Annotated in this window: 82 protein-coding genes and 1 pseudogene; 44 read left to right on the top strand and 39 right to left on the bottom strand. The window is 64.2% G+C overall.

The window, feature by feature from the left end:
• Positions 1-18 precede the first annotated feature (18 nt).
• Together L6D75_RS22395 and L6D75_RS22390 are read right to left on the bottom strand one after the other, a co-directional pair.
• Positions 19-1,500, bottom strand: a complete 1,482-nt coding sequence (locus tag L6D75_RS22395) for a M16 family metallopeptidase (RefSeq protein WP_176510952.1) — start codon at positions 1,498-1,500, stop codon at positions 19-21.
• Positions 1,493-2,848 carry a M16 family metallopeptidase gene (locus tag L6D75_RS22390; protein ID WP_176510951.1) on the bottom strand — a complete coding sequence of 452 codons (1,356 nt, stop codon included), beginning with the start codon at positions 2,846-2,848 and terminating at the stop codon, positions 1,493-1,495. The genes L6D75_RS22395 and L6D75_RS22390 overlap by 8 nt, the downstream gene beginning before the upstream one ends.
• Positions 2,849-3,078: 230 nt before the next feature.
• Between L6D75_RS22390 and ftsY the strand changes: the two genes are divergently transcribed.
• The 4 genes from ftsY to rpoH all read left to right on the top strand — a co-directional run bounded on the left by ftsY (position 3,079) and on the right by rpoH (position 7,270).
• Positions 3,079-4,611, top strand: a complete 1,533-nt coding sequence (gene ftsY / locus L6D75_RS22385) for a signal recognition particle-docking protein FtsY (RefSeq protein WP_176510950.1) — start codon at positions 3,079-3,081, stop codon at positions 4,609-4,611.
• Positions 4,608-5,279 (top strand): cell division ATP-binding protein FtsE, encoded by a 672-nt coding sequence (gene ftsE, locus L6D75_RS22380; protein ID WP_011531723.1) that lies wholly within the window; start codon positions 4,608-4,610, stop codon positions 5,277-5,279. The genes ftsY and ftsE overlap by 4 nt, the downstream gene beginning before the upstream one ends.
• Positions 5,276-6,304, top strand: a complete 1,029-nt coding sequence (gene ftsX, locus L6D75_RS22375) for a permease-like cell division protein FtsX (protein ID WP_176510949.1) — start codon at positions 5,276-5,278, stop codon at positions 6,302-6,304. Before ftsE ends, ftsX begins: the two co-directional genes overlap by 4 nt.
• A gap of 111 nt (positions 6,305-6,415) precedes the next feature.
• Complete coding sequence (gene rpoH / locus L6D75_RS22370; RefSeq protein ID WP_176510948.1) at positions 6,416-7,270, top strand: RNA polymerase sigma factor RpoH; 855 nt, start codon at positions 6,416-6,418, stop codon at positions 7,268-7,270.
• A gap of 77 nt (positions 7,271-7,347) precedes the next feature.
• Here the strand turns inward: rpoH and mtgA are convergent, their stop codons facing one another.
• Entirely contained in the window at positions 7,348-8,058 is a 711-nt protein-coding gene (mtgA, locus tag L6D75_RS22365) for a monofunctional biosynthetic peptidoglycan transglycosylase (RefSeq protein WP_176510947.1), read from the bottom strand.
• Positions 8,059-8,122: 64 nt separating this feature from the next.
• On the opposite strand from mtgA, the gene L6D75_RS22360 reads away from it, so the two are divergent.
• The 4 genes from L6D75_RS22360 to trmB all read left to right on the top strand — a co-directional run bounded on the left by L6D75_RS22360 (position 8,123) and on the right by trmB (position 10,378).
• Positions 8,123-8,494, top strand: coding sequence for a DUF423 domain-containing protein (locus L6D75_RS22360; protein WP_176510946.1), 372 nt, complete (start codon positions 8,123-8,125; stop codon positions 8,492-8,494).
• Between the two features lie 102 nt (positions 8,495-8,596).
• Positions 8,597-8,797 carry a sulfur carrier protein ThiS gene (gene thiS / locus L6D75_RS22355; protein WP_008092964.1) on the top strand — a complete coding sequence of 67 codons (201 nt, stop codon included), beginning with the start codon at positions 8,597-8,599 and terminating at the stop codon, positions 8,795-8,797.
• A 54-nt stretch (positions 8,798-8,851) separates the two neighbouring features.
• On the top strand, positions 8,852-9,646 hold the full coding sequence (locus L6D75_RS22350; protein ID WP_008092966.1) for a thiazole synthase: 795 nt from the start codon (positions 8,852-8,854) through the stop codon (positions 9,644-9,646).
• A gap of 9 nt (positions 9,647-9,655) precedes the next feature.
• Positions 9,656-10,378 (top strand): tRNA (guanosine(46)-N7)-methyltransferase TrmB, encoded by a 723-nt coding sequence (gene trmB / locus L6D75_RS22345; RefSeq protein WP_176510945.1) that lies wholly within the window; start codon positions 9,656-9,658, stop codon positions 10,376-10,378.
• A gap of 243 nt (positions 10,379-10,621) precedes the next feature.
• Here the strand turns inward: trmB and L6D75_RS22340 are convergent, their stop codons facing one another.
• The 9 genes from L6D75_RS22340 to L6D75_RS22300 form a co-directional block, all read right to left on the bottom strand.
• On the bottom strand, positions 10,622-10,948 hold the full coding sequence (locus L6D75_RS22340) for a DUF3392 family protein (RefSeq protein ID WP_176510944.1): 327 nt from the start codon (positions 10,946-10,948) through the stop codon (positions 10,622-10,624).
• Positions 10,949-10,957: 9 nt separating this feature from the next.
• Positions 10,958-12,142 carry a radical SAM family heme chaperone HemW gene (gene hemW, locus L6D75_RS22335; RefSeq protein WP_176510943.1) on the bottom strand — a complete coding sequence of 395 codons (1,185 nt, stop codon included), beginning with the start codon at positions 12,140-12,142 and terminating at the stop codon, positions 10,958-10,960.
• Positions 12,139-12,735: an RdgB/HAM1 family non-canonical purine NTP pyrophosphatase gene (gene rdgB, locus L6D75_RS22330; protein ID WP_176510942.1), complete on the bottom strand. Its 597-nt coding sequence runs from the start codon at positions 12,733-12,735 to the stop codon at positions 12,139-12,141. The genes hemW and rdgB overlap by 4 nt, the downstream gene beginning before the upstream one ends.
• Positions 12,732-13,166 carry a DUF4426 domain-containing protein gene (locus tag L6D75_RS22325; RefSeq protein WP_176510941.1) on the bottom strand — a complete coding sequence of 145 codons (435 nt, stop codon included), beginning with the start codon at positions 13,164-13,166 and terminating at the stop codon, positions 12,732-12,734. The genes rdgB and L6D75_RS22325 overlap by 4 nt, the downstream gene beginning before the upstream one ends.
• Before the next feature lie 22 nt (positions 13,167-13,188).
• Positions 13,189-13,809, bottom strand: coding sequence for a methionine biosynthesis protein MetW (gene metW / locus L6D75_RS22320; protein WP_176510940.1), 621 nt, complete (start codon positions 13,807-13,809; stop codon positions 13,189-13,191).
• A gap of 7 nt (positions 13,810-13,816) precedes the next feature.
• Positions 13,817-14,956: a homoserine O-succinyltransferase MetX gene (gene metX, locus L6D75_RS22315; protein ID WP_176510939.1), complete on the bottom strand. Its 1,140-nt coding sequence runs from the start codon at positions 14,954-14,956 to the stop codon at positions 13,817-13,819.
• Between the two features lie 88 nt (positions 14,957-15,044).
• Positions 15,045-15,635, bottom strand: coding sequence for a YggT family protein (locus tag L6D75_RS22310; protein WP_176510938.1), 591 nt, complete (start codon positions 15,633-15,635; stop codon positions 15,045-15,047).
• A gap of 10 nt (positions 15,636-15,645) precedes the next feature.
• The gene (proC, locus tag L6D75_RS22305) at positions 15,646-16,464 is read right to left on the bottom strand and encodes a pyrroline-5-carboxylate reductase (RefSeq protein WP_176510937.1); all 819 of its coding nucleotides are present in this window, start codon (positions 16,462-16,464) and stop codon (positions 15,646-15,648) included.
• Positions 16,465-16,502: 38 nt separating this feature from the next.
• Positions 16,503-17,198 carry a YggS family pyridoxal phosphate-dependent enzyme gene (locus tag L6D75_RS22300; protein WP_176510936.1) on the bottom strand — a complete coding sequence of 232 codons (696 nt, stop codon included), beginning with the start codon at positions 17,196-17,198 and terminating at the stop codon, positions 16,503-16,505.
• 65 nt (positions 17,199-17,263) lie between these two features.
• Between L6D75_RS22300 and L6D75_RS22295 the strand changes: the two genes are divergently transcribed.
• Positions 17,264-18,262, top strand: a complete 999-nt coding sequence (locus L6D75_RS22295) for a type IV pilus twitching motility protein PilT (RefSeq protein ID WP_176510935.1) — start codon at positions 17,264-17,266, stop codon at positions 18,260-18,262.
• Between the two features lie 98 nt (positions 18,263-18,360).
• Here the strand turns inward: L6D75_RS22295 and L6D75_RS22290 are convergent, their stop codons facing one another.
• Positions 18,361-18,990 carry a C40 family peptidase gene (locus L6D75_RS22290; RefSeq protein WP_176510934.1) on the bottom strand — a complete coding sequence of 210 codons (630 nt, stop codon included), beginning with the start codon at positions 18,988-18,990 and terminating at the stop codon, positions 18,361-18,363.
• Between the two features lie 169 nt (positions 18,991-19,159).
• On the opposite strand from L6D75_RS22290, the gene L6D75_RS22285 reads away from it, so the two are divergent.
• The gene (locus tag L6D75_RS22285; RefSeq protein WP_176510933.1) at positions 19,160-19,579 is read left to right on the top strand and encodes an NINE protein; all 420 of its coding nucleotides are present in this window, start codon (positions 19,160-19,162) and stop codon (positions 19,577-19,579) included.
• Between the two features lie 45 nt (positions 19,580-19,624).
• Here L6D75_RS22285 and L6D75_RS22280 read toward each other — a convergent pair whose 3' ends face one another.
• From L6D75_RS22280 to L6D75_RS22270, 3 genes are all read right to left on the bottom strand, one after another.
• Entirely contained in the window at positions 19,625-20,323 is a 699-nt protein-coding gene (locus L6D75_RS22280; RefSeq protein WP_176510932.1) for an SPOR domain-containing protein, read from the bottom strand.
• A 1-nt stretch (position 20,324) separates the two neighbouring features.
• Positions 20,325-22,061, bottom strand: a complete 1,737-nt coding sequence (gene argS / locus L6D75_RS22275; RefSeq protein WP_176510931.1) for an arginine--tRNA ligase — start codon at positions 22,059-22,061, stop codon at positions 20,325-20,327.
• Between the two features lie 118 nt (positions 22,062-22,179).
• Complete coding sequence (locus tag L6D75_RS22270) at positions 22,180-24,399, bottom strand: primosomal protein N' (RefSeq protein ID WP_176510930.1); 2,220 nt, start codon at positions 24,397-24,399, stop codon at positions 22,180-22,182.
• 166 nt (positions 24,400-24,565) lie between these two features.
• Here L6D75_RS22270 and rpmE point away from each other — a divergent pair, with 166 nt between their 5' ends.
• From rpmE to L6D75_RS22255, 3 genes are all read left to right on the top strand, one after another.
• Positions 24,566-24,781, top strand: a complete 216-nt coding sequence (rpmE, locus tag L6D75_RS22265) for a 50S ribosomal protein L31 (RefSeq protein ID WP_008092997.1) — start codon at positions 24,566-24,568, stop codon at positions 24,779-24,781.
• 2 nt (positions 24,782-24,783) lie between these two features.
• A complete protein-coding gene (locus tag L6D75_RS22260; RefSeq protein WP_176510929.1) occupies positions 24,784-25,605 on the top strand; it encodes a thermonuclease family protein in 822 nt (273 codons plus the stop codon).
• A gap of 180 nt (positions 25,606-25,785) precedes the next feature.
• A complete protein-coding gene (locus L6D75_RS22255) occupies positions 25,786-27,054 on the top strand; it encodes a malic enzyme-like NAD(P)-binding protein (protein WP_176510928.1) in 1,269 nt (422 codons plus the stop codon).
• 150 nt (positions 27,055-27,204) lie between these two features.
• On the opposite strand, the gene L6D75_RS22250 is transcribed toward L6D75_RS22255, so the two are convergent.
• Entirely contained in the window at positions 27,205-29,655 is a 2,451-nt protein-coding gene (locus L6D75_RS22250; RefSeq protein ID WP_371871916.1) for a penicillin-binding protein 1A, read from the bottom strand.
• Between the two features lie 180 nt (positions 29,656-29,835).
• On the opposite strand from L6D75_RS22250, the gene pilM reads away from it, so the two are divergent.
• The 11 genes from pilM to L6D75_RS22195 all read left to right on the top strand — a co-directional run bounded on the left by pilM (position 29,836) and on the right by L6D75_RS22195 (position 44,845).
• Positions 29,836-30,690: a type IV pilus biogenesis protein PilM gene (gene pilM / locus L6D75_RS22245; protein WP_176510926.1), complete on the top strand. Its 855-nt coding sequence runs from the start codon at positions 29,836-29,838 to the stop codon at positions 30,688-30,690.
• A complete protein-coding gene (locus tag L6D75_RS22240) occupies positions 30,690-31,226 on the top strand; it encodes a PilN domain-containing protein (RefSeq protein ID WP_176510954.1) in 537 nt (178 codons plus the stop codon). Before pilM ends, L6D75_RS22240 begins: the two co-directional genes overlap by 1 nt.
• 2 nt (positions 31,227-31,228) lie before the next feature.
• Positions 31,229-32,221, top strand: coding sequence for a pilus assembly protein PilP (locus L6D75_RS22235; protein ID WP_176510953.1), 993 nt, complete (start codon positions 31,229-31,231; stop codon positions 32,219-32,221).
• Positions 32,172-33,407 carry a type IV pilus secretin PilQ gene (locus L6D75_RS22230; protein ID WP_236193826.1) on the top strand — a complete coding sequence of 412 codons (1,236 nt, stop codon included), beginning with the start codon at positions 32,172-32,174 and terminating at the stop codon, positions 33,405-33,407. Before L6D75_RS22235 ends, L6D75_RS22230 begins: the two co-directional genes overlap by 50 nt.
• Before the next feature lie 4 nt (positions 33,408-33,411).
• On the top strand, positions 33,412-33,930 hold the full coding sequence (aroK, locus tag L6D75_RS22225) for a shikimate kinase AroK (protein WP_176510924.1): 519 nt from the start codon (positions 33,412-33,414) through the stop codon (positions 33,928-33,930).
• Between the two features lie 94 nt (positions 33,931-34,024).
• A complete protein-coding gene (aroB, locus tag L6D75_RS22220) occupies positions 34,025-35,122 on the top strand; it encodes a 3-dehydroquinate synthase (RefSeq protein ID WP_176510923.1) in 1,098 nt (365 codons plus the stop codon).
• 15 nt (positions 35,123-35,137) lie between these two features.
• Positions 35,138-36,739 carry an AAA family ATPase gene (locus tag L6D75_RS22215; protein ID WP_176510922.1) on the top strand — a complete coding sequence of 534 codons (1,602 nt, stop codon included), beginning with the start codon at positions 35,138-35,140 and terminating at the stop codon, positions 36,737-36,739.
• A gap of 373 nt (positions 36,740-37,112) precedes the next feature.
• Positions 37,113-41,558, top strand: coding sequence for a glutamate synthase large subunit (gene gltB, locus L6D75_RS22210; protein ID WP_176510921.1), 4,446 nt, complete (start codon positions 37,113-37,115; stop codon positions 41,556-41,558).
• 106 nt (positions 41,559-41,664) lie between these two features.
• Positions 41,665-43,083 (top strand): FAD-dependent oxidoreductase, encoded by a 1,419-nt coding sequence (locus L6D75_RS22205; RefSeq protein ID WP_176510920.1) that lies wholly within the window; start codon positions 41,665-41,667, stop codon positions 43,081-43,083.
• A 234-nt stretch (positions 43,084-43,317) separates the two neighbouring features.
• A complete protein-coding gene (gene hemE / locus L6D75_RS22200) occupies positions 43,318-44,382 on the top strand; it encodes a uroporphyrinogen decarboxylase (protein ID WP_176510919.1) in 1,065 nt (354 codons plus the stop codon).
• A 115-nt stretch (positions 44,383-44,497) separates the two neighbouring features.
• On the top strand, positions 44,498-44,845 hold the full coding sequence (locus tag L6D75_RS22195; RefSeq protein WP_176510918.1) for a YgiW/YdeI family stress tolerance OB fold protein: 348 nt from the start codon (positions 44,498-44,500) through the stop codon (positions 44,843-44,845).
• A 100-nt stretch (positions 44,846-44,945) separates the two neighbouring features.
• Here L6D75_RS22195 and L6D75_RS22190 read toward each other — a convergent pair whose 3' ends face one another.
• The gene (locus tag L6D75_RS22190) at positions 44,946-46,190 is read right to left on the bottom strand and encodes an MFS transporter (RefSeq protein WP_176510917.1); all 1,245 of its coding nucleotides are present in this window, start codon (positions 46,188-46,190) and stop codon (positions 44,946-44,948) included.
• A gap of 109 nt (positions 46,191-46,299) precedes the next feature.
• Between L6D75_RS22190 and L6D75_RS22185 the strand changes: the two genes are divergently transcribed.
• The gene (locus tag L6D75_RS22185) at positions 46,300-47,199 is read left to right on the top strand and encodes a LysR family transcriptional regulator (RefSeq protein WP_176510916.1); all 900 of its coding nucleotides are present in this window, start codon (positions 46,300-46,302) and stop codon (positions 47,197-47,199) included.
• Here the strand turns inward: L6D75_RS22185 and L6D75_RS22180 are convergent.
• The gene (locus L6D75_RS22180; RefSeq protein ID WP_176510915.1) at positions 47,192-48,739 is read right to left on the bottom strand and encodes an HAL/PAL/TAL family ammonia-lyase; all 1,548 of its coding nucleotides are present in this window, start codon (positions 48,737-48,739) and stop codon (positions 47,192-47,194) included. The genes L6D75_RS22185 and L6D75_RS22180 overlap by 8 nt on opposite strands.
• Positions 48,740-48,871: 132 nt before the next feature.
• Here L6D75_RS22180 and L6D75_RS22175 point away from each other — a divergent pair, with 132 nt between their 5' ends.
• Entirely contained in the window at positions 48,872-49,645 is a 774-nt protein-coding gene (locus L6D75_RS22175; RefSeq protein ID WP_176510914.1) for a ParA family protein, read from the top strand.
• Here the strand turns inward: L6D75_RS22175 and trxC are convergent.
• The 7 genes from trxC to betI all read right to left on the bottom strand — a co-directional run bounded on the left by trxC (position 49,642) and on the right by betI (position 61,071).
• A complete protein-coding gene (gene trxC, locus L6D75_RS22170) occupies positions 49,642-50,076 on the bottom strand; it encodes a thioredoxin TrxC (protein ID WP_176510913.1) in 435 nt (144 codons plus the stop codon). The two genes, L6D75_RS22175 and trxC, sit on opposite strands and share 4 nt — an antisense overlap.
• 127 nt (positions 50,077-50,203) lie before the next feature.
• Positions 50,204-51,664 carry a protein adenylyltransferase SelO gene (gene selO, locus L6D75_RS22165; RefSeq protein WP_176510912.1) on the bottom strand — a complete coding sequence of 487 codons (1,461 nt, stop codon included), beginning with the start codon at positions 51,662-51,664 and terminating at the stop codon, positions 50,204-50,206.
• Between the two features lie 141 nt (positions 51,665-51,805).
• Positions 51,806-55,114, bottom strand: coding sequence for a mechanosensitive channel MscK (mscK, locus tag L6D75_RS22160; RefSeq protein WP_176510911.1), 3,309 nt, complete (start codon positions 55,112-55,114; stop codon positions 51,806-51,808).
• 35 nt (positions 55,115-55,149) lie between these two features.
• Positions 55,150-56,892, bottom strand: coding sequence for a potassium/proton antiporter (locus L6D75_RS22155; protein WP_176510910.1), 1,743 nt, complete (start codon positions 56,890-56,892; stop codon positions 55,150-55,152).
• A gap of 236 nt (positions 56,893-57,128) precedes the next feature.
• The gene (betA, locus tag L6D75_RS22150) at positions 57,129-58,826 is read right to left on the bottom strand and encodes a choline dehydrogenase (RefSeq protein ID WP_176510909.1); all 1,698 of its coding nucleotides are present in this window, start codon (positions 58,824-58,826) and stop codon (positions 57,129-57,131) included.
• A 77-nt stretch (positions 58,827-58,903) separates the two neighbouring features.
• Positions 58,904-60,376 carry a betaine-aldehyde dehydrogenase gene (gene betB, locus L6D75_RS22145; RefSeq protein WP_236193825.1) on the bottom strand — a complete coding sequence of 491 codons (1,473 nt, stop codon included), beginning with the start codon at positions 60,374-60,376 and terminating at the stop codon, positions 58,904-58,906.
• A 38-nt stretch (positions 60,377-60,414) separates the two neighbouring features.
• Complete coding sequence (gene betI, locus L6D75_RS22140) at positions 60,415-61,071, bottom strand: transcriptional regulator BetI (protein ID WP_176512998.1); 657 nt, start codon at positions 61,069-61,071, stop codon at positions 60,415-60,417.
• Between the two features lie 533 nt (positions 61,072-61,604).
• Between betI and L6D75_RS22135 the strand changes: the two genes are divergently transcribed.
• Together L6D75_RS22135 and L6D75_RS22130 are read left to right on the top strand one after the other, a co-directional pair.
• On the top strand, positions 61,605-63,551 hold the full coding sequence (locus L6D75_RS22135) for a BCCT family transporter (protein WP_236193830.1): 1,947 nt from the start codon (positions 61,605-61,607) through the stop codon (positions 63,549-63,551).
• Positions 63,552-63,664: 113 nt separating this feature from the next.
• Positions 63,665-68,251, top strand: coding sequence for a dermonecrotic toxin domain-containing protein (locus tag L6D75_RS22130; protein ID WP_176512996.1), 4,587 nt, complete (start codon positions 63,665-63,667; stop codon positions 68,249-68,251).
• On the opposite strand, the gene L6D75_RS22125 is transcribed toward L6D75_RS22130, so the two are convergent.
• From L6D75_RS22125 to gpmI, 4 genes are all read right to left on the bottom strand, one after another.
• The gene (locus L6D75_RS22125) at positions 68,252-69,016 is read right to left on the bottom strand and encodes a divergent polysaccharide deacetylase family protein (RefSeq protein WP_176512995.1); all 765 of its coding nucleotides are present in this window, start codon (positions 69,014-69,016) and stop codon (positions 68,252-68,254) included.
• A gap of 8 nt (positions 69,017-69,024) precedes the next feature.
• Complete coding sequence (locus tag L6D75_RS22120) at positions 69,025-70,356, bottom strand: S41 family peptidase (RefSeq protein WP_176512994.1); 1,332 nt, start codon at positions 70,354-70,356, stop codon at positions 69,025-69,027.
• 80 nt (positions 70,357-70,436) lie between these two features.
• The gene (locus L6D75_RS22115; RefSeq protein ID WP_176512993.1) at positions 70,437-71,723 is read right to left on the bottom strand and encodes a murein hydrolase activator EnvC family protein; all 1,287 of its coding nucleotides are present in this window, start codon (positions 71,721-71,723) and stop codon (positions 70,437-70,439) included.
• A gap of 218 nt (positions 71,724-71,941) precedes the next feature.
• Positions 71,942-73,477 (bottom strand): 2,3-bisphosphoglycerate-independent phosphoglycerate mutase, encoded by a 1,536-nt coding sequence (gpmI, locus tag L6D75_RS22110; protein ID WP_176512992.1) that lies wholly within the window; start codon positions 73,475-73,477, stop codon positions 71,942-71,944.
• Between the two features lie 206 nt (positions 73,478-73,683).
• Here gpmI and L6D75_RS22105 point away from each other — a divergent pair, with 206 nt between their 5' ends.
• Genes L6D75_RS22105 through secB form a run of 3 tightly spaced genes read left to right on the top strand, consistent with a single transcriptional unit; the run spans position 73,684 to position 74,878 of the window.
• Positions 73,684-74,097: a rhodanese-like domain-containing protein gene (locus L6D75_RS22105; RefSeq protein WP_176512991.1), complete on the top strand. Its 414-nt coding sequence runs from the start codon at positions 73,684-73,686 to the stop codon at positions 74,095-74,097.
• Between the two features lies 1 nt (position 74,098).
• Entirely contained in the window at positions 74,099-74,353 is a 255-nt protein-coding gene (grxC, locus tag L6D75_RS22100) for a glutaredoxin 3 (RefSeq protein WP_176512990.1), read from the top strand.
• Positions 74,354-74,392: 39 nt separating this feature from the next.
• A complete protein-coding gene (gene secB, locus L6D75_RS22095; protein ID WP_176512989.1) occupies positions 74,393-74,878 on the top strand; it encodes a protein-export chaperone SecB in 486 nt (161 codons plus the stop codon).
• Positions 74,879-75,040: 162 nt separating this feature from the next.
• Here secB and trmL read toward each other — a convergent pair whose 3' ends face one another.
• A complete protein-coding gene (gene trmL, locus L6D75_RS22090; protein ID WP_176512988.1) occupies positions 75,041-75,502 on the bottom strand; it encodes a tRNA (uridine(34)/cytosine(34)/5-carboxymethylaminomethyluridine(34)-2'-O)-methyltransferase TrmL in 462 nt (153 codons plus the stop codon).
• Between trmL and L6D75_RS22085 the strand changes: the two genes are divergently transcribed.
• Positions 75,501-75,938 (top strand): hypothetical protein, encoded by a 438-nt coding sequence (locus L6D75_RS22085; RefSeq protein ID WP_176512987.1) that lies wholly within the window; start codon positions 75,501-75,503, stop codon positions 75,936-75,938. The two genes, trmL and L6D75_RS22085, sit on opposite strands and share 2 nt — an antisense overlap.
• A gap of 372 nt (positions 75,939-76,310) precedes the next feature.
• Here L6D75_RS22085 and ntrC read toward each other — a convergent pair whose 3' ends face one another.
• The 4 genes from ntrC to glnA form a co-directional block, all read right to left on the bottom strand.
• On the bottom strand, positions 76,311-77,747 hold the full coding sequence (ntrC, locus tag L6D75_RS22080; protein WP_176512986.1) for a nitrogen regulation protein NR(I): 1,437 nt from the start codon (positions 77,745-77,747) through the stop codon (positions 76,311-76,313).
• The gene (gene glnL / locus L6D75_RS22075) at positions 77,744-78,829 is read right to left on the bottom strand and encodes a nitrogen regulation protein NR(II) (RefSeq protein ID WP_176512985.1); all 1,086 of its coding nucleotides are present in this window, start codon (positions 78,827-78,829) and stop codon (positions 77,744-77,746) included. Before glnL ends, ntrC begins: the two co-directional genes overlap by 4 nt.
• A gap of 232 nt (positions 78,830-79,061) precedes the next feature.
• The gene (locus tag L6D75_RS22070; RefSeq protein WP_176512984.1) at positions 79,062-79,601 is read right to left on the bottom strand and encodes a chorismate mutase; all 540 of its coding nucleotides are present in this window, start codon (positions 79,599-79,601) and stop codon (positions 79,062-79,064) included.
• Between the two features lie 154 nt (positions 79,602-79,755).
• A complete protein-coding gene (gene glnA, locus L6D75_RS22065; protein WP_176512983.1) occupies positions 79,756-81,162 on the bottom strand; it encodes a type I glutamate--ammonia ligase in 1,407 nt (468 codons plus the stop codon).
• A 475-nt stretch (positions 81,163-81,637) separates the two neighbouring features.
• Between glnA and thiI the strand changes: the two genes are divergently transcribed.
• The 5 genes from thiI to L6D75_RS22040 all read left to right on the top strand — a co-directional run bounded on the left by thiI (position 81,638) and on the right by L6D75_RS22040 (position 87,396).
• Positions 81,638-83,092 (top strand): tRNA uracil 4-sulfurtransferase ThiI, encoded by a 1,455-nt coding sequence (gene thiI, locus L6D75_RS22060; RefSeq protein WP_176512982.1) that lies wholly within the window; start codon positions 81,638-81,640, stop codon positions 83,090-83,092.
• Positions 83,093-83,218: 126 nt separating this feature from the next.
• Complete coding sequence (typA, locus tag L6D75_RS22055; protein ID WP_016489590.1) at positions 83,219-85,042, top strand: translational GTPase TypA; 1,824 nt, start codon at positions 83,219-83,221, stop codon at positions 85,040-85,042.
• A gap of 355 nt (positions 85,043-85,397) precedes the next feature.
• The gene (locus tag L6D75_RS22050) at positions 85,398-85,982 is read left to right on the top strand and encodes a 2OG-Fe(II) oxygenase (protein WP_176512981.1); all 585 of its coding nucleotides are present in this window, start codon (positions 85,398-85,400) and stop codon (positions 85,980-85,982) included.
• A 6-nt stretch (positions 85,983-85,988) separates the two neighbouring features.
• Positions 85,989-86,792 carry a hypothetical protein gene (locus tag L6D75_RS22045; RefSeq protein ID WP_176512980.1) on the top strand — a complete coding sequence of 268 codons (804 nt, stop codon included), beginning with the start codon at positions 85,989-85,991 and terminating at the stop codon, positions 86,790-86,792.
• Positions 86,793-86,841: 49 nt separating this feature from the next.
• Complete coding sequence (locus L6D75_RS22040) at positions 86,842-87,396, top strand: hypothetical protein (RefSeq protein ID WP_176512979.1); 555 nt, start codon at positions 86,842-86,844, stop codon at positions 87,394-87,396.
• Positions 87,397-87,492: 96 nt separating this feature from the next.
• Here the strand turns inward: L6D75_RS22040 and L6D75_RS22035 are convergent, their stop codons facing one another.
• Positions 87,493-87,897 carry a YkgJ family cysteine cluster protein gene (locus tag L6D75_RS22035; RefSeq protein ID WP_016395391.1) on the bottom strand — a complete coding sequence of 135 codons (405 nt, stop codon included), beginning with the start codon at positions 87,895-87,897 and terminating at the stop codon, positions 87,493-87,495.
• A gap of 188 nt (positions 87,898-88,085) precedes the next feature.
• Here L6D75_RS22035 and L6D75_RS22030 point away from each other — a divergent pair, with 188 nt between their 5' ends.
• From L6D75_RS22030 to L6D75_RS22020, 3 genes are all read left to right on the top strand, one after another.
• Positions 88,086-90,536: a glycogen/starch/alpha-glucan phosphorylase gene (locus tag L6D75_RS22030; RefSeq protein WP_176512978.1), complete on the top strand. Its 2,451-nt coding sequence runs from the start codon at positions 88,086-88,088 to the stop codon at positions 90,534-90,536.
• A 255-nt stretch (positions 90,537-90,791) separates the two neighbouring features.
• A complete protein-coding gene (locus L6D75_RS22025) occupies positions 90,792-91,802 on the top strand; it encodes a class 1 fructose-bisphosphatase (protein ID WP_008100945.1) in 1,011 nt (336 codons plus the stop codon).
• 3 nt (positions 91,803-91,805) lie between these two features.
• A complete protein-coding gene (locus tag L6D75_RS22020) occupies positions 91,806-92,402 on the top strand; it encodes a DUF924 family protein (RefSeq protein WP_176512977.1) in 597 nt (198 codons plus the stop codon).
• 117 nt (positions 92,403-92,519) lie between these two features.
• Here L6D75_RS22020 and L6D75_RS27655 read toward each other — a convergent pair whose 3' ends face one another.
• Both L6D75_RS27655 and L6D75_RS27650 read right to left on the bottom strand, forming a co-directional pair.
• Positions 92,520-93,245 carry a methyl-accepting chemotaxis protein gene (locus L6D75_RS27655; protein WP_414708173.1) on the bottom strand — a complete coding sequence of 242 codons (726 nt, stop codon included), beginning with the start codon at positions 93,243-93,245 and terminating at the stop codon, positions 92,520-92,522.
• Between the two features lie 129 nt (positions 93,246-93,374).
• A pseudogene (locus L6D75_RS27650) lies at positions 93,375-94,412 on the bottom strand (cache domain-containing protein); the annotation flags it as partial.
• A 224-nt stretch (positions 94,413-94,636) separates the two neighbouring features.
• Here L6D75_RS27650 and bamE point away from each other — a divergent pair.
• Together bamE and L6D75_RS22005 are read left to right on the top strand one after the other, a co-directional pair.
• Positions 94,637-94,891, top strand: a complete 255-nt coding sequence (bamE, locus tag L6D75_RS22010; RefSeq protein ID WP_079230016.1) for an outer membrane protein assembly factor BamE domain-containing protein — start codon at positions 94,637-94,639, stop codon at positions 94,889-94,891.
• On the top strand, positions 94,888-95,460 hold the full coding sequence (locus L6D75_RS22005; RefSeq protein ID WP_176512975.1) for a lipocalin family protein: 573 nt from the start codon (positions 94,888-94,890) through the stop codon (positions 95,458-95,460). The genes bamE and L6D75_RS22005 overlap by 4 nt, the downstream gene beginning before the upstream one ends.
• Positions 95,461-95,510: 50 nt before the next feature.
• Here the strand turns inward: L6D75_RS22005 and L6D75_RS22000 are convergent, their stop codons facing one another.
• Complete coding sequence (locus L6D75_RS22000) at positions 95,511-96,875, bottom strand: formimidoylglutamate deiminase (RefSeq protein ID WP_176512973.1); 1,365 nt, start codon at positions 96,873-96,875, stop codon at positions 95,511-95,513.
• A 143-nt stretch (positions 96,876-97,018) separates the two neighbouring features.
• On the opposite strand from L6D75_RS22000, the gene hutC reads away from it, so the two are divergent.
• Positions 97,019-97,729 carry a histidine utilization repressor gene (gene hutC, locus L6D75_RS21995; RefSeq protein ID WP_176513002.1) on the top strand — a complete coding sequence of 237 codons (711 nt, stop codon included), beginning with the start codon at positions 97,019-97,021 and terminating at the stop codon, positions 97,727-97,729.
• Positions 97,726-98,298, top strand: coding sequence for a HutD/Ves family protein (locus tag L6D75_RS21990; RefSeq protein ID WP_176512971.1), 573 nt, complete (start codon positions 97,726-97,728; stop codon positions 98,296-98,298). Before hutC ends, L6D75_RS21990 begins: the two co-directional genes overlap by 4 nt.
• The last annotated feature ends 198 nt before the right edge of the window (positions 98,299-98,496 follow it).

Genomic DNA, 98,496 nt, shown 5'->3' with positions numbered 1-98,496 from the left:
GAGGGGTGGATCTAGGCATTAGTGCTCCGGTACGCCGAGCGGTTGCTCGGCGGGTTTGTCTGTGGGGGCTGGCAGCGGCTTCTGCGGCACATCAGGGCCGACGGTGACGATCACCAGCTTGTCGGCTGCCAGGTGCTTGTTCATCGCCGCCTTGACCTGCTCGACGCTCAGCGCCTGGGATTGCTGCATGAAGTCTTCCAGCCAGGTCAGCGGCAGGTTGTAGAAGCCAATGGCGCCCAGCTGGCCGACGATGCTTGCATTGCTGGCGTTGGACAGTGGGAAGCTGCCGGCCAGTTCACGCTTGGCATCGTCCAGCTCTTGCTGGGTCGGGCCGCTTTTCAGGTAGTCGGCCAGGATATCCTGAACCAGCTTGAGCGTGCCCTGGCTGAGTTCGGCGCGGGTCTGCAGGTTGATCATGAACGGGCCGCGCACCTGCATCGGGCTGAAGACCGAGTATACGCCGTAGGTCAGGCCGCGCTTTTCCCGCACTTCGCTCATCAGCCGGGTGCCGAAGGCGCCGCCGCCAAGAATCTGGTTACCCAGCGACAGGGCCGGCCAGTCCGGGTCCTGGCGGTCGATGCCAAGCTCGGCGAGCATCAGGTGGGTCTGCTTGCTGGGGAAGTCGATGTGGGTGATGCCGGCCTTGGGCTCGACCGGCTGGGCCGGTTTGGGCAAGGCCGGGCCTTTGGGCAGGGCGGCCGAAACCTGGGCGGCAACCGCTTCGGCTTCTTCGCGGCTGAGGTCGCCGACCAGGGCGATCACCGCGTTGCCGGCGGCATAGGCCTTGGCGTGGAAGGCGCGCAGCTGCTCCAGGGTAATGCCTGGGATGCTTTCGGCGGTGCCATCGCTGGGCTGGCCGTAAGGGTGGTCGCCATAGAGCTTGGCGAACAGCGCCTTGCCGCCGATCTTGCCGGGGTTCTGCTTTTCGTATTCGAAGCCGGCCAGCAGCTGGTTCTTGATGCGCTTGAGCGCGTCTTCCGGGAACGTCGGCTTGCCGGCCACTTCAGCGAACAGCTTGAGCGCCGGGTCGCGCTTGTCCTTGACGCTCAGGCTGCGCAGCGAGGCCACGGCCATGTCGCGGTAGGCACCATTGCCAAAGTCCGCACCGAGGCCTTCGAAGCCTTCGGCGATAGCGGTCACGTCCTTGCCGGCCACGCCCTCGTTGAGCATGGCGTTGGTCAGGGTGGCCAGGCCTGGCGTGCCGCCGTCCTGGCTGCTGCCGGCGGCGAAGGTCACGCGCAGGTCGAACATCGGCAGCTCGCGGGCCTCGACGAACAGCACCCGGGCACCTTCGGCGGTGGTCCAGTTCTGGATGTTCAGCTGGCGCCGGCTTGGCGCCTTGCCGTCCAGCTCGGCCAGCGACTGCAAGGTATTGGCTGGGCGCGCTGCCGTTTGCGCCTCGGAGTGGGCCGGGCGGGCGAGGACGGCGGCCACGGCCACCACCAGTGCGATGATGCCCGCGCCGATCAGGGTGTAGCGTGGTGCGCTGCGATCACTCATGAGCGGACTCCTCGGGCAGTACGTGGGCAACGCTCAGGCGTTCGCGGGTGAAGTAGGTGCGGGCGGCGTTCTGGATGTCTTGCGGGGTGACCTGCTTGAGCTCGTCCAGCTCGCTGTCGATCAGCTTCCACGACAGGCCGACGGTCTCCAGTTGGCCGATGGTGGTCGCCTGGCTGTTGATCGAGTCGCGGTCATAGACCAGCCCTGCGATCACCTGGGCGCGCACGCGCTCCAGTTCTTCGGCGCTGGGCGGGGTGGTCTTGAGTTCGTCGAGCAGCTGCCAGATGCCTTTTTCGACGTCGGCCAGGGTTTTGTGCTTCTGCACGTTGGGCGTGGCCGAGATCAGGAACAGGCTGTCGCCGCGGGTAAAGGCGTTGTAGCTGGACGAGGCGCCGGCCACCAGCTCCTGGCCACGTTCCAGGCGCGCCGGCAGGCGGGCGCTGTAGCCGCCGTCGAGCAGCGCCGAGATCAGGCGCAGGGCGTGCACGGTGCGTGGGTCCTTGGCCGTGGCCAGGCCCGGGGCGTTGAAGCCGTAGATCAGGCTCGGCAGTTGGGTGCGCACATGCAGGGTCAGCTGGCGCTCGCCGGGCTCGGCCAGCTCCAGCGGCAGCTTGGCCGGGGGCACGCTGCGCTTGGGGATGGCGCCGAAGTACTTCTGCGCCAGGCCCTTGACCTCATCGGCGGTGACATCGCCCACCACCACCAGGGTGGCGTTGTTCGGTGCGTACCAGGATTGGTACCAGTGGCGCAGTTCCTCGACCTTCATGCGTTCCAGGTCGGCCATCCAGCCGATGGTCGGGGTGTGATAGCCGCTGGCCGGGAAGGCCATGGCGCGGAACAGTTCGAAGGCCTTGGAACTGGGCTGGTCATCGGTGCGTAGGCGGCGCTCTTCCTTGATGACCTCGATTTCCCGGGCGAACTCGTCGGCGGGCAGGCGCAGGCTGGCCAGGCGGTCGGCTTCGAGCTCGAAGGCCACCGGCAGGCGGTCGCGCGCCAGCACCTGGTAGTAGGCGGTGTAGTCGTCGCTGGTGAAGGCATTCTCTTCCGCGCCCAGGTCACGCAGGATGCGCGAGGCCTCGCCGGGGCCGATCTTGTCGCTGCCCTTGAACATCATGTGCTCGAGCGCGTGGGACAGGCCGGTCTGGCCCGGGGTTTCGTAGCTGGAGCCAACCTTGTACCAGATCTGCGAAACCACCACCGGGGCGCGATGGTCTTCGCGCACGACCACTTTCAGGCCGTTGTCGAGGATGAATTCGTGGGTGGGTTGCACATCGGCGGCGAAGGCCGCCAGTGGCAGGCAGAGCGTGCTGAGCAACAGGCCAGCGGCGCGGCGGGCTAGAGCATTCATAAGGTGTTTGACCTGTTCGGCGGCCCGCTGGTTTAGCGTCGGCGGGCCAGGAGGTGCTAGGATACTGATCCGGTTGCCTGGCGACCATGCCTGTCGCCGTTCTGGCCCCCAGGCCCACAAGACAAAACATTGCGCATGAACCAGCCGGATTCAAAATAGTCTGTTCTGCGTTTAGAGAATTCCCGATGCGCCACTGCTGGCCCATCGCTACCCTGAGATAGCCGTCTTCCATGTTTGGTTCCAACGACGACAAAAAAGCGCCGGCCGAGGCTGGCGAGAAAAAAGGCCTGTTCAGCTGGTTTCGCAAGAAGCCGCAGCAACCTGTCGCCGAACAGCCACAGACACCCGATGCCCAAGCTGCCGAGCCGGTAGCCGCACAGCCCGCCGTCGAGCCGCCTGAAGCGGCTCCGGCAGCGCCGGAGGTTGCCCAGGCGCCTGCTGTCGCCGAGACACCGCGCCCGGCCGAGCCTGAGCCAGCCCCAGCCGTGATCCTCGAGCCTGTGCAGCAGGCCCCCGCGGCAGCAGGCTTGCCGGCGGATGTGGAGCCAGCCCCGGCACAAGCCGAGCGCCCGGCAGTGGTGGTTGCGGCCCCCGAGATTCCGGTTGCCCAGCCCGTCGAGCCGCCCGTCAGCAACCTGGTCCTGCCCGTCGCCGAAGAGCCCGTCGCCCTGGTCCCGGACCTCGAGCCCAAGGCCCCGCCAGCGATTCCCGAGCGCCCGGCGCCCGAGCCCGCCGCTGCGCCTGCGGTGGTCGAGCCGGTAATCGCAGCGCCTGCCCCGGTCGAGCCCGAGCCGGCCCCAGTGGTCGCCGCCCCAGCCGGCGAACAGTCCAAGCCCGGCTTCTTCGCCCGCCTCAAACAAGGCCTGTCGAAGACCAGCGCCAGCATTGGCGAGGGCATGGCCAGCCTGTTCCTGGGCAAGAAGGTCATCGATGACGACCTGCTCGACGAAATCGAGACGCGCCTGCTGACCGCCGACGTGGGTGTGGAAGCCACCTCGGCGATCGTCCAGAACCTGACCCAGAAGGTCGCCCGCAAGCAGCTGGCCGATGCCGACGCGCTGTACAAGTCGCTGCAGGATGAACTGGCCGCGCTGCTGCGCCCGGTCGAGCAGCCGCTGAAGGTCGAGGCGCAGAACAAGCCTTACGTGATCCTCGTGGTCGGCGTGAACGGCGCCGGCAAGACCACCACCATCGGCAAGCTGGCCAAGAAGCTGCAGCTCGAAGGCAAGAAGGTCATGCTGGCCGCCGGCGACACCTTCCGCGCCGCTGCGGTCGAGCAATTGCAGGTGTGGGGCGAGCGCAACCAGATCCCGGTGATCGCCCAGCACACCGGCGCCGACTCCGCCTCGGTGATCTTCGACGCCGTGCAGGCCGCCAAGGCCCGCGGTGTCGATGTGCTGATCGCCGACACCGCCGGCCGCCTGCACACCAAGGACAACCTGATGGAAGAGCTGAAGAAGGTCCGTCGGGTGATCGGCAAGCTCGATGCCGAGGCGCCGCACGAGGTGTTGCTGGTGCTCGATGCCGGCACCGGGCAGAACGCCATCAGCCAGGCCAAGTACTTCAACCAGAGCGTGGAGCTTACCGGCCTGGCCCTGACCAAGCTGGACGGCACCGCCAAGGGTGGGGTGATCTTCGCCCTGGCCAAGCAGTTCAATATCCCGATTCGCTTCATTGGCGTGGGTGAAGGCATCGACGACCTGCGCACCTTCGAAGCCGAGCCGTTCGTCAAGGCACTGTTCGCCGAGCGAGAGCACCCATGATCCGATTCGAACAGGTTGCCAAGCGCTATCCCAATGGCCATGTCGGCTTGCATGAGCTGAGTTTCCGGGCGCGCCGGGGCGAATTCCTGTTCGTCACCGGCCACTCGGGCGCTGGCAAGAGCACCTTGCTGCGCCTGCTGCTGGCCATGGAACGCCCGACCAGCGGCAAGTTGCTGCTGGCAGGCCAGGACCTGGGGCAGATCAGCAATGCGCAGATCCCGTTCCTGCGCCGGCAGATCGGCGTGGTGTTCCAGAATCACCAACTGCTGTTCGACCGCACCGTGTTCAACAACATCGCCTTGCCGCTGCAGATTCTCGGCCTGTCCAAGGCCGAGATCGCCAAGCGCGTGGATTCGGCCCTGGAGCGCGTGTCGCTGAGCGACAAGGGCGAGCTGTTCCCGGCTGACCTGTCCACCGGCCAGCAGCAGCGGGTCGGCATCGCCCGCGCCATCGTGCACCAGCCAGCCTTGCTGCTGGCCGACGAACCCACCGGTAACCTCGACCCGCGCCTGGCCGCGGAGATCATGGGCGTGTTCGAGGACATCAACCGCCTGGGCACCACGGTACTGATTGCCAGCCACGACCTGGCACTGATCGCGCGCATGCGCCACCGCATGCTGACCTTGCAGCGCGGCCGTCTGATCGGCGATGGGGAGGCCGGGCAATGAGCACTACACGTACACCCAAGGTTTCCGAGCGCGTTGCGCCGAAACCCGCCGACCCGCAGCCGGCGAAGAAAAAGCGCGGCGAGCACGACGACGACGGCCCGGACTTCCGCACCCTGCTGCACGCCTGGCTGGAAAGCCACCGCGCCAGCCTGGCCGACAGCCTGCGCCGCCTGGGCAAGCAGCCGATCGGGAGCTTCTTCACCTGCCTGGTGATGGCCGTGGCCTTGAGCATGCCCATGGGCCTGTCGTTGTTGTTGAAGAACGTCGAGAAACTCGGCGGCTCCTGGCAGCGTGCGGCGCAGATCTCGCTGTACCTGAAGCTCGATGCGGGCAGCCGGGAAGGCGAAGCCCTGCGCGACGAGATCAAGGGCATGCCGGGCGTGGCAGACGCCCTGTACGTCAGCCGCGAGCAGGCGCTCGAAGAGTTTCAGCAGCAGTCCGGGCTTGGCGAGGCCTTGCGCGAGCTTCCCGACAACCCGCTGCCGGGCGTGGTGGTGGTGACGCCGACCGAAGTCGACAAGCCGGCGCTGGAGGCCTTGCGCCAACGCCTGGCCGAGCTGCCACGGGTGGAGAACGCCCAGCTCGACCTGGTGTGGGTCGAGCGCCTGGCGGCGATCCTCAAGCTGGGTGACCGCTTCGTGTTCGGCCTGGCAGTGATGCTGATTTCGGCCTTGCTGTTAGTAATTGGTAACACAATTCGTCTACATATCGAGAACCGGCGCATCGAGATCGAAGTGATCAAGCTGGTTGGCGGCACCGACAGCTATGTACGCCGGCCTTTCCTGTACATGGGCGCGTTGTATGGCCTGGGTGCGGGTGTGCTGGCCTGGGGCATCCTGGCGTTTGGCCTGAACTGGCTGAACGAGGCCGTGGTAGGGCTGTCCGGGCTGTACGACAGCGACTTCGCCCTGGGCGGCGTGCCGGCTGCCGACGGTCTGTCGCTCTTGATCGGTGCGGTGCTGTTGGGGTATATCGGTGCATGGATCGCGGTGGCTCGTCACTTGAACGAGTTGGCACCTCGATAGTTTTTCTGTGCCAGCATTGACATTTTTTTCATTTTGGAACTTGTACCGTCGTTCCGGGTCAATGTTGGCAGCGCCCACAAGGCGCGAGTTTTGTAAGTCGGAGGTTCTTGAATGACCACATCGTTGCAACCTGCGTATGCCCTGGTGCCTGGTGCGAACCTGGAAGCCTATGTGCACACGGTCAACAGCATCCCGCTGCTGACGGTCGAGCAGGAGCGTGATCTGGCCGAGCGTCTCTACTACGAGCAGGATCTCGAAGCCGCTCGGCAAATGGTGATGGCTCACCTGCGTTTCGTCGTACATATCGCCCGTAGCTATGCCGGCTACGGCCTGGCCCAGGCTGACCTGATCCAGGAAGGCAACGTTGGCCTGATGAAAGCGGTCAAGCGCTTCAACCCGGAAATGGGCGTGCGCCTGGTGTCCTTCGCGGTGCACTGGATCAAGGCCGAGATTCATGAGTTCATCTTGCGCAACTGGCGCATCGTCAAGGTGGCTACCACCAAGGCCCAGCGCAAGCTGTTCTTCAACCTGCGCAGCCAGAAGAAGCGCCTGGCCTGGTTGAACAATGACGAAGTGCATCGCGTGGCGGAAAGCCTCGGCGTCGAGCCGCGTGAAGTGCGTGAGATGGAAAGCCGCTTGAGTGGCCAGGACATGGCCTTCGACCCGGCCGCCGAAGCCGATGACGACAGTGCCTTCCAGTCGCCTGCGCATTACCTGGAAGACCATCGCTACGACCCTGCCGTGCAGTTGGAAGACGCCGACTGGAGCGACAACTCCAGCAGCAACCTGCACGAAGCACTGCAGGGCCTGGACGAGCGTAGCCGCGACATCCTCTACCAGCGCTGGCTGGCCGAGGAAAAGGCGACATTGCATGAGCTGGCAGACAAGTACAGCGTTTCGGCTGAGCGTATTCGTCAGCTGGAGAAGAATGCGATGAACAAGGTCAAGGCGCTGATCGCAGTCTGATCACGTTCTGGTAGTACAAAAAAGCCGCCGGCCCTCTCGGGTCGGCGGCTTTTTTATTGGAGCTGGCTTTGTGGCGCTCAGGGCCTGCGCGAGGCATCCAGCTGCATCAGGTAGCTCGGCCCGCCCAGCTGGCTCATCTGCCGCCGAATCCAGCCCGCCCGGCTGGCCACATAGGCGCTGGGCCTGCTGGCACTCCACTTGATCGGGCTGGGCAGCACCGCCGCCAGTTGCGCCGCCTGCTGCCGATTGAGCCTGCTGGCATCGATACCGAAGTGATAACGCGCCGCAGCCTGGGCACCAAACACCCCTTTGCCCCACTCGGCGCTGTTCAGGTAGACCTCGAGGATGCGTTCCTTGGGCCAGAACAGCTCGATCAGTGCCGTGAACCAGGCCTCCAGGCCCTTGCGCACCCAGCTTCTACCGGACCACAGGAACAGGTTCTTGGCCACCTGCTGGGTCAGCGTGCTGGCACCGCGGATGCTGCCACCCCGTTCGTTGTAGGCCAGTGCCGCCTGGATGGCCGGGATGTCGAAGCCCCAGTGCGTGGCAAACTTCTGGTCTTCGCCGGCAATCACGGCAACCTTGAGCTCGTCGGAGATGTTCTCCCAAGGCTCCCAGTCGCGCTGCAGGTCGATCGGCTCGCCGCTGAACCACGATTGCACCTTGCGCTCGACCATCAATGCCGAGCCCGGCGGCGGCACCCAGCGAAACACCAGCACCAGCACGATGCTGCCGGCGGCGAACCAGAGCAGGGCACGGGCAAAGCGGCGGAGGAGGGATGAAAGCATGGCGATGGCTTGGCCGGACCGGTGGAACGGGCCATTATACAGACCCGATACGAGGAGTCGTCCCATGCTTCGCAGCTTCCTGATGCTCGCTGCCTTTTTCGGTTTCACCGGTGTAGCCCTGGGCGCGTTCGCCGCGCACGGCCTGAAAAACCGCCTGTCGGCCGACTACCTGGCGATCTTTCATACCGGCGTGACCTACCAGTTGGTGCATACCTTGGCGATCTTCGGCGTGGCGCTGCTGGCGGCGCATCTGCCGGGGCGGCTGGTGGGCTGGGCCGGCGGCCTGTTTGCCGTGGGCATCGTGCTGTTCTCCGGCAGCCTCTACCTGCTGACCCTCAGCGGCCTGGGCAAACTGGGCATCATCACCCCCATCGGCGGCTTGTGCTTCCTGGCCGGCTGGCTGTGCCTGGGGCTGGCAGCCTGGCGCCTGGGCTGACCAAGCGGTCCACAATCGCGACTAATGGCGCCTGCCACCCTTGGGTAAACGCGTGGATCGGCGCTAGAATGCGGGCCCCAAAGAACAATGGTGGCCGTGCGCATGCGCATTCAACTGAACGGTGAACCTTACGAAGTGCCCGCTGGCGAAAGCGTAGCGGCCCTGCTGACACGCCTGGAGCTGACCGGGCGCCGGGTCGCGGTGGAACTCAACCTGGATATCGTGCCGCGTAGCCAGCACGACAGCACGCAGCTGAACGAAGGCGACCAGGTCGAAGTGGTCCACGCCATCGGTGGCGGTTGATCCGCCCCCGGCGATGCACCTGCAAGCCCAGCAACCTTTTCCCGAGGAACAACGATGAGCAACGTTCGTAGCGACAAGCCTTTCACCCTGGCCGGGCGTACTTTCCAGTCGCGCCTGCTGGTCGGCACCGGCAAGTACCGTGACATGGAAGAAACCCGCCTGGCCATCGAGGCCTCGGGTGCCGAAATCGTCACCGTCGCCGTGCGCCGCACCAACCTTGGCCAGAACCCAGGCGAGCCGAACCTGCTCGACGTGTTGCCGCCGGACCGCTACACCATCCTGCCGAACACCGCCGGCTGCTATGACGCGGTCGAGGCCGTGCGCACCTGCCGCCTGGCCCGTGAGCTGCTCGATGGCCACAACCTGGTCAAGCTGGAAGTGCTGGCCGACCAGAAAACCCTGTTCCCCAACGTGATCGAAACCCTCAAGGCCGCCGAAGTGCTGGTCAAGGACGGTTTCGACGTGATGGTCTACACCAGCGATGACCCGATCATTGCCCGCCAGCTGGCTGAAGCCGGCTGCATCGCGGTGATGCCGCTGGCCGGCCTGATCGGCACCGGCCTGGGGATCTGCAACCCGTACAACCTGCAGATCATCCTGGAAGAATCCAAGGTGCCGGTGCTGGTCGACGCAGGTGTGGGCACCGCTTCCGACGCCACCATCGCCATGGAAATGGGCTGCGAAGCGGTGCTGATGAACTCGGCCATCGCCCACGCCCAGCAGCCGGTGCTGATGGCCGAAGCCATGAAGCACGCCATCGTTGCCGGCCGCATGGCCTACCTGGCCGGGCGCATGCCGAAGAAACTCTATGCCAGCGCCTCTTCGCCGCTGGATGGTCTGATCAAGTAAGAGCCCCCGATGACTGAACCGCAAGATACGCCGACCACCCCTGACGGCGAAGCGCGCCCCCACCGCCGCATCAAGAGCTTCGTGATGCGCGCCGGGCGCATGACCGAAGGCCAGCAACGCGGCCTCGACCAGGGCGGCCCGCTGTACATCCTGCCGCTGGCCGACAGCCCGGTGGACTACGACCAGGTGTTTGGCCGTTCGGCGCCGCGCACCCTGGAAATCGGTTTCGGTATGGGCCACTCCCTGCTGGAGATGGCCGCTGCCGCGCCGGAGCTGGACTTCATCGGTGTTGAAGTGCACCGGCCGGGTGTCGGCGCGCTGCTCAACGGTGTGCTGACCCAGGGCCTGAAGAACCTGCGGGTGTACGACTGCGACGCCATCGAAGTGCTCAACCGTTGCGTGGCCGACAACAGCCTCGACCGTTTGATGCTGTTCTTCCCCGACCCATGGCACAAGGCGCGCCATCACAAGCGCCGTATCGTGCAACTGGAGTTCGCCGAACTGGTGCGCCGCAAGCTCAAGCCGGGCGGCGTGTTCCACATGGCGACCGACTGGGAGCCGTATGCCGAGTACATGCTGGAAGTGATGAGCGCTGCGCCGGGTTACCGCAACCAGGCAGCGGACGGGGCTTATGTGCCGCGCCCGCAAGAGCGTCCGATCACCAAGTTCGAGCGCCGTGGTGAGCGCCTGGGGCATGGGGTTTGGGATTTGAAGTTTGAGAAGGTGGATTGAACGGCTGATTCAGCGTTTCAATGTGCTGATGCCTGCAGAACCGCATGCGAAAAAAAACCGCCTTGAGAAGGGCGGTTTTTTTGTTTGAGCGAGAGGGCTGAGTATCCATCGCTCGGGGTTTCACCGAAACACCCACACAGTTAGTGGACCATAGGGAGGCAGGCAGGGTGCGTCAATGATCAGAAAAATTCTGCATCACGTGTGTCTGAGCAGTTAACAGCATTGACCGTGCTTTTAGCAACCTCACCCCCGCCGATCAGCCACCACCCCAATCAACACCAGCACCACCAGCAGCACCGGTGCCAACGCATAGTTGTTGAACTGGCCCAGCCCCTTCACCACCCAGGGCGTGGCGTAGATCAGCGCCGCACCACTGCCGATCATCACCAGCAGCGCCATGAACGGTATGCGCAGGGCGCCTGCCAGGCCGCCCAGGCGCTGTTCCACCCAGGCCTTGAGGTCGGTGCCGAACAGCACCAGCAAGCAGCCTACCAAGGCCAGGGAAATCTCCGACAGGTTGCTTCGGCTCCAGCGAGAAACCGTCGCCAGCAGATCGAGTACCAGATCCATGGGTCGTCCTTAGGTCAAGAAATACTGCAGCAGGTCATTGAGGAACAGCTGGCCGCGTGGCGTGGCCACCAACCGATCCGGTTCGACCTGCAAAAGGCCCTTTTGTTCGGCCGCGCGGCGTGCCTCGGCCAGTTGCGCCAGGGGCAGGCCGGTGCGCTGGGTGAACAGCTCGGCTTCCACGCCATCGGTGAGGCGCAGGGCGTTCATCAGGAACTCGAACGGCAGTTCATCCACCGGCAGCAGCTTTTCGCCGGCCTTGAAGGGCTTGGCGAGGTTCAGGTAGTCCTTTGGCAGGCGGGTTTTCCAGGTGCGCAGGATGCGGCCGTCGGCGAAGGTCAGCTTGCCATGGGCGCCGGCGCCGATGCCGATGAAGTCGCCGAAGCGCCAGTAGTTGAGGTTGTGCCTGGCTGGGCGATCGGGCTGGGCGTAGGCCGACACTTCGTACTGCCTGAAGCCGTGCTCGGCCATCAGCGCCTGGCCGGCTTCCTGGATGTCCCAGAGGATATCGTCTTCCGGCAGCTCCGGTGGCTGGTTCCAGAACACCGTGTTCGGTTCCACGGTCAGCTGGTACCACGACAGGTGCGTCGGCCCCAGGTCGATGGCCTGGCGCAGGTCGCCGAGGGCGTCGTCCAGCGACTGGTCGGGCAGGCCGTGCATCAGGTCCATGTTGAAGTTGTCGAAGCCCGCCGCGCGGGCCATTGCCGCGGCACGAATCGCCTCGTCGCCATTGTGGATGCGGCCCAGCGCCTGCAACTTGGCCGGCTGGAAGCTCTGCACGCCGATGGACAGGCGATTGATGCCCGTCTGCCGGTAGGCCTTGAACTTCTCCTGCTCGAACGTGCCGGGGTTGGCTTCCAGCGTGATCTCGATGTCCGGGGCAAACGGGATACGTTGCTCCACGCCACGCAGCAAGCGCCCGAGGGCGTTGGCGCTGAACAGGCTGGGGGTGCCGCCACCGAAGAAGATCGACGAAATCGGCCGGCCTTGCACGGCGGCCAGTTCCTGGTCGAGGTCGGTCAGCAAGGCATCGACATAGGCCTCTTCCGGCAGCTCAGGGCCGGCGGCATGGGAGTTGAAGTCGCAATAAGGGCATTTGCGCACGCACCACGGGATGTGGATGTACAGCGCCAAAGGCGGCAGCGTGGCGAGACCCGCCGCGCCATGGCGCGGCTGGGTGGACAGCGTTGTGATCATGCCAGGCCCAGGCGTTGACGCAGCAGGGCCATGGCGCGGGCGCGGTGGCTGAGCTGGTTCTTGTCGGCAGGGCTGAGGTCGGCGCTCGAGCAGTTGCGCTCTGGCACCCAGAACAGCGGGTCGTAGCCAAAGCCATGCTCGCCACTGGCTTCGAACAGGATGCGCCCCTGCCACAGGCCTTCGCAGAGGATCGGCAGCGGGTCATCGGCATGCCGCACCAGGGCCAGCACGCAGACGAACTGGGCGCCGCGCTGCTCTTGCGGTACATCTTTCAGTGCTTCGAGCAGCTTGGCGTTGTTGGCGGCATCGCCTTTGCCCTCGGCGTAGCGCGCCGAATAGATGCCGGGTGCGCCGCCCAGGAAGTCCACCGCCAGGCCCGAGTCGTCGGCCAGCGCCGGCAGGCCGGAGATGCGCGCGGCATTGCGCGCCTTGAGGATGGCGTTCTCGACGAACGACAAGCCGGTTTCTTCAGGCTCCACCTGGCTGAACTCGCCGATCGAGCGCAGCTGCACCGACTGCCCGAGCATGGCCTGGAGTTCCTTGAGTTTGCCGGCGTTGTGGCTGGCCAATACGAGTTGCTGGAAATTCATCATTCGCCTGGGAACACTTCCTGGTTGAAGCTGAGTTGATGGCTGACCCCGCCGGTTTCGACATTCAGGTCGAAGGTCAGGGTCTCGGCCTGTTCGATCTTGAACTGGGCAATGTAATAAACGGCGCCCTGGTCGGTGATCTGCTTGAACGACAGCGGGTTGCTGCGCCCGGTCAGGTCTTTCACCGTGCCGCTGACCACCCCCATGCTCGGCTTGCCCGCCTTGATCAGGGCAATGTTGAGCACGCCCTGGTTCTTGCTGCGGGTAAGCCCGGTGGCGGCGGCAATGTCCGGTTGCAGCATGCTCGAGGTAAAGGCGCTGTAGTGCACCGTCACGTCGCCGAAATCTTCCTTGCGATCGGGCCTGGCGGCATCGGCAGCCAGTGCCGGCAAGGCCAGGCACAGGCTGATCAGGAACAGGGCTAGACGACGCATGGTGCGATTCCTCCGGTGAGCGTCAGACCGCGAGCTGGTGCTCCTGCAGGCCAGGGCTGCTGACGCGATAAATGCCGATTTCACCTAGAAGATTAGGCCAAAGCCGGCCTCCCCACCCGTTGCGGTGCAAGTGGTCGACGGCCAGGCGGTCGAGCACCTTGGCATGGCGCTCGTGGCACAGCTCTTCGAAGTCGGCGAAGGTACAGAAGTGGATGTTCGGCGTGTTGTACCAGGTATACGGCATGAAGTCCGACACCGGCATGCGGCCTTTGGTCGCCAGGTACCAGCGGCAGCGCCAGTGGCCGAAGTTGGGGAAGGTGATGATGCACTGGCGGCCCACCCGCAGCATCTCATCGAGGATGCGGTCGGGGTACTCCACGGCCTGCAGGGCCTGGGTCATGATCACCACGTCGAAACTGTTGCTGGCGAAGTTGCCCAGGCCCTTGTCCAGGTCCTGCTCGATCACGTTGACGCCCTTGGCTACGCAGGCGGCGATGTTGTCGGCGTCGATTTCCAGGCCGTAGCCGGTGACCTGCTTGCGATCGCGCAGCGATGCCAGCAGCTCGCCACTGCCGCAGCCCAGGTCGAGTACCCGGCTACCGGCGGGAATCCACTCGTGGATGATTTCCAGATCGGCTCTCATGCTGTCCTCAGATGGCGATGCGGTTCATGTAGTTCGAGAAACCCTGCATGTAGCGAGGCGTCGGGATCAGGAAGGCATCGTGGCCGTAAGGCGAGTCGATCTCCAGATAACAGACGTTCTTGCGCGCCGCCATCAGGGCGTCGACGATCTCGCGCGAGCGGGCCGGCGAGAAGCGCCAGTCGGTGGTGAACGACATGATGCAGTAGTCTGCCTTGACCTCGGCCAGGGTGGCCGCCAGGTCGCCGCCGTGGGCCGCGGCCGGGTCGAAGTAGTCCAGGGCCTTGGTCATCAGCAGGTAGGTGTTGGCGTCGAAGCGGCCGGAGAACTCTTCGCCTTGATAGCGCAGGTAGCTCTCGACCTGGAATTCGACGCTGTGGAAGTCGTAGTTGAGCTTGTCGCTCTTGAGCTCACGGCCGAATTTCTCGCCCATCGAGTCATCAGACAGGTAGGTGATGTGGCCGACCATGCGCGCCAGCATCAGCCCGCGCTTGGGGATCACGCCCTGGTCCTGGAACGAGCCGCCGTGGAACTCCGGGTCGGTGAGGATGGCCTGGCGCGCCACTTCGTTGAAGGCGATGTTCTGCGCCGACAGCTTGGGCGCCGAGGCGATGTCCACGCAATGGCGCACGCGCTCGGGGTAGGTGATGGTCCACTGCAGCGCCTGCATGCCGCCCAGGCTGCCACCGACGATGGCGGCCCATTGCTGGATGCCGAGGCGGTCGGCCAGGCGGGCCTGGCTGTGCACCCAGTCTTCCACGGTCAGCACCGGGAAATCGGCGCCATAGGGCTTGCCGGTGGCCGGGTTGACGCTGCTCGGGCCGGTGCTGCCGTTGCAGCCGCCGAGGTTGTTCAGGCTGACCACGAAGAAGCGATTGGTGTCGATCGGTTTGCCTGGGCCGATGCAGCTGTCCCACCAGCCCGGCTTGCGGTCGGTGGCGGCATGGTAGCCGGCGGCATGGTGGTGGCCGGACAGGGCATGGCAGATCAGCACGGCATTGCTCGCGCTGGCGTTCAGGCTGCCATAGGTTTCATAGACCAGCTCGTAGCTGGCCAGGGAGCGGCCACAGGCCAAGGCCAGCGGTTCTTCGAACCGGGCAGTTTGCGGTGTAACCAGACCGACGGAATCTTCGGGAAGGACAGTGGACATCGACCCTGCTCACGCTTGACGGAGGCGTAAGTCTAAAGAGCGCTACCCCCAGCGGCAAGCAAAGGCTTGCCGCCAGGTGCAGGCGGGGTCAGATCATCCGCCACAGTTCCGGTGGCATGCCGGCATAGGCGGCCAGCGGTGGCATGACGAACGACTGGATCACCTGGATCGCCAGGAAGGCGAAGATCGGCGAGATGTCCATGCCGCCCAGGTTGGGGACGATGCGGCGGAACGGTGCCAGCACCGGCTCGCTGATCTGGTAGGCCAGTTCGGCAGCTGGGTTGTGGCTGTTCGGCGCGACCCAGGAGACGATCACCATGACGATCATCGCCACCCAGAAGATCTTCAGGAACAGCGAGGTGATCCCGATGATCGCCCACATCAGCAGGTGCAGGACATCGCCGAAGGCACCGTAGGTGACCATCAGCACGAAGGCCATCAGCAGGGCCTGGATGACCACGGCCAGCAGCAGCGAGGAGGTGTCCAGGCCGCCGATGCTGGGGATCACCCGGCGAATCGGCTTGAGCAGCGGCTGGGTGGCGCGCACGGTGAACTGGCACAGTGGGTTGTAGAAATTGGCCTTGACCAGCTGCAGCACGAAGCGCAGCAGGACGATCACCAGGTACAGGCTGACCAGGGTTTGCACCACGAAGATCGCGGCGCCTGACAGTGCATTCATCAACAGCTCCTTATTTGCCCAATTGCTCGGCCAGCTCGGCAGAACGCTTGGCCGCAGCCTCCAGCGCTTGCTCGACGATGGCTTCGAACCCGTTGCCCTGGAACGACTTGATTGCCGCCTCGGTGGTACCGGCCGGCGAGGTGACGCGGCGGCGCAGTTCGGCGGCGTCGACGTCGCTGGCCACGGCCATGTGCGCGGCGCCCAAGGCCGTTTGCAGGGTCAGCTGAGAAGCGGTTTCGCGCGGCAGGCCGAGTTTTTCGCCGGCGGCGGTCATGGCTTCGATCAGCAGGAAGAAATACGCCGGGCCGCTGCCCGAGACGGCCGTGACCGCATCGAGCTGCTGTTCCTGCTCCAGCCACAGGGCGGTGCCGACAGCCGACAGCAGCTGTTCGGCCTGCTCGCGCTGTGCGGCGGACACCTCGGCCGTTGCATACAGGCCACTGACGCCCTGGCGCAGCAGCGCCGGGGTATTGGGCATGCAGCGCACCACCGGGCGGGCGCCGAGCCAGGCCTGCAGGCTGGCGCAGGTGATGCCGGCGGCGATGGAAACGATCAGCTGGCCATCTTGCAGGCTTGGCTGCAGGGCCTGGCACACGGCCTTCATCACCTGCGGCTTGACCGCCAGGACGATCACGTCGGCATCGGCGATGGCGCTGGCGTTGTCTTCGAACGTTGCAACTCCGTGCTCGGCCTGCACCCGCGCGCGGGTTTCGGCGCCCGGGTCGCTGGCGCGGATCTGCGACGCGTCCAGGCCTTGGGCACGCAGGCCGCCGATCAGGCTGGCGGCCATGTTGCCGGCGCCGATAAAGGCAATACGTGTCTTGCTCATGTCAGGTCCTTGAGGGAAAGAGTGAGTAAAGCATGGAATCAGACGGGGTCGCTGGCCGGGTAGCTGCGCGCGCCGAACAGGGCGGTGCCGATGCGTACCCAGGTCGCACCCTGTGCAATCGCCGCTTCAAGGTCGTGGCTCATGCCCATGGACAAGGTGTCCAGGCCCAGGCCCAACTGCTCCTGCAACTGGCGCAGGCTGGCAAAGGCTGCCTCTTGCTCGGCGCGGTCGTCGGTCGGCTCGGGGATCGCCATCAACCCGCGCAGGCGCAGGTTGGGCAGGGCGGCCACGGCATTGGCCAGCGCTGGCAGGTCCGCTGGGGCGCAGCCCGACTTGCTGGCTTCACCGCTGACATTCACCTGCAGGCAGATGTTCAGCGCGGGCAGGCCAGCAGGGCGCTGCTCGGACAGGCGTTGGGCGATCTTCAGGCGGTCCACGGAATGTACCCAGTCGAAATGTTCGGCAATCGCTTTGGTCTTGTTCGACTGAATGGGGCCGATGAAGTGCCAGATCAAGGGCAGGTCGCGCAGTTCGCCCTGCTTGTTCAACGCTTCCTGCAGGTAGTTTTCGCCCACGTCGCGCACGCCCGCGGCATGGATTTCGCGGATGGCACTGGCCGGTTTGGTCTTGCTCACCGCCAGCAGCTGGACGCTGGCCGGGTCGCGCCCAACGGCCCGGGCCGCGCTGTCGATGCGCTTGGCGAGGGCGGAAAGGTTGTCTGCTATGGTGGACATGGATCGATGCCGTCGGCTCTGGGGTCTGCGGCATTCTACCTGCTTGATGGCCTTTGGGGAGTCTCATGGACGTGACCGACCTGCTGGCCCGGGCCGTGGAGGCAGGGGCGAGCGACCTGCACCTGGCCGCGGGCGAAATGCCCATGCTGCGCCTGGATGGCGAATTGCAGCGCCTGGGGTTGCCTTGTTTGCAGCCTGCTGCCTTGAGCGCTGGCCTGGCGCCTTTGCTCGACGATGGGCAGCGCCAGCGCTGGGAGCAGGGTGACGAGCAGGACCTGGCGCTGCAGCTGGCACCGCTTGGGCGTTTTCGTCTGAACCTGTTTCGCCAGTTGAACGGCCCGGCGGCAACCTTCCGCCTGATCCCGGCACGCATCGCGTCTCTCGATGAACTGGCACTCGAAGAAGTGTTTCGAGCTATTGCACAGTACAGCGACGGCCTGGTGCTGATCGGCGGCCCGACCGGCAGCGGCAAGTCCAGCACCCTGGCGGCACTGATCGATCAGCTCAATCGTCAGCGGTGCCTGCACATCATCACCCTCGAAGACCCGATCGAAGTTATCCACAGCGGCCAACGCAGCCTGATCAACCAGCGCGAAATCGGCCGGCATTGTCGTGACTTCAGCCAGGGGCTGCGCAGTGCGCTGCGCCAGGACCCGGATGTGATCATGATCGGCGAGCTGCGCGACCTGGAAACGATCCGCCTGGCGCTGCGCGCGGCGGAAACGGGGCATCTGGTGTTGGCGACGGTGCATACGCGCTCGGCAGTGAGCAGTGTCGACCGGCTGGTGGATGTGTTTGCCGCAGAAGAAAAGCCATTGGTGCGGGCAATGCTGGCGGAGTCGTTGCGCATGGTGGTGGCGCAGGTGCTGGTCAAGCGCGTGGGGGGCGGGCGAGTGGCGGCCAGGGAGGTGCTGGTGGCGACACCGGCGGTGCGTAACCTGATACGCGAAGGGCGGATGGCGCAGTTGTGTTCGGTGATGCAGGCGGGGGCGGCGCAGGGGATGCAGACGATGGAAGGGGCGATGAGCCAGCTGAAGAGTAAAGGGCTGGTCGAGTTGACGTGAAGCCTTCTGGCCCTATCGCCGGCAAGCCGGCTCCCACAGGTGCATTACAGGGTTCGAGGCCTGTGGGAGCCGGCTTGCCGGCGATGGGGCCAGCGCGGTCAGCGCTTGGCCAGTGCCAGCTGCTGCTGATCCTTCGGCAACACCCGCTTGGCGACAACGTAATGCTTCTGCCAGTAAGGCTTGCTCAGGTTGTCGATGCTCACCCGCTTGCCGCGACGCGGCGCGTGGATGAAACGATCGTTGCCCAGGTAGATGGCAACGTGGTTGACCCGGCGGCTCTTGATGTTGAAGAAGATCAGGTCGCCCGGCTTGAGGTCGCCCTGCGCGACCTTCACGCCATGCCCCTCGGCCATGGCATTGGAGGTGCGCGGCAGGTCGACGTCAGCCACGTCGTTGAAGGCGTACTTGACCAGCCCGCTGCAGTCGAAGCCCTTTTTCGGGCTGCTGCCACCCCATACATAAGGCGTGCCGAGTACATTGACGGCGCGGCTGAGCACATCGCTGCTCTGCTTGGGCGACATCGAGGCAACGGCGGGCAGGTTATGGCCCTTGGCCGAGGTATTCTGGCGTGCGCGCAGCGCGGTCTGCTTGACCGGCGCGTGTTTCACCGAGGCGTTGCTGGTGTAGCCGGTGAAACCATTGGGAAGACGTTGCTCACGATTGGTGGCGTGGGCGGCCAGGGGCAATAATAGGCAGAGGGTCAGCCATGTCTTGAGTAAAGGCGGCATAGATGAAGCTCTTTATGAATGTTTTATGTGTGTTGGCGGGCAACTTTATAACAGCTTTTTGATCAGTTTCTGATCCGTTGGTCGATTGTCATGCTGCCGTACGTCGGTCAACGCCAGAAAAGTCACATTTTTTTTTAGAAAATTTTCGGATAACCCAGGAGGGCTATGAATGAACAGTTATGAACAAGGGGCGCCGTACCACGACACCCACAGCAAGGTGATCGGCTACCTGCTGTGGATCTTCGGCTTCACCGGCTCGCACCGCTTCTACTACGGCAAGCCCATCACCGGGACGATCTGGTTCTTCACCCTGGGCCTGCTCGGCATCGGCTGGCTGATCGACCTGTTCCTGATTCCGTCGATGGACCGCGAAGCCGACATGCGCTTCCAGTCCGGGCGCATCGACTACAACATCGCCTGGATCCTGCTGACCTTCCTCGGTGTGTTCGGCGTGCACCGGCTGTACCAGGGCAAGTGGATCAGCGCGATCATCTACTTCTTCACCGGTGGCTTGTTCCTGCTGGGCGTGCTGTATGACTTCTGGACGCTGAACGGCCAGATCTCCCAGGCCAACAGCGAGCGCCGCTAAGGCAGAAAAAAGGCCTTGTCGCATCGAGCGGCAAGGCCTTTTTCATTACTGGCGAGTCTGTCGCTGCTGCAGCAGCAGGTTGCTGAACCCGGCCCCTGCCAACTGCTTCTGGGCCCCGGTCAGCTGTTCGCGGTTGCTGAACGGGCCGACCAGCACGCGGTACCAGGTTTCATCCTTGACCGTTCCCGACTCCACCTTCACCGCCTGGCCCAGCAGGATGATCTGCGCGCGCACCTTGTCGGCATCCGCCTGCTTGCGGAACGAGCCCGCCTGCAGGAAGAACTGCGTGGTGGCTGCCGGCTTGATCACCGGCGGCGCTGGCGGCGGCGTTTGCCCCAGCAATGCAGCCTGGGCGCGCGCGGTGTCGATCTTCGCGGCTTCCGCCGGGGTTACCGGCGTCACCGGCTGGGCCGGCACGGGCGGTGTCTTCTCCGGTACCGCCTCAGGCGGCACGATCACCTCGGACTCCGGCAGCAGCGTATAGAAGTCGTACTTCGGCTTCACCGGCTGCTGCGGCGTGGCAGGCGTGGACTTGCTGGCTTCGGCCGCCTTCTCCGGCTTCTGCTGCTCGGGCTTGGTGCGCTGGATCTCGCCGCCACCGGGTTCGAGCTTCATCAAGAAGACGATGAAGGCGCCGACGGTAAGGCCGACCGCCAACCATACCCAGCCGGGGATCGGCTGTTTGGCCGGTGCCTGGGTGCGGCTGGCGCCGCGCTTGGGTGCTGGTTTTTTCTTGGCAGCCAACTTACATACGCTCCAGGGTTTCCAGGCCGAGCAGTTCCAGACCTTGCTTGAGGGTGCGGCCGGTCAGGGCAGCCAGGCGCAGGCGGCTCTGCTGCTGCTGCGGGGTTTCGGCGGCGAGGATCGGGCAGTTCTCGTAGAAGCTGGAGAACAGCCCGGCGAGGTCGTAGAGGTAGCTGCACAGCACGTGCGGCGTGCCCTTCTCGGCGACGTTGTTGAGGATTTCGCCGAACTGCGCCAGGCGTGCGGCCAGGTCCTGCTCGTGGGGCGCCTGCAGCACGATGCGGCCTTCGACCTCGTCAAAGCCCTTGCCCAGCTTGCGGAATACGCCGGCCACGCGGGTGTAGGCGTACAGCAGGTAAGGCGCGGTATTGCCTTCGAAGTTGAGCATCAGCTCGAAGTTGAAGCTGTAGTCGCTGGTGCGGTGCTTGGACAGGTCGGCGTACTTCACCGCGCCGATACCCACCACTTCACCGATGTGGCGCAGTTCTTCATCGGCCAGGCTCGGGTTCTTTTCCTTGACCAGTGCATAGGCGCGGTCCTTGGCCTCGGTGAGCAGGTCGATCAGCTTCACGGTGCCGCCGTCACGGGTCTTGAACGGGCGGCCGTCGGCGCCGTTCATGGTGCCGAAGCCCATGTGCTCCATCTGCATCGGGTGGCCGACGAAGCCTGCGCGGCGGGCCACTTCGAACACCTGGTTGAAGTGCAGTGCCTGGCGCTGGTCAACGAAGTACAGGGCGCGGTCGGCCTTGAGCACGTTGCTGCGGTAGCGCACGGCCGCCAGGTCCGTGGTGGCGTACAGGTAGCCACCGTCGGCCTTCTGCACGATCACCGGCAGCGGCTCGCCTTCGCTGTTCTTGAACTCGTCGAGGAACACGCACTGGGCGCCCTGGTCTTCGACCAGCAGGCCCTTGGCCTTGAGGTCGTTGATCACGTTGGCCAGGTCGTCGTTGTAGGCGCTTTCGCCCATCACGTCGGCCATGGTCAGCTTGACGTTGAGCAGCTCGTAGGTCTTCTGGCAGTGCGACAGCGAGATGTCCTTGAAGCGCGTCCACAGGGCCAGGCACTCGGGGTCGCCGGCCTGCAGCTTGACCACCAGGCCGCGGGCGCGGGTGGCGAATTCTTCGGATTCGTCGAAGCGCTTCTTGGCCGCGCGGTAGAAGTTCTCCAGGTCCGACAGCTCGTCGCTGGTGATCGGGTTCTCTTCCAGGTAGGCCATCAGCATGCCGAACTGGGTGCCCCAGTCCCCCACGTGGTTCTGGCGGATGACCTGGTCGCCGAGGAACTCCAGCACCCGGGCGACGCTGTCACCGATGATGGTCGAGCGCAGGTGGCCGACGTGCATTTCCTTGGCCAGGTTCGGTGCCGACATGTCGATCACCACCTTCTGCGCAGGGCCGGCCTTGCGCGCGCCCAGGTGGGCGTCGGCCAGGGCCGCGTCGAGGCGGTTGGCCAGGGCTTCGGTGTTCTGGAAGAAGTTCAGGAAGCCTGGGCCGGCGATCTCGACCTTGCTGATGTCGGCGCTGGCCGGCAGGGCGTCGATCAGTTTCTCGGCCAGGTCGCGCGGCTTCATGCCGGCCGGCTTGGCCAGCATCATGGCGATGTTGCTGGCGAAATCGCCGTGGGTCTTGTCCCGGGCGTTTTCCACCTGGATCGCCGGCGACAGCCCTTCAGGCAGCACACCGTCGGCGACGAGTTGGGTGAGGGCTTGCTGGATCAGCTGGCGAATGGTGTCTTTCATGGGGATCTCTTTTCGACCGCAAGCGCGGTGGGGCGCCTGGATGCGCAGGTGGAAAAACTGGGCATTATCCGTTGCCGGGGCCGGGTTGCCAACCTTTGGCGGCCAATGGGCTGCATGCTCAATACAGGTCCACGGGGTCCACATCGAGCGACCAGCGTACCTGGCGCCCGCTTGGCAGTTGCTCCAACACTAGCAACCAGGCGCTGATCAGTCGATGCAAGGGTGCCCGGGTGTTGGCCTGGATCAATAATTGGGCACGGAAGCGCCCAGCCTTGCGCTCCATCGGAGCGGGCACCGGGCCCAACAGTTCAATGCCCGGCAAGCCTTGCTCGGCCACCAGGCGCTGCGCCGCATTGCAGGCCTCGTCGAGAAAGCCCTCTGCCTGGCCTGGCTTGTGGGCTTCGGCGCGCAACAGGGCCAGGTGCGAATAGGGCGGCAGGCCGGCTGCGCGGCGTTCGTCCAGGGCCTGTTCGGCGAAGGCGAAGTAGCCTTGCTCGGTCAGCTGCACCAGCAGCGGGTGGTCGGCCAGGTGGGTCTGGATGATCACCTTGCCCGGCTCTTCGGCACGCCCGGCGCGGCCTGCAACCTGGACGATGAGCTGGGCCATGCGCTCGCTGGCGCGAAAATCGCCGGAGAACAGCCCGCCATCGGCATCGAGGATGGCCACCAGGGTGACCCGCGGGAAGTGGTGCCCCTTGGCCAGCATCTGGGTGCCGACCAGGATGCTCGGCTGGCCGCGCTGGATGGTGCTGAACAAGTTGTGCATGGCGTCCTTGCGCGCCGTGCTGTCGCGGTCCACACGCAGGATCGGGTAGTCCGGGAACAACACCTTCAGGCGTTCCTCGGCGCGCTCGGTGCCAGCCCCGACCGGGCGCAGGTCCACGTGGTTGCACTTGGGGCACTGGTGCGGCAGCCGCTCGTCATATCCGCAGTGGTGGCAGCGCAGCACGCCGGAGCGTTGGTGCACGGTCATGCGCGCATCGCAGCGCGGGCATTCGGACAGCCAGCCACAGTCATGGCACAGCAAGGTGGGGGCGAAGCCGCGGCGGTTGAGGAACACCAGCACCTGCTGGCCGGCTTCCAGGGTCAGGCGGATGGCCTGTTGCAGCGGGCCGCTGATGCCACTGTCCAGCGGCAGGCTCTTCACGTCCAGGCGCAGCATGCGTGGCGGGCGCGCGCCACCGGCGCGCTGGTTCATGCGCAGCAGGCGGTAGCGGCCGGTCAGGGCGTTGTGCAGGGTTTCCAGCGACGGGGTGGCAGAGCCGAGCAGGATCGGGATGTTTTCCTGGTGGGCGCGCACCAGCGCCAGGTCGCGGGCGTGGTAACGCAGGCCTTCCTGCTGTTTATAGGAGCCGTCGTGCTCCTCGTCGATGATGATCAGGCCCGGGTTCTTCATCGGGGTGAACAGCGCCGAGCGGGTACCGATGATGATGTCGGCCTCGCCATCACGCGCCGCCAGCCAGGCGTCGAGGCGCTCGCGGTCGTTCACCGCCGAGTGCAGCAGGGCGATGCGCGCATTGAAGCGCTGCTCGAAGCGCGCCAGGGTCTGCGGGCCGAGGTTGATCTCGGGGATCAGCACCAGCGCCTGCTTGCCGGCCTCCAGGGTTTCGCGGATCAGTTGCAGGTAGACCTCGGTCTTGCCGCTGCCGGTGACGCCCGCCAGAAGAAACGCGGCAAACCCGCCAAAACCCTCGCGCACCGCGTCGAAGGCATCGCGCTGTTCTTCGTTGAGCGGCAGCTCCGGCTGGGCCAGCCAGTGTTCGTGGCGTGGCGCCGGGCGCTGGCGGCGCACTTCCACCTGGACCAGGTCCTTGGCCAGCAGCAGGTCGAGGCTGTCCTTGTTCAGGTTGAGCTTGGCCAGCAGGCTGTGGGCCACGCCATGGGGGTGCTGGGCCAGGGTCTTCAAGGCATCGCGCTGGCGGGGCGCCCGGGCGATGCGCGGGTCTTCGGCGCGGGCGCCGGGGGCCACGTGCCAGAAGCGTTCCTGGCGCATTTCGGCCGGCTCGCCCTGGCGCAGCAGCGTGGGCAGGGCCCAGCTGAGCGTGTCACCGAGGCTGTGCTGGTAGTACTGGGCCGTCCACAGGCACAGCTTAAACAGCGCCGCAGGCACCGGGGTCACCGGGTCGAGCAGGGCGATGGCCGGCTTGAGCTTGTCGGCGGGCACTTCGCTCTGATCGCAGACCTCCACCAGCACGCCGATCATCTCGCGGCGGCCGAACGGCACGCGGATGCGCATGCCCGGTGCCAGGGCCTGGCGCGCCATGCTCGCCGGCGCCCGGTAGTCGAACAGGCGACGCAAGGGAGAGGGCAGGGCAAGGCGCAGGATGACGTCGGACACGCGGAATATCTCGGAGGGCATTTCAATGACTGGCGAGCCTAGCAGACGACGGCCGGTGCAAGCGACAACTTGCGCTGGCGTGACACTCTGGTAATATTCGCCGCCTAATTACGTGCGGTATTCAACAATGGTGTTGGGTGGCGGCACGCAGCTCGAGGAAGTGACCATGAAAGCAGATATTCATCCGAACTACGAAGTAGTTGCAGTCACCTGCAGCTGCGGTAACAAGTTCGAAACTCGTTCGACCCTGGGCAACACCCTGGCGATCGACGTTTGCAACCTGTGCCACCCGTTCTACACCGGTAAGCAGAAAGTCCTGGACACCGGTGGTCGCGTACAGAAGTTCGCCGACCGCTTCGGCATGTTCGGTACCAAGAAGTAATCATGCGCATGGCGAAACCTTCGGGCTTCGCGTTGTTGCTGAAAAAGGCGCCCCTTGTGGGCGCCTTTTTTATGGGCGCGATCTGGCACCTGCCAGCGCAGGCCTTCTGCCCGCTGCCAAGCAAGCTGCAGCCAGTGGCCGTGCGCCAGGTGGTGGATGGCGACACCCTGCGCCTGGCCGATGGCCGCAGTGTGCGCATGATCGGTATCAACGCCCCGGAAATCGGCCGCAAGGGCCGCACCAGCGAGCCTTATGCCGAAGCGGCCAGGCAGCGCCTGCAGAGCCTGGTCAAGGCCAGCGATGGCCGCGTCGGGCTGGTGCTGGGCCGGGAGGCGAAAGACAAGTACGGGCGCACGCTGGCACATGTCTATGCGGGCAATGGCGACAATCTCGAGGCGCGGCTGCTCAGCGAAGGGCTGGGTTACCGGGTTGCGGTCGCCCCCAATGTGCGCCTGGCGGGCTGCCAGCAGGCTGCCGAGCAGGCGGCGCGCCAGGCGCGTCTTGGCCTGTGGCGGCGTTCTCCGGTGCAGCGCGCTGCTGAGGTAAGGCAGTCGGGCTTCGCGGTCATCGCGGGCACAATCGGCAGCATCGAGCGTAATCGCGCCGGCATCTGGCTGGAACTGGAAACCGGCGTGGTGCTGCAGGTTCCCGCTCGTCTGCAACGCAACTTCCCCGCCAGCTTCTTCGATAACCTCAAAGGGCGCCAGGTTGAAGCGCGCGGCTGGGTGCTGGATCGTTCCCGCAAGGGTGGGCTCAAGCCGGGGCAGCGACGTTGGCTGTTGCCGTTGACCGATCCAAGCATGCTGGAGCGCGTTTCAGGCTGAAAAGATGTAGACATTTCGCTATCGGATTGTACACACTGTCAATTCCAATGCCCCCGCGGGTTATAGCGTAAAGTCGTAGGCTAAAGGCCTTGACACAAGTGACCGACCAGTCTTGTGGCTCCCCGGCTCTTTGCGTATCCTCGGCGGTCCGTCAGAACAGTAAATAGCGGAATGCCCACCATGTCAGACCTGAAAACCGCCGCTCTCGAATATCACGCTCAACCTCGTCCGGGGAAACTGAGCGTCGAGCTCTCCAAGCCCACCGCCACCGCCCGTGACCTCGCCCTGGCCTACAGCCCAGGTGTTGCCGAGCCCGTGCGCGAAATCGGCCGTGATCCAGAGCTGGCCTACAAATACACCGGCAAGGGCAACCTGGTTGCGGTGATTTCCGATGGCACCGCCATCCTCGGTCTGGGTGACCTCGGCCCACTGGCTTCCAAGCCGGTCATGGAAGGCAAGGGCGTTCTGTTCAAGCGTTTCGCAGGTATCGATGTGTTCGACATCGAAGTCGAGTCGGAGAGCCCACAGGCCTTCATCGACACCGTGCGCCGTATCTCCATCACCTTCGGTGGCATCAACCTCGAAGACATCAAGGCCCCAGAGTGCTTCGAGATCGAGCGCACCCTGATCGAGCAGTGCGACATTCCGGTCTTCCACGATGACCAGCACGGCACCGCGATCGTTACCGCGGCCGGCATGATCAACGCCCTGGAAATCGCCGGCAAGAAGCTCGAAGACGCCAAGATCGTCTGCCTGGGCGCCGGCGCTGCCGCCATCTCCTGCATGAAACTGCTGGTGAGCATGGGTGCCAAGGTCGAGAACATCTTCATGATCGACCGCAGCGGCGTGATCCACGCTGGCCGCGACGACCTGAACCAGTACAAGGCCCAGTTCGCCCACGCTACCGACAAGCGCACCCTGGCCGACGCCCTGAACGGCGCTGACGTGTTCGTTGGCCTGTCCGGCCCGAACCTGCTGAGCCCGGAAGGCCTGAAGTCGATGGCTGCCAACCCGATCGTGTTCGCCTGCTCGAACCCGGACCCGGAAATCTCGCCAGAGCTGGCACACGCCACCCGCAGCGACGTGATCATGGCCACCGGTCGTTCCGACTACCCGAACCAGGTCAACAACGTACTGGGCTTCCCGTTCATCTTCCGTGGTGCCCTGGACGTTCGCGCCAAGCGCATCAACGAAGAGATGAAGATCGCCGCCGCCATCGCCCTGAAAGACCTGGCCAAACTGCCGGTGCCGAAGGAAGTGTGCGACGCGTACAACGTCCAGGCTCTGGAATTCGGCCGTGAGTACATCATTCCGAAGCCGCTGGACCCACGCCTGATCAACGTCGTATCCGACGCTGTGGCCAAGGCTGCCATCGAATCCGGCGTGGCTACCCTGCCGTATCCGAAGCACTACCCGCTGAACAGCGTGGACGAAGTGTTCAACGGCTGATTGCTGGCGTAGCGACACAAAAAAGCCCCGGCTCGTGAGAGTCGGGGCTTTTTGTTTGCCTTGATATCGGGGGGTCAGTGCCGGCCTATTCGCGGGGCAAGCCCGCTCCCACAGGTATCTTGCTTGTGTGAGCGGGCGTGGCCCTTGCGGTCAGAACAGATCCATCGGCGCCGCTTCATCGGCCGGCAGCGGGCTGCCCGGTGCTGCGCCATTGCCCAGCTCGTCCACCGATGGCGGCGAGTCTTCGGCCTTGAACAGCTCGAAGTAGGCATTCGGCGTGCTTGGCGATGCCGCGCGGCCACTGATCGGGTCCACGCGCAGGCTGAGGATGCCTTCGGGCTCTGCCGGCGGGTGGTTGGGCTTGTCCTTGAGCGCGGCGCCCATGAAGCTCATCCAGATCGGCAGCGCCGCAGTGCCACCGTATTCGCGGCGGCCCAGGGTTTCCGGCTGGTCGAAGCCGACCCATACGGTGGTGACGTAGTCGGCGTTGTAACCGGAGAACCAGGCGTCCTTGGACTCGTTGGTGGTGCCGGTCTTGCCTGCCAGGTCGGTGCGGCCCAGGGCCAGCGCCCGGCGGCCGGTACCACGCTTGATCACATCCTGCAGCATGCTGGTGAGGATATAGGTGGTGCGCCCGTCGATGATCTGCTCGGCGGTGACTGGTACCTGTGGGGCAGGAGCAACCTGGCCGTAGGCCGAAGGCGCTTCACCAGGCAGTGCCGCGGTGCTGATCGGCTGCTCCGGCGCCGCGAGGCCGGCGTGGTCCTCGCTGCCTTGCGGCACGCGCGCCGGGTTGGCGGTGAACAGGGTCTCGCCGTTGCGGCTTTCGATGCGCTCGATCAGGTACGGGTTGACCTTGTAGCCACCGTTGGCAAAGGTGCTCCAGCCCGTGGCGATCTCCATCGGCGTCAGCGTCGCCGTGCCCAGCGCCAAGGACAGGTTGCGCGGCAGGTCCTGCTTGTTGAAGCCGAACTTGGCGATGTAGTCGATGGTGCGGTCCACGCCCATGGCCTGCAGCAGGCGGATCGACACCAGGTTGCGCGACTTGTACAGCGCTTCGCGCATGCGGATCGGGCCAAGGAAGGTGTTGGTGTCGTTCTTCGGCCGCCAGACTTTGTCCAGGTACTCGTCGACGAAAACGATCGGCGCATCGTTCACCAGGCTGGAGGCGGTATAGCCACTGTCCAGTGCAGCGCTATAGATGAACGGCTTGAAGCTCGAGCCCGGCTGGCGCTTGGCCTGCATGGCGCGGTTGTAGTTGCTCTGCTCGAACGAGAAGCCGCCGACCAGGGCGCGGATGGCACCGTTGTATGGGTCGAGGGTCACCAGCGCGCTCTGCGCGCCGGGTACCTGGCTGAACTTGAGCTTGCCGTCGTCCAGGCGCTGCAGGCGCACCAGGTCGCCGACCTGGGCCACGTCAGCTGGCGATTGCGGCGCACGGCCCTGGGAGTTGCTGTTGATGAACGGGCGCGCCCACTTCATGGTTTCCCAGGCCACGTGCTCTTCTTCGCCGCCACGGGTCAGCACCTTGAGGCCGCTCTTTTCGACGCCGGTAACGATGGCCGGCTCCAGGCCGCCGAGGGTGCGCTGCTTGCTCAGCTCCTGCAGCCAGGCAGCGTGGGTCTTGCCCGGGAAGCGCGCGTCGGGGCCGCGGTAGCCGTGGCGCTCGTCGTAGTCCGAGAGGCCATTGAGGACGGCCTTGTTGGCCATTTCCTGCATGTCGCTCGGCACTGTGGTGGTCACGCGGAAGCCTTCGGTGTAGGCATCGCTGCCATAGCGGCCGACCATCTCTGCGCGGGCCATTTCGGCGACATAGGGCGCGTTCACTTCCGGCGTCGGGACGTGGTAGCTGGCGTTCAGCGGCTCGGCCAGGGCTGCCTGGTAGCTGGCCTCGTCGATCTTGCCCAGCTTGTACATGCGGCCGAGGATCCAGTCGCGGCGCTCTTTCGCCCGTACCGGGTTGGCCAGCGGGTTGAAGCGCGAAGGGGCCTTGGGCAGGCCGGCGATCATTGCCATCTGTGCCAGGCTCACGTCGCGGATCGACTTGCCGTAGTACACCTGCGCCGCAGCGTCGATGCCGTAGGCGCGGTTGCCCAGGTAGATCTTGTTGACGTACAGCTCGAGGATCTCGTCCTTGGTCAGCTCGCGTTCGATCTGCAGCGCCAGGAGGATTTCGTTGGTCTTGCGCGAGAAGCTGCGCTCGCTGGTGAGGAAGAAGTTCTTCGCCACCTGCATGGTGATGGTACTGCCGCCGGTCTGGATATGGCCGGTTTTCACCAGCTGGGTGGCGGCGCGCATCAGACTGCTCGGGTCTACCCCGTAATGGTTGAGGAAGTTGTCGTCCTCGGCCGACAGAAGCGCCTGGATGAATTGTGGGGGAATTTCCGCGAAGCGGATCGGCGAGCGGCGCATTTCGCCGAATTCAGCGATCAGCTTGCCATCGCTGCTGTACACCCTCAGGGGGATCTGCAACTGGATGCTTCTGAGCGAATCGACCGACGGCAGGCTAGGGCTAAGATACAGAAACGCGCCGCTCACACCGAGTACGAGCGCGCTAATGACTGCGACGAAAGACCACCAGAAGAACTTCAGCAGGCGTATCAAGGCTTTTGGGTGTCCAGTGTTGAGGGGTGAATTGCGCACGGGGCCGGCGGACGAAAAACGCTGGGCATTATAAGCATTTTTCGCCTCGCCGGGTGACCGGCCAGGCGGCCCGCTGCACCGTCCGGCTGTCAATGGCTGGCGCTGCTGCGGGTTAAGGGCTGCTACGAGGAAACAGCGATGCTTGGACGCTGGGGCAAGGATGCCGGTTCACTGTTGGGGGTGGAAATTACCCCTGATTGCGTACAAATCATGCAGCTACGCCGGCATGGCGGGCGCTGCGAACGGGTGGCCTGGGGGCATGAGCCATTCGAGCCGTTTGCAACCGGTAGCTGGCAGCAGGATCCGGCCCGTGTCGAAGCCGCCCTGCGTGGCGCCTACAGGCGCAGCGGCAGCCGCCAGCGCCGGGTCGCGGTGGCATTGCCCGCCTCCCAGGTCATCATCAAGCTGTGTCAGCTACCCGCAAGCCAGGCTGAAGCGCAAATGGAGGCGCAGTTGCTGGCCGATGCAGATACGTTGTTCCCTTTTCCTCTGGACGACCTGGTGATTGATTTTCAGGTCAGAGGCGTGAGCGCGGGGCGGCCGGATCATCGAGATGTGTTGGTCGCTGCCTGCCGGCAAAGCACGTTGCAGCCACTGGAGTTGCTGTTCGAAGGCGCGGGCTTGCAACTGGATGCGGTGGAGGTCGACAGCGTCGCCTTGCACCGGCTGTTGCCGGCGCAATGTGCGACGACTTCTGCGCTGCTCTGCTTGGGACCCGGTGGTGCAACACTCTATGGCTGGTCGCAAGGCGGGCTGCCACAGCGACACGAGTTGCCAGGGCAAACCTGGGCCGAGCGGCTTGCCGAGCTGTTTGCTGGCGGGGTGCAGTTGGATGAACTGCTGATTTGCGGCACTGCACCGGAGCAGCACGACTGGCTCGCAGCACTGAGCAACCAGCTGGGTGTGCCGTGCCGCATGCTGCCAGCGGTAGCAGGGCTCGACTGTAGCGAGGGCAGCCTGGCTTGCGCGTTGGCGCTGGGAGGGTTGCGCTGATGTTGCGTCTTAACCTGATGCCGTGGCGTGAACGGCAGCGCCTGGCCGCCTTGCGCCGCCTGCGCCTGATGTTGTTTGGCAGCACAGTCATCGCGCTTTTTGGCGTGCTGCTCTTGGACCAATTGGCACGCGAACGCGCTCAGCGGCAGGCCTTTGGCAATAGCGCGCGGCAAGTCGCAATGACGAAGCTGGGCGAGCAGTTGGAGCAATACGCACCTATCGACCAGGCGTATGAACAGGTGCGTGCGCAAAGCGCTGCGCTGGCAGACCTGCGCGCTGGCCAGGGGCATGTGGTCGCGCTGCTCGCCGATCTGGAGCGAGCGTTGCCGCAAGGCGTTCAGCTCACCGAGCTCAAGTTCGAGCGCTCGCGGTTGGAAATTGCCGGCCTGGCCTCTACTTCTGCGCTGGTTGCGCAGTTCATGCGTGAACTCGAGCGTGCAGATGGCCTGCGCGAGCTTGAACTCAAGCGGGTGCAAAGCACAGCGGTTGGCGAAGCGTTTCAACTGGTGGCGCTGATGCCGGCGGCCTTGTCGTGAAGCTGCGGGGCTGGCAAGGGTTGGTCGAGCGCTGGCAGGGTTCCATCTATCTACTACCCGTGATCGTGACCTGCGTAGTGTTTGCACTCGGCGCCCTGATACGCCTGCCGGGTTGGCAGCAACTTCAGGCCGATGAGCAGGCAAGGCAAGCGGCTCTGGAGCTTGAGCACGCCAGCAAGGCCAGCGAGGTGCGGGCCTTGCAGCAGCGCCAGGGCGAACTGGCCGAGGCCGAAAGGCAGTTGCAGGGTATTCGATGGCAGCTCGCGGCAGGTGAGCGCATGAGCGACCTGCTTGAACAATTGGCAGCGTCGGGGCAGGCGCTGGGCCTGCAATTCGAGCAACTGGATGTACTTGAGGTGCTGCCCCAGTCGGGCTATCGGCAAACCCCGTTGGATGTGCAGGTGGTGGGCCGTTACCCGGCATTGCGTATGTGGCTTGAAGACTGGCTTGGGCAACTGCGCTTGCTGCATGTCGAAGAAATGCACTGGCATGGCGCCCCGGGCAAGCCTGGGTTGATCCGGCTGCGTTTGAAAGTGAGCGCTTACCAGGCAGATGCGCCATTACCGGACCCCGCCTGGCTGGCGCAGATACCGGCTCGAGCGCAGTTCCAGCTTCCAGCCCTCGACCCCTTCGCTGCCTGGTCGGGCCGTGCTCCCCAGGCAGGGCTCGGCAACGTTCCCCTGGCGCAGCTGGTGATGGTCGGCAGCTTGTCGCGCAGGGGCGAGTACGAGGCGCTGCTGGCTTACGCCGGCCGGCTGTATCGCGTGCTTTGCGGCGAGCGGTTGGGGCGCGATGAGGGGGTGGTGGTACGCATTGATGAGCAGCAGGTGGAGGTGCGCGAACGGCTGTTCATAGCCGGCGAGTGGCACGAGCGCACCACGTTCTTGGCGCTCAGGAAGGGCGCCGACAGGGAGGCAAGTGGTGATGAAAAGGTTGGCGACAGGGATGTTGATGCTGCTGGCACCGGTTCAGTGGGGGCTGGCAGCGTCTTATAAGGGGGAGCCTGTTTCGCTGAACTTCCAGGATGTCGAGGTGCGCTCGGTGCTACAGGTGCTGGCCGACTATGCGGGCATCAACCTGGTTGCCAGCGACACGGTTCAAGGCAACATCACCCTGCGCTTGCAGGATGTGCCCTGGGATCAGGCCCTGGCACTGGTGTTGCACAGCAAGGGGCTGGTGCGACGTGAAGAAGGCAATGTGCTGCTGGTGGCGCCCGCGAGTGAGTTGGCCGAACAGCCTTTCGGGCAGGCGTTCGATGCTCAGTTGCCGCCCTTGCGCCGGGAACTGCTGGCCATCCACCACGCCGATGCTGCCGAGCTTGCCGAACTGCTGCAGGCAACGCTGGCCGACGACGGCATTCTTACCGGGCGCGGCAGCCTCAGCGTGGATGCGCGCACCAATACGTTGGTGGCGCACCAGCCCGAAGAGCGCCTGGCCGAGCTGCGGCGGTTGGTGGCACAACTGGATGTGCCGGTGCGCCAGGTGGTGATCGAGGCGCGTATCGTCGAGGCCAATGTCGACTATGAAAAAAGCCTGGGTGTGCGCTGGGGTGGCGCCTTGCATGAGGAGGTCGCGCGGGTGGGCAAGGATGTGTTCGTCGACCTGGGCGTGGAGCGGCCCGGCTCGGCGGTGGGGCTGGGCCTGCTGCGTGGTGACGTGTTGCTCGACCTTGAGCTCAGCGCCATGGAAAAGAGCGGCAATGGCGAGATCATCTCCCAGCCCAAGGTGGTCACTGCAGACAAGGAAACGGCCCGGATCATCAAGGGCACCGAGGTGCCTTACCAGGAGACCAGCAGAAATGGCGCCACCTCGGTTTCGTTCAGGGAGGCCTCGCTGTCGCTCGAAGTCACTCCGCAGATCACCCCGGACGGCAAGGTCATCATGGCGGTCAGGGTGACCAAGGATGAGCCAGACTTCGTCAATGCCTTGAACGACGTGCCGCCGATCCGCAAGAACGAGGTCAATGCCAAGGTGCGAGTGGCCGACGGTGAAACCATCGTCATTGGCGGGGTGTATTCGACCACGCAAAACAATGTGGTCGACAAGGTGCCATTTTTTGGCGATCTGCCGTATGTTGGGCGGCTGTTTCGACGCGATGCATTACAAGAGAAAAAATCCGAGCTGCTGGTCTTCCTGACTCCGCGTATCATGAGTGACCAGGCGATTGCTGTGAGTCGTTGATTCTGTGCGAAATTTGATACTTGTAGGGCCCATGGGCGCTGGAAAGAGCACCATCGGGCGCCTGTTGGCCAAAGAGCTGCGTCTGCTGTTCAAAGATTCCGACAAGGAAATCGAACTGCGTACCGGCGCCAACATCCCGTGGATCTTCGATAGAGAAGGCGAACCGGGCTTCCGTGATCGTGAGCAGGCGATGATCGCCGAGCTCTGCGCGCTCGATGGCGTGGTCGTGGCCACCGGTGGTGGCGCGGTCATGCGTGCGGAAAACCGCCAGGCGCTGCACGCTGGCGGGCGGGTGATCTACCTGCACGCGTCGGTAGAACAGCAGGTCGGGCGTACCGCGCGCGATCGCAACCGGCCGTTGCTGCGCACCGCCAACCCGGAGGCGACCCTGCGCGCCCTGCTGGAAACACGCGACCCGCTCTACCGTGAGATCGCCGACCTGGTGGTGGAAACCGACGAACGGCCGCCGCGCATGGTGGTGCTCGACATTCTCGAGCGCTTGCAGCAGTTGCCGCCCCGGTAAGCCGGGACTATTCTCGGCCAGCGCCGAGGCGAGGTTCAACGTTACCGCGTGGGTCGCTCAGCCGACACCGCGCCCAAGTACATTGTGGGGATACATGCAGACACTTAAGGTCGACCTGGGCGAGCGCAGCTACCCGATCTACATTGGCGAAGGCCTGCTGGACCAACCTGAACTGCTGGCGCCGCACATCGCCGGGCGGCAGGTGGCCATCGTTTCCAATGAAACCGTCGCGCCTCTGTATCTCGAACGCCTGAGCAAGACCCTCGGCGCCTATTCGGTGCTGCCGGTGATTCTCCCCGATGGCGAAGCCCACAAGAACTGGCAGACCCTGCAACTGATCTTCGACGGCCTGCTCACCGCACGGCATGACCGCCGCACCACCGTGATCGCCCTGGGCGGCGGCGTGATCGGCGACATGGCCGGCTTCGCTGCGGCCTGCTACCAGCGTGGCGTCGACTTCATCCAGGTGCCCACCACCCTGTTGTCCCAGGTCGACTCTTCGGTGGGCGGCAAGACCGGCATCAACCACCCGCTGGGCAAGAACATGGTCGGTGCGTTCTACCAGCCCAATGCGGTGCTGATCGACACCACCAGCCTCAAGACCTTGCCCGAACGCGAGCTGTCGGCGGGCCTGGCCGAAGTGATCAAGTACGGCCTGATCTGCGACGAGCCCTTCCTCGGCTGGCTCGAAGCCAACATGCAGGCCCTGCGCGCCCTCGATCCTCTGGCACTGACCGAGGCGATCCGTCGCTCGTGCGCGGCCAAGGCTGCCGTGGTGGGCGCCGACGAGCGCGAATCCGGCGTGCGGGCGACCCTGAACCTTGGGCATACCTTCGGGCATGCCATCGAAACGCACATGGGCTACGGTGTCTGGTTGCACGGCGAAGCCGTGGCAGCGGGCACGGTGATGGCCCTGGAGATGTCCATGCGCCTGGGCTGGATCGACCAGCCCGCGCGTGATCGAGCAATCCGCCTGCTGCAGGACGCAGGTTTGCCGGTGGTGCCACCACAGGAAATGACCCCGGCGCATTTCATGGAGCATATGGCGGTCGACAAGAAGGTACTCGATGGTCGCCTGCGGCTGGTGCTGTTGCGCCAGCTCGGCGAGGCCGTGATTACCGACGACTATCCGAAAGAGATTCTTCAGGCCACGCTGTCGGCGGACTACCGCGCGATCGTGGCCCAGCTTTGAGGTTGTGACAGCGCAATGACCAGTTTGCATGCCGATGAGGCGTTTCTCGACCACTACCAGTTGAGCCACGATCCGTTCGCGCCGCGTGTGCCCGGCTTCAAGTTCTTCCCTGCCCAGCGCAAGCCTGTGCTCGGCCAGCTGCATCACCTGGCCCGTTACAGCCAGTTGATGCTGGTGGTCACAGGCCCGGTAGGCAGCGGCAAGACCCTGCTGCGCCAGGCCCTGGTGGCGAGCACCAACAAGCAGTCGGTGCTCAGCGTGGTGGTATCGGCCCGCGGCGCCAGCGATGCGGCCAGCGTGTTGGGCCAGGTGGCCCAGTCGCTGGAAGTCGCCCAGCCCGAAGTTCAGGCGATTCTGTCCAAGGTCGTGCAGTTGGCCTTGACCGGGCAGGAAGTCTATTTGCTGGTGGACGATGCGGAACAACTTGACGAGTCGGCGCTCCAAGCGTTGCTGGAACTGGCGGCAGGTGTCTCGGAAGGGCGCCCGCACGTGTTCCTGTTCGGTGAGCCGTCGCTGATTGCCGGGTTGGAGGAGATCCATGTCGAGGAAGAACGCTTCCACGTCATCGAGCTCGCCCCCTACAGCGAGGAAGAGACCCGCGAGTACCTGGAGCAGCGCCTGGAAGGTGCCGGCCGGGGCATCGAGGTGTTCAGCCGTGAGCAGCTCGTCGATATCCATGAAAACTCCGACGGTTGGCCTGGCAACATCAACCAGGTCGCCCGCGATACTTTGATCGAAGCCATGATCGCCAGCCGCACCACGGCCAAGCGACCAACCATGGGGTTCAAGATGCCTAAAAAACACGTGCTCGCGCTGTCTGCTGTCGTCGTGGTGGCCGTTGCTGCCGCGGTGCTCATGCCCAAGAAAGGCGACAAGGCCCCTGCCGAAGCGCCTGCGGCCCAGGCCCAGCTGCCTTTGGGTGACGGCAAGTCGAACGGCGGCAACCCGGCCATCGAATTCTCCGGCTCCTCGCAGCCGATGCCGCTGCCGCTGGTTGGCCAGTCGCAGCCGGTGATGCGCGAGCCGCTGGCCCAGGCCGCAGGCATGGGTGATGGCGAAGAGGGCGGCCCGGCCGACAATACCGCGCTGCAGCCAGGCAACCCGCCGCCGACCGTGACCACCACCGCGCCGCCGCAAGGCATGGCCGCAGGCCCTGCCCCGACCATGGCCCAGGCTACCCCGTCGCAGCCGGTAGCGCCTGCGCCCAAGCCTGTCGCAACTCAGCCCGCCAAGCCGGTTGCTCCTGCCAAGCCGGCCCCGGCACCGACCCAGGTCGCCACGGCTAAACCCGCCGCCAAGCCTGCCGAGAAACCAGCAGCCGGCAACACCGGTGGCGGCTGGTACGCAGGCCAGAAACCGGGCAACTACGTGGTGCAGATCCTCGGCACCAGCTCCGAGGCGTCGGCCCAGGCCTTCGTCAAGGCGCAGGGTGGCGACTATCGCTACTTCAAGAAAAACCTGCAGGGCAAGCCGCTGTACGTGGTCACCTATGGCAGCTTCGCCAACCGCGACGCTGCGGTAGCTGCAATCAAGAACTTGCCAGCGAAGGTCCAGGCTGGTAAACCTTGGCCACGTACCGTCGCCAGCGTCCAACAAGAGCTGGCTTCGGCCCGCTGATACCTTCCGGGCGGCACCACCCCGCCGCCCAGTTGCTGAGCGATTACTGACTTTCGTCTAGCCTGCTGCGCCCGAGCGCGGCAGGCTTTTCTGTCCCAGACTGCCGGCCACAAGCCTACCTTGCAGTCATGGCTGAAACGCTTCAGACTCGAGCCGAGCCGCTATCACGGCGCATGGCGCAAAAACATTCAAAATTGCGACATAAATTTTCAATGGTGAGACATGAAAATTTGTGAGTATCGCTGTCGCTGTGCAACAATGGTTTTCCATGGCCACCGCAAAAAAGCTGGCATTTGATCGGCGTGGATGGTAAGTGGTTGTACTAAAAAGAGATTTACCTCCGTTGAGAGGTGAACCTGGTGAGAAAGTGTCTATGAAAACAGGTCTGTACCATCCCGAAGAATTCAAGGACAACTGTGGCTTTGGCCTGATCGCCCATATGACGGGCGAACCGAGCCACCACCTTCTGCAAACCGCCATGCAGGCGCTGACCTGCATGACCCACCGCGGCGGCATCAACGCCGACGGCAAGACCGGTGACGGTTGCGGTCTGCTCATGCAGAAGCCCGATCAATTCCTGCGGGCCGTGGCCCAGGAGCACTTCGCCGTCGAGCTGCCCAAGCAGTACGCCGTCGGCATGGTGTTCTTCAACCAGGACCCGGTAAAAGCCGAAGCCGCGCGGGCCAACATGGACCGCGAAATCCTCGCCGCCGGCCTCAAGCTGGTGGGCTGGCGCAAAGTCCCGATCGACACCAGCGTGCTGGGCCGCCTGGCCCTGGAGCGCCTGCCGCAGATCGAGCAGGTGTTCATCGGCGGTGAAGGCCTGAGCGATCAGGAATTCGCCATCAAGCTGTTCAGTGCCCGTCGCCGCTCGTCCGTGGCCAATGCCCACGACGCCGACCACTACATCTGCAGCTTTTCGCACAAGACCATCATCTATAAAGGCCTGATGATGCCGCGCGACCTCGCGGCCTTCTTTCCAGACCTGGGTGACGAGCGCCTGCAAACCGCGATCTGCGTGTTCCACCAGCGCTTCTCCACCAACACCCTGCCGAAATGGCCGCTGGCGCAGCCGTTCCGCTTCCTCGCCCACAACGGCGAGATCAACACCATCACCGGCAACCGCAACTGGGCCATGGCCCGTCGCACCAAGTTCGCCAACGACCTGATCCCCGACCTCGAAGAGCTCGGCCCGCTGGTCAACCGCGTCGGTTCCGACTCCTCGAGCATGGACAACATGCTGGAGCTGATGGTCACCGGCGGCATCGACCTGTTCCGCGGCGTGCGTATGCTGGTACCGCCAGCCTGGCAGAACGTCGAAACCATGGACGCCGACCTGCGCGCCTTCTACGAATACAACTCCATGCACATGGAGCCGTGGGACGGCCCGGCCGGTATCGTCATGACCGAAGGCCGCCACGCGGTGTGCCTGCTCGACCGCAACGGCCTGCGCCCGGCGCGCTGGGTCACCACCAAGAACGGCTACATCACCCTGGCGTCGGAAATCGGCGTGTGGGACTACAAGCCCGAGGACGTATTGGCCAAGGGCCGTGTCGGCCCAGGCCAGATCTTCGCCGTCGACACCGAGACCGGCCAGATCCTCGACACCGATGCCATCGATGACCGCCTCAAGTCGCGCCACCCGTACAAGCGCTGGCTGCGTCAGCACGCCCTGCGCATCCAGGCAACGCTGACCGACGATCAGGGCGCGGCCAGCTACGACGCCGACCAGCTCAAGCAATACATGAAGATGTTCCAGGTCACCTTCGAGGAGCGTGACCAGGTGCTGCGCCCGCTCGGCGAGCAGGGCCAGGAAGCGGTCGGCTCGATGGGTGACGACACGCCGATGGCGGTGCTGTCCCAGCGCGTGCGCTCGCCCTACGACTTCTTCCGCCAGCAGTTCGCCCAGGTCACCAACCCGCCGATCGACCCGCTGCGCGAAGCGATCGTCATGTCGCTGGAAATCTGCCTGGGCGCCGAGCGCAACATCTTCCAGGAATCCCCGGAGCATGCCTCGCGGGTGATCCTCAGCTCGCCGGTCATCTCGCCCGCCAAGTGGCGCTCGCTGATGAACCTGGAGCGCGAAGGCTTCGATCGTCACCTGATCGACCTCAACTATGAAGAGGGCGTCGGCCTTGAAGCGGCCATCCGCAACATCGCCGACCAGGCCGAAGAAGCGGTACGCAGCGGCAAGACCCAACTGGTGCTGAGCGACCGCTACATTGCCCCCGGCAAGCTGCCGGTGCACGCCTCGCTGGCCGTGGGTGCGGTACACCACCGCCTGACCGAGCAGGGCCTGCGCTGCGACAGCAACATCCTGGTGGAAACCGCCACCGCCCGCGACCCGCACCACTTCGCCGTGCTGCTGGGCTTCGGTGCCTCGGCCGTGTACCCGTACCTGGCCTACGAAGTGCTGGCCGACCTGATCCGCACCGGCGAAGTACTGGGCGATCTGGACGAAGTGTTCAAGTACTACCGCAAGGGCATCTCCAAGGGCCTGCTGAAGATCCTGTCGAAGATGGGCATCTCCACCATCGCCTCGTACCGTGGCGCGCAGCTGTTCGAAGCCGTGGGCCTGGCCGAAGAAGTGGTCGGCCTGAGCTTCAAGGGCGTGCCCAGCCGCATCAAGGGTGCGCGCTTCGTCGACCTGGAAGGCGACCAGAAGCTGCTGGCGGCCGAAGCCTGGAGCGCGCGCAAGCCGATCCAGCAAGGCGGCCTGCTGAAGTTCGTCCACGGCGGCGAGTACCACGCCTACAACCCGGACGTGGTCAACACCCTGCAGGCTGCTGTGCAGCAGGGCGACTACGCCAAGTTCAAGGAATACACCACGCTGGTCGACCAGCGCCCGGTGTCGATGATCCGCGACCTGCTGAAAGTGAAAGTGGCCGATCAGGCCCTGGCGCTGGATGAAGTCGAGCCGCTGGAAGCGATCCTCAAGCGCTTCGACTCGGCCGGTATCTCGCTCGGTGCCCTGTCGCCGGAAGCCCACGAGGCCCTGGCCGAGGCCATGAACCGCCTGGGTGCGCGCTCCAACTCCGGCGAGGGCGGTGAAGACCCGGCGCGCTACGGCACCGTGCGCAGCTCCAAGATCAAGCAGGTGGCCACCGGCCGCTTTGGCGTGACCCCAGAATACCTGGTCAACGCCGAAGTGCTGCAGATCAAGGTTGCCCAGGGCGCCAAGCCCGGCGAAGGCGGCCAGCTGCCAGGCGGCAAGGTCAATGGCCTGATCGCCAAGCTGCGCTATGCGGTACCGGGCGTGACCCTGATCTCGCCACCGCCGCACCATGACATCTACTCGATCGAAGACCTGGCGCAGCTGATCTACGACCTCAAGCAGGTCAACCCGCAGGCCCTGGTCTCGGTCAAGCTGGTCGCCGAAGCGGGCGTTGGCACCATCGCCGCGGGCGTGGCCAAGGCCTATGCCGACCTGATCACCATTTCCGGCTACGACGGCGGCACCGGCGCTTCGCCGCTGACCTCGATCAAGTACGCCGGCGCCCCGTGGGAGCTGGGCCTGGCCGAAACCCACCAGACCCTGCGCGGCAACGACCTGCGCGGCAAGGTGCGGGTACAGACCGACGGCGGCCTGAAAACCGGCCTCGACGTGGTCAAGGCGGCCATCCTCGGCGCCGAGAGCTTCGGCTTCGGCACCGCGCCGATGATCGCCCTGGGCTGCAAGTACCTGCGCATCTGCCACCTGAACAACTGCGCCACCGGCGTGGCCACGCAGAACGACAAGCTGCGCAAGGACCACTACATCGGCACCGTCGACATGGTGATCAACTTCTTCACCTTCGTCGCCGAAGAGACCCGTGAGTGGCTGGCCAAGCTGGGCGTGCGCAGCCTCGGCGAGCTGATCGGCCGCACCGACCTGCTCGACGTGCTGCCGGGCGACACCGAGCGCCAGCACCACCTGGACCTGACGCCGCTGTTGGGCAGCTCGCACATTCCGGCCGACAAGCCGCAATTCTGCGAAGTCGACAAGAACCCGCCGTTCGACAAGGGCGAGCTGGCCGAGAAGATGGTCGACATGGCCCTGCCGGCCATCCGCGACCAGGCCGGTGGCGAGTTCGCGCTCGACATCTGCAACTGCGACCGCTCCATCGGCGCGCGCATCTCTGGTGAAATCGCCAAGCTGTATGGCAACCAGGGCATGGCCGACAAGCCGATCACCTTCCGCTTCAAGGGCACCGCGGGCCAGAGCTTCGGCGTGTGGAACGCCGGTGGCCTGAACCTGCACCTGGAAGGCGATGCCAACGACTACGTCGGCAAGGGCATGACCGGTGGCAAGGTCACCATCGTGCCGCCTGCCGGCAGCCCGTTCAAAACCCAGCTCAGCGCCATCGTCGGCAACACCTGCCTGTATGGCGCCACCGGCGGCAAGCTGTTCGCCGCCGGTACCGCGGGCGAGCGCTTCGCGGTGCGTAACTCCGGCGCCCACGCCATCGTCGAGGGCACTGGCGATCACTGCTGTGAATACATGACCGGCGGCTTTGTCTGCGTCCTGGGCAAGACCGGTTACAACTTCGGTTCTGGCATGACTGGCGGCTTCGCCTACGTGCTCGACATGGACAACACCTTCGTCGACAAACTCAACCACGAGCTGGTGGAAATCCAGCGCATCAGTGGTGAGGCGATGGAGGCCTACCGCAGCCACCTGGCGCGGGTCCTTGCCGAGTACGTGGAAGAGACTGGCAGCGAGTGGGGGCGTGAGCTCTCGGAGAACCTGGACGACTACGTGCGGCGCTTCTGGCTGGTCAAGCCGAAGGCGGCCAACCTCAAGCAACTGCTGTCCAGCACCCGCGCCAACCCGCAGTAACAACAGCTGCAAGTGACGGCCCCGTGCGCGGGGCCCGTCGTGCTCAAGTGATCGTCTTGCAGCTTGCAGCCCGAGGCTGGCAACTGCGGTAAAGAGGTTTTGAAAAATGGCTGAACGTCTGAACAACGACTTCCAGTTCATCGAAGTGGGCCGCAAGGACCCGAAGAAGAAGCTCCTGCGCCAGCGCAAGAAAGAGTTCGTGGAGATCTACGAGCCCTTCAAGCCGCAGCAGTCCGTGGAGCAGGCGCACCGTTGCCTGGGTTGCGGTAACCCGTACTGCGAATGGAAGTGCCCGGTGCACAACTTCATCCCAAACTGGTTGAAGCTGGTTTCCGAAGGCAACATCCTGGCGGCCGCGGAGCTGTCGCACCAGACCAACACCCTGCCGGAAGTGTGCGGCCGCGTGTGCCCGCAGGACCGTCTGTGCGAGGGTGCCTGCACCCTGAACGACGGTTTCGGCGCAGTCACCATCGGCTCGGTGGAGAAGTACATCACCGACACCGCGTTCGCCATGGGCTGGCGCCCGGACATGTCCAAGGTCAAGCCGACCGGCAAGCGTGTGGCAATCATCGGTGCCGGCCCTGCGGGCCTGGGCTGTGCCGACGTGCTGGTGCGCGCCGGGGTGACCCCGGTGGTGTTCGACCGCAACCCCGAGATCGGTGGCCTGCTGACCTTCGGCATCCCCGAGTTCAAGCTGGAAAAGACCGTGCTGAGCAACCGCCGCGAAGTCTTCACCGGCATGGGCATCGAGTTCCGCCTGAACACCGAGGTGGGCAAGGACATCACCCTGGAACAGTTGCTCGGCGAGTACGACGCAGTGTTCATGGGCATGGGCACCTACACCTACATGAAGGGTGGTTTCCCGGGCGAGGACCTGCCGGGCGTGCATGACGCGCTGGACTTCCTGATCGCCAACGTCAACCGCAACCTGGGCTTCGAAAAGGCGCCGGAAGACTTCGTCGACATGCAGGGCAAGAAGGTGGTGGTACTGGGCGGTGGCGACACCGCGATGGACTGCAACCGCACCTCGATCCGCCAGGGCGCAAGCTCGGTGACCTGCGCCTATCGCCGCGACGAGGCGAACATGCCGGGCTCGCGCAAAGAGGTGAAGAACGCCAAGGAAGAGGGCGTGAAGTTCCTCTACAACCGCCAGCCGATCGCCATCGTCGGCGAAGACAAGGTCGAAGGCGTGAAAGTGGTCGAGACGCGTCTGGGCGAGCCGGATGCCCGTGGCCGCCGCAGCCCCGAGCCGATCCCCGGCTCCGAGGAGATTCTGCCGGCCGATGCCGTGGTGATCGCCTTCGGCTTCCGCCCAAGCCCTGCGCCGTGGTTCGAGCAGCATGGCATCCAGATGGACAGCCAGGGCCGCGTGGTGGCGCCGGAGAAAGGCAAGTTCAAGCACCAGACCAGCAACCCGAAAGTGTTTGCCGGTGGCGACATGGTGCGCGGTTCGGACCTGGTGGTGACTGCCATTTTCGAAGGCCGTACTGCGGCCGAAGGCATCCTGGACTATCTGGAAGTCTGATGGATCCTGGGGCCGCTTTGCGGCCCTTTCGCGACACAAGGCCGCTCCTACTGGATTAGCGCAATACTGTAGGAGCGGCCTTGTGTCGCGAAAGGGCTGCAAAGCAGCCCCAGGGCAGTTTTGTATACAAAATCGCTTGATCCAAGGCACTCAATAGACAAAACGCATGGTCTCATCCGTGCCTTTTGCGCTGGCGTCTGAGAAAATGCCCGCACTTTTTTGCCGGATGCCGACATGACTGCCCTGAAGAACGATCGTTTCCTGCGTGCACTGCTCAAGCAACCTGTAGACGTCACCCCGGTGTGGATGATGCGCCAGGCTGGCCGCTACCTCCCGGAATACCGCGCCAGCCGCGCCAAGGCCGGCGACTTCATGAGCCTGTGCATGAACCCGCAGTTCGCCTGCGAGGTCACCCTGCAGCCGCTGGACCGCTACCCGCTGGACGCGGCGATCCTGTTCTCGGACATCCTCACCATCCCTGATGCCATGGGCCTTGGCCTGTACTTCGAAACCGGCGAAGGCCCACGTTTCAAGAAGGTCATCAGCACCCCCGCCGACATCGAGGCACTGCCGATCCCCGATCCGCAGAAAGACCTGGGCTACGTGATGGACGCGGTCAGCACCATCCGCCGCGAGCTCAATGGCCGCGTGCCGCTGATCGGCTTCTCCGGCAGCCCGTGGACCCTGGCCACCTACATGGTCGAAGGCGGCTCGTCGAAAGACTTCCGCAAGACCAAGGCGATGGCCTACGACAACCCGCAAGCCCTGCACCTGCTGCTGGACAAGCTGGCGCAGTCGGTCACCAGCTACCTCAACGGCCAGATCCTCGCCGGTGCCCAGGCCGTGCAGATCTTCGACACCTGGGGCGGCAACCTTTCGGCGGCGGCGTACCAGGAATTCTCCCTGGCCTACATGCGCAAGATCGTCAGCGGCCTGATCCGCGAGCACGAAGGCCGCAAGGTGCCGGTGATCCTGTTCACCAAGAACGGCGGCCTGTGGCTGGAAAGCATCGCCGAAGCCGGTGCCGATGCCCTGGGCCTGGACTGGACCTGCGAAATCGGCGATGCCCGCCGCCGTGTCGGCGACAAGGTCGCGCTGCAGGGCAACATGGACCCCACCGTGCTGTACGCCAAGCCAGAGGCCATCCGCCAGGAAGTCGCACGTATCCTTGCCAGCTACGGCAAGGGCTCGGGCCATGTGTTCAACCTGGGCCATGGCATCACCCCGGAAGTCGACCCGGAGCATGCCGGCGTGTTCATCAACGCTGTGCACGAGCTGTCGGCGCAGTACCATCAGTGATCTGATGGCAGCTACAAGAAACCCGGCCTGGCGCCGGGTTTTTTTTGCATTAAGTTTCAATTCAGCGATCGTCGGTAATCTGGGCCCATCGAAACCGAAACAGGACACGATCCTCATGAAAGCCCGCTACTTTGCCCTGATCCTCGCCCCGCTGTTCAGCACTGCTGCCCTGGCCGCTGGCTACACAGGCCCAGGTGCACAACCGGTGACCACCGTTTCCGCCGCCAAGGATGCCGCTGACGACACGCCGGTGGTGCTGCAGGGCTACGTGACCAAGAAGATCAACAACGACGACAAGTACGAGTTCAAGGACAACACCGGCACCATCACGGTCGAGATCGACAACGAAGACCTGCCGCCGACGCCATTCAACGAGAAGACCAAGGTGAAACTGACCGGCGAGGTGGAAAAGCACCTGATGAGCCGTGAAGTGGATGTGGATATCGTCGAGATCGTGAACTGATCCAAAGGCCCCATCGCCGGCAAGCCGGCTCCCACAAAGTCAGCAGTGAACTGTGTGGGAGCCGGCTTGCCGGCGATGGGCTGCAAGGCAGCCCCAAGGCTCAAGCCTTCTTGGGCTCCAGCCTGCTCAGGTGCAGCGCCACGCCCAACGCCACCGCCAGCAAGCTGCCGATGAACAGCCCGATGCCATTCCAGCCCCAGTGATGCCAGAACACCCCGCCCGCCGTACCCGCAACGCTCGACCCCGCGTAATAACAGAACAGGTACAGCGATGACGCCTGCCCCTTGGCCTTCAGCGCCCGCCGGCCAATCCAGCTGCTGGCCACCGAGTGCGCGCCAAAGAAGCCGAAGGTGAACACCAGCATGCCGAGAATGATCAGCACCAGCGGGGTAGCCAAGGTCACCAGCAAACCACCCGCCATCACCACGATACTGGCCCAGAACACCTTGCGCCGGCCGAGCTTGTCGGCCAGGGCACCGACCTGCGCCGAACTGTAGATACCCGACAGGTACACCACCGACAGCAGGCCGACCAGCGCCTGGTTCATGTGGTAGGGCCCCGCCAGCAACCGGTAGCCGATGTAGTTGAACAAGGTGACGAAGGCGCCCATCAGCAGGAAGGCTTCGAGGAACAGCCAGGGCAGGCCGGCATCCTTGAAGTGCATGACGAAGCCATCGAGCAGGTTGCGCGGTTTGAGCGACTGGGTGCGGAAGTTGCGCGATTCCGGCAGCACCTTCCAGAACACCAGCGCCGCCACCAGGGCCAGGCCGCCGATGATCAGCATTGCCGTGTGCCAGCTGACGAAGTCGATCAGCACGCCGGTGATCAGCCGCCCGCTCATGCCGCCGATGGCGTTGCCGCCGATGTACAGCCCCATGGCCAGGCCGATGTGCTGCGGGTGAATTTCCTCGCTCAGGTACGTCATCGCCACGGCGGCCAGGCCGCTGAGCGACAGGCCGACCAGCGCCCGCGTGGCCAGCACCCATTCCCAACTCGGCATGACCGCGCTGACCATGGTCGACAGCGCCGCGCAAAGCAGGGCAAACACCATCACCGGCTTGCGCCCGATGCGGTCGGAAATCGGCCCGGTGATCAGCAGCCCGAACGCCAGCATGGCGGTGGAAACCGACAGCACCAGGCTGCTTTGCGCGGCATTGATCGAATATTCCTGGGACAGCAACGGCATCATCGGCTGTACGCAGTACAGCAGGGCGAAGGTGGCGAAGCCGCCGCTGAACAGGGCCAGCACGGTCTTGAGGAAGGCAGGGGTGCCTTTTTCGATCCAGATATCGTTCAGCGGGGCAGGTTCGGGGTCGGCGGGAAGGGGGGCTACAGCAGTTTTCACGGGCGGGTACCTCTGGCGCAATGAAAAAAAGCATATAGCTGGCTAATGATTAGATCCAATATATTGTTCGACCTATTTAAGAGGTTTTGCGACCTACTCGGAGCCGATCATGGAACTGCGCCATTTGCGTTACTTCATCGCCGTGGCCGAAGAGCTGCACTTTGGCCGCGCAGCCCAGCAACTGGGCATCTCCCAGCCGCCCCTGAGCCAGCAGATCCAGGCCCTGGAGCAGGAGCTGGGGGCGCGCTTGTTCGAGCGTACCAATCGTCGGGTCGAGCTCAGCGAGGCCGGCCGGCTGTTTCTCGACGAGGCGCGGCAGGTGCTGGCGCAGGTCGAGAAGGCCGCCGACGTGGCACGCCGCGCGCAGCTGGGCGAGTTGGGCGAGATGAAGATCGGCTTCACCTCGTCGGCGCCGTTCACTTCGAAGATCCCCAAGGCGATCCATGCGTTTCGCCAGCGCTTCCCTGCCGTGCACCTGAACCTTCAGGAAATGAGCAGCCGCGATGTCGCCGACGGGGTGTTCGACGAGTCCATCGAAATCGGCCTGATGCGGCCGATGCCGCTGCCCGAAGGCCTGGTCGCCACCGAGCTGTTTCGCGAACCCTTGGTGGCGGTGATCAATGCCTCGCACCCGCTGGCCGAAGGCACCGAGCAGGGCGTGCACATGGCCGCGCTGGCCCATGAGCCCTTCGTGTTCTTCCCGCGCAGCTATGGTAGCGGGCTGCATGCGCAGCTGCTGAGCCTGGCGCGCCAAGCCGGCTTCAGCCCGCACTTCGCCCAGGAAGCGGGCGAGGCGATGACCATCATCGGGTTGGTGTCCGCAGGCCTCGGGGTGTCGGTGCTGCCGGCCTCCTTCCAGCGCATGCGCATCGAAGGCGTGGTCTATCGCACCTTGCTCGACCAGGGTGCGACTTCGGCCGTGTGGCTGGTGCAGCGTGAGCGCGGCAGTTCGGCGATGGCCAGGGCCTTCGCCGAACTGGTCACGGATGCGACGTCCGGCGTCAGCTGAGGTGCAACGGCCAGTGCCGCTCGCCGATGCGCTGCAGGCACAGGCGCAGTTCGCGCTCCAGGGCGCGGTCTTCGATCACCGGGGCGAAGTCTTCCAGCAACGCTTCGTGCATCTGCGCCAGCGGTTGTGGCAGCGGCCGGCTGCCAGCCTTGCGGCCGCGTAGCCACACGGCCTGGTTGGCTGCCAGCAAGGTGGCGGCGGCGACTTGCTCGGTCAGCTCCAGCACACGCAGGGCGTCCCGCGCGGCGATGGTGCCCATGCTCACCTTGTCCTGGTTGTGGCACTCGGTGGAGCGCGAGAACACGCTGGCCGGCATGGTCTGCTTGAGCGCTTCGGCAGTCCAGGCGCTGGCGCCGATTTGCACGGCCTTGAAGCCGTGGTTGAGCATCGCCCGCTCGGCCTCGGCCCCCGACAGGTTGCTCGGCAGGCCGTGGTTGTAGCGCACGTCCACCAGCAGCGCGAGCTGCCGGTCGAGCAGGTCGGCGACGTTGGCCACCAGGGTTTTCAGGCTGTCCATGGCAAAGGCGATGTGCCCGCCGTAGAAATGCCCGCCGTGCAGCACGCGCTCGGCGTCGCCGTCGATGATCGGGTTGTCGTTGGCGCTGTTGAGTTCGGTTTCGATGAAACCGCGCAGCCAGCCCAGGCTGTCGGCCAGCACACCCAGCACATGCGGCGCGCAGCGCAGCGAGTAGCGGTCCTGCAGGCGGTGCAGGGGTGGCAGCGGGGCGTCGATGGCCAGGTCCTGGCGCAGCCAGGCGGCGACCTGGGCCTGGCCTGGGTGGGGTTTGGCGGCGAACAGCCGCTCGTCGAAGTGTTCCGGGTTGCCCTGCAGGCCGATCACGTTCAGGGCGGTGATGCGCGTGGCCAGCTTGAGCAGGTAGTCGGCGCGGGCAAAGGCCTGGCAGGCCAGGCCAGTCATCACCGCCGTACCGTTCATCAGCGCCAGCGCTTCCTTGGGGCGCAGCACCAGCGGTTGCCAGCCCAGTTCACGGTGCACCTCGGCACTGCTGCGGCGTGCGCCCTGGTAGAGCACCTCGCGCTCACCGGCCAGGGCAGCGGCGACGTAGGACAGCGGGGTCAGGTCGCCGCTGGCGCCCACCGAGCCTTCCTCGGGGATCAGCGGCAGGATGTCGTGGGCGAGAAAGTCGCGCAGGCGCTCCAGCAACAGCAGGCGCACGCCCGACACCCCGTGGCTCAGCGAACGCAGGCGGGCAGCCAGCACGGCGCGGGTGGCGCTGGCATCGAGCAGGCGCCCGAGGCCGCAGCCGTGGAAGGTGTAGAGGTGACGCGGCAGGGCTTCGACATGCTCCAGCGGCACCGCGACCACGCATGAGTCGCCGTAGCCTGTGGTAACGCCATAGATCACCCCTTGCTTGTCCAGCAGGCTGTCGAGAAAGCGGGCGCCGCGCTCGATGTACGCGCGGTATTCGCTGTCATCCTGCAGTTGCACGGGGGCGCGGCGTTCGGCCACGGCCAGGACGTCCTCGATCGCAAGCGGCGACTGGCCAAAGGTTACAGGCGGGTGCGGGGGCATCGTCATCGATCATCCTGGTGTGTGGCGAAGGTTTGCGCGGGGCAGGGTAGCGCTGCCGTCGGCGTGCGGCAATTGCCGCTGGCCATTGCCGGCGCGCCGCCACATACTCGGTCATTCGTTGATACACGGAGGTCTCTCATGCGGCGCGTGGTGTTCAATCAGAAAGGTGGGGTGGGCAAGTCGAGCATCGCTTGCAACCTGGCGGCAGTGAGCGCCAGCGAAGGCTATCGGACCCTGCTGATCGACCTGGATGCCCAGGCCAACTCGACTCAGTACCTGACCGGGCTCACGGGCGACGACATCCCCATGGGCATTGCCGATTTCTTCAAGCAGAGCCTGTCCAGCGGGCCGTTCAGCAAGAAGAACAAGGTCGATATCTACGAAACCCCGTTCGACAACCTGCACGTGGTCACCGCCACGGCGGAGCTGGCCGACCTGCAGCCAAAGCTTGAGGCCAAGCACAAGATCAACAAGCTGCGCAAACTGCTCGACGAGCTGGACGAGGATTACGAGCGGATCTACATCGATACCCCGCCGGCGTTGAATTTCTACGCGGTTTCCGCGTTGATCGCCGCTGATCGGGTGCTGATTCCCTTCGATTGCGACAGCTTTTCACGCCAGGCCCTGTACGGCCTGCTGGCGGAAATCGAAGAGCTCAAGGATGACCACAACGAAGACCTGATGGTCGAGGGCATCGTGGTCAACCAGTTCCAGTCCCGCGCCAGCCTGCCCCAGCAGATGCTCGACGAGCTGCTTGCCGAGGGCTTGCCGGTGCTGCCGGTGTACCTGGGCAGCTCGGTGAAGATGCGCGAGTCGCACCACGCCAGCTTGCCGCTGATTCACCTGGAGCCGCGGCACAAGCTGACCCAGCAGTTCGTCGAGTTGCACGCGCTGCTGGAAGAGAACGCCTAGACCCCTTGGCTGCGCAGCCACTCCAGCAACGACTGCAGTGGCAACGCCCCGGCCTGGCGGCTGACTTCGCGGCCATTTCTGAACAGGATCAGGCTGGGGATCGAGCGGATGCCCAGTTGCCCGGCCAGGTTGCGGTTGGCTTCGCTGTCGAGCTTGGCCAGGCGGCAGCGGCCGCTGAGCTGGCGGGCGGCCTGCTCGAAGGTGGGGGCGAAGGATTTGCAGGGGCCGCACCAGTCGGCCCAGACATCGACCAGCAGCGGCAGGTCGCCTTTGATCTGGCTGGCGTAGCTGCTTTCGCTGAGGTCGAAGGGTTTGCCGAGCAGTACATCCTGTTTGCAGCGGCCGCATTTGGGTGCATCGCCCAGGCGTTCGGCGGGCAGGCGGTTGAGGCCGTTGCAGTGGGGGCAGGGGATCAGCAGCGGTTCGGTCATGTCGATTCCTTGTGGTGTTGGTTCGGGCCTCATCGCCGGCAAGCCGGCTCCCACAGAGTCCCCATAGCAGCTGAGCCCTGCGTAGGCGCCGGCTTGCCGGCGATGAGGCCGGTACAGCAGATCGGGTTCACGAAGAGCAGCTGATTTCCAGATGCTTGCCCCACTCCGGCGGCCGCTCGGCATAGGCCTGCATCCCTTCTTGCTCTTCGAACGGCCGGCTCAGCACCTGGTGCAGCCGCCGCACTTCACTGTAGTCCCCCGCCTCGGCCGCTTCGATGGCTTTCTGCGCCAGGTAGTTGCGCAGCACGTACAGCGGGTTCACCGCATGCATGCGCGCGCGCCGCCCGTCGGCATTGCCGGCCTCGCGCTCGCAGCGAGCGAGGTAGTCAGCGCCCCAGGCGTCGAACCCGGCAAGGTCGATGAAATCGTCGCGTACCACGCTCAGGGCCGCAGCCACGGGCTGGTCGCCGAGCTTGCGCAAGAACAGGTTGTAGTCCACGCCGCCGCTCTGCATGCGCTGCAGCAGGCGCTCGACCAGGGCCATGTCGCCGTCTTCGGCCGTGGTCAGGCCCAGGCGCCGGCGCATCAGGTCCAGGTAGTGCGTCTGGTACAGCGGCAGGAACAACCCCAGGGCCTCCTTGAGCGGCTCCACCTCGATCACCGTGGTCAGTGCCTGGGCAAGGGCGCTGAGGTTCCAGTGGCCGATCGGTACCTGGTTGGCGTAGCTGTAGCGGCCGCGGTCATCGGAATGGTTGCAGATGAAGTTGGCGTCGAAGTCGTCGAGGAAGGCGAAGGGGCCGAAGTCGAAGGTGATGCCCAGGATCGACATGTTGTCGGTGTTCATCACCCCGTGGCAGAAGCCATAGGCCTGCCAGCGGGCGATCAGCTCGGCGTTGCGCTCGACGATGGTGCGGAACATGGCCAGGTAAGGCTGCTCGGCCTCGCGGCATTCGGGGTAGTGCTGCTCCAGCACGTGGTCGATCAGCACGCGCTGCTGTTCCGGCTGCTTGGTGTAGTAGAAGTACTCGAAATGGCCGAAGCGCACGTGGCTCTGGGCCAGGCGAGTGAGCATGGCCGCGCTCTCGCGGGTTTCGCGCCATACCGGGGTGCTCGAGCCGATCACGCACAGCGCCCGGCTGCTGGGGATGCCCAGGGCATGCAGGGCTTCGGAGGCGAGGAATTCGCGGATCGACGAGCGCAGCACGGCGCGGCCGTCGCCCATGCGCGAGTACGGGGTCTGGCCGGCGCCCTTGAGGTGCAGGTCCCAGTGCTCGCCGGCGTCGTTGAGCACTTCGGCCAGCAGCAGGCCGCGGCCATCGCCCAGGCGTGGGTTGTAGGAGCCGAACTGGTGGCCGGAGTAGACCATGGCGCGCGGGTCGGCTTGTTCCCAGAGCTTCTGGCCGCTGAACAGCTCGGCGAAGATCGGCAGTTCGGCCTGCGCGGGGTCGAGGTCGAGCAGGGCCATGGCCGACGCGCTGGCCACGACCAGGCGAGGGTCGGCGATGGGGGCGGGCAGCACCTGGGTGGAGAACGCGTCGCCCAGGTGGGCGAAGCGGTTGTCGAAGCTGAGTTGGTCGAGGGCTTTCACGGGCTGCTCCTGGGGAACGGTGTCATGGGGCCGCTTTGCGGCCCATCGCCGGCAAGCCGGCTCCCACAGGAAGCCGGCTTGCCGGCGATCGAGGGCGCAGCCCTCGCCAGCATTCTGGCGGTCATGCCCCTTGGAGTCCACTCAGCTGGGCGCAGTGCCATCCGATTTGGGCTGTTCCAGCGCTATCATCTGCTGCTTGCCGCCCTTGGCATCCATCAGGAACACCTCGACCTGGCGCACCGAAATCTTGATGTCGTGCGCCTTGAACTCGCGGTTGATGTAGCGGTTGATCTCGTCCAGGGTCGGGTTGCGGTCGCCCAGGTCGCGCACGTGCATGCGCAGCTCGTGGTCCAGCGAGCTCTCGCCGAAATTGAGGAAGTACACGATCGGCTCCGGGTCCTTGAGCACCCGCGGGTTCTGGTGGGCGCCCTTGAGCAGCAGGTCGCGCACCAGGTCCAGGTCCGAGCCGTAGTCGATGCCCAGCTTCAGCGTCACCCGGGTGACCGTGTCGGTCAGCGACCAGTTGATCAGCTGGCCGGTGATGAAGGTCTTGTTGGGGACGATGATGTCCTTGCGGTCGAAGTCGGTGATGGTGGTGGCGCGGATGCGGATCTTGCTCACCGTGCCGGACAGGTTGCCGATGGTGATGGTGTCGCCGATGCGCACCGGGCGCTCGAACAGGATCATGATGCCGGAAATGAAGTTGGCGAAGATCTCCTGCATGCCGAAGCCCAGGCCCACCGACAGCGCCGCCACCAGCCACTGCAGCTTGTCCCAGCTCACCCCGAGGGTCGACAGGGTGCTGACGATGCCGACCCCGACGATGATGTACGACAGCAGCGTGGTGGTGGCATAGGCGCTGCCCTGGGCCAGGTTCAGGCGCGACAGCACCAGCACCTCGAGCAGGCCCGGCAAGTTGCGCGCCAGGGCGAAGGTGATGCCGACGATCACCAGCGCGCCGAGCAGGTCGCCGAGGCTGATCGGCACCATGCTGGCGGCGCTGCCGGTGCCGCTGGTGTATTCGTAGAGGGTGAAGTTGTTGAGGTAGGCGAACACCGAGATCAGGTCCGACCACACCCAGTACAGGCCGGCGATGAAGCCGCCGAGCAGGGCCAGGCGGATCAGGCGCAGCGACTGCTGGTTGACCTGCTCGATGTCCAGCGTCGGCTCTTCGCTGATCACCTCGCCATCGAGCCCTTCCTTGGCCGCCGCGCGCTTGCTCAGCGCACGCTGGTAGGCCAGGCGCCGCGCCGCCACCGACAGGCCACGCACGAACGCGGCCTCGATCACCAGCCAGAACAGCAGCAGGTACAGGGTGTAGATCAGCCGGTCGGTGAGCTTCAGGGCGGTGTAGTAGTAGCCGAAGCACACCGCCACGAACAGGGCGATCGGCAAGGCGGTGAAGGCCACTCCGACGGCCTTGCGAAACAGCGAGGTGTCGCGGTGCGCAGGGCTGCTCAACAGCAGGCGGCTGAGCAGCCAGGCCATCAGTGCATAGCAGGTCAGCACCACGCCGATGCCCAGCACGTCGTCGGCCAGCGCCGAAGGCTGGTGCTCCGCCACCGCCACCACGCCGACCAGCGCCAGCACCACGGTACCCAGCCGGCGCACCCAGCCCCGCAGGAACTCGACCTGCGGCTTGTGCCAGCGGAAGTGGATTTCCGCCACGCCGCCAGGGGCGAGGATGCGGTAGGCGGTGTAGAACACCAGCCAGGCCTGGGCCAGCTGCCAGAGCGCGGCGCCGAGGTTGGCGTTCTGCCCGCGGGCGTCGATCTGCAGGGCGTAGCTGCACAGGGCCAGGCCCAGGCTCACCGGCATCGCCAGGAGGATGTTGATGAGGATGGCCTGGGGCGTGTGCCACTGGCTGTCGCGGCGGAAGTGGCCGATGTCCTGGTGCACCTTGCTCAGGCGCTGGTACAGGTACTTGCGCCGCCACAGCAGGGCGCCGATCACCAGCAGCAGGGGCAGGAACAGCAGCGGGCGCTGGCTCAGGCCGTCGGCCAGCTCCTTGATGCCCGAGCCCCACGGCAGGTCGGCGACCTGGGCGGCGAAGCGCTCGGGCACATAGCGCAGCCAGTCCCAGTCCAGCGGCTTGTTGCTGGGGATCCAGAACATCTGCTCGTCGAGGGTGGTGCGCAGGCCCTGGGCGGTGCCCAGCAGCTGCTTCTGGTTGAGCTGCAGGGTGATCGATTCGTTGAGCAGCGCCGACAGTTCGCGGTTCAGCCGTTCGAGCAGGTCGCTGCGGGTGATGGCCACATCCAGCAGGGCCTTGCGCAGGGCCGGGGTGACGTCTTCCTGGGGCTGGTTGGCCAACAGCTTGTCGACGTAGGTCACCGGGCTGCTCATCTGCTCGCGCTGCTGGTTGACCTCGAACTGGTACAGGCGGATGTCGGCGATCTGGTCGGCCAGGTCGCGGTCGACCTTCAGGTGCGGCAGGGCCTGCTTCTGCTTGTAGAGGATCTTGGACAGCAGCAGGCTGCCCTTGAGCACGCTGATCTGCTCGTCCAGGGCCTGGTCGGCCTGGGTCAGGCTGTCGAGCTGCTGCTTGGTGCGCAGGTTCTGCTGGGTCAGCTCGTTGAGGCGGTCGGTGCTTTTGAGCAGGTAGTCGGAAAGCTTGAGGTTGGCCGCGCTCTCGCTGGCCAGTATCGAGCTGCCACCGGCCTTCTGGGCCTCGATCGACTGCTGCGTGACGGTCTGCTGGGACTGGGCCAGGCGCTTCTCGTTGATCAGCGTCTGCAGGTCCTGGATTTCCTGCTCCAGGCGCGCGGCGCGCTCGATCAGCAGGTCATGGCGGGCATTGCCCAAGTCCTGCAGCAGGCCGTTGCCGGCCAGCTCCTGGCGGCGCAGCAAGGTCAGTGCGTTGAGCGAGGCCAGCTCGGCCACCAGCTGGTTGCGCTGGTCGGCGTTGATCGCCTTGCCGCCGTCCTTGCCGCTCTTGAGGATGTTGTTGATCTGCTGGCTGCGGATCTGGTTATTGCTGATCTCGGCCTGGGCGCGCTCGGGACGGGTCTGCGAGTTGATGATCAGGCTGTTGGCTTCCGACAGCGCCTTTTGCAGCTCGCCCTGCTGGGTATTGCGCTCGCTGAGCATCTGCTCGAGCTGCGGCACGCTGAGGTTGGCATAGCGCTGGGCCACCGGTTGCGGCTTGCCTTCCTTGAGCCGGGCCAGCTCCTTCTGGCTGTCGCTGGTTTCTTTCGGCGCGCCGGCCAGTTGCTGCTTGAGCGCGGCAAGCTTCTGCTCGCTGTCATCCTTGCTGGCCAGCAGCGTGAGGGTTTGCTCCAGTACCTGCTGCAGGGCTTTCTGGTCGGCTTCGGGCAGCTTGCGCTCGGCGATCTTGTCGAGGCTGTTCTGGATGCTGGCAGTGGTCGGGGCTTCAGCCGCGCCAGCTGCGAACGAAAGGGACAGGCACAGCCCGAGCAGGGCTGTGCGAAGGTACACGCGCAGGGACATAGGCAGACTACTTGTGGATCAGGCGAAATCGGAGTTTAGAGGAACAATCCTGGTCCGGGTCGCGTTCCTTCGGGGAATCTGACGCCGACTTTCTGGATCTTGTTCCCGTCCATGGTCGCGACGGTCCAGATCGTGCCATGCCATTCGACCTGGTCACCTACTACTGGCGCGCCTCCGACCTTCTGTCGGATGAACTGCGCCAGCGGCATTTTCGCGTCCAGGCCGTCGAGTTTGAGGCCATAAAGCGCGGCCACCGCGCCCAGTTCGGCATCGCCTTCGAGCACGAAGTCGCCGAAGAAGCGCAGGTCCAGCCCGCGTTGCGGCGCCTGGCTGAACAGCTTGCCCAGGGCCGGCAGGTTATGTTCGTGGCCGATCACGCAGAGCATGTCGCCAACTTCCAGCACGGTACTGCCCGAGGGGTGCAGCAGTTGCTCGTTGCGAAACAGCGCGGCGATGCGCGTGCCTTCGGGCATCTTCAGCTCGCGCAGGGCAGCGCCAATGCACCATTTTTCCGCGCCCAGGCGGTAGACGAACAGCTCCCACTCGCTGGTGACGTGCACCTCCAGCGCCGAGCGCGAGATCGGCGCCGGGTCCGGTGGCACAGTGACCTTCAGCAGCTTGGCCATCCACGGCAGGCTGGTGCCCTGCACCAGCAGCGACACCAGCACGATGAAGAACGCCAGGTTGAAGAACAGCTGGGCATCCGGCAGCCCGGCCATCAGCGGGAACACGGCGAGGATGATCGGCACCGCGCCGCGCAGCCCAACCCAGGAGATGAAGCCCTTTTCCCGGCCATGGAAGGCCTTGAACGGCAGCAGCGCCGCGACCACCGACAGCGGCCGCGCCACCAGGATCATCCACAGCGCCAGGCCCAGGGCCGGCAGGGCGATCGGCAGCAGGTCGTGGGGCGTGACCAGCAGCCCCAGCACCAGGAACATGCCGATCTGCGCAAGCCAAGCCATGCCGTCGAGCATGTGCAGGATGCCGTGGCGGCTGCGGATCGGCTTGTTGCCCAGCACCAGGCCGCACAGGTACACGGCGAGGAAGCCGCTGCCATGCAGGGCGTTGGTCAGCGAGAACACCACCAGCCCGCCGGCCACCACCAGGATCGGGTACAGGCCGCCGGCCAGGTTGATGCGGTTGACCAGCTGCAGCATCAGCCAGCCACCGCCCAGGCCCAGCAGGCCGCCGATGCCGAACTCGCGCAGCAGGTGGGTCAGAAGGCTCCAGTGCAGGCCGGTCTGGCCGCTGGCGATCATGTCGATCAGGGTGACGGTGAGGAACACCGCCATCGGGTCGTTGCTGCCCGACTCGATTTCCAGGGTGGCGGTCACCCGCTCGTTCAGGCCCTTGCCGCCGAGCAGCGAAAACACCGCCGCGGCGTCGGTCGAGCCGACGATGGCGCCGATCAGCAGGCCCTGGATCAGGCTCAGGTTGAACAGCCAGGCCGCCACCAGGCCGGTCAGCGCGGTGGTGATCATCACCCCCACGGTGGCCAGCGACAGGGCCGGCCACAGCGCCACGCGAAAGCTCGCCACCCGCGTGCGCAGGCCGCCGTCGAGCAGGATCACCGCCAGTGCCAGGTTGCCCACCAGGTAGGCGGTCGGGTAGTTGTTGAAGATGATGCCGCCACCATCTACCCCGGCGACCATGCCGACCGCGAGGATGATGACCAGGATAGGGATGCCCAGGCGCGACGACAGCGAGCTGACCAGGATGCTTGCGCCCACCAGCAATGCGCCGATCAGAAACAGGCTGTTGATGGTGCTGGCATCCAAAGGCAGTACTCCGGTACATCGCGGGGGGAGGGGACTTGCGAGAATGAACTAGCAGGTCGCGTGCCAATTGATTCTAACCTGATGAATTGGCAGGCTGTAAAGCGTTTCTGCAGATGTAGAAAAGGCACCGCGATGGGTGCCTTTTCGGGTGTTGCCTGGGCGGGCCTCATCGCCGGCAAGCCGGCTCCCACAGGTTGATGTGGGAGCCGGCTTGCCGGCGATGAGGCCGGTGCAGGTCAGCCCTGCTTCACTTCACGCATCGGCTTGCCTTTGACCGGCGCACCGTTAGCCACGTAGTACTTGGCAGTGCTGCGTGCCAGCGGCTTGCGGCCACGGATCTTGTCCGAGATTTTCTCGGCGATCATGATCGTGGTGGCGTTGAGGTTGCCGGTGATGATGATCGGCATGATCGACGCATCGACCACACGCAGGCCTTTCATGCCATGCACGCGGCCTTCGTTGTCGACCACCGCCATGTCATCGGTGCCCATCTTGCACGAGCAGGATGGGTGGAAGGCGGTTTCGGCGTGCTCGCGGATGAACTTGTCCAGCTCTTCATCGGTTTGCACGTGCTCGCCCGGGCTGATCTCGCGGCCGCGGTACGGGTCCAGCGCCGGCTGGGCCATGATTTCGCGGGTCAGGCGGATGCCGTCGCGGAATTCCTGCCAGTCCTGCTCGGTGGCCATGTAGTTGAACAGGATGCTCGGGTGCTGGCGCGGGTCTTTCGACTTGGCCTGGATACGGCCGCGGCTTGGCGAGCGCATCGAACCCATGTGCGCCTGGAAGCCGTGTTCCTTCACGCCGTTGGAGCCGTTGTAGTTGATCGCTACCGGCAGGAAGTGGTACTGGATGTTCGGCCATTCGAACTCAGGGCGGGTGCGGATGAAACCACCGGCCTCGAACTGGTTGCTGGCGCCGATGCCGGTGCCCTTGAACATCCACTCGGCGCCGATGGCCGGCTGGTTCCACCACAGCAGCGAAGGGTACAGCGACACCGGCTGGGTGCAGGCGTACTGCAGGTACAGCTCCAGGTGGTCCTGCAGGTTCTCGCCGACGCCCGGCAGGTCGTGGACCACCGGGATGTCGAGGCTTTCCAGCAGGGCGCGCGGGCCGACGCCGGAGCGCTGCAGCAGCTGCGGCGAAGCGATGGCGCCGGAGCTGACGATGACTTCCTTGCGCGCACGGGCTTCAACGCGCTCTTCGCTGTCGCCGACCAGGTAGGTCACGCCAACGGCGCGCTTGCCGTCGAACAGCACGCGGTCGCTCAGGGCATGGGTGACGATGGTCAGGTTCGGGCGCTTTTTCGACTGGTCGAGGTAACCGCGGGCGGTGCTCGAACGGCGGCCGTTCTTGGTCACGGTACGGTCCATCGGGCCGAAGCCTTCCTGCTGGTAGCCGTTGAGGTCTTCGGTGCGCGGGTAGCCCGCTTGCACGCCGGCCTCGACCATGGCGTGGAACAGCGGGTTGTTGCCGGCTTTAGGCGTGGTCACGCTGACCGGGCCTTCGCCGCCGTGGTAGTCGTTCGGGCCGATGTCACGGGTTTCCGCCTTGCGGAAATACGGCAGGCAGTCCAGGTACGCCCAGTCTTCCAGGCCTGGCAGTTGTGCCCAGCCGTCGAAGTCCAGGGCGTTGCCGCGGATGTAGCACATGCCGTTGATCAGCGACGAGCCACCCAGGCCCTTGCCGCGGCCACATTCCATGCGGCGGCCGTCCATGTGCGGCTCCGGGTCGGTCTCGTAGGCCCAGTTGTAGCGGCGGCCCTGCAGCGGGAAGGCCAGGGCGGCTGGCATCTGGGTGCGGAAGTCGAAGCGGTAGTCGGGGCCACCGGCTTCGAGCAGCAGTACGGTGACGCCGGCGTCTTCGGTCAGGCGGGTGGCCAGGGTGTTACCGGCCGAACCGGCACCGACGATGATGTAATCGAATTCTTGGGACATGAATGTACCCTCGTGTTGGCGGTGATCAGGGAGCGCAAACGCCCGTGCGCAAAGGCACGGGCGTGGCTAGACAGGGTTTAGAAAACCGAGTTGTAGCCGCCCAGCTCGACCTGGACCGACTTGATGCGAGTGTATTGAGCCAGCGAGCTGACGCCGTTCTCACGGCCGACGCCCGACTGCTTGTAGCCGCCAACCGGCATTTCGGCCGGCGATTCACCCCAGGCGTTGATCCAGCAGATACCGGCTTCGAGCTTGTGGATGATGCGGTGAGCACGGGTGATGTCGTTGGTGCAGACACCGGCGGCCAGGCCGTAGTCGGTGTCGTTGGCACGACGGATCACTTCTTCTTCGGTTTCGTAGCTGAGGATGCTCATCACCGGGCCGAAGATTTCTTCCTTGACGATGGTCATGTCGTCGCTGCAGTCGGTGAACACGGTCGGGGCCACGAAGGCGCCGTTGGCGAAATCACCGGCGGTCAGGCGCTCGCCGCCACACAGTACGCGCGCACCTTCTTCCTTACCCTTGGCGATGTAGCCGAGCACGCTTTCCATGTGCTGGAAGCTGACCAGCGGGCCGAAGTTGGTGTTCTCGTCTTCCGGGTTGCCGACGCGGATGCGGGCGACGCGCTCGGCGATCTTGGCTTCGAAGGCGGCCTTCATGTCAGCCGGGATGAACACGCGGGTGCCGTTGGTGCAGACCTGGCCGGAGCTGTAGAAGTTGGCCATCATGGCGATGTCGGCGGCCTTGTCCAGGTCGGCGTCGGCGCAGATGATCAGCGGCGACTTGCCGCCCAGTTCCATGGTCACTTCCTTGAGCGAGGAGCTCGAGGCGCTGGCCATGACCTTCTTGCCGGTGGTGGTGCCGCCGGTGAAGGAAACCTTCTCGATGCGCGGGTGCTCGGTCAGCCAGGTGCCGACTTCGCGGCCGCTGCCGGTCAGAACGTTGAACACGCCGTCCGGCAGGCCGGCTTCGGTGTAGATCTCGGCCAGTTTCAGGGTGGTCAGCGAAGTGACTTCCGATGGCTTGAAGAGCATCGCGTTGCCGGCGGCCAGGGCCGGGGCGGATTTCCACAGGGCGATCTGGATCGGGTAGTTCCAGGCGCCGATACCCACGGTCACGCCCAGCGGCTCGCGGCGGGTGTAGACGAAGGAGCTTTCGCGCAGCGGGATCTGCTCGCCTTCGATGGCCGGTACCAGGCCTGCGTAGTATTCCAGCACGTCGGCGCCGGTGACGATGTCGACGTAGCGGGTTTCCGAGTACGACTTGCCGGTGTCCAGGGTTTCCAGCATGGCCAGCTCATCGTTGCGCTCGCGCAGGATGTCGACGGCGCGGCGCAGGATGCGCGAACGCTGCATGGCGGTCATCGCAGCCCAGACTTTCTGGCCGCGCTCGGCGCTTTCGACGGCCTTCTCGACGTCCGCCTGAGTGGCGCGCTGCACGTGGGCGAGGACTTCGCCGGTGGCCGGGTTGATGGCTTCGAAGGTGGCATCGGTGCCAGCGTCGACGTAACCGCCATCAATGTAGAGTTTTTGCGTTCCGAAACGGGCCATAGTGTCCTCGCAAGTGCAGTGTGTGATTGGCTTGCGCGTCACGCTCCTGCCGAGTTGGCAAGCGCCGTGCGCGATGTTTCAGCAGCCTGGTCGTCTGTTGCCAGGGTGTGCTGTTTAGCCAGTTGTAGATCCATGTATTCGTAAGCAATCCGTATCGCCTGGTCGGTGTCGAAGGCATCTCCCGACAGCGCTCCACGCAACCACAAGCCATCGATCAGGGCCGCCAGGCCGCGGGCTGCCTTGCGTGCATGGTAAAGCGGCAAGACGCGGCGGAACTGGCAACACAGGTTGGAGTACAGGCGGTGGTCGTTGATCCGCTGCAACCTGTGCAAATCGGGCTGGTGCATGCTGGAAGCCCAGAAGGCCAACCAGGTTTTCATTGCCGGGCCATTCACCTGGCTGGCATCGAAGTTGCCCTCGATGATCACTTTCAGGTGGGCGCGCGGGCTGTCATCGGTCAGTGCCTGACGACGCGCTCTCACGCCTTCGTTGAGCATGCTCATGATGTAACCCATCGTCGCTGCGATCAGGCCGTTCTTGTCCCGAAAGTAGTGACTGATGATGCCGTTCGACACCCCGGCCAAACGGGCAATCAGCGCAATGCTGGCGTCCCCCAGTCCGACCTGATCGACCGCTTGCAGCGTGGCTTCGATCAACTGCTGGCGGCGGATGGGTTGCATACCGACCTTGGGCATCTTGCTATCTCCTCAGGCCTGCGAGCAGACGACGGGCGGCTGACTCGGCGAAGGCCAGTCTATTTTGTTTTGATTGAACGTTCAATCAATAAAGAATAAGCTCTGCGACAATTTGTGCCATTGACACTTTTTCAAGCGATCGAGAAGGCACGGATTGACACCCCAGGAAATCGCGTAACCCCCGGAATACAAGGCGTTGACGGGCAAGTTCGATGCGAAGTGCAGATGCTGCCGATGGCCTACGAGCCTGCGGCAGGCCCTTGGAGCGGGCGGGGTGCTCTGTGACGAATGCGCGCACCTCACGCGAGGGCGTGGCATTTCTTGCAGGCCACCTGTCTGTTTTTTTGCAACGTTCGATCAGGGATCACGGTTTCCAGGGTGCTTTTATAACACCTGTAGCAGTGGGGCTATTGCACCAATTGCTCGGGAAAAGATTGATTAGCCTCCACAGCCGTACTGCCCGGAGCATTCGTGCAATGAGTTCTGCCTCCCTTACCAAACCCCCCGCCGAGAGGGTACGGGTCAACCGCGTGGTGTTCTTCACCTCCGCGCTAATGATCCTTGTTCTGACTGCCTTGCTGATCGCCGTACCCGATACCGCCGGCCAAGTGCTGGGCGTGGCCCAGAAATGGCTGACGCGCACCTTCGGCTGGTACTACATGCTGGTGATCTGCGGTTACCTGTGCTTCGTCGTCTACCTGGCCTTCTCCGACTACGGCAAGCTCAAGCTTGGCGGCAAGGATGACCAGCCCGACTTCAGCTATGGCGCCTGGGCCGGCATGCTGTTCTCCTCCGGCATCGGCATTTCGCTGCTGTACTTCGGCGCCTCCGAGCCGCTGGACCACTACTTCAACCCACCGGAAGGCACCCCGGCCAGCCTCGAGGCCGCGCGCCAGGGCCTGCAGCTGACCTTCCTGCACTGGGGCCTGCACGGCTGGGCGATCTACGCCCTGGTGGGCCTGGCCGTGGGTTACTTCGCCTACCGCCACAACCAGCCGCTGGCACTGCGCTCGGCGCTGTACCCGCTGGTCGGTGAGCGCTGGGTCAAGGGCGCCGCGGGCAATGCCGTGGACATCTTCGGCATGTTCGTCACCCTGCTGGGCCTGGTGACCAACCTGGGGATCGGCTCGATGCAGGTGTCCTCGGGCCTTGAGTACCTGTTCGGCATGGACCACAGCAAGACCAACCTGCTGGTGGTGATCCTGGTGATGGCCGGCGTTGCCACCGTGGCGGCGGTGTCGGGCGTGGAAAACGGCATTCGCCGCTTGTCCAACCTGAACATCATGCTGTTCAGCGGCCTGCTGATCTTCGTCCTGCTGGGCGGCGAGACCCTGCACCTGCTCAATGGCTTCGTGCAGAACATCGGCGACTACCTCAACGGCATCGTGCTCAAGACCTTCGACCTCTACGTGTACGAGGGCGAGGCCGGCAAGTCCGAGCGCTGGCTGGGCCTGTGGACCGTGTTCTACTGGGCCTGGTGGATTTCCTGGGGCCCGTTCGTCGGCATGTTCATTGCCCGTATCTCCAAGGGCCGCACCGTGCGCCAGCTGGTCAGCGGCGTGCTGCTGATCCCGCTGGGCTTCACCCTGGCTTGGCTGTCGATCTTCGGCAACACCGCGCTGGACCTGGTGATCAACCAGGGCGCCGTGGAGCTGGGCAAGACCGCGCTGGAACAGCCGTCGATGTCGATCTACCAGCTGCTGGAATACTTCCCGGCGGCCAAGATCGTGATCGGTGTGGCGGTGTTCGTCGGCTTCGTGCTGTTCCTCACCCCGGCCGACTCTGGCGCGGTGATGATGGCCAACCTGTCGTGCAAGGGCGGCAAGGTCGACGAAGACGCCCCGCACTGGATGGTGGTGTTCTGGTCGGTGGTCATCACCCTGGTCACCATCGGCCTGCTGTTCGCCGGTAACTTCGAAGCCATGCAGACCATGGTGGTGCTGGCGGGCCTGCCGTTCTCGGTGGTGCTGGTGCTGTTCATGTTCGGCCTGTACAAGGCCATGAAGCAGGACGTGGCGGCCGAAGGCGAGCGCGCCGAGCTGGCGGCCCGTGGCCGTCGTGGTTTCAGCGAGCGCCTGAGCCAGCTGGAACTGCAGCCGACCCAGGCCGTGGTGCAGCGCTTCATGGACAAGCAGGTCAGCCCGGCGCTCAAAGAAGCCGCCGCGCAGCTGCAGACCCTGGGCTTCGAGGTGGAAACCCGTGTCGGCCAGTCGCGCAACATGATGGGCCTGCGGGTGATGATGGATGAGGGCAACCCATTCGTTTACGAAGTGAGCCTGGATGGCTACATGGCCGCGCCGAGCGAAGCGCCGGTCGAAGGCGAGCCGCAAGTGCGCCAGCGCTTCTACCGTGCCGAGGTGTACCTGCACGATGGCAGCCAGGAATACGACCTGATGGGCTTTGCGCCCGAGCAGATCGTGCGTGACGTGCTCGACCAGTTCGAGAGCCACCGGCAGTTGCTGGGCCGGGTCTACAGCTGATGACACCTGGGGGCTGCCGCTGGCAGCCCCTTCGTTGGCCAGAGACATAGATACTCCCGCTTCGGCGTGATGGTTTTCATCCTTGTGGATCAACCTTCACAAGGATTTTCTCCATGCCGAGCACCTTCCCCGATCTGCATGCGGCCGTTGCCGCCGCGTTCAGCGACCGCCCCACAGTCCGTCAGATAGCCGGGCGCGAAGCCCTGAAGTTGCTGGCCGAACGCTACGACTCGGTCAGGTCTGCCAAGCTTGCCGACGCCGATGCGTTGGTGCTGCACATCCCCAGCGCCACGACTGATGCCCCCTCCTGGACGCCGCGTCCGTTGCTCGATGCCTTGTTGACTGCCCTATTCCAGGGCTGCGACTTGCGCGCTATGGGCAAGCCGGGTGGCGAGTTCATGCTGTCGGTCAGCGCACCTTTCGCCTTCAAGGACGCACTCGGCAATCCGCTTGAGGACACGGTGGTTTCCGTGCAGCAGGCGATGGATGAGCTCGAGGATCTGGTCCTGCTGCTGCCCTGGCATCTGCGCCAGGCCCAGGTGGACTTCTGGCAGGCCAACGGCAGCCTCGGTGTGAGCCGGGATCTCTGGCTGCAGCAGCAGCTCAAGTTGGCACTGCTCGGCAACCTGCCCTTGCAGGGGCTCGACGATCAGCAGACGGCGCTGGTACTGGGGCTGCTCCAAGACAGCTTACCGCCGGCGTCGGTGTTTGCCGTTCAGGTGCAGGTACCTGGCGGCGCCGTTACCCGAATGCTGCCGAACCTGTTGGTGCTGGGCGAATGGGACGAGCGAGAGGTGCTGCTGTGGTGTGCGCCGTCCGGCGTGATCAAGCCCTTCACTTCGTTCGACGACTTTGCCTTGGCACTGTGCCAGATGCAGGGCGCCGATAGCCTGACCTGGCACCGTTTTGCCCTGGAAGGCGATGTGTTCGCCCAGCAAGCGGCGTTGTTGCTGGACGGCCAGTTCGAGGCGCTCGATGGCTGGCGCCTGGACGACGGTGCCGGTATCGACCAGGGCGAGGCGGCGTATGCAAGCGTCGGCAACCCCGCCCACTACTTCATTGCCGGCTATGGCATGAGCGCCGAGGTGCCTCTCAAGGCCCCGCCGGGCCTGGCCAACGCACCCGCTGGGGTCAGTTTTGCCTACCAGCGCGGCATGTTCGAGCTGGCCCTGGCCCAGGCCGCGTCAAAAGGGCAGGGTTCGGCGGCAGGCGTGCTGGACCTGCAAGCCTTTGCCCGCAAGCGCCTGCGCGAGGCGTTGCTCGAAGACTACCCGGTCGAGGCCAATTACTTCCCGGATGACCTTGTGCTTACCCTGTCCAGCGCCATTGGCATGCCCGGCAGCGGCTGGGGGACCGTTTTCAAGCGGACGATGACCCTGACCGAATTCGCCATCGGCAACCTTGCCTCCCTGCAGGGGGCGGTGCTCGAACGCATCGAGCATCGCGACGAGCAGCTGATCATGCCGTGGCTGACGGCGGATTACCTCAAAGCGCTGGTCGAACGGATCGATGTCGGCGGCAGCTATGTGGCCTATGTCCAGCAAGCCAAGGCCGACCAGCAGGGCAAGGCGCAGCGCGAGGCGTGCTTTAGCCGCGAGTGGCGCTGCTCGATGTTGTTCAGCGGGTTGCTGGCCAGGCTGGACGGTGGCCTGAGCGAAGCGGGGCTGGAGTGCCTGGTCGATTTCTGTCGCGGCCAGTTCAACCGCCCGGGGATCGAATTCATGCCACTGGCCTTGCGGCGCACTCCAGGCCCTGAGCAAGCCGACAGGGTGCACGGCATGTATGTGCTGTTCGCCCCGGAGCTTGAGGTGGTGTTGCTGTATCGGCCGCTGTACATGCAGGGAACTTTGCGCGAGTTCCCAAGCCTCGACGCCCTGCGGTCGGCCATCGCCAGGCCCGGTGCATTGCAGGACAGCGTGCTCGACTGGATGAGCGGGTCATCGCGCGATGCGTATGGGCGCGGCGACTTCGATGCGCTGTTCCTGCCCGAGTTGCCCGGAGGCGGGCTGCCAGTGCCGGTGCGCGTGGCCTTCAGCGCCGAATTCTGGACGCCAGCCATCGATCAGAAACTGTACCAGGCGAGCTTGGACCTGTTGCTAGAACTGGCTGCCCGCGAATCGTTGTCCACCGCGCAGAGCCGTTGGGCGGTGTTGTTGCAGGGTGGCTGGTTGCTGTTCGACACCGTCACGCTGTTCATGGGCGGGCCGGTGGCGGTGGTTGCCTGGTTGGTCCAGGGCCTGAGCATGGTGCGCAATGACCTGCCGGCACTGCTGCGCGGCAACGAGGCCGAACGCAGTGTGGCCGTGGTCGACCTGTTGCTGGGCCTGGCGGCGGGCTTGATGCATGGGTGGCTGCCCAGGCCGGTAGCAGGCGCCGGCACTGCACGGGCCTTGCAGGCCAGGCGCGGCAGCGTGCCGTTCAGCCTGGAGCAGCCTTTGCCGCCGGCACAAGGCCAGCTGCAGCTGGCGGGGGCCATGGCCACAGAGCCTGGGCGCTCGCTTGATTTCTCCTTCCGTGGCGCACAAGGGTTCAACGTCCTCGGCAAGGCCATGGGTGACAAGCTGCGCGGTATGCGCGCGAGCGTCGATCTTGCCGGCAAGATGGCCGAAAGCAACGGCCTTTATCGGCTGGACAGCCAGTACTACGTGGCACTCGCTGGCGAAAACTATCGCGTCGAATTCGATGGTGGCCAGGTACGCATCATCGATGCCGAGGGCAACCGAGGGCCGCTGTTGGTGCGCAGGTTCGGCGCCTGGCGGGTGGATGGCGGGTTGCATTTGCGCGGTGGCATGCCCAGGAGCCGCGTGCAGCAGATCAAGGAAGCCAATGCCCGCAAGATGGCCGCGCTGAACCAGCAGGACAAGGACCTTATCTTGCAGAGCAAGAAGCTCGAGGCGACGTTCAAGGGGCACAGAACCATGCTGGAGAAGACCAAGGCCGATCTGCTCGAGCTTGCAGCAGTGGAGCAACCCGAGCCTGATCAGATCCGCCGTAAAGAGCTGCTCAAGGGGCTCGAGGGGCGTTATCGGGAAATTGTCGTGTATGACCTCAAGGCCCTCATCGAAAACGGGCTGCAGCATGACCAGGTGCTCGATGAGATCAGCGCACTTCCACGCCACAGGGAGGTGATGGAGCAAGCGCTCAGGCAGGGCCGGGCCAACTTGCGCCAGGAGATGATCCAGGACTGCGAGTCGTTCTACAACGAGATGGCGGCGATGATCAATCAAGAAGAGGTTGGCGAGCTGGCCAACAGGGTCTGCGCCCGGCCGGAGCTCGAGCAGGAAGTAAAGCTGTACGAGCAGTTCTTCGAAGTGATGGCCAAGGTGGTCAAGTGGGAGTCGGACATGGTCCAGATTGCCCGGCAGTTCGATGCGGTGCTGGAAAGAACGCTCAAGGATGATGCGATCACCTTCACCGATCAGCAATCCGGGCTCAGCAAGCATGCCTGGCTTGGCCGGATCGTCGAGCAACGGCGGCAGACGGGGATAGAGCTGGAGTTTCAGTTGCTGATGGACATTGGCGAATTGTGCCTGGACCGCCTGGGTGTCGGGGTTCACGAGCACGTGCTGGAGGAATACGAACATTATCTGAAGGGGGCCGGGCTCAGGAGCGCCGGTGCTGCCCATGGCGACCCCGCACGTGCCGAGGTGGCGCGGGATGAGCAGATCAACATCCTCAACGGCGTCGTCGATGCCTATGCCGAGGCCGATGCCATGGCGAGCTACCTGCGCAGCCTGGGTGGCGCCGCCGTTCGCCCGGAGCGGCTGGACCAGTATCGCGCTCTGCTCAATACGCTCAAGGACAGCGCGGAGAAAGAGCTGGTTGCCGCCGTCCAGGAGCAGGAGCTGCTCGAACAACGCCCGCTGCGCCAGCCCATCTACGCCCCGCGCGGCGGCCGCCGCCATGTGGTGCGCACCCACCGCGGGCGCAGCGTGGTGGGCGTGGAGCGCGAGCGCGATGGCACCCGGGTACTGGAGCAGCTCGATGATCGGGCCAATGTGCTCAAGACCTTCCGCCTGCAAGGGGCCGAGTGGGTCGAGGATGTGCCTGTCGAAGAGAGCGAGCGCAGGCCATCGCTGGGCCTGGCCCAGGAGCGGGAGCTTGGCAAACGGTTGATCGAGCAGGTCGAGTCAGTGATCGGCCTGGGCAGGCAGTACGAACGGCACGACGAGCCCCTGGGGTTGGCCACCGTGATCGATGGCCACATCGACAAGCTTGAAGAGGTACGGGCCAATTTCACCTCCAGCGAGGCCGACCAGGCGCTGGAGCAGAACCTGAGCCATGCCATCGAACGCCTGGCAACGGTCAAGCGCGACAAATTGGTCAGCCTGTACCTGGCCACCAGTCATCCTACGGCCCAGAGCCTGCGGTTCTTGCTGCAGGAGAAGAAAGTCAGGCTCAGCCGCCAGGGTGCGCGGCGCAAGTTGTCGGCAACGGATTTTCTCGATGTCTACGAAGTGCGCCGCAACGCCGAGGGCAGCAAACCCGGGCGCCTGCTGTGGGAGGCGCACTTCCATTACCCGGCAGCCGACACCCCTGAACGTGAGTTCAGCAAAGGGCACCTGAAGCTGGGCTACCAGAGCAAGCTGGGGCGTGAGGCGCAAATGCGCGCGGCAGCCAGTGGCAAGGAAGTGCTGGCGATCTACCGTGGCAACCTGCGCCTGGCCGACGTGGAAGGGCTGATTCCCTTCGACGCCTGATCAGCGGTTGCTGTAGACCCCATGCCTGCCATGCGCAGGCATGGCCTGGTTGCTGCGTTCGGCGATCATCTGCTTGAGGCCGATCAGCGTGATGCCCTGGCTGGCGAGCTGGGGCAACGCCTGTTCGAGGACGGCCAGGGTTTGCGGGTAGGGGTGGCCGATCAGCACCGCCGAGCCCTGGCGCCGCGCCATTTCCACACCGATGCGAAGTTGCCCGGCGATGGCCTCGGGCGTGCGCACGTCGTCGAGGAACACATCCCGCGAGACATGCGCCAGGCCAATGCGCTGGGCTTCGGCGGCGGCGACGGTGGCCGCGCTGGTACGGCTGTCGACGAAGAACAGGTGGCGCTGCTGCAACTCGCCCATCAACCAGGCCATCGGCTCGCGCTGGGCGGTCATGCGGCTGCCCATGTGGTTGTTGATGCCGGCGGCGTAGGGCACCTTGGTCAGGGCCGCCTGCAGCCGGCTGGCCAGTTCGGGCAGCGGCGTGCCGGGGTGCCAGGCGTAGGGACCGGTGGCCGGGTCCATGGGCATGTGCAGGATCACCGTCTTGCCGGCCTTGTGCGCCTGGCGGGCGAAATCGCTGGCATGCGGGGTGTCGGGCATGATCGCCATGGTCACCGGCCCGGGCAGGGCCAGGGTGCGCTTGTCGCGCTCGCTGCTCTGGCCCAGGTCGTCGATGATGATGCTCATGTAGGCCTTGGCTGGCGCCGCGTGGGCGGTGCCAGCCAGAAGGCAGAACAGCGTGAACAGCAGATAACGCATGGTGGGGATCACTGGCCCTTGGTGACGTTCAGGCCCTTGAGCAGGCTCAGTGCCTGGCTCAGCTGGAAGTCATCGTCCTGTGGCCGCTCCTTGCGCTTGCTGCTGCTGGTCGGGCGGTCGGCGCCGCCGTTGCCGTTGCCCAGGTGGCCCTGCAGGTCGGCTTCCTTGAAGTTTTCGGCATCGGCTTCGGCGGTGATCCTGGCCTGGCGCACTTCGATGTCCGGGACGATGCCCTGGGCCTGGATCGAGCGGCCGTTGGGGGTGAAGTACAGCGCGGTGGTCAGCTTCAGGGCGCGGTCGTTGGCCAGCGGCAGCACGGTTTGCACTGAGCCTTTGCCGAAGCTGTCGGTGCCCATCAGCACGGCGCGCTTCTGGTCCTGCAGGGCGCCGGCGACGATCTCCGAGGCCGAGGCGCTGCCGCCGTTGATCAGCACCACCAGTGGCACGCCCTCGCTGGCATCGGCCGGGTCGGCGGAGAAGCGCAGCTCGGAGTTGGCGATACGGCCCTTGGTGTAGACGATCAGGCCCTTGGTGAGGAAGTGGTCGGCCACTTCCACGGCCGATTGCAGCACGCCGCCTGGGTTGTTGCGCAGGTCCAGGACCACGCCGCGCAGCTTCTTGCCGTTGTCCTTGCGCAGCTTGGCCAGGGCCTTGCCCACTTCTTCGCCGGTCTTGACCTGGAACTGGGTGATGCGGATGTAGCCGTAGTCGTTTTCCAGCAGCTGGCTCTTCACGCTCTTGACCTGGATGACCGCGCGGGCCAGGGTCACGTCGAAGGGGTTGCCGCCGTCGCGCACCAGGGTCAGGGTGATCTTCTCGCCGATCTTGCCGCGCATCTTGTCCACGGCTTCGGTCATGGTCTGGCCACGGGTCGGGGCGCCGTTGATCTTGACGATCAGGTCGCCGGCCTGGACCCCGGCGCGCGAGGCCGGGGTGTCGTCGATCGGCGACACCACCTTGATGAAGCCGTCTTCCTGGCCTACTTCGATGCCCAAGCCGCCGAACTCGCCGCTGGTGCTCTCCTGCAGCTCCTGGAAGTCTTCAGGGCCGAGGTAGGCCGAGTGGGGGTCGAGGTTGCTGAGCATGCCCTTGATGGCGTTTTCCAGCAGGGTCTTGTCGTCCACAGGCTCGACGTAGGCAGCCTTGATGCGGTCCATGACCTCGGCAAAGGTGCGCAGCTCTTCAAGCGGCAGCGGCGCCTTGGCGGTCACCTCGGTGGCCGGCACCGCGGCGGGCTTGGCAGGCTTGGCGGGCGCCGTCTCGGCGGCATGGGCCAAGGGCGCGCCGATCGCCAGGGCGATGGTCAGGGCCAGCTGGGTGAGGCGAGGCGAGTGCAGCATGTCGAACGAACTCCTGATCCTGTAGACGCTCCCTGCGGAGCACCGGCGCAGCGCCAGGCGCTACACCGAGAAAAATGAACCTAACCTCTGCACCACTGCGCAGGGTCGGTCGGCCGGCCCTGCTGGCGGATGGCGAAGTACAAGCCCGCGCTGTCCTGGCCACCGCTGTCGCCAACGGTGGAAATGGCTTCACCGGCCTTGACGATGTCACCGGCGCTCTTGAGCAGGCTCTGGTTGTGGCCGTACAGGCTCAGGTAACCATTACCATGGTCGAGAATGACCAGAAGTCCAGCGCCACGCAACCAGTCGGCGAACACCACGCGCCCGCCGTGTACGGCGTGCACCTGGGTGCCCGGGTTGGCGCTGATCATCACCCCATCCCACTTGGCCCGGGCATCGCTGCCGCGGGCGTCGCCGAAGCGTGCCAGCAATCGACCATTGACCGGCCAAGGAAGTTTTCCCCGGGCTGCAGAAAATGCACCGCCGTAGTTGGCGCCGTCGCTGGAAACCAAGGGGCCGAGGGTGGTGCGGGCCTTTTTCGGCGGCTCGGCTTCTTCGCGGGCGGCCAGGGCTTGCTGCTGGCGGCGCTTCTCGGCTTCCTGCTCGGCCAGCAGCGCTTTCTTGCGTGCTTCTTCGGCTTCGCGGGCCTGGCGGGCCAGGGTTTCCTCGATGGTCTTGAGCACTTTGCCCAGGTCGGCCTGGTCCTGCTCGCGGGCCTGCAGCTTCTGGTCGCGGTCCTTCACATCGCTGTTGAGCTTGGCCAGCACTTGCTGGCGCTTGCCGCGTTCGGCTTCCAGCGCCTGGCGGCGGCTGTCGAGGTCGGCGCGCTGGGCCAGCAGTTGCTCCTGCTGGCGGCCGATGTCCTGTTCGACGTTGGCCAGCTGGCGCAGGGTCTCGTTGAAGGCGCGCAGCTGCTCGGTGCGTGCCTTGCTCAGGTAGTCGTAGTAGCTCAGGGTGCGGGCGAATTTCTCGGGGTTCTGCTGGTTGAGCAGCAGCTTGAGGTATTCCTCGCGGCCGTTGTTCTGGTAGGCGGAACGGGCCTGGATGGCGATCAGCCGCTGCTGTTCACTGCGGGCGCTCTGGAGTTTTTTTTTCTCGGTATCAAGGCGCTCCAGCTCGCCTTCAGTCTTTTTTAGTTCTTGCTGCAGGGCCTCCACCTGCTTTTCCAGGTTGCCGATGTCGGTTTCGGTGGCCTTGAGGTCTTTCTGCACGCCGGCCTTTTCTTCCTGGAGCTTGCCCAGCGTCTTCTTGAGCTCGGCGATGTCCTGGCGGGTGGCGTCCAGTTGTTGCTGGGTCTGTGCGCGCTCGTCGGCGAACGCCGGGCTGAGCAGGCAAGACAGGGCGAGTAGGATCAGGGCGCGGAACATGGGGTTTGGCGTACCAGGGATGGAGACTGGCCTAGTATGCCCGCCCGGGCCTGCAAAAAAAACGCCTGGCTGCGGGCGCGGCCAGGCGTTTGTCCGGAATTCATGTGCAGCGGGGCTGCTTTGCAGCCCTTTCGCCGGCAAGCCGGCTCCCACGGGGGCTGCTCTTTGTGGGAGCCGGCTTGCCGGCGAGTGGGGTGCGAAGCGCCCCTGTACATCGATCAGGCGTCGAGCAGGATCGACGTACCGGTCATTTCCGCAGGTTTTTCCAGGCCCAGCAGCTTGAGCATGGTTGGCGCCACGTCGGCCAGCACGCCGCCTTCGCGGACCTTGAGCTTGCGCTTGCCAACATAAATGAACGGCACCGGCTCGGTGGTGTGCGCGGTGTGCGCCTGGCCGGTGGACTCGTCTTCCATCTGCTCGACGTTGCCATGGTCGGCCGTGATCAGCGCTTCGCCGCCGACCTTGTCCAGCGCCTCGACGATACGCCCGACGCAGCCATCCAGCGCCTCGACGGCCTTGACCGCAGCAGCGAAGACGCCGGTATGGCCGACCATGTCGCCGTTGGCGTAGTTGACCACGATCACGTCATAGCGCTGCTGCTCGATGGCCTCGACGATACGGTCGGTAACCTCTGGCGCGCTCATCTCCGGCTGCAGGTCGTAGGTGGCGACCTTCGGCGACGGGATCAGGATGCGCTCTTCGCCTTCGAACGGCTCTTCGCGGCCGCCGGAGAAGAAGAAGGTGACATGGGCATATTTTTCGGTTTCGGCGATGCGCAGCTGGGTCTTGCCGTTGTTCGCCAGGTACTCGCCAAGCACGTTGTGCAGGCTGGCCGGGGCAAAGGCCGCCGGGGCGGGGATTTTCGCCGAGTACTGAGTCAGGCCGATGTAGGCCGCCATTTTCGGCAGGCGGGCACGGGGGAATTCGTTGAAATCGGCTTCGACGAAGGCGCGCGACAGTTCGCGGGCGCGGTCGGCGCGGAAGTTCATGAAGATCACCGCGTCGCCGTCTTCGACCTTGACCGCTTCGCCGATACGGGTGGCCTTGACGAATTCATCGCTCTCGTCACGGGCGTAGGCCGCTTCGAGGCCGGCCACGGCGGTGTCGGCCTGGAACTCGGCGGTGCTGTCGACGATCAGGTTGTAGGCGGCGCTGACGCGGTCCCAGCGGTTGTCACGGTCCATCGCGTAGTAGCGGCCGATCAGGCTGGCGATGCGGCCCTTGCCGAGCTTGGCGAAGGTGGCATCGAGCAGTTCGATCGACGACTGCGCGCTGCGCGGCGGGGTGTCGCGGCCATCGAGGAAGGCGTGCAGGTAGATCTTTTCGGCACCCCGTTGCGCGGCCAGCTCGGCCATGGCGACCAGGTGGTCCTGGTGGCTGTGCACGCCGCCGTCGGAGAGCAGGCCGAGGATGTGCACGGCCTTGCCGGCACCCGCTGCCTTGTCCACGGCGCCGGTTAGCACCGCGTTATGGAAGAACTCGCCGTCGCGGATGGCCTTGGTCACCCGGGTGAAGTCCTGGTAGACGACACGGCCGGCGCCGAGGTTCATGTGACCGACTTCGGAGTTGCCCATCTGCCCGTCCGGCAGGCCGACATCCATGCCTGAGCCGGAGATCAGGCCGTTGGGCTGACTCGCGCGCAGGCGGTCATAGACCGGTGTGTTGGCGGCAAGGATGGCATTGTAGTCGGGGCATTCGCTGTGACCGAAGCCATCCAGGATGATCAGGACAAGGGGTTTGGGGGTGCTCGTCATCAATCAAACTCACGGTTGTTCAAAGATGATAAAGACACGCATTTTAGGGCAAATACGCCACCTGCGGCGAATAATCGTCCTGTTCGCTGACCAGCGTGGCCAGCGGCGCAACATGAAGGCACCTTTGTGGCCGGCCTGACGGGCTTTGGTGGTCATGGGGGGCTGTGTATACTGGCCGGCATTTTCAATCGCCTGGAACACCGCTGATGGTTGCTCACCTGATTCAATTCGCGACAGATCACTACATCCTGGTTGCGATTTTCGTCGTATTGCTGGTTGCCCTGCTGGTCAACGAAATCCGCCGCGGCGGCCAGAGCCTGAGCAATGGCCAACTGACTGCGCTGGTCAACGCCGACAAGGCCCTGGTCATCGATATCCGCCCGTCCAAGGATTACTCCGCTGGCCACATCGTCGGTGCGGTGAACATCCCGCAGGACAAAATGGCCAACCGCATGGCCGAACTGGAAAAGCACAAGGAAAAGACCCTGATCGTCGTCGACGCGATGGGCCAGCAGTCCGGCATGGTGTGCCGCGACCTGCTCAAAGCCGGTTACACCGCCGCCAAGCTCAGCGGTGGCGTTTCCAGCTGGAAAGCCGATAACCTGCCCCTGGTGAAGTGATATGAAGCCCGTCATCGTCTACTCCAGCGACTATTGCCCCTACTGCATGCGCGCCAAGCACCTGCTGCAGAGCAAGGGCGTGGCCTTCGAGGAAATTAAGGTCGACGGCAAGCCGCAGCTGCGTGCCGAGATGAGCCAGAAAGCCGGCCGTACTTCGGTGCCGCAGATCTGGATCGGCACGACCCACGTTGGAGGCTGCGATGACCTCTATGCCCTGGAGCGCGCCGGCAAGCTCGACGCGCTGCTGGCGGCCTGATTTGCACTGCATTCAAAAACATTAGGATAAGGACCTGCCATGACTGACCAACAGACCAACGGCGCAGCCGCCGAAGACACCAGCCCTCAGTTCTCCATGCAGCGCATCTATGTGCGCGACCTGTCGTTCGAGGCGCCGAAAAGCCCGCAGATCTTCCGTCAGCAGTGGGAGCCGAGCGTCGCCCTGGACCTGAACACCAAGCAGAAGGCCCTGGAAGGCGACTTCCACGAGGTGGTGCTGACCCTGTCGGTGACCGTCAAGAATGGTGACGAAGTGGCCTTCATTGCCGAAGTCCAGCAGGCCGGTATCTTCCTGATCAAGAACCTCGACGCCTCGTCGATGAGCCACACCCTCGGCGCGTTCTGCCCGAACATCCTGTTCCCGTATGCCCGCGAGACCCTGGACAGCCTGGTGACCCGTGGTTCGTTCCCGGCCCTGATGCTTTCGCCGGTGAACTTCGACGCCCTGTACGCGCAAGAAATGCAGCGCATGCAGGAAGCCGGCGAAGTGCCGACCGTGCAGTAATTCTGCCGGTATCAAAAAAGCGCCTCTCGGGGCGCTTTTTTGTTGCCTGTACCGGCCTCATCGCCGGCAAGCCGGCTCCCATAAGTGATGTACAGGCCTTAGGTGGGCTGCGATCCCTGTGGGAGCCGGCTTGCCGGCGATAGGGCCTGAGCAGGCAAAGGATCAGCTCCCGGCAAACCCGTTCTGCCGCCAGGCCTCATACACCGTCACCGCCACCGTGTTGGACAGGTTCAGGCTGCGGCACCCCGGCCGCATCGGCAGGCGCAGGCGCTGTTCGGCCGGCAGGCTGTCCAGCACCTCGGCCGGCAGGCCTCGGCTTTCCGGCCCGAACAGGAACGCGTCCCCTGGCTGGTAGGCCACTTCGTGGAACGGGTGCGAGCCCTTGGTGGTGAAGGCGAACAGCCGCGGATTGCCCAGGCTTTCCAGGCATGCGGCCAGGCTTTCGTGGCGCTTGAGCGTGGCATACTCGTGGTAATCCAGCCCGGCCCGGCGCAGGCGTTTGTCGTCCAGCTCGAAGCTGATCGGTTCGATCAGGTGCAGGTCGCAACCGCTGTTGGCGCACAGGCGGATGATGTTGCCGGTATTCGGCGGAATTTCTGGTTGAAAGAGGATGACGTGAAACATGCACGGCTCCAAGCGTGAAGATGGCGAGCATTCTACCCCCGAAGCGGACCTGCGATCGAAGGGCTTGCCGCGTGTGCTGCTGTCTCTGGCGATCGTCGGCTTGATGGTCGGGCTGATGATCGGCCGCCTGACCACCCCGGACGAGCGTGTGCTGGAGCAGGTGGACGTGGTGCAGGATGGCCTCGACCTGTGGTTCAACGAAGAACCCAAGCTGCACGGTGAGCACGTGGAAGGCACGGTTGCGCTGTTGTTCGAGGCCCAGGGCAAGGCCCAGCGCGGGCAGTTGAGCCTGCAGGGCAAGCCGGTGGGGTGGCGTTTGCAGAAGACTGAAGAGGGCTTGTTGCTGACCCTGGTAGCCACGCGCCCCCTGCACGGCGAGTGGGCCGGTGCAGAAGGCGCTGGGCGTTGGCGGGTGCAGGTAAGGCTGCACGAATAAAAGAGGGGATGTCCCGGCCTGCCTGTACCGAGGTCCCCCAAAACGGGCGGTGCTGCGAATAAAAGAGGGGTCACCCGGCCTGCCTGTACCGAGGCCCCCGAAACGGGAGATGTCTTGATTTGGTTTATTGCAGGGGGCGTGCCAGGTTTGCAAAGCCCGTGGATATGGGGCTTTGAGGGGGATCTGGCCGGAATTCGAGGGGATTTGTGCCTTAAGGCGGTGCAGGAGGCACAGGTTCGGTGCAGGACTGTTTCGGCGGGGGCCCTTGTGGGAGCCGGCTCGCCGGCGATCACCGGCTAAGCCGGTGCCATGCACCGCGGCGCCCGCATCGCCGGCAAGCCGGCTCCCACAAAATCAGCGGCTGATGAGCAATCAATGCTCCTCGCCGTCCTCTTCATCGCCACCCGCCACATTCATCCCCAGCTCCTTGATCTTGCGGGTCAAGGTATTGCGCCCCCACCCCAGCAGCACTGCGGCATCGCGGCGGCGCCCGGCGGTGTGCTTGAGCGCGGTCTCGATCATGATCCGTTCGAAGCTGGGCACGGCGCTGTCGAGCAGGTTCGACTGCCCGCGCGCCAGTGCCTGGTCGGCCCATTGGCGCAGCGCCTGCTCCCAGTTGGTCACCGGCGCGGCATCCTGCGGCAGGTTGAGCAGCTCGGGCGGCAGGTCGCCGACCAGCACCTCGCGGCTGGAGGCCATCACGGTGATCCAGCGGCAGGTGTTCTCCAGCTGGCGCACGTTGCCTGGCCAAGGCAGGTTGCGGATGAACTCTTCGGTTTCCGGCTTCAGCAGCTTCGGCTCGACGGCCAGCTCCTGGGCGGCGCGGCCCAGGAAGTGCCGGGCCAGCGCCGGAATATCCTCGCGCCGGTCTGCCAGGCGCGGGATGTGGATGCGGATCACGTTCAAGCGGTGGAACAAGTCTTCGCGGAACTTGCCAGCCTGCACCAGCGATTCGAGGTTCTGGTGAGTCGCCGCGATGATCCGCACATCGACCTTCACCGGCACGTGGCCGCCGACGCGGTAGAACTCGCCATCGGCCAGCACCCGCAGCAGGCGGGTCTGGGTGTCGGCGGGCATGTCGCCGATCTCGTCGAGGAACAACGTGCCGCCGTCGGCCTGTTCGAAGCGCCCGCGCCGCAGGTTGGCGGCGCCGGTGAACGCGCCTTTCTCGTGGCCGAACAGCTCCGACTCCATCAGGTCCTTGGGGATCGCCGCCATGTTCAGGGCGATGAACGGCGAGGCCGCGCGCGGGCTGTGGCGGTGCAGGGCATGGGCCACCAGCTCCTTGCCGGTGCCGGATTCGCCGTTGATCAGCACGGTGATATTGGAGTGGCTGAGCCGGCCAATGGCCCGAAACACTTCCTGCATCGCCGGCGCTTCGCCAATGATCTCAGGCGTGCGCGCCAGTGCCTGGGGGGCGTCGAGGCCCTGCTGTTCCTGGGCATGCTGGTTGGCCCGCTTGACCAGCGACACCGCTTCGTCGACGTCGAACGGCTTGGGCAGGTATTCGAAGGCGCCGCCCTGGTAGGAGGCCACGGCGCTGTCCAGGTCGGAATGGGCGGTCATGATGATGACCGGCAGGCGCGGGTGCTGCTCGCGGATCTGCGCCAGCAGGTCGAGGCCGCTGGCGCCCGGCATGCGGATGTCGGAAATGATCACGTCCGGCTGCTGCCGGGCCAGGCGGCCCATCACGCCATCGGCGCTGTCGAAGCTCTGGGTGGTCATGCCTTCTTGTTGCAGGGCTTTTTCCAGTACCCAGCGGATGGAGCGATCATCATCGACGATCCATACGGTTTCACTTCGGCTCATGAGGCGGTGGCTCCTTGTTCCAGGGGCAGGAAGATCGAGAAGGCGGTGTGGCCCGCGTGGCTTTCACATTCGATCAGGCCCTGGTGCTGGCTGATGATGTTCTGGGTAATGGCCAGGCCCAGCCCGGTACCGTCGGGGCGGCCGCTGACCATGGGATAGAAGAGGGTGTCCTGCAGTTCCGCCGGGATGCCCGGGCCGTTGTCGATGATCTCGACCCGCGCCACCAGGCGATGGCGCACATGGCCGATGGTGAACTGGCGCACCGCGCGGCTGCGCAGGGTGATGCGGCCCAGGCGCAGTTCGTTCTGCGAGCTGATGGCCTGCATGGCATTGCGCACGATGTTCAGCACGGCCTGGATCATCTGTTCGCGGTCGACCAGCACGTCGGGCAGGCTGGGGTCGTAGTCGCGCACCAAGGTGATGCAGCCCTGGCTCTCGGCCTCGACCAGGCTGCAGACGCGCTCGAGCACCTCGTGGATGTTGGTCATCGACAGCGAAGGCAGCTTGTTCGAGCCAAGCATGCGGTCGACCAGGTTACGCAGGCGGTCGGCTTCCTCGATGATCACGTTGGTGTAGTCGCGCAGCCCTTCTTCGGGAAGCTCGCGGGCCAACAACTGCGCGGCACCGCGGATGCCGCCCAGCGGGTTCTTGATTTCGTGGGCCAGGCCACGCACCAGCATCTTGGTGGTTTCCTGCTTGCTGAGCTGGGCCTCTTCCTTGGTGATGCGCAGCAGCCGGTCGCGGGGGTGCACCTCCAGCAGCAGCAGGGTGTTGCCCTGGTGCAGGATCGGCGTCACGGCGTAGTCGACGGTGATGGTCTGCCCGGTCAGCGAGGTCAGCTGCGCTTCACGCTTGGTGAACGGGTGCGCCTGCTCGACCGCCTGGCGCAAGGAGTTGAGCGCCTCGGTCGACTCGGTGAACAGCTCGCTGATGAACTGCCCGTGGCTGCGCTGGCCGCTGACTGCCAGGAGCATTTCGGCGGCCGGGTTCATGTATTCCAGGCGCAGTTCGGCGTTGAGCAGAAGCGTGGCGGTGGTCAGGTTGTCCAGAAGCAGACGGTGCTGTGCATCGCTGATGGTCATAAGGCGTCGTTGACCTCTTTTGGCGCTTGGCGGGCGCGCTATGGATCCGCTGATGCGAGGAAAATGCAAGAAACAAACCAAGGCTCCGAAAAGAAGCGGAATAAGCCGAAAAAGGCCTGGAATTGCGCGAATTCGGACCAGAATGCCCTGGTTTAACGTTTTTTGTGACCCATTTTGGGGTGAGTAAAAGGCGCGCCCGCCAATGGGCGCACCAATATAGAGCATAGAGCTATCAGGGTTTATCGCACAGTTGGCCGGTGGCGCGGACCAGGGCCGTGCGGGTCAGGCTGTCTGCCGGGCGGCTGGCCAGCGCTTCGGCGAGGTCCGCAGCGCACGCGGCTGGCTTTTGCTGCTCGAACGCGGCCAGTTGGCCGAGCAGCGTTGCTTGCAGCGCGTCGAGTTGCGGGCGGATCTGCTGCTGCAGGTCCTGGCGTGGCGTGTCGGGCGCCGCGCCCTGCAGGTGCCAGCGGGACAGCAGGCTGTATTGCACCAGCTTGTTGGCCTCCATCTGGTCGGCGAAAAACGCTTCGGCACGTTGCGGGGCCAGGCCATAAGCGGGGGCGGTCGCGTTTACCTGCGCCAGCACCTGCTGTTCGCGCTCGGTGGCCTGCACCGGTTGGCCCTGGTCCCACTTGTGCAGGGCAACGGCGTTGGCCAGGCTCAAGCGCTGTTCGATGGCGTCGAGCAAGGGGGTGAGGGCGAGGCTGCCTGCCGAGGCAGTGGTGCAGCCGGCAAGACTCAAGGCAAGGGTGATGAGGGGCAGGGGGCGCATGGCAATTCTCCGGTTGGGTAAAGCGTCGAGTGTGGAGAAGTGGGCGTATTTCTTGGGGTAGGAAGCTTCCGAAGTTGCAGAAGGCAGAAACAGAAACGGCCTCCCGAAGGAGGCCGTTTCCAGTGACGTTGATCAGCGCCAGGCGCCGATTACATCAGCAGCTGTAGTACAGCTCGTATTCCAGCGGGTGCACGAAGGTGCGGACCTTGATTTCTTCTTCCGACTTCAGCTCGATGAAGGCATCGATGAAGTCATCGGAGAACACGCCGCCCTTGGTCAGGAACGCACGGCCTTTGTCCAGCTCTTCCAGGGCTTCTTTCAGGCTGCCGCAAACCTGCGGGATGTCCTTGGCCTCTTCAGGCGGCAGGTCATACAGGTTCTTGTCGGCCGCATCGCCTGGGTGGATCTTGTTCTGGATGCCGTCCAGGCCAGCCATCAGCAGGGCTGCGAAGGCCAGGTACGGGTTGGCCGATGGGTCCGGGAAGCGCGCTTCGATACGGCGGGCTTTCGGGCTGCCGACGTAAGGAATGCGGATCGAGGCGGAACGGTTGCGAGCCGAGTAGGCCAGCATTACCGGCGCTTCGAAACCTGGGACCAGACGCTTGTAGGAGTTGGTCGACGGGTTGGTGAAGCCGTTCAGGGCCTTGCCGTGCTTGATGATGCCGCCGATGAAGTACAGGGCGGTGTCGGACAGGCCGGCATAGCCTTCACCCGAGAAGGTGTTCTTGCCGTCTTTCCAGATCGACATGTGCACGTGCATGCCGGAGCCGTTGTCGCCGTACAGCGGTTTCGGCATGAAGGTAGCAGTGCGGCCGTAGGCGTCGGCAACGTTGTGCACGACGTATTTCAGGGCCTGTACTTCGTCAGCCTTCTTCACCAGGGTGTTGAACTTGACGCCGATTTCGTTCTGGCCGGCAGTTGCCACTTCGTGGTGGTGAACTTCGACGACCTGGCCCATTTCTTCCAGTGCGTTGCACATGGCAGTACGGATTTCGTGGTCGTGGTCGAACGGCGGAACCGGGAAGTAGCCGCCTTTCACGCCTGGACGGTGGCCTTTGTTGCCGCCTTCCACGTCAGCGCCGGTCATCCACGAGCCTTGCTCGGAGAAGATCTTGAACATCGAGCCGGAGATGTCGGACTGGAACTTCACTTCGTCGAAGATGAAGAACTCAGGCTCTGGGCCGGCGAACACGGTGTCACCGATGCCGGTGCTCTTGAGGTATTCCTCGGCGCGCTTGGCGATGCCGCGCGGGTCGCGATCGTAGCCCTGCATGCTCGACGGGTCGACGATGTCGCAGGTGATGATCAGGGTCGGCTCTTCGGTGAACGGGTCCAGCACGGCGGTGTCGTCGACCGGCATCAGGATCATGTCGGAGGCTTCGATGCCTTTCCAGCCGGCGATGGAGGAGCCGTCGAACATCTTGCCGACTTCGAAGAAGTCTTCGTCCAGGCCATCACGCGCTGGCATGGTCACGTGATGCTGAATGCCTTTGGTGTCCGTGAAACGCAGATCAATCCACTTGACGTCATGATCTTTGATGAGTTGAACCGACTTCGACATGTTGTCCTCCGGATGGTCTAGAGCGCGGTGGGCCGCTGCCCTGGAAAAAAGGGTGTTGCCGGGCGCGGATAGTCGGCCAAGCGTACCTGCCTCACAAGGGAGCAAATTGCATGCCAGTGCCCGAAAATGGCGAGGGCGGGATAAAAGGGGGCGTTTGCGGGCATTTGGTGAGGGGTTGAGGGGTTGAAGCGCACTCTTAAGGGGCGGATTTCAATGGTGGCGCACTAAAAAGGTGCGTTTGTTGAGGGTTGTGCTTCCTTTAAGGGCCTCATCGCCGGCAAGCCGGCTCCCACCAGGTCAACTGCAAGCCTCAAGACCTGCGGTCTCCCCTGTGGGAGCCGGCTTGCCGGCGATGAGGCCGGGGCAGGCAAACATAAATCCAACCTTCTGTACAAAAGTTGGTCAAATCCTGAGCAATTTCCGATATAATTCGCGCCCCTCATTTTCGGCAGGCCCTGCGCGCGCTGTTAAACCAATGAAACTTATCGTCAAAGTCTTTCCAGAGATCACCATCAAGAGCCGGCCGGTGCGCAAGCGCTTCATCCGCCAGCTCGGCAAGAACATCCGCAACGTGCTCAAGGATCTCGATCCGGAGCTCGCGGTCGATGGTGTCTGGGACAATCTCGAAGTGGTCACCCGCGTCGAGGACGAGAAGCTCCAGCGCGAAATGATCGAGCGCCTGACCTGCACCCCGGGTATCACCCACTTCCTGCAGGTCGAGGAATACCCGCTGGGCGACTTCGACGACATCGTCGCCAAGTGCAAGCAGCACTTCGGCCACCTGCTCGAAGGCAAGCGCTTTGCCGTGCGCTGCAAGCGCGGCGGCCACCACGACTTCACCTCGATGGACGTCGACCGCTACGTCGGCAGCCAGCTGCGCCAGCAATGCGGCGCCGCCGGCATCGACCTGAAGACCCCTGAAGTGCTGGTACGCATCGAAATCCGCAACCAGCGCCTGTACGTGATCCACAACCAGCACCAGGGCATCGGCGGCTACCCGCTGGGCGCCCTGGAGCAGACCCTGGTGCTGATGTCCGGTGGTTTCGACTCCACCGTGGCGGCCTACCAGATGATGCGCCGCGGCCTGATGACCCACTTCTGTTTCTTCAACCTCGGCGGCCGTGCCCACGAGCTGGGGGTGATGGAAGTCGCCCACTACCTGTGGAAGAAGTACGGCAGCAGCCAGCGCGTGCTGTTCATCAGCGTGCCGTTCGAGGAAGTGGTCGGCGAGATCCTCAACAAGGTCGACAACAGCTACATGGGCGTGACCCTCAAGCGCATGATGCTGCGCGGCGCCGCGCACATGGCCGATCGTCTGGATATCGAAGCGCTGGTCACAGGCGAGGCGATCTCCCAGGTCTCGAGCCAGACGCTGCCGAACCTGTCGATCATCGATTCGGCCACCGACAAGCTGGTGCTGCGCCCGTTGCTGGCCAGCCACAAGCAGGACATCATCGACCAGGCCACCGAAATCGGCACCGCCGACTTCGCCAAGCACATGCCCGAATACTGCGGCGTGATCTCGGTGAACCCGACTACCCATGCCAAGCGCCACCGCATGGAGCATGAAGAGAAGCAGTTCGACATGGCGGTGCTCGAGCGTGCCCTGGAGCGTGCCAAGTTCATCTCGATCGACCATGTGATCGACGAGCTGGGCAAGGACGTGGAAGTCGAGGAAGTGCGCGAAGCGCTGCCGGGCCAGATCGTCATCGACATCCGCCACCCCGACGCCCAGGAAGACCAACCGCTGCTGATCGACGGCGTCGAAGTGCAGGTCATGCCGTTCTATGCGATCAACAGCAAGTTCAAGCAGCTGGATGAAACCCGCCAGTACCTGCTTTATTGCGACAAAGGTGTGATGAGCCGCCTGCACGCACACCACCTGCTCAGTGAGGGACATGCCAATGTGCGTGTTTATCGTCCGGCATAAGATGCCAGGGCTGTATGGCGGCAGCATCCGCCATCGCCCTCCCGACCGCCGGGCCTGCTGAGCCTTTTAACTTCATATTGGCCGCCTAGACTGGCGGCAACCGAATCCTCTGATCGAGATACAGTTGTGATCGAAAATCTGCGTAACATCGCCATCATCGCCCACGTTGACCATGGTAAAACCACCCTGGTCGACAAACTCCTGCGTCAGTCCGGCACTCTGGAGCGTAACGAGCTCAACGACGAGCGCGTCATGGACTCCAACGACCAGGAAAAAGAGCGCGGCATTACCATTCTGGCGAAGAACACCGCCATCAACTGGAACGGCTACCACATCAACATCGTCGACACCCCCGGCCACGCCGACTTCGGTGGCGAGGTTGAGCGTGTAATGTCGATGGTCGACTCCGTGCTGCTGCTGGTCGACGCCCAGGACGGCCCGATGCCGCAAACCCGCTTCGTGACCAAGAAGGCCTTCGAAGCCGGCCTGAAGCCGATCGTCGTGATCAACAAGGTCGACCGTCCGGGCGCGCGTCCTGACTGGGTTCTGGACCAGATCTTCGACCTGTTCGACAACCTCGGTGCCACCGACGAACAGCTGGACTTCAAAGTCGTCTACGCCTCGGCCCTGAACGGCATCGCCGGCCTGGACCACACCGAGATGGGCGAAGACATGACCGCCCTGTACCAGGCTGTCATCGACCACGTTCCAGCGCCAGCCGTTGACCGTGACGGTCCATTCCAGATGCAGATCTCCGCACTGGACTACAACAGCTTCCTGGGTGTGATCGGCGTTGGCCGTATTGCCCGTGGTCGCATCAAGCCGAACACCCCGGTTGTCGCCATCGACGCCGACGGCAAGAAGCGTAACGGCCGTATCCTCAAGCTGATGGGCCACCACGGCCTGCACCGCGTCGACGTCGAAGAAGCCCAGGCTGGCGACATCGTCTGCATCAGCGGTTTCGACGAGCTGTTCATCTCCGACACCCTGTGCGACCCGACTGCCGTCGAGGCGATGAAGCCGCTGACCGTTGACGAGCCTACCGTTTCGATGACCTTCCAGGTCAACGACTCGCCGTTCTGCGGCAAGGAAGGCAAGTTCGTCACCAGCCGTAACATCAAGGACCGTCTGGACAAAGAGCTGCTGTACAACGTTGCCTTGCGCGTTGAAGAAACCGACTCCCCAGACAAGTTCAAGGTCTCGGGCCGTGGCGAGCTGCACCTCTCGGTACTGATCGAAACCATGCGTCGCGAAGGCTTCGAGCTGGCCCTGGGCCGTCCGGAAGTGATCATCCGTGAAGTGGACGGCGTGAAGCAGGAACCGTTCGAAAACGTCACCATCGACATCCCTGAAGAATCCCAGGGCAAGGTCATGGAAGAGATGGGCCTGCGTAAGGGCGACCTGACCAACATGGTTCCGGATGGCAAGGGCCGTGTACGCCTGGAGTACAACATCCCGGCTCGTGGTCTGATCGGTTTCCGTAACCAGTTCCTGACCCTGACCAACGGTGCAGGCATCCTGACCTCGATCTTCGATCGCTACGACGCTGTGAAGTCCGGCCACATGTCCGGCCGTCAGAACGGCGTACTGGTTTCGGTCGAAACCGGCAAGGCGCTGACCTACTCGCTGGAAACCCTGCAGGCGCGTGGCAAGCTGTTCGTCGAGCACGGCCAAGAGATCTACAACGGTCAGATCATCGGCCAGAACAGCCGCGACAACGACCTGGGCGTCAACCCTACCAAGGGCAAGAAGCTCGACAACATGCGTGCTTCGGGTAAAGACGAAGTCATCGCCCTGGTTCCGCCTGTTCGCTTCACCCTGGAGCAGGCTCTGGAATACATCCAGGAAGACGAGCTGTGCGAAGTCACGCCGAAGTCCATCCGTCTTCGCAAGAAGATCCTGGACGAAAGCGAGCGTACCCGCGCTGCCAAGAAAGCCAAGAACAGCTGAGTTAGCTTTGGCTGAATGAAAACGCCCCCGGTCGAAAGGCCGGGGGCGTTTTTGTTTGCCTTGTTGAAAGCTTCGTAGGAAGTCGCTGTCTTTTGTTGGTGCATGGTGACGGCGAAAAGCACAGCACCCTGATTAGACGTCCGAGTCGCCGAGCACGGCGGCCAAATGGGCGTGGATCCGTTGTGGCGTCGATCAGCGATGTGCCCAAACACTCCATCACCCTCATGGATTCGTAGAGTACTCAGTGAATGCCCAGGGCTATTGTTGCCCTTGAAGATGTATTTCCCTGTTTTTAGGCGTTGCGTTCAGGCTTATTTTTGGCTTTCCGATACTTCTTGGTTGGGAGAGTCAACGTATGACTGGGGTTCTTGCGTGTCGTGATATTTGTATTATTGATGACGGCATTACAGACGATGAACATTCAAAGATTTTAAAGCTTTTAGCGGGTTCGCTATGGCGATATGGGTGGCCCTATCCCTACTCGCCGCTTGACCGGCCATGCTGGCATAGTTTTATTGCCGGCACTCGTCGTGATGAGTTGGAAGACTGTGAACAGGAATTACGCCAGCGTTCAGATTGGGGGTTTCTTGCAGATATATGGGCGCGTATGAAAACAGCGCATATGCCATCCGCGATATTGTTGGGTGTGTATGCCAATGGTCAGACAAGCGGCCAGGATGGCCCCATTCATCGTGATAATACCGATCAGGCGCCTGGTAGAACGGTAATGGTTTTCTGTAGCGAACACTGGGCTACGTGCTGGGGCGGGGAATTGGTTTTTTATAGCTATGACAAGGAAAGTATTGTCATGGCGGTTCAACCCAATCCTAAGCGAGTTGTCATTTTTAATGGGCAGGTGCCTCATGGTGCGAGGGCACCCGCCGCTAGTTGCAATCGCCTACGAATGAGTGTGGCTTTCAAAACTCTGATCAGGGAGTAATGGGTCATGACCAAAACTGTTGAAGTCATCATGGGGTATGTCGATACACCGGTAGGCGTGGGGGCGGCAGCTACAGCGTTGACGGATCAATACAATAGTGATAAGTCAGGATTTGCTTTGGTGAACCAGAGTGTTCAGACGGGGGCGGCAGTGGCGGGTATTACATCAATTGTGAAGTTGGCTGCTGGTTTCACTCCATTTCTGAATATAAACACAAATACACTTGCGGCTACTACCGTATTGCTCAAAATTACGGCTCAGTACCGAACGGATCAGACTTTTGATGAGGGGGATATATTAAGTTTGGTAGGGAATGTTGCGGGAGTTGTGGGTGGGGTGACATTGTTGGCTGGGGCAGGTCGGGTGGCTGGTGTATTTACCGCTATAGGCGTGGCTGCAAATATTGTAGGAATTGTAAACTCAGATACGGCGAAAAATCTGTACCAGACCTTAGTAGATCCGATTTTGCAAAGGCATTTTTTTGAAAATCCGAATGCGACTTACCCTGATTATTGGGTTGCGCCAGACTTGACGCTTGCAACACTTGCCCAGATTCATACAGTGTATGCAGGGAAAGTTGCTGTTACCCGTTGGGATCCTGATACGCAAAATGTTGCAATTGATGGCGATAGCCTTCATCTCTACGAAATTGTTGGTGGCAGCGGTGGTGGGTATATTGGTGTGCCTGGTGTAATTGAAGGACCTCTGGTATTTCCATTGCCGGAGTCTCCAGGGTGGAGCATTGATATCGGGCCGTTAGAAATCATCCCGCCGGGAGGAGGGCTCGGAGGTACTGACAGGTATCATTGATGCGATTTAGCTGAAGTGGTTCAAGGGGAATTGATCCGAGGAGGGGTGTTTGGCTTCACTTACTGAGTTTATTAAAGTGCTTTCGGAGGCTCCTCCTAAGCAGCGTGTTCAATTACTTTTGGTCGTCGCAGTCAGTATGCTGGCTTTCACTGCGCTCTATATCGATGACTTAAGAACGTACACAGCACCCGATATGTCCAACATGACTGTCATAGAAGGGCGAATTTCCGGATACCCAAGCGGTTGGGAGCATAACAGGGGCCTGCTAAAATTCAGCGTTTCGTACATGTTCGAAGGCGTTCGTCAAGGGAAGCGCATCTACACCTACCCTGAGCTCTTCGAGCAGTCAGGGCTGAAAATCAATTCAAAGGTATTGCTGACAGTCGAGCGCCTGGAAGAAGGTAGCATGGTGCGCGAGCTGGCCACATTGGACGGACGAGTTCTTTATGATGATCGATTCAACCAGCAAGTCATCGCCTGGAACAACGAGTCGATAAGAGCCTCGCTGGTGCTGGGTATTCTGGGGGCAATCGTTGTCGCAGTCGTCGCATTGATCACGGTTGTACGCAATCGGCGGGAAATCTTTCAGGCTCGCCGATCTTAGCGTCAGCTTGCCGATGGGGGTGAATTTTGCCTGTTCTCACAGGTGTCATTTATACCCGCGCACCGGCTACCTGAAAGTGATCAGAGCAAGCAGGGATCAGCGCACGTTGGCCTTGGGCTTATAAGCACAGTACCCCGGCCGCGGCCCGATCTTGGGGTGGTTGCGGCAGGTGTCCGGGCGCTTGTCATAAATGGTGCACAGCCGGCTCTTACGATCCAGATAGAGGCAATCGTCGTTGCTCATGCGGGTCAGGGTGAAGATCCCCGACTTCTGGTTGAAGCGCTCGATGATGCCGTCTTTCTGCAGGCGTTTGGCGATGTTCTTCGGTGGCTCGTCCTTTTCGAACTCGTCCACCACGCCAATGCGGATCAGGTCTTTGATCTTCACTTCCACCGGCAGGGTGCAGCAGGTCGAATGGCAGCCCCCGCACATGTGGCTGGCATAGCGCTGCCAGGTTTCCAGGCGGTCGACTTCGGCTGCGGCAATCAGGGTCGTTTTCATCGTTATATAAGAGCGGGATCACGGTCTTGGGGCGCGCGATCATACCGGAGTTGTTCAATTTGTGAACAACCTTTTGCCGGATTCATCTGCCGGGCATGAAAACTGCGAACCGTGGCTGTCACTCCCTGTCGAAGGGTCTAGTCTCAACACTCTCCCTCCGCTTTCGTCAACTTGCCCGAGGATGCCGCATGTCCCAGGAACCCAAAGCACGTGACGCCGAGGTGGCCGATTTTCGCGCCGCTGTACTGGACAAGCTGACCTACGCGGTCGGCAAGGACCCGGAACACGCCTTCGACCACGACTGGTTCGAAGCCATCGCCCTCGCGGCCCGCGACCACATGGTCGATCACTGGATGGACCACACCCGGCAGGCCTACCGGCGCAGCCAGAAACGGGTGTACTACCTCTCCCTGGAATTTCTCATTGGCCGGCTGCTGTACGACAGCCTGAGCAACCTGGGCCTGCTGGACATTGCCCGCGACGCGCTGCAAGGCCTGGACGTGGACCTGGAACGCATTCGCCTGCTCGAGCCGGACGCGGCGCTGGGCAATGGCGGCCTCGGCCGTTTGGCCGCGTGTTTCATGGAAAGCATGTCGACCCTCGGCATCGCTGCCCACGGCTATGGCATCCGCTATGAACACGGCCTGTTCCGCCAGGCCGTGGTCGATGGCTGGCAGCAGGAGCAGACCGAAAACTGGCTGGACTTCGGCAACCCCTGGGAGTTCGAGCGGGCCGAGGTGATCTACCCGATCAGCTTCGGTGGCAGCGTGGAAACGGTCAACGACAGCCACGGCAGGCAGCGCCAGGTGTGGTGGCCGGGTGAAACGGTGCGGGCGGTGGCCTACGACACGCCGGTGGTCGGCTGGCGCGGCGCCAGCGTCAACACCTTGCGCCTGTGGCGTGCGCGGGCGCTGGAAGAGCTGCACCTGGAGCGCTTCAATGCTGGCGACCACCTGGGCGCCGTCGCCGAAGTGGCGCGGGCCGAAAGCATCTCGCGGGTGCTGTACCCGGCAGACAGCACCGAGGCGGGGCAAGAGCTGCGCCTGCGCCAGGAATACTTCTTCGTCTCGGCGTCGCTGCAAGACCTGCTGCGCCGCCACCTGAACATGCACAAGGACCTGCTCAACCTGCCGGACGCCGCGGCCATCCAGCTCAACGACACCCACCCCTCGATCGCCGTGGCGGAGTTGATGCGCTTGCTGGTCGACCAGCACGAGGTGCCGTGGGACAAGGCCTGGGAGCTGACCGTCGGCACGCTCGCCTACACCAACCACACCCTGCTGCCCGAGGCCCTGGAAACCTGGCCGGTGGCGCTGATGGAGCGCATGCTGCCGCGGCACATGCAGATCATCTACCTGATCAACGCCTTCCACATCGACGGCCTGCGGGCCAAGGGCCTGCACGACTTCGACGTGCTGCGCGCGGTGTCGCTGATCGAGGAAGAGGGCGGGCGCCGGGTGCGCATGGGCGCCCTGGCGTTCCTTGGCTCGCACAGCGTCAACGGTGTGTCGGCGCTGCACAGCCAGCTGATGAAGAGCACGGTGTTCGCCGAGCTGCACAAGCTCTACCCGCAACGGATCAACAACAAGACCAACGGCATCACCTTCCGCCGCTGGCTGTACCAGTCCAACCCGCAGCTCACGGCGATGCTGGTGGAAGCCCTGGGCCCCGAGCTGCTGGACGACCCGCAAGGGCGCCTGGCCGAACTGGTGCCGTTCGCCGACAAGAGCAGCTTTCGCAAGGCATTCGCCGCGCAGCGCCTGCACAGCAAGCGGGCGCTGGCCAGCATCATCCAGGACCGCCTCGGCATCACGGTCAACCCCGAGGCGCTGTTCGATGTGCAGGTCAAGCGCATCCACGAATACAAGCGCCAGTTGCTCAACCTGCTGCACACCGTGGCCCTGTACCAGGCCATACGCAACGACCCCAGCACCCACTGGGTGCCGCGGGTGAAGATCTTCGCCGGCAAGGCCGCGGCGAGCTACCACCAGGCCAAGCTGATCATCAAGCTGGCCAACGACATCGCCCGGGTAGTCAACAACGACCCGACCGTGCGCGGCCTGCTCAAGGTGGTGTTCCTGCCCAACTACAACGTCAGCCTGGCCGAAAGCATCATCCCGGCGGCCGACCTGTCCGAGCAGATTTCCACCGCCGGTTACGAGGCCTCCGGCACCAGCAACATGAAGTTCGGCCTCAACGGTGCGCTGACCATCGGCACCCTGGATGGCGCCAACGTCGAGATGTGCGAGCAGGTGGGGGCGGACAACATGTTCATCTTCGGCCTCACCGCGCAGCAGGTCGAGGCGCGCCGGCGGGCCAACGACTTTGGTGCCGGTGCCGCGATTGCCGGCTCCCATCGCCTGAGCGACGTGCTGCAGGCGATCCGCAGCGGGGTGTTCTCGCCGGATGACCCGGGGCGTTACGCCGGCTTGATCGATGGCCTGGTGGCTTATGACCGGTTCCTGGTGTGCGCCGATTTCGATGCCTACTGGGATGCCCAGCGCAGGGTCGAGGAGTTGTGGCACACGCCGCAGGAATGGTGGCGCATGGCGGTGCTGAACACCGCGCGGATGGGCTGGTTCTCGTCGGACCGGACCATCCGCGAATATGCCACCGAGATCTGGAAGGCGCTGGACTGAGGCATGGGGCCGCATAGCGGCCCGATCGCCGGCAAGCCGGCTCCCACAGGGGGTGTGCATGCGCGGTCGAGGTGGGAGCTGGCTTGCCAGCGATTGGGCTGCGCAGCAGCCCCACCTGACCATCGGCCTGGCGAGCGCTGAACTACCGACCTATTGTGCCGTCTGACAGCCCAGGCGAGTCTCATCGCTCGCTAGCTCGCAACTCTCCCTGTAAACTGCGGGGGTTTTTCTCCCCCAATCCTTTCGGAGCCATACATGTCCCGCGTTACCCTGAGTCGCTATCTGATTGAGCAGACCCGCAGCAACAATACCCCTGCCGATCTGCGCTTCCTGATCGAAGTGGTGGCGCGTGCGTGCAAGGAAATCAGCCACCATGTCTCCAAAGGCGCCCTGGGCGGCGTACTGGGCAGCATGGGCACCGAAAACGTGCAGGGCGAAGTGCAGAAGAAGCTCGACGTGATTTCCAACGACATCCTGCTCGAAGCCAACGAGTGGGGCGGCCACCTGGCCGGCATGGCCTCCGAGGAAATGGACAACGCCTACCAGATTCCGGGCAAGTACCCCAAAGGCGCCTACCTGCTGGTCTTCGACCCGCTGGACGGCTCGTCGAACATCGACGTCAACGTTTCGGTCGGCACCATCTTCTCGGTACTGCGTTGCCCTAACGAGTACCTGAGCCAGAACGAAACCCTGAACGAAAACGCCTTCCTGCAGCCAGGTACCGAGCAGGTCGCCGCCGGTTACGCCATCTACGGCCCGCAGACCATGCTGATCCTGACCCTGGGCAACGGCGTCAAGGGCTTCACCCTGGACCGCGAGCTGGGCAGCTTCGTGCTGACCCACGAGAACATCCAGGTGCCGGCAACCACCGCCGAATTCGCCATCAACATGTCCAACCAGCGTCACTGGGAAGCCCCGGTACAGCGCTACGTGGGCGAGCTGCTGGCGGGCGAGACCGGCCCGCTGAAGAAGAACTACAACATGCGTTGGATCGCCTCGATGGTGGCCGACGTGCACCGCATCCTCACCCGTGGCGGCCTGTTCATGTACCCGCGCGATGCCCGCGAGCCGAGCAAGCCGGGCAAACTGCGCCTGATGTACGAAGCCAACCCGATGTCGTTCATCATCGAGCAGGCCGGCGGCGCGTCCACCAACGGTTACGATCGCATCCTCGACATCAAGCCCGAGAGCCTGCACCAGCGCGTGTCGGTGATCCTCGGCTCGAAGGAAGAGGTCGAGCGTGTGACCGCCTACCACAAGGAGTAACCCATGCTCGCACCTTGGCAGCCGTTGCTGGAATGGTGGTTCGGTTGGGGCAACAGTGCCCAGGCCGTGGCTGACGAGAAGAGCACGCTGTGGTTCGGCAAGCATCACGATGCCGACGCCCAGGCGCTGTTTGGCGATCTGGTCGAGCATGCCCTGGCGGGTGGGCTCGACGAGTGGCAGCAGAGCCCGCAGGGCTGGCTCGGCCTGCTGATCCTGCTGGACCAGCTGCCGCGCATGCTCTACCGCGACACGCCGCGCGCCTTCGAAGGCGACCGGCGTGCGCAGGTGGTGGCGATGCAGGGTTTGCAGAAGGGCTGGGATTACCAGCTGCTGCCGATCCAGCGGGTGTTCGTGCTGCTGGTGCTGGAGCATGCCGAGGTGCTGGACTGGCAGAACCTGAGTGTCGAGCGCTACCGGATCCTGCTCGATGAGCAGCCGGAGGCGAGCCGCCGGTTGTTCGAAGGCTTCCTCGACTATGCCGAGCAGCATCAGCGGGTGATTGCCCGGTTCGGGCGCTTCCCCCATCGCAACCTGATGCTGGGCAGGCCCAGCACCAGTGAAGAGATGGACTTTTTGCTGGAGCCTGGGTCCAGGTTCTGAGGTGATGGGCCTGCTGCGCAGGCCTTTCGCGACACAAGGCCGCTCCTACAGGAACATGCGATCCCCTGTAGGAGCGGCCTTGTGTCGCGAAAGGGCCGCAAAGCGGCCCCGTCCATCTCAGATCCTGAAACTCCCCACCAACTGCTGCAACCGATCGACCTGATGCTCAAGGTCGGTGCAGGCACGCAACGTGCTCTGCAAGTTCTGCACCCCTTCCTGATTCAGCGTATTGATCTCGGTGATGTCGACATTGATCGACTCGACCACGGCCGTCTGTTCCTCGGTCGCCGTGGCCACCGACTGGTTCATACCATCGATTTCGCCAATGCGCTGGGTCACGCTGCCCAGGCGCTCACCCGCCTGGTTGGCAATGCCCACGCTATGGTCGCTGTGCTCGCGGCTCTGGTTCATGGTGCTGACCGCCACCTGCGCACCGGCCTGCAATTCCTCGATCAGGCGCTGCACCTGCTGCGCTGATTCCTGGGTGCGGTGGGCCAGGTTACGTACCTCGTCGGCCACCACGGCAAACCCGCGGCCTGCCTCGCCGGCCCGCGCCGCCTCGATCGCGGCATTGAGCGCCAGCAGGTTGGTCTGCTGCGAGATGCCGCTGATCACATCGAGAATCTGGCCGATGTTCGCCGTGTGCGCATTCAGCGTTTCGATGTTGCCGCAGGAGTCGCTGATGCGCGCCGAGAGCTGGTTCATCACCTCGATGGTGCGCCCCACCACCTGCTGGCCATCCTGCGCCAGGCCCCGGGCCTCGCTGGAGTGCTGCGAGGCCAAGGCGGCGTTCTGGGCGATTTCCTGGGCGGCGGCGCCCAGCTGGTTGATGGCCGCGGCCACGCTGCTGGTGCGGCTCGACTGCTGGTCGGCGTTGTGGATCGAGGCGTTCGAGGCGCTCACCACCTGGCTGGCCACCGCGTTGACCTGGCCGGTGGCCGAGGCCACTTCGCGAATCGACTCGTGGATGCGCTCGACGAAGCGGTTGAACGATTGCCCCAGGCTGCCGAATTCATCCTGGGCGTGGATGCTCAGGCGCCGGGTCAGGTCGCCTTCACCCTCGGCGATGTCGTGCATGGCGCGGCCCATCAGGTGCAGCGGCTCCATCAGCACGCGAATCAGCAGGCCGAGCAGGGCGATGATCACCACCACGGCAATCAGCGTGGCGACGATCGCCGAGGTGCGCAGTTCGCCGAGCATGGCAAAGGCGGCGTCCTGGTCGACCACCAGGGCCACGTACCAGTCCGCCGAGGGCACGCCGTCGACGTGGGTGAAGTTGATGAACTGCTTGCGGCCATCGAGCTCGACTTCCTTCAGGCCGCTGCCGATGCGCGGGGTGTCGAGCGGGTACACGTCGGCCAGGCTCTTGAGCGCAAGCTCGGCCTTGGGGTGGATCAGGATCTTGCCCTCGCCGTTGACGATGAAGGCGTGGCCATGGCCCTCGAAGTTCAGCGTGTTGATCAGGTTGCTGATGGTCTGCAGGTCGGTGTCGGCACCACTGACGCCCAGCAGGCGGCCCGCTTGCTGGACCGGCGTGGCCAGGGTGATCACCAGCTTGCCGGCAGACGCCGAAATGTACGGCTCGGTGACGATGGTGCGGGTGCCGGCGCTGGCGGCCTTGTACCAGCCGCGAACCCGCGGGTCGTAGTCGGCGGCGCGGTTGCCCAGCGGTACCGATTGCATGCTGCCGTCCTGGCCGCCGAAATAGGTGAGCTGGAAATTGCTGCCATACACCGGCAGCGCCAGGCTGCGGTCGAGGCTGGCCTTGCCGGGGCCATCGATGGCAATTTGCTGGGCCAGCGAGTCGAGCAGCTGGATGCGGCTGTCGAGCCAGTTGCGGATGGTGCCCGCGGTGAGGCCGCCCAACTCCTGCAAGGTGTTTTGCGTATCGCTGCGCAGCGACTGGCGCTGGCGGTAGTCGTTGAACAGCACGAAACAGGTGAAGGCAACGGCCACCACGAGGGCGGCGGCCAGCAGGATCTTGTGGCTGAACTTCAGGTTCTTGGTCATTTTTTTGCGGTCTGCACAAGGCACGTCGGAGGGGAGGCTGCGGCAATTCGCCACAGCCGCTTGCTGTGTCGTCCGCGGCGGCGGAAACATTAATCGTTTGCGCAGGTCCAGCCGACCAACGGCGTAGAACGAAAGGGGGGGTGGCAGGGAACCAGGGGAGGATTTTCCCGTCGAAGGTCACTGCAGGCCACTCGCCTGTTTCCACCTTTCAGGAGTGTTCCTTCATGTCGTTGCGTTCCCTCGCCCTGTTGTCCTTGTGCGTCGTCCTGACTGCGTGCAGCAAGATCAATCAGGAAAACTATTCCAAGCTCAAGGCCGGTATGAACAAGGCCGAGGTCGAGCAACTGCTCGGCACGCCCACCGAGTGCTCCGGCGCCCTGGGCATGAGCAGCTGCACCTGGGGGGACGAGAAGAGCTTCATCAGCGTGCAGTACGCCGCGGACAAGGTACTGATGTATTCCGGGCAGGGCCTCAAATGACCCGTGTGCACCTGCTGCTGGGGTTGTGCCTGGTGATGCTGCTCGGTGGCTGCGCCACCTCGGCCAACGACCCGCTGGTTCCCAAGACCGCGGGCAATGTCGACCTCAAGCGCTACCAGGGCAAATGGTATGAGCTGGCGCGCCTGCCGATGCCGTACCAGAGTGAGTGCGCCCAGTCCGAGGCGCATTACAACCTCAAGCCCGATGGCTCGTATGGCGTGCTCAACCGTTGCCGCACGATGGGTGACGAGTGGCTGCGCGCCGAGGGCCACGCCAACATCCAGGAGCCGGGGCATACCGACAGGCTGTGGGTCGAGTTCGACAACTGGTTCACCCGCCTCGTGCCGGGGCTGACCAAGGGCGAGTACTGGATCCTGTACGTGGACGATCGCTACCGCACCGCCATCGTCGGCAGCCCGGATCGCAAGTACCTGTGGATTCTTTCGCGCACGCCGACCTTGCCGGCCTGGGAGCGCGAGAGCCTGTTGTCCAAGGCGCGGCAGCAGGGGTATGACACCAGCCGGCTGATCTGGCGCACGCCGGACAAGCAGATCGTGCAGATGCACTGAGGTTGCCAGTACTGGCCCCATCGCCGGCAAGCCGGCGATAGGCCTGTTCGTTAACCCAGCAATTGGCGCAGTACTTCCACAAACGCCCGCGCACTGTCCGCTTCCTGCGCGTGGCGCCCCTGGCGCACCACCCACTGCCCGTTCACCATCACATCGCGCACCTGGCGATCGCCACCGGCGAACAGCCAGCGGTTGAGAATCGCATCGCCCTCGGCCATGGCGATGTACGGGTCCTGCCCATCCAGCACCAGCCAGTCGGCACGCTTGCCCACCGCCAATTCGCCCAGCGGCTGCCCCAGCGCCTGGGCGCCGCCGCTCAGGGCCGCGTCATACAACGTGCGCCCGACCATCGGCTGGTCTTCGCGGTAGAGCCGGTTGCGGCGCTGGTCGCGCAGGCGTTGGCCATACTCCAGCCAGCGCAGTTCCTCGACCACGCTCAGTGACACATGGCTGTCCGAGCCAATGCCCATGCGCCCGCCCTGGGCCAGGTAGTCCACGGCCGGGAAAATACCGTCGCCCAGGTTGGCCTCGGTGGTCAGGCACAGGCCCGCCACCGCGCCGCTGCGGGCCATCGCCGTCACCTCCTGCGGGTCGGCATGGGTGGCATGCACCAGGCACCAGCGCGCATCCACATCGACGTGGTCGTACAGCCACTGCAACGGGCGCTGGCCGCTCCAGGCCAGGCAGTCGTCGACTTCCTTCTGCTGCTCGGCGATGTGGATGTGGACCGGGCATTGTCGGTCGCTCGCGCCGAGCACCTCGGCAATCTGCCCCGGGGTTACCGCGCGCAGCGAATGGAAGCACAGGCCCAGCTGCTGCGCCGGTTGCGCGGCCAGCAGTGGGGCCAGCTGCGCTTGCAGGTTCAGGTATTGCTCGGTGGAGTTGATGAAGCGCCGCTGCCCGTCGTTGGGCGCCTGGCCGCCAAAGCCGGCGTGGCTGTACAGCACCGGTAGCAGGGTCAGGCCGATGCCGCAGCTGGCGGCGGCCGCGCTGATGCGGCGCGACAGCTCGGCCGGGTCGGCGTAGGCCTTGCCCGCCTGGTCATGGTGCACGTAGTGGAACTCGGCCACCGAGGTGTAGCCGGTCTTGAGCATCTCGATGTAGAGCTGGCGGGCGATGACCTCCAATTGCTCCGGGGTGACCTTGCCGACCAGCCGATACATCAGCTCGCGCCAGGTCCAGAAGCTGTCGTTGGGGTTGCCCGCCACTTCCGCCAGGCCCGCCATGGCCCGCTGGAAGGCATGCGAATGCAGGTTGGGCATGCCGGGCAGCAAAGGCCCGTTCAGCCCCTCGGCGCCCTCGGCGCTGGCATCGGCTGCAATGGCGGCCAGCAGGCCATCGGTGGTGACTTCTAAACGGACATTATTGGCCCAACCGCTGGGCAGCAGGGCACGTTCGGCAAAGTAGGCGGGCATTGCGCTATCCTGTTATTGTTCAACTTGTATATACATATACAGCCGTTTGCCTGCCGGGTAAACTCCGGCAAGCTACCTTCAATCACTTCGCACAAGGATCAAACGCCGTGCCGACACCTCCTGTCTCCGCGCTGGTAGCCCAGATGGGCGAGGGCCCGGCGCCGCTGTATGCCCGGGTCAAGCAGATGATCGTCCAGCAGATCGAAAACGGCAGCTGGCCGCCGCACCACCGGGTGCCGTCCGAGAGCGAGCTGGTCAGCCAGCTGGGCTTCAGCCGCATGACCATCAACCGCGCCCTGCGCGAGCTCACCGCCGAAGGGCTGCTGGTGCGCATGCAGGGCGTGGGTACCTTCGTTGCCGAGCCCAAGACCCGCTCCGCGCTGTTCGAGGTCAACAACATCGCCGACGAGATTGCCGCGCGCGGCCACCAGCATAGCTGCCAGGTCATCGTCCTGGCCGAGGAAGCGGCCGGCTCCGAGCGCGCCCTGGCGCTGGACATGCGCGAAGGCCAGCGGGTGTTCCATTCGCTGATCGTGCACTTCGAGAACGGCGTGCCGGTGCAGATCGAAGACCGCTTCGTCAACGCGCTGATCGCCCCGGACTACCTCAAGCAGGACTTCACCCGGCAAACGCCATACGCCTACCTGTCCCAGGTGGCGCCGCTGACCGAAGGCGAGCACGTGGTCGAGGCGATTCTCGCCGAGCCCGACGAGTGCAAGCTGCTGCAGATCGAACGCGGCGAGCCTTGCCTGCTGATCCGCCGGCGCACCTGGTCGGGCCGCCAGCCGGTGACCGCGGCGCGGCTGATCCACCCCGGTTCCCGTCATCGCCTGGAAGGACGTTTCAGCAAATGAGCCAGTTGCAGTTAGTGCGTGCCCAAGATTACCCGCGCATGCCGTGGAAGAACGGCGGGGGCTTTACCGAGGAGATCACCCGCGATGCCGGCGATGGCCTGGACGGCTTCGGCTGGCGCCTGTCGATCGCCGATATCGAGGCGTCCGGTGGCTTTTCCAGTTTTGCCGGTTACCAGCGCATCATCACCGTGCTGCAGGGCGATGGCATGCGCCTGACCGTGGACGGCGAGCACGCCCGGCCGCTGTTGCCGTTCGATGCCTATGCCTTCAGTGGCGAGAGCCAGGTGAGCTGCACCTTGCTGGGTGGGCCGATTCGCGATTTCAACCTGATCTATGCGCCTGGGCGTTACCGGGCGCGCTTGCAGTGGTTCAACGGTGGCAGCCGGCTGTTCAGTGCGGCCGATACGGTGCTGGTGTTCAGTGCCCAGGCCGAGCTGCAGGTGAGCATCGATGGCCAGGCGCGTTCGCTGGGTTTGTATGACTGCTTGCAGCAGAGCGGCAACCAGCGGTTGCTGGAAGTGGATGTGCTGGGGCGCTGCTGCGTGATCGAGCTGATCCAACTCTCGTAGTGCTAGCACTGGCCCCATCGCCGGCAAGCCGGCTCCCACAAGGTTTCTCGGCAACCCTGGAGGCGGTGTGGGAGCCGGCTTGCCGGCGATAGGGCCCGTACAACCCCCACAAAAGTTACCCGGTAACGCTCCCAAACGGAGCAGCCTGTTACCGTTCGCCCCAGGATGGCGCAATGCCATCGCCCTGCAGCACGGTGA

This window comes from Pseudomonas faucium (assembly GCF_021602585.1).
Lineage (GTDB): Bacteria > Pseudomonadota > Gammaproteobacteria > Pseudomonadales > Pseudomonadaceae > Aquipseudomonas > Aquipseudomonas faucium.
Note: the sequence above shows the minus strand (reverse complement) of the source record. Positions and strands in the feature narration are given on the sequence as shown.

Bases quoted from the DNA above. Each gene is read 5' to 3' on its own strand.
- L6D75_RS22310 (WP_176510938.1), bottom strand. From the start codon at position 15,635: ATGAATGCACTGTCAGGCGCCGCGATCTTCGTGGTGCAAACCCTGGTC.
- L6D75_RS22045 (WP_176512980.1), top strand. From the start codon at position 85,989: ATGACCAAAACTGTTGAAGTCATCATGGGGTATGTCGATACACCGGTA.
- L6D75_RS22115 (WP_176512993.1), bottom strand. From the start codon at position 71,723: ATGTTCCGCGCCCTGATCCTACTCGCCCTGTCTTGCCTGCTCAGCCCG.
- L6D75_RS22130 (WP_176512996.1), top strand. From the start codon at position 63,665: ATGCCGAGCACCTTCCCCGATCTGCATGCGGCCGTTGCCGCCGCGTTC.
- glnL (WP_176512985.1), bottom strand. From the start codon at position 78,829: ATGACCATCAGCGATGCACAGCACCGTCTGCTTCTGGACAACCTGACC.
- L6D75_RS22285 (WP_176510933.1), top strand. From the start codon at position 19,160: ATGAACAGTTATGAACAAGGGGCGCCGTACCACGACACCCACAGCAAG.
- L6D75_RS22030 (WP_176512978.1), top strand. From the start codon at position 88,086: ATGTCCCAGGAACCCAAAGCACGTGACGCCGAGGTGGCCGATTTTCGC.
- thiS (WP_008092964.1), top strand. From the start codon at position 8,597: ATGCGCATTCAACTGAACGGTGAACCTTACGAAGTGCCCGCTGGCGAA.
- mtgA (WP_176510947.1), bottom strand. From the start codon at position 8,058: ATGCTTTCATCCCTCCTCCGCCGCTTTGCCCGTGCCCTGCTCTGGTTC.
- L6D75_RS22105 (WP_176512991.1), top strand. From the start codon at position 73,684: ATGGTTGCTCACCTGATTCAATTCGCGACAGATCACTACATCCTGGTT.
- glnA (WP_176512983.1), bottom strand. From the start codon at position 81,162: ATGTCGAAGTCGGTTCAACTCATCAAAGATCATGACGTCAAGTGGATT.
- L6D75_RS22295 (WP_176510935.1), top strand. From the start codon at position 17,264: ATGGACGTGACCGACCTGCTGGCCCGGGCCGTGGAGGCAGGGGCGAGC.
- L6D75_RS22300 (WP_176510936.1), bottom strand. From the start codon at position 17,198: ATGTCCACCATAGCAGACAACCTTTCCGCCCTCGCCAAGCGCATCGAC.
- ntrC (WP_176512986.1), bottom strand. From the start codon at position 77,747: ATGAGCCGAAGTGAAACCGTATGGATCGTCGATGATGATCGCTCCATC.
- L6D75_RS22240 (WP_176510954.1), top strand. From the start codon at position 30,690: ATGTTGCGTCTTAACCTGATGCCGTGGCGTGAACGGCAGCGCCTGGCC.
- L6D75_RS22175 (WP_176510914.1), top strand. From the start codon at position 48,872: ATGCGGCGCGTGGTGTTCAATCAGAAAGGTGGGGTGGGCAAGTCGAGC.
- ftsE (WP_011531723.1), top strand. From the start codon at position 4,608: ATGATCCGATTCGAACAGGTTGCCAAGCGCTATCCCAATGGCCATGTC.
- L6D75_RS22325 (WP_176510941.1), bottom strand. From the start codon at position 13,166: ATGCGTCGTCTAGCCCTGTTCCTGATCAGCCTGTGCCTGGCCTTGCCG.
- argS (WP_176510931.1), bottom strand. From the start codon at position 22,061: ATGAAAGACACCATTCGCCAGCTGATCCAGCAAGCCCTCACCCAACTC.
- L6D75_RS22125 (WP_176512995.1), bottom strand. From the start codon at position 69,016: ATGCGTTATCTGCTGTTCACGCTGTTCTGCCTTCTGGCTGGCACCGCC.
- thiI (WP_176512982.1), top strand. From the start codon at position 81,638: ATGAAACTTATCGTCAAAGTCTTTCCAGAGATCACCATCAAGAGCCGG.
- ftsY (WP_176510950.1), top strand. From the start codon at position 3,079: ATGTTTGGTTCCAACGACGACAAAAAAGCGCCGGCCGAGGCTGGCGAG.
- L6D75_RS22230 (WP_236193826.1), top strand. From the start codon at position 32,172: ATGTTGATGCTGCTGGCACCGGTTCAGTGGGGGCTGGCAGCGTCTTAT.
- grxC (WP_176512990.1), top strand. From the start codon at position 74,099: ATGAAGCCCGTCATCGTCTACTCCAGCGACTATTGCCCCTACTGCATG.
- metX (WP_176510939.1), bottom strand. From the start codon at position 14,956: ATGTCCACTGTCCTTCCCGAAGATTCCGTCGGTCTGGTTACACCGCAA.
- L6D75_RS22340 (WP_176510944.1), bottom strand. From the start codon at position 10,948: ATGGATCTGGTACTCGATCTGCTGGCGACGGTTTCTCGCTGGAGCCGA.
- trmB (WP_176510945.1), top strand. From the start codon at position 9,656: ATGACTGAACCGCAAGATACGCCGACCACCCCTGACGGCGAAGCGCGC.
- rpmE (WP_008092997.1), top strand. From the start codon at position 24,566: ATGAAAGCAGATATTCATCCGAACTACGAAGTAGTTGCAGTCACCTGC.
- L6D75_RS22215 (WP_176510922.1), top strand. From the start codon at position 35,138: ATGACCAGTTTGCATGCCGATGAGGCGTTTCTCGACCACTACCAGTTG.
- L6D75_RS22025 (WP_008100945.1), top strand. From the start codon at position 90,792: ATGTCCCGCGTTACCCTGAGTCGCTATCTGATTGAGCAGACCCGCAGC.
- metW (WP_176510940.1), bottom strand. From the start codon at position 13,809: ATGAGAGCCGATCTGGAAATCATCCACGAGTGGATTCCCGCCGGTAGC.
- L6D75_RS22000 (WP_176512973.1), bottom strand. From the start codon at position 96,875: ATGCCCGCCTACTTTGCCGAACGTGCCCTGCTGCCCAGCGGTTGGGCC.
- L6D75_RS22180 (WP_176510915.1), bottom strand. From the start codon at position 48,739: ATGACGATGCCCCCGCACCCGCCTGTAACCTTTGGCCAGTCGCCGCTT.
- ftsX (WP_176510949.1), top strand. From the start codon at position 5,276: ATGAGCACTACACGTACACCCAAGGTTTCCGAGCGCGTTGCGCCGAAA.
- rpoH (WP_176510948.1), top strand. From the start codon at position 6,416: ATGACCACATCGTTGCAACCTGCGTATGCCCTGGTGCCTGGTGCGAAC.
- L6D75_RS22020 (WP_176512977.1), top strand. From the start codon at position 91,806: ATGCTCGCACCTTGGCAGCCGTTGCTGGAATGGTGGTTCGGTTGGGGC.
- L6D75_RS22005 (WP_176512975.1), top strand. From the start codon at position 94,888: ATGACCCGTGTGCACCTGCTGCTGGGGTTGTGCCTGGTGATGCTGCTC.
- betB (WP_236193825.1), bottom strand. From the start codon at position 60,376: ATGGCCCGTTTCGGAACGCAAAAACTCTACATTGATGGCGGTTACGTC.
- L6D75_RS22255 (WP_176510928.1), top strand. From the start codon at position 25,786: ATGTCAGACCTGAAAACCGCCGCTCTCGAATATCACGCTCAACCTCGT.
- gpmI (WP_176512992.1), bottom strand. From the start codon at position 73,477: ATGACGAGCACCCCCAAACCCCTTGTCCTGATCATCCTGGATGGCTTC.
- gltB (WP_176510921.1), top strand. From the start codon at position 37,113: ATGAAAACAGGTCTGTACCATCCCGAAGAATTCAAGGACAACTGTGGC.
- L6D75_RS22070 (WP_176512984.1), bottom strand. From the start codon at position 79,601: ATGCGCCCCCTGCCCCTCATCACCCTTGCCTTGAGTCTTGCCGGCTGC.
- L6D75_RS22185 (WP_176510916.1), top strand. From the start codon at position 46,300: ATGGAACTGCGCCATTTGCGTTACTTCATCGCCGTGGCCGAAGAGCTG.
- betA (WP_176510909.1), bottom strand. From the start codon at position 58,826: ATGTCCCAAGAATTCGATTACATCATCGTCGGTGCCGGTTCGGCCGGT.
- hemE (WP_176510919.1), top strand. From the start codon at position 43,318: ATGACTGCCCTGAAGAACGATCGTTTCCTGCGTGCACTGCTCAAGCAA.
- aroB (WP_176510923.1), top strand. From the start codon at position 34,025: ATGCAGACACTTAAGGTCGACCTGGGCGAGCGCAGCTACCCGATCTAC.
- secB (WP_176512989.1), top strand. From the start codon at position 74,393: ATGACTGACCAACAGACCAACGGCGCAGCCGCCGAAGACACCAGCCCT.
- bamE (WP_079230016.1), top strand. From the start codon at position 94,637: ATGTCGTTGCGTTCCCTCGCCCTGTTGTCCTTGTGCGTCGTCCTGACT.
- L6D75_RS22390 (WP_176510951.1), bottom strand. From the start codon at position 2,848: ATGAATGCTCTAGCCCGCCGCGCCGCTGGCCTGTTGCTCAGCACGCTC.
- L6D75_RS22350 (WP_008092966.1), top strand. From the start codon at position 8,852: ATGAGCAACGTTCGTAGCGACAAGCCTTTCACCCTGGCCGGGCGTACT.
- L6D75_RS22290 (WP_176510934.1), bottom strand. From the start codon at position 18,990: ATGCCGCCTTTACTCAAGACATGGCTGACCCTCTGCCTATTATTGCCC.
- L6D75_RS21990 (WP_176512971.1), top strand. From the start codon at position 97,726: ATGAGCCAGTTGCAGTTAGTGCGTGCCCAAGATTACCCGCGCATGCCG.
- L6D75_RS22035 (WP_016395391.1), bottom strand. From the start codon at position 87,897: ATGAAAACGACCCTGATTGCCGCAGCCGAAGTCGACCGCCTGGAAACC.
- L6D75_RS22360 (WP_176510946.1), top strand. From the start codon at position 8,123: ATGCTTCGCAGCTTCCTGATGCTCGCTGCCTTTTTCGGTTTCACCGGT.
- L6D75_RS22260 (WP_176510929.1), top strand. From the start codon at position 24,784: ATGCGCATGGCGAAACCTTCGGGCTTCGCGTTGTTGCTGAAAAAGGCG.
- L6D75_RS22050 (WP_176512981.1), top strand. From the start codon at position 85,398: ATGACTGGGGTTCTTGCGTGTCGTGATATTTGTATTATTGATGACGGC.
- pilM (WP_176510926.1), top strand. From the start codon at position 29,836: ATGCTTGGACGCTGGGGCAAGGATGCCGGTTCACTGTTGGGGGTGGAA.
- L6D75_RS22120 (WP_176512994.1), bottom strand. From the start codon at position 70,356: ATGCTGCACTCGCCTCGCCTCACCCAGCTGGCCCTGACCATCGCCCTG.
- trxC (WP_176510913.1), bottom strand. From the start codon at position 50,076: ATGACCGAACCGCTGCTGATCCCCTGCCCCCACTGCAACGGCCTCAAC.
- mscK (WP_176510911.1), bottom strand. From the start codon at position 55,114: ATGTCCCTGCGCGTGTACCTTCGCACAGCCCTGCTCGGGCTGTGCCTG.
- L6D75_RS22195 (WP_176510918.1), top strand. From the start codon at position 44,498: ATGAAAGCCCGCTACTTTGCCCTGATCCTCGCCCCGCTGTTCAGCACT.
- L6D75_RS22205 (WP_176510920.1), top strand. From the start codon at position 41,665: ATGGCTGAACGTCTGAACAACGACTTCCAGTTCATCGAAGTGGGCCGC.
- hemW (WP_176510943.1), bottom strand. From the start codon at position 12,142: ATGATCACAACGCTGTCCACCCAGCCGCGCCATGGCGCGGCGGGTCTC.
- L6D75_RS22395 (WP_176510952.1), bottom strand. From the start codon at position 1,500: ATGAGTGATCGCAGCGCACCACGCTACACCCTGATCGGCGCGGGCATC.
- rdgB (WP_176510942.1), bottom strand. From the start codon at position 12,735: ATGATGAATTTCCAGCAACTCGTATTGGCCAGCCACAACGCCGGCAAA.
- hutC (WP_176513002.1), top strand. From the start codon at position 97,019: ATGGGCGAGGGCCCGGCGCCGCTGTATGCCCGGGTCAAGCAGATGATC.
- trmL (WP_176512988.1), bottom strand. From the start codon at position 75,502: ATGTTTCACGTCATCCTCTTTCAACCAGAAATTCCGCCGAATACCGGC.
- L6D75_RS22085 (WP_176512987.1), top strand. From the start codon at position 75,501: ATGCACGGCTCCAAGCGTGAAGATGGCGAGCATTCTACCCCCGAAGCG.
- proC (WP_176510937.1), bottom strand. From the start codon at position 16,464: ATGAGCAAGACACGTATTGCCTTTATCGGCGCCGGCAACATGGCCGCC.
- betI (WP_176512998.1), bottom strand. From the start codon at position 61,071: ATGCCCAAGGTCGGTATGCAACCCATCCGCCGCCAGCAGTTGATCGAA.